The 109,120-nt window shown below is 67.5% G+C and carries 119 protein-coding genes, 3 tRNA genes and 1 pseudogene (1 of these 123 cut by a window edge); 70 read left to right on the forward strand and 53 right to left on the reverse strand.

Annotation, left to right across the window (positions count from 1 at the left end):
• From ACFFJC_RS10460 to ACFFJC_RS10540, 17 genes and pseudogenes are all read right to left on the reverse strand, one after another.
• The coding region (locus ACFFJC_RS10460) for a site-specific integrase (RefSeq protein ID WP_512700638.1) at positions 1-644 on the reverse strand (644 nt) is incomplete at its 3' end.
• A gap of 29 nt (positions 645-673) precedes the next feature.
• A pseudogene (locus ACFFJC_RS10465) lies at positions 674-841 on the reverse strand (helix-turn-helix transcriptional regulator); the annotation flags it as partial.
• Complete coding sequence (locus ACFFJC_RS10470; protein ID WP_379487451.1) at positions 823-1,389, reverse strand: hypothetical protein; 567 nt, start codon at positions 1,387-1,389, stop codon at positions 823-825. The gene ACFFJC_RS10470 and the pseudogene ACFFJC_RS10465, both read right to left, overlap by 19 nt.
• Complete coding sequence (locus tag ACFFJC_RS10475) at positions 1,386-2,234, reverse strand: hypothetical protein (protein WP_379487452.1); 849 nt, start codon at positions 2,232-2,234, stop codon at positions 1,386-1,388. Before ACFFJC_RS10475 ends, ACFFJC_RS10470 begins: the two co-directional genes overlap by 4 nt.
• The gene (locus ACFFJC_RS10480) at positions 2,192-2,788 is read right to left on the reverse strand and encodes an MT-A70 family methyltransferase (RefSeq protein ID WP_379487453.1); all 597 of its coding nucleotides are present in this window, start codon (positions 2,786-2,788) and stop codon (positions 2,192-2,194) included. The genes ACFFJC_RS10475 and ACFFJC_RS10480 overlap by 43 nt, the downstream gene beginning before the upstream one ends.
• On the reverse strand, positions 2,785-3,486 hold the full coding sequence (locus ACFFJC_RS10485; RefSeq protein ID WP_379487454.1) for a hypothetical protein: 702 nt from the start codon (positions 3,484-3,486) through the stop codon (positions 2,785-2,787). The genes ACFFJC_RS10480 and ACFFJC_RS10485 overlap by 4 nt, the downstream gene beginning before the upstream one ends.
• On the reverse strand, positions 3,486-3,644 hold the full coding sequence (locus ACFFJC_RS10490) for a hypothetical protein (RefSeq protein ID WP_379487455.1): 159 nt from the start codon (positions 3,642-3,644) through the stop codon (positions 3,486-3,488). Before ACFFJC_RS10490 ends, ACFFJC_RS10485 begins: the two co-directional genes overlap by 1 nt.
• The gene (locus tag ACFFJC_RS10495) at positions 3,641-4,537 is read right to left on the reverse strand and encodes a phage Gp37/Gp68 family protein (RefSeq protein ID WP_379487456.1); all 897 of its coding nucleotides are present in this window, start codon (positions 4,535-4,537) and stop codon (positions 3,641-3,643) included. The genes ACFFJC_RS10490 and ACFFJC_RS10495 overlap by 4 nt, the downstream gene beginning before the upstream one ends.
• Positions 4,537-5,355, reverse strand: coding sequence for a hypothetical protein (locus tag ACFFJC_RS10500; RefSeq protein ID WP_379487457.1), 819 nt, complete (start codon positions 5,353-5,355; stop codon positions 4,537-4,539). The genes ACFFJC_RS10495 and ACFFJC_RS10500 overlap by 1 nt, the downstream gene beginning before the upstream one ends.
• Before the next feature lie 2 nt (positions 5,356-5,357).
• Positions 5,358-6,542 carry a DNA polymerase III subunit beta gene (locus ACFFJC_RS10505; protein WP_379487458.1) on the reverse strand — a complete coding sequence of 395 codons (1,185 nt, stop codon included), beginning with the start codon at positions 6,540-6,542 and terminating at the stop codon, positions 5,358-5,360.
• A gap of 23 nt (positions 6,543-6,565) precedes the next feature.
• Entirely contained in the window at positions 6,566-7,942 is a 1,377-nt protein-coding gene (locus ACFFJC_RS10510; RefSeq protein WP_379487459.1) for a hypothetical protein, read from the reverse strand.
• 297 nt (positions 7,943-8,239) lie between these two features.
• Complete coding sequence (locus tag ACFFJC_RS10515) at positions 8,240-8,476, reverse strand: hypothetical protein (RefSeq protein WP_379487460.1); 237 nt, start codon at positions 8,474-8,476, stop codon at positions 8,240-8,242.
• A gap of 97 nt (positions 8,477-8,573) precedes the next feature.
• Positions 8,574-8,909 carry a hypothetical protein gene (locus ACFFJC_RS10520; protein ID WP_379487461.1) on the reverse strand — a complete coding sequence of 112 codons (336 nt, stop codon included), beginning with the start codon at positions 8,907-8,909 and terminating at the stop codon, positions 8,574-8,576.
• Positions 8,906-9,160 (reverse strand): hypothetical protein, encoded by a 255-nt coding sequence (locus ACFFJC_RS10525; RefSeq protein ID WP_379487462.1) that lies wholly within the window; start codon positions 9,158-9,160, stop codon positions 8,906-8,908. The genes ACFFJC_RS10520 and ACFFJC_RS10525 overlap by 4 nt, the downstream gene beginning before the upstream one ends.
• 118 nt (positions 9,161-9,278) lie before the next feature.
• Positions 9,279-9,656 carry an HIRAN domain-containing protein gene (locus ACFFJC_RS10530; protein WP_379487463.1) on the reverse strand — a complete coding sequence of 126 codons (378 nt, stop codon included), beginning with the start codon at positions 9,654-9,656 and terminating at the stop codon, positions 9,279-9,281.
• 18 nt (positions 9,657-9,674) lie between these two features.
• Positions 9,675-10,586 carry an LAPAL motif-containing putative phage structural protein gene (locus ACFFJC_RS10535; protein ID WP_379487464.1) on the reverse strand — a complete coding sequence of 304 codons (912 nt, stop codon included), beginning with the start codon at positions 10,584-10,586 and terminating at the stop codon, positions 9,675-9,677.
• A gap of 67 nt (positions 10,587-10,653) precedes the next feature.
• On the reverse strand, positions 10,654-11,376 hold the full coding sequence (locus ACFFJC_RS10540; protein ID WP_379487465.1) for a S24 family peptidase: 723 nt from the start codon (positions 11,374-11,376) through the stop codon (positions 10,654-10,656).
• A gap of 99 nt (positions 11,377-11,475) precedes the next feature.
• Between ACFFJC_RS10540 and ACFFJC_RS10545 the strand changes: the two genes are divergently transcribed.
• From ACFFJC_RS10545 to ACFFJC_RS10695, 31 genes are all read left to right on the forward strand, one after another.
• Complete coding sequence (locus ACFFJC_RS10545) at positions 11,476-11,688, forward strand: hypothetical protein (RefSeq protein WP_379487466.1); 213 nt, start codon at positions 11,476-11,478, stop codon at positions 11,686-11,688.
• Complete coding sequence (locus ACFFJC_RS10550; RefSeq protein WP_379487467.1) at positions 11,685-11,936, forward strand: hypothetical protein; 252 nt, start codon at positions 11,685-11,687, stop codon at positions 11,934-11,936. The genes ACFFJC_RS10545 and ACFFJC_RS10550 overlap by 4 nt, the downstream gene beginning before the upstream one ends.
• Positions 11,933-12,241, forward strand: coding sequence for a hypothetical protein (locus ACFFJC_RS10555; protein WP_379487468.1), 309 nt, complete (start codon positions 11,933-11,935; stop codon positions 12,239-12,241). Before ACFFJC_RS10550 ends, ACFFJC_RS10555 begins: the two co-directional genes overlap by 4 nt.
• 147 nt (positions 12,242-12,388) lie before the next feature.
• Positions 12,389-12,808, forward strand: a complete 420-nt coding sequence (locus ACFFJC_RS10560) for a hypothetical protein (protein WP_379487469.1) — start codon at positions 12,389-12,391, stop codon at positions 12,806-12,808.
• 4 nt (positions 12,809-12,812) lie between these two features.
• Positions 12,813-13,040 carry a hypothetical protein gene (locus tag ACFFJC_RS10565; RefSeq protein ID WP_379487470.1) on the forward strand — a complete coding sequence of 76 codons (228 nt, stop codon included), beginning with the start codon at positions 12,813-12,815 and terminating at the stop codon, positions 13,038-13,040.
• Between the two features lie 7 nt (positions 13,041-13,047).
• Entirely contained in the window at positions 13,048-13,833 is a 786-nt protein-coding gene (locus ACFFJC_RS10570) for a helix-turn-helix domain-containing protein (protein ID WP_379487471.1), read from the forward strand.
• Complete coding sequence (locus tag ACFFJC_RS10575) at positions 13,830-14,162, forward strand: hypothetical protein (RefSeq protein WP_379487472.1); 333 nt, start codon at positions 13,830-13,832, stop codon at positions 14,160-14,162. The genes ACFFJC_RS10570 and ACFFJC_RS10575 overlap by 4 nt, the downstream gene beginning before the upstream one ends.
• Entirely contained in the window at positions 14,159-14,989 is an 831-nt protein-coding gene (locus tag ACFFJC_RS10580; RefSeq protein WP_379487473.1) for a hypothetical protein, read from the forward strand. Before ACFFJC_RS10575 ends, ACFFJC_RS10580 begins: the two co-directional genes overlap by 4 nt.
• Positions 14,979-15,401, forward strand: a complete 423-nt coding sequence (locus ACFFJC_RS10585) for a hypothetical protein (RefSeq protein ID WP_379487474.1) — start codon at positions 14,979-14,981, stop codon at positions 15,399-15,401. The genes ACFFJC_RS10580 and ACFFJC_RS10585 overlap by 11 nt, the downstream gene beginning before the upstream one ends.
• Positions 15,398-15,679, forward strand: a complete 282-nt coding sequence (locus ACFFJC_RS10590; RefSeq protein ID WP_379487475.1) for a hypothetical protein — start codon at positions 15,398-15,400, stop codon at positions 15,677-15,679. Before ACFFJC_RS10585 ends, ACFFJC_RS10590 begins: the two co-directional genes overlap by 4 nt.
• Entirely contained in the window at positions 15,676-16,038 is a 363-nt protein-coding gene (locus tag ACFFJC_RS10595; RefSeq protein WP_379487476.1) for a hypothetical protein, read from the forward strand. The genes ACFFJC_RS10590 and ACFFJC_RS10595 overlap by 4 nt, the downstream gene beginning before the upstream one ends.
• Positions 16,038-16,235 carry a helix-turn-helix domain-containing protein gene (locus ACFFJC_RS10600; protein WP_379487477.1) on the forward strand — a complete coding sequence of 66 codons (198 nt, stop codon included), beginning with the start codon at positions 16,038-16,040 and terminating at the stop codon, positions 16,233-16,235. The genes ACFFJC_RS10595 and ACFFJC_RS10600 overlap by 1 nt, the downstream gene beginning before the upstream one ends.
• A complete protein-coding gene (locus ACFFJC_RS10605) occupies positions 16,225-16,719 on the forward strand; it encodes a hypothetical protein (RefSeq protein ID WP_379487478.1) in 495 nt (164 codons plus the stop codon). The genes ACFFJC_RS10600 and ACFFJC_RS10605 overlap by 11 nt, the downstream gene beginning before the upstream one ends.
• On the forward strand, positions 16,716-17,426 hold the full coding sequence (locus ACFFJC_RS10610; protein ID WP_379487479.1) for a terminase small subunit: 711 nt from the start codon (positions 16,716-16,718) through the stop codon (positions 17,424-17,426). The genes ACFFJC_RS10605 and ACFFJC_RS10610 overlap by 4 nt, the downstream gene beginning before the upstream one ends.
• On the forward strand, positions 17,410-18,936 hold the full coding sequence (locus ACFFJC_RS10615) for a terminase (RefSeq protein WP_379487480.1): 1,527 nt from the start codon (positions 17,410-17,412) through the stop codon (positions 18,934-18,936). Before ACFFJC_RS10610 ends, ACFFJC_RS10615 begins: the two co-directional genes overlap by 17 nt.
• Entirely contained in the window at positions 18,923-19,108 is a 186-nt protein-coding gene (locus tag ACFFJC_RS10620; RefSeq protein ID WP_379487481.1) for a hypothetical protein, read from the forward strand. Before ACFFJC_RS10615 ends, ACFFJC_RS10620 begins: the two co-directional genes overlap by 14 nt.
• A 2-nt stretch (positions 19,109-19,110) precedes the next feature.
• Positions 19,111-19,296 carry a hypothetical protein gene (locus ACFFJC_RS10625; protein ID WP_379487482.1) on the forward strand — a complete coding sequence of 62 codons (186 nt, stop codon included), beginning with the start codon at positions 19,111-19,113 and terminating at the stop codon, positions 19,294-19,296.
• A gap of 111 nt (positions 19,297-19,407) precedes the next feature.
• The gene (locus ACFFJC_RS10630; RefSeq protein ID WP_379487483.1) at positions 19,408-19,545 is read left to right on the forward strand and encodes a hypothetical protein; all 138 of its coding nucleotides are present in this window, start codon (positions 19,408-19,410) and stop codon (positions 19,543-19,545) included.
• Positions 19,545-21,203, forward strand: a complete 1,659-nt coding sequence (locus ACFFJC_RS10635; protein WP_379487484.1) for a portal protein — start codon at positions 19,545-19,547, stop codon at positions 21,201-21,203. Before ACFFJC_RS10630 ends, ACFFJC_RS10635 begins: the two co-directional genes overlap by 1 nt.
• Positions 21,203-21,544, forward strand: a complete 342-nt coding sequence (locus ACFFJC_RS10640; protein ID WP_379487485.1) for a hypothetical protein — start codon at positions 21,203-21,205, stop codon at positions 21,542-21,544. The genes ACFFJC_RS10635 and ACFFJC_RS10640 overlap by 1 nt, the downstream gene beginning before the upstream one ends.
• Entirely contained in the window at positions 21,537-22,355 is an 819-nt protein-coding gene (locus ACFFJC_RS10645) for a hypothetical protein (RefSeq protein ID WP_379487486.1), read from the forward strand. Before ACFFJC_RS10640 ends, ACFFJC_RS10645 begins: the two co-directional genes overlap by 8 nt.
• Before the next feature lie 3 nt (positions 22,356-22,358).
• Positions 22,359-23,381 (forward strand): major capsid protein, encoded by a 1,023-nt coding sequence (locus ACFFJC_RS10650; protein WP_379487487.1) that lies wholly within the window; start codon positions 22,359-22,361, stop codon positions 23,379-23,381.
• A gap of 25 nt (positions 23,382-23,406) precedes the next feature.
• Positions 23,407-23,838: a Bbp16 family capsid cement protein gene (locus tag ACFFJC_RS10655; RefSeq protein WP_379487488.1), complete on the forward strand. Its 432-nt coding sequence runs from the start codon at positions 23,407-23,409 to the stop codon at positions 23,836-23,838.
• Positions 23,839-23,852: 14 nt separating this feature from the next.
• Positions 23,853-24,167, forward strand: a complete 315-nt coding sequence (locus ACFFJC_RS10660; RefSeq protein ID WP_379487489.1) for a hypothetical protein — start codon at positions 23,853-23,855, stop codon at positions 24,165-24,167.
• Between the two features lie 43 nt (positions 24,168-24,210).
• The gene (locus ACFFJC_RS10665) at positions 24,211-24,519 is read left to right on the forward strand and encodes a hypothetical protein (RefSeq protein ID WP_379487490.1); all 309 of its coding nucleotides are present in this window, start codon (positions 24,211-24,213) and stop codon (positions 24,517-24,519) included.
• Between the two features lie 38 nt (positions 24,520-24,557).
• On the forward strand, positions 24,558-25,193 hold the full coding sequence (locus ACFFJC_RS10670) for a phage connector family protein (protein ID WP_379487491.1): 636 nt from the start codon (positions 24,558-24,560) through the stop codon (positions 25,191-25,193).
• Entirely contained in the window at positions 25,193-25,849 is a 657-nt protein-coding gene (locus tag ACFFJC_RS10675) for a hypothetical protein (RefSeq protein ID WP_379487492.1), read from the forward strand. Before ACFFJC_RS10670 ends, ACFFJC_RS10675 begins: the two co-directional genes overlap by 1 nt.
• Positions 25,849-27,660: a phage tail protein gene (locus tag ACFFJC_RS10680; protein ID WP_379487493.1), complete on the forward strand. Its 1,812-nt coding sequence runs from the start codon at positions 25,849-25,851 to the stop codon at positions 27,658-27,660. The genes ACFFJC_RS10675 and ACFFJC_RS10680 overlap by 1 nt, the downstream gene beginning before the upstream one ends.
• Positions 27,653-28,114: a hypothetical protein gene (locus ACFFJC_RS10685; RefSeq protein WP_379487494.1), complete on the forward strand. Its 462-nt coding sequence runs from the start codon at positions 27,653-27,655 to the stop codon at positions 28,112-28,114. The genes ACFFJC_RS10680 and ACFFJC_RS10685 overlap by 8 nt, the downstream gene beginning before the upstream one ends.
• Positions 28,114-28,641, forward strand: a complete 528-nt coding sequence (locus tag ACFFJC_RS10690; RefSeq protein ID WP_379487495.1) for a virion core protein, T7 gp14 family — start codon at positions 28,114-28,116, stop codon at positions 28,639-28,641. Before ACFFJC_RS10685 ends, ACFFJC_RS10690 begins: the two co-directional genes overlap by 1 nt.
• A 1-nt stretch (position 28,642) precedes the next feature.
• Complete coding sequence (locus tag ACFFJC_RS10695; protein WP_379487496.1) at positions 28,643-30,760, forward strand: lysozyme family protein; 2,118 nt, start codon at positions 28,643-28,645, stop codon at positions 30,758-30,760.
• Here the strand turns inward: ACFFJC_RS10695 and ACFFJC_RS10700 are convergent.
• On the reverse strand, positions 30,757-31,110 hold the full coding sequence (locus tag ACFFJC_RS10700) for a hypothetical protein (RefSeq protein ID WP_379487497.1): 354 nt from the start codon (positions 31,108-31,110) through the stop codon (positions 30,757-30,759). The genes ACFFJC_RS10695 and ACFFJC_RS10700 overlap by 4 nt on opposite strands.
• Positions 31,111-31,175: 65 nt before the next feature.
• Between ACFFJC_RS10700 and ACFFJC_RS10705 the strand changes: the two genes are divergently transcribed.
• The 10 genes from ACFFJC_RS10705 to ACFFJC_RS10750 all read left to right on the forward strand — a co-directional run bounded on the left by ACFFJC_RS10705 (position 31,176) and on the right by ACFFJC_RS10750 (position 45,516).
• On the forward strand, positions 31,176-37,826 hold the full coding sequence (locus ACFFJC_RS10705; RefSeq protein ID WP_379487498.1) for an LPD22 domain-containing protein: 6,651 nt from the start codon (positions 31,176-31,178) through the stop codon (positions 37,824-37,826).
• A 62-nt stretch (positions 37,827-37,888) separates the two neighbouring features.
• Positions 37,889-41,047, forward strand: a complete 3,159-nt coding sequence (locus tag ACFFJC_RS10710; protein WP_379487499.1) for a hypothetical protein — start codon at positions 37,889-37,891, stop codon at positions 41,045-41,047.
• Between the two features lie 2 nt (positions 41,048-41,049).
• Positions 41,050-43,071 (forward strand): hypothetical protein, encoded by a 2,022-nt coding sequence (locus ACFFJC_RS10715; RefSeq protein WP_379487500.1) that lies wholly within the window; start codon positions 41,050-41,052, stop codon positions 43,069-43,071.
• Between the two features lie 18 nt (positions 43,072-43,089).
• Complete coding sequence (locus tag ACFFJC_RS10720) at positions 43,090-43,221, forward strand: hypothetical protein (protein ID WP_379487501.1); 132 nt, start codon at positions 43,090-43,092, stop codon at positions 43,219-43,221.
• A complete protein-coding gene (locus tag ACFFJC_RS10725; protein WP_379487502.1) occupies positions 43,218-43,613 on the forward strand; it encodes a hypothetical protein in 396 nt (131 codons plus the stop codon). Before ACFFJC_RS10720 ends, ACFFJC_RS10725 begins: the two co-directional genes overlap by 4 nt.
• Positions 43,614-43,615: 2 nt before the next feature.
• Positions 43,616-44,206 carry a lysozyme gene (locus tag ACFFJC_RS10730; protein ID WP_379487503.1) on the forward strand — a complete coding sequence of 197 codons (591 nt, stop codon included), beginning with the start codon at positions 43,616-43,618 and terminating at the stop codon, positions 44,204-44,206.
• The gene (locus tag ACFFJC_RS10735) at positions 44,203-44,478 is read left to right on the forward strand and encodes a hypothetical protein (protein ID WP_379487504.1); all 276 of its coding nucleotides are present in this window, start codon (positions 44,203-44,205) and stop codon (positions 44,476-44,478) included. Before ACFFJC_RS10730 ends, ACFFJC_RS10735 begins: the two co-directional genes overlap by 4 nt.
• Positions 44,475-44,888, forward strand: coding sequence for a hypothetical protein (locus ACFFJC_RS10740; protein ID WP_379487505.1), 414 nt, complete (start codon positions 44,475-44,477; stop codon positions 44,886-44,888). Before ACFFJC_RS10735 ends, ACFFJC_RS10740 begins: the two co-directional genes overlap by 4 nt.
• 214 nt (positions 44,889-45,102) lie before the next feature.
• The gene (locus ACFFJC_RS10745) at positions 45,103-45,249 is read left to right on the forward strand and encodes a hypothetical protein (protein WP_379487506.1); all 147 of its coding nucleotides are present in this window, start codon (positions 45,103-45,105) and stop codon (positions 45,247-45,249) included.
• A 48-nt stretch (positions 45,250-45,297) separates the two neighbouring features.
• Positions 45,298-45,516, forward strand: coding sequence for an SOS response-associated peptidase family protein (locus tag ACFFJC_RS10750; RefSeq protein ID WP_379487507.1), 219 nt, complete (start codon positions 45,298-45,300; stop codon positions 45,514-45,516).
• Positions 45,517-46,227: 711 nt separating this feature from the next.
• On the opposite strand, the gene ACFFJC_RS10755 is transcribed toward ACFFJC_RS10750, so the two are convergent.
• From ACFFJC_RS10755 to ACFFJC_RS10775, 5 genes are all read right to left on the reverse strand, one after another.
• On the reverse strand, positions 46,228-47,058 hold the full coding sequence (locus ACFFJC_RS10755; protein ID WP_379487508.1) for a DHHA1 domain-containing protein: 831 nt from the start codon (positions 47,056-47,058) through the stop codon (positions 46,228-46,230).
• Positions 47,059-47,326: 268 nt separating this feature from the next.
• Positions 47,327-47,403 (reverse strand) — tRNA-Pro (locus ACFFJC_RS10760).
• Between the two features lie 44 nt (positions 47,404-47,447).
• Positions 47,448-47,523 (reverse strand) — tRNA-Ile (locus tag ACFFJC_RS10765).
• Positions 47,524-47,602: 79 nt separating this feature from the next.
• The gene (locus ACFFJC_RS10770; protein ID WP_379487509.1) at positions 47,603-48,607 is read right to left on the reverse strand and encodes a polysaccharide deacetylase family protein; all 1,005 of its coding nucleotides are present in this window, start codon (positions 48,605-48,607) and stop codon (positions 47,603-47,605) included.
• Between the two features lie 38 nt (positions 48,608-48,645).
• Positions 48,646-50,502 carry a histidine kinase gene (locus tag ACFFJC_RS10775; protein ID WP_379487510.1) on the reverse strand — a complete coding sequence of 619 codons (1,857 nt, stop codon included), beginning with the start codon at positions 50,500-50,502 and terminating at the stop codon, positions 48,646-48,648.
• 247 nt (positions 50,503-50,749) lie between these two features.
• Here ACFFJC_RS10775 and ACFFJC_RS10780 point away from each other — a divergent pair, with 247 nt between their 5' ends.
• Positions 50,750-51,214: an Lrp/AsnC family transcriptional regulator gene (locus ACFFJC_RS10780; RefSeq protein ID WP_379487511.1), complete on the forward strand. Its 465-nt coding sequence runs from the start codon at positions 50,750-50,752 to the stop codon at positions 51,212-51,214.
• Positions 51,215-51,244: 30 nt separating this feature from the next.
• On the opposite strand, the gene ACFFJC_RS10785 is transcribed toward ACFFJC_RS10780, so the two are convergent.
• The 4 genes from ACFFJC_RS10785 to ACFFJC_RS10800 form a co-directional block, all read right to left on the reverse strand.
• A complete protein-coding gene (locus tag ACFFJC_RS10785) occupies positions 51,245-51,523 on the reverse strand; it encodes a hypothetical protein (protein WP_379487512.1) in 279 nt (92 codons plus the stop codon).
• A 101-nt stretch (positions 51,524-51,624) separates the two neighbouring features.
• Entirely contained in the window at positions 51,625-52,062 is a 438-nt protein-coding gene (gene aroQ / locus ACFFJC_RS10790; protein WP_379487513.1) for a type II 3-dehydroquinate dehydratase, read from the reverse strand.
• A gap of 81 nt (positions 52,063-52,143) precedes the next feature.
• Positions 52,144-52,506, reverse strand: a complete 363-nt coding sequence (locus tag ACFFJC_RS10795; protein WP_379487514.1) for a hypothetical protein — start codon at positions 52,504-52,506, stop codon at positions 52,144-52,146.
• 44 nt (positions 52,507-52,550) lie between these two features.
• Complete coding sequence (locus ACFFJC_RS10800; protein WP_379487515.1) at positions 52,551-52,964, reverse strand: holin family protein; 414 nt, start codon at positions 52,962-52,964, stop codon at positions 52,551-52,553.
• A gap of 271 nt (positions 52,965-53,235) precedes the next feature.
• Here ACFFJC_RS10800 and ACFFJC_RS10805 point away from each other — a divergent pair, with 271 nt between their 5' ends.
• A complete protein-coding gene (locus tag ACFFJC_RS10805) occupies positions 53,236-53,466 on the forward strand; it encodes a hypothetical protein (protein ID WP_379487516.1) in 231 nt (76 codons plus the stop codon).
• A gap of 3 nt (positions 53,467-53,469) precedes the next feature.
• On the opposite strand, the gene ACFFJC_RS10810 is transcribed toward ACFFJC_RS10805, so the two are convergent.
• Both ACFFJC_RS10810 and ACFFJC_RS10815 read right to left on the reverse strand, forming a co-directional pair.
• Positions 53,470-53,985, reverse strand: a complete 516-nt coding sequence (locus tag ACFFJC_RS10810) for a DUF4145 domain-containing protein (RefSeq protein ID WP_379487517.1) — start codon at positions 53,983-53,985, stop codon at positions 53,470-53,472.
• A 287-nt stretch (positions 53,986-54,272) separates the two neighbouring features.
• Positions 54,273-54,349 (reverse strand) — tRNA-Pro (locus tag ACFFJC_RS10815).
• A gap of 275 nt (positions 54,350-54,624) precedes the next feature.
• Here ACFFJC_RS10815 and yajC point away from each other — a divergent pair.
• The 3 genes from yajC to secF all read left to right on the forward strand — a co-directional run bounded on the left by yajC (position 54,625) and on the right by secF (position 57,642).
• Complete coding sequence (gene yajC / locus ACFFJC_RS10820) at positions 54,625-54,960, forward strand: preprotein translocase subunit YajC (RefSeq protein WP_379487518.1); 336 nt, start codon at positions 54,625-54,627, stop codon at positions 54,958-54,960.
• 68 nt (positions 54,961-55,028) lie between these two features.
• Positions 55,029-56,639, forward strand: a complete 1,611-nt coding sequence (gene secD, locus ACFFJC_RS10825) for a protein translocase subunit SecD (RefSeq protein ID WP_379487519.1) — start codon at positions 55,029-55,031, stop codon at positions 56,637-56,639.
• A gap of 13 nt (positions 56,640-56,652) precedes the next feature.
• On the forward strand, positions 56,653-57,642 hold the full coding sequence (secF, locus tag ACFFJC_RS10830) for a protein translocase subunit SecF (protein WP_379487520.1): 990 nt from the start codon (positions 56,653-56,655) through the stop codon (positions 57,640-57,642).
• Positions 57,643-57,729: 87 nt separating this feature from the next.
• On the opposite strand, the gene rsmA is transcribed toward secF, so the two are convergent.
• From rsmA to ACFFJC_RS10850, 4 genes are all read right to left on the reverse strand, one after another.
• Positions 57,730-58,557, reverse strand: coding sequence for a 16S rRNA (adenine(1518)-N(6)/adenine(1519)-N(6))-dimethyltransferase RsmA (gene rsmA, locus ACFFJC_RS10835; protein WP_379487521.1), 828 nt, complete (start codon positions 58,555-58,557; stop codon positions 57,730-57,732).
• Positions 58,554-59,567, reverse strand: coding sequence for a 4-hydroxythreonine-4-phosphate dehydrogenase PdxA (pdxA, locus tag ACFFJC_RS10840; protein WP_379487522.1), 1,014 nt, complete (start codon positions 59,565-59,567; stop codon positions 58,554-58,556). The genes rsmA and pdxA overlap by 4 nt, the downstream gene beginning before the upstream one ends.
• Before the next feature lie 10 nt (positions 59,568-59,577).
• Positions 59,578-60,936 (reverse strand): peptidylprolyl isomerase, encoded by a 1,359-nt coding sequence (locus tag ACFFJC_RS10845; RefSeq protein WP_379487523.1) that lies wholly within the window; start codon positions 60,934-60,936, stop codon positions 59,578-59,580.
• Between the two features lie 191 nt (positions 60,937-61,127).
• Complete coding sequence (locus ACFFJC_RS10850) at positions 61,128-63,461, reverse strand: LPS-assembly protein LptD (protein WP_379487524.1); 2,334 nt, start codon at positions 63,459-63,461, stop codon at positions 61,128-61,130.
• 95 nt (positions 63,462-63,556) lie between these two features.
• On the opposite strand from ACFFJC_RS10850, the gene ACFFJC_RS10855 reads away from it, so the two are divergent.
• The 6 genes from ACFFJC_RS10855 (at position 63,557) to ACFFJC_RS10880 (ending at position 68,900) form a co-directional block, all read left to right on the forward strand.
• Complete coding sequence (locus ACFFJC_RS10855) at positions 63,557-65,020, forward strand: leucyl aminopeptidase (protein WP_379487525.1); 1,464 nt, start codon at positions 63,557-63,559, stop codon at positions 65,018-65,020.
• A gap of 17 nt (positions 65,021-65,037) precedes the next feature.
• Positions 65,038-65,475 carry a DNA polymerase III subunit chi gene (locus ACFFJC_RS10860; protein WP_379487526.1) on the forward strand — a complete coding sequence of 146 codons (438 nt, stop codon included), beginning with the start codon at positions 65,038-65,040 and terminating at the stop codon, positions 65,473-65,475.
• Between the two features lie 562 nt (positions 65,476-66,037).
• Positions 66,038-67,465, forward strand: a complete 1,428-nt coding sequence (locus tag ACFFJC_RS10865; RefSeq protein WP_379487753.1) for a hypothetical protein — start codon at positions 66,038-66,040, stop codon at positions 67,463-67,465.
• A 387-nt stretch (positions 67,466-67,852) separates the two neighbouring features.
• Positions 67,853-68,275, forward strand: a complete 423-nt coding sequence (ndk, locus tag ACFFJC_RS10870) for a nucleoside-diphosphate kinase (protein ID WP_379487527.1) — start codon at positions 67,853-67,855, stop codon at positions 68,273-68,275.
• Positions 68,276-68,401: 126 nt separating this feature from the next.
• Complete coding sequence (locus ACFFJC_RS10875) at positions 68,402-68,542, forward strand: hypothetical protein (protein ID WP_379487528.1); 141 nt, start codon at positions 68,402-68,404, stop codon at positions 68,540-68,542.
• A 112-nt stretch (positions 68,543-68,654) separates the two neighbouring features.
• Positions 68,655-68,900: a hypothetical protein gene (locus ACFFJC_RS10880; protein ID WP_379487529.1), complete on the forward strand. Its 246-nt coding sequence runs from the start codon at positions 68,655-68,657 to the stop codon at positions 68,898-68,900.
• Between the two features lie 297 nt (positions 68,901-69,197).
• On the opposite strand, the gene purN is transcribed toward ACFFJC_RS10880, so the two are convergent.
• Positions 69,198-70,148, reverse strand: coding sequence for a phosphoribosylglycinamide formyltransferase (purN, locus tag ACFFJC_RS10885; protein ID WP_379487530.1), 951 nt, complete (start codon positions 70,146-70,148; stop codon positions 69,198-69,200).
• Positions 70,141-71,244, reverse strand: a complete 1,104-nt coding sequence (gene purM / locus ACFFJC_RS10890) for a phosphoribosylformylglycinamidine cyclo-ligase (RefSeq protein ID WP_379487531.1) — start codon at positions 71,242-71,244, stop codon at positions 70,141-70,143. The genes purN and purM overlap by 8 nt, the downstream gene beginning before the upstream one ends.
• 69 nt (positions 71,245-71,313) lie before the next feature.
• On the opposite strand from purM, the gene ACFFJC_RS10895 reads away from it, so the two are divergent.
• From ACFFJC_RS10895 to ACFFJC_RS10910, 4 genes are all read left to right on the forward strand, one after another.
• Positions 71,314-72,591, forward strand: a complete 1,278-nt coding sequence (locus ACFFJC_RS10895; protein ID WP_379487532.1) for a heavy-metal-associated domain-containing protein — start codon at positions 71,314-71,316, stop codon at positions 72,589-72,591.
• An 11-nt stretch (positions 72,592-72,602) separates the two neighbouring features.
• Positions 72,603-73,241, forward strand: coding sequence for a P-loop NTPase family protein (locus ACFFJC_RS10900; protein WP_379487533.1), 639 nt, complete (start codon positions 72,603-72,605; stop codon positions 73,239-73,241).
• Positions 73,242-73,309: 68 nt separating this feature from the next.
• Complete coding sequence (epsC, locus tag ACFFJC_RS10905) at positions 73,310-74,002, forward strand: serine O-acetyltransferase EpsC (protein WP_379487534.1); 693 nt, start codon at positions 73,310-73,312, stop codon at positions 74,000-74,002.
• Between the two features lie 16 nt (positions 74,003-74,018).
• Positions 74,019-74,390, forward strand: coding sequence for a DUF2794 domain-containing protein (locus tag ACFFJC_RS10910; protein WP_379487535.1), 372 nt, complete (start codon positions 74,019-74,021; stop codon positions 74,388-74,390).
• A gap of 148 nt (positions 74,391-74,538) precedes the next feature.
• Here the strand turns inward: ACFFJC_RS10910 and ACFFJC_RS10915 are convergent, their stop codons facing one another.
• Complete coding sequence (locus ACFFJC_RS10915; protein WP_379487536.1) at positions 74,539-75,435, reverse strand: SDR family NAD(P)-dependent oxidoreductase; 897 nt, start codon at positions 75,433-75,435, stop codon at positions 74,539-74,541.
• A gap of 155 nt (positions 75,436-75,590) precedes the next feature.
• Here ACFFJC_RS10915 and purS point away from each other — a divergent pair, with 155 nt between their 5' ends.
• Together purS and purQ are read left to right on the forward strand one after the other, a co-directional pair.
• Entirely contained in the window at positions 75,591-75,827 is a 237-nt protein-coding gene (gene purS / locus ACFFJC_RS10920) for a phosphoribosylformylglycinamidine synthase subunit PurS (RefSeq protein WP_379487537.1), read from the forward strand.
• Positions 75,827-76,504: a phosphoribosylformylglycinamidine synthase subunit PurQ gene (gene purQ, locus ACFFJC_RS10925; protein ID WP_379487538.1), complete on the forward strand. Its 678-nt coding sequence runs from the start codon at positions 75,827-75,829 to the stop codon at positions 76,502-76,504. The genes purS and purQ overlap by 1 nt, the downstream gene beginning before the upstream one ends.
• Positions 76,505-76,514: 10 nt before the next feature.
• Here purQ and ACFFJC_RS10930 read toward each other — a convergent pair whose 3' ends face one another.
• Genes ACFFJC_RS10930 through ACFFJC_RS10950 form a run of 5 tightly spaced genes read right to left on the reverse strand, consistent with a single transcriptional unit; the run spans position 76,515 to position 82,345 of the window.
• Complete coding sequence (locus tag ACFFJC_RS10930) at positions 76,515-78,839, reverse strand: putative bifunctional diguanylate cyclase/phosphodiesterase (protein ID WP_379487539.1); 2,325 nt, start codon at positions 78,837-78,839, stop codon at positions 76,515-76,517.
• Between the two features lie 60 nt (positions 78,840-78,899).
• Positions 78,900-80,723 (reverse strand): glutamine--fructose-6-phosphate transaminase (isomerizing), encoded by a 1,824-nt coding sequence (glmS, locus tag ACFFJC_RS10935; RefSeq protein ID WP_379487540.1) that lies wholly within the window; start codon positions 80,721-80,723, stop codon positions 78,900-78,902.
• Between the two features lie 17 nt (positions 80,724-80,740).
• On the reverse strand, positions 80,741-81,109 hold the full coding sequence (locus ACFFJC_RS10940) for a type II toxin-antitoxin system VapC family toxin (RefSeq protein WP_379487541.1): 369 nt from the start codon (positions 81,107-81,109) through the stop codon (positions 80,741-80,743).
• Positions 81,106-81,468, reverse strand: a complete 363-nt coding sequence (locus tag ACFFJC_RS10945) for a ribbon-helix-helix domain-containing protein (protein ID WP_379487542.1) — start codon at positions 81,466-81,468, stop codon at positions 81,106-81,108. The genes ACFFJC_RS10940 and ACFFJC_RS10945 overlap by 4 nt, the downstream gene beginning before the upstream one ends.
• Positions 81,469-81,514: 46 nt before the next feature.
• Positions 81,515-82,345 (reverse strand): TIGR00266 family protein, encoded by an 831-nt coding sequence (locus ACFFJC_RS10950; protein ID WP_379487543.1) that lies wholly within the window; start codon positions 82,343-82,345, stop codon positions 81,515-81,517.
• A gap of 197 nt (positions 82,346-82,542) precedes the next feature.
• Between ACFFJC_RS10950 and ACFFJC_RS10955 the strand changes: the two genes are divergently transcribed.
• Positions 82,543-83,262: a tetratricopeptide repeat protein gene (locus ACFFJC_RS10955; RefSeq protein WP_379487544.1), complete on the forward strand. Its 720-nt coding sequence runs from the start codon at positions 82,543-82,545 to the stop codon at positions 83,260-83,262.
• Complete coding sequence (locus ACFFJC_RS10960) at positions 83,262-83,939, forward strand: tetratricopeptide repeat protein (protein WP_379487545.1); 678 nt, start codon at positions 83,262-83,264, stop codon at positions 83,937-83,939. The genes ACFFJC_RS10955 and ACFFJC_RS10960 overlap by 1 nt, the downstream gene beginning before the upstream one ends.
• Positions 83,940-83,949: 10 nt before the next feature.
• On the opposite strand, the gene glmU is transcribed toward ACFFJC_RS10960, so the two are convergent.
• The gene (gene glmU, locus ACFFJC_RS10965; protein ID WP_379487546.1) at positions 83,950-85,317 is read right to left on the reverse strand and encodes a bifunctional UDP-N-acetylglucosamine diphosphorylase/glucosamine-1-phosphate N-acetyltransferase GlmU; all 1,368 of its coding nucleotides are present in this window, start codon (positions 85,315-85,317) and stop codon (positions 83,950-83,952) included.
• Positions 85,318-85,377: 60 nt separating this feature from the next.
• Here glmU and ACFFJC_RS10970 point away from each other — a divergent pair, with 60 nt between their 5' ends.
• Positions 85,378-86,079, forward strand: a complete 702-nt coding sequence (locus tag ACFFJC_RS10970) for an HAD-IA family hydrolase (RefSeq protein ID WP_379487547.1) — start codon at positions 85,378-85,380, stop codon at positions 86,077-86,079.
• A gap of 71 nt (positions 86,080-86,150) precedes the next feature.
• Positions 86,151-87,029: an isocitrate lyase/PEP mutase family protein gene (locus tag ACFFJC_RS10975; protein WP_379487548.1), complete on the forward strand. Its 879-nt coding sequence runs from the start codon at positions 86,151-86,153 to the stop codon at positions 87,027-87,029.
• 260 nt (positions 87,030-87,289) lie between these two features.
• Here the strand turns inward: ACFFJC_RS10975 and ACFFJC_RS10980 are convergent, their stop codons facing one another.
• A complete protein-coding gene (locus ACFFJC_RS10980) occupies positions 87,290-90,133 on the reverse strand; it encodes a M16 family metallopeptidase (RefSeq protein WP_379487549.1) in 2,844 nt (947 codons plus the stop codon).
• Between the two features lie 81 nt (positions 90,134-90,214).
• The gene (gene purC / locus ACFFJC_RS10985) at positions 90,215-90,997 is read right to left on the reverse strand and encodes a phosphoribosylaminoimidazolesuccinocarboxamide synthase (protein ID WP_379487550.1); all 783 of its coding nucleotides are present in this window, start codon (positions 90,995-90,997) and stop codon (positions 90,215-90,217) included.
• Between the two features lie 185 nt (positions 90,998-91,182).
• Here purC and ACFFJC_RS10990 point away from each other — a divergent pair, with 185 nt between their 5' ends.
• On the forward strand, positions 91,183-91,650 hold the full coding sequence (locus ACFFJC_RS10990; protein ID WP_379487551.1) for a MaoC/PaaZ C-terminal domain-containing protein: 468 nt from the start codon (positions 91,183-91,185) through the stop codon (positions 91,648-91,650).
• A gap of 13 nt (positions 91,651-91,663) precedes the next feature.
• On the opposite strand, the gene ACFFJC_RS10995 is transcribed toward ACFFJC_RS10990, so the two are convergent.
• The 4 genes from ACFFJC_RS10995 to ACFFJC_RS11010 all read right to left on the reverse strand — a co-directional run bounded on the left by ACFFJC_RS10995 (position 91,664) and on the right by ACFFJC_RS11010 (position 97,778).
• Positions 91,664-91,813 carry a hypothetical protein gene (locus ACFFJC_RS10995; RefSeq protein WP_379487552.1) on the reverse strand — a complete coding sequence of 50 codons (150 nt, stop codon included), beginning with the start codon at positions 91,811-91,813 and terminating at the stop codon, positions 91,664-91,666.
• 62 nt (positions 91,814-91,875) lie between these two features.
• The gene (locus tag ACFFJC_RS11000) at positions 91,876-93,750 is read right to left on the reverse strand and encodes a response regulator (RefSeq protein WP_379487553.1); all 1,875 of its coding nucleotides are present in this window, start codon (positions 93,748-93,750) and stop codon (positions 91,876-91,878) included.
• On the reverse strand, positions 93,740-94,606 hold the full coding sequence (locus ACFFJC_RS11005) for a CheR family methyltransferase (RefSeq protein ID WP_379487554.1): 867 nt from the start codon (positions 94,604-94,606) through the stop codon (positions 93,740-93,742). The genes ACFFJC_RS11000 and ACFFJC_RS11005 overlap by 11 nt, the downstream gene beginning before the upstream one ends.
• 28 nt (positions 94,607-94,634) lie before the next feature.
• Positions 94,635-97,778 (reverse strand): response regulator, encoded by a 3,144-nt coding sequence (locus ACFFJC_RS11010; protein WP_379487555.1) that lies wholly within the window; start codon positions 97,776-97,778, stop codon positions 94,635-94,637.
• Between the two features lie 277 nt (positions 97,779-98,055).
• Here ACFFJC_RS11010 and ACFFJC_RS11015 point away from each other — a divergent pair, with 277 nt between their 5' ends.
• The 4 genes from ACFFJC_RS11015 to ACFFJC_RS11030 all read left to right on the forward strand — a co-directional run bounded on the left by ACFFJC_RS11015 (position 98,056) and on the right by ACFFJC_RS11030 (position 102,314).
• Entirely contained in the window at positions 98,056-99,774 is a 1,719-nt protein-coding gene (locus ACFFJC_RS11015) for a pilus assembly protein TadG-related protein (protein WP_379487556.1), read from the forward strand.
• A complete protein-coding gene (locus tag ACFFJC_RS11020) occupies positions 99,771-100,385 on the forward strand; it encodes a TadE/TadG family type IV pilus assembly protein (RefSeq protein WP_379487557.1) in 615 nt (204 codons plus the stop codon). Before ACFFJC_RS11015 ends, ACFFJC_RS11020 begins: the two co-directional genes overlap by 4 nt.
• On the forward strand, positions 100,376-101,035 hold the full coding sequence (locus tag ACFFJC_RS11025) for a TadE/TadG family type IV pilus assembly protein (protein WP_379487558.1): 660 nt from the start codon (positions 100,376-100,378) through the stop codon (positions 101,033-101,035). Before ACFFJC_RS11020 ends, ACFFJC_RS11025 begins: the two co-directional genes overlap by 10 nt.
• 121 nt (positions 101,036-101,156) lie before the next feature.
• Positions 101,157-102,314: an isovaleryl-CoA dehydrogenase gene (locus tag ACFFJC_RS11030; protein WP_379487559.1), complete on the forward strand. Its 1,158-nt coding sequence runs from the start codon at positions 101,157-101,159 to the stop codon at positions 102,312-102,314.
• 34 nt (positions 102,315-102,348) lie between these two features.
• Here ACFFJC_RS11030 and ACFFJC_RS11035 read toward each other — a convergent pair whose 3' ends face one another.
• Entirely contained in the window at positions 102,349-104,187 is a 1,839-nt protein-coding gene (locus tag ACFFJC_RS11035; protein WP_379487560.1) for an NmrA family NAD(P)-binding protein, read from the reverse strand.
• 211 nt (positions 104,188-104,398) lie between these two features.
• Between ACFFJC_RS11035 and ACFFJC_RS11040 the strand changes: the two genes are divergently transcribed.
• The gene (locus tag ACFFJC_RS11040; protein WP_379487561.1) at positions 104,399-105,625 is read left to right on the forward strand and encodes a cytochrome P450; all 1,227 of its coding nucleotides are present in this window, start codon (positions 104,399-104,401) and stop codon (positions 105,623-105,625) included.
• A gap of 15 nt (positions 105,626-105,640) precedes the next feature.
• A complete protein-coding gene (locus ACFFJC_RS11045) occupies positions 105,641-105,961 on the forward strand; it encodes a 2Fe-2S iron-sulfur cluster-binding protein (protein ID WP_379487562.1) in 321 nt (106 codons plus the stop codon).
• Between the two features lie 10 nt (positions 105,962-105,971).
• On the opposite strand, the gene ACFFJC_RS11050 is transcribed toward ACFFJC_RS11045, so the two are convergent.
• From ACFFJC_RS11050 to ACFFJC_RS11065, 4 genes are all read right to left on the reverse strand, one after another.
• Complete coding sequence (locus tag ACFFJC_RS11050) at positions 105,972-106,610, reverse strand: ATP-binding cassette domain-containing protein (RefSeq protein ID WP_379487563.1); 639 nt, start codon at positions 106,608-106,610, stop codon at positions 105,972-105,974.
• Complete coding sequence (gene modB, locus ACFFJC_RS11055) at positions 106,600-107,301, reverse strand: molybdate ABC transporter permease subunit (protein WP_379487564.1); 702 nt, start codon at positions 107,299-107,301, stop codon at positions 106,600-106,602. The genes ACFFJC_RS11050 and modB overlap by 11 nt, the downstream gene beginning before the upstream one ends.
• Before the next feature lie 6 nt (positions 107,302-107,307).
• Positions 107,308-108,081 carry a molybdate ABC transporter substrate-binding protein gene (gene modA, locus ACFFJC_RS11060; RefSeq protein WP_379487565.1) on the reverse strand — a complete coding sequence of 258 codons (774 nt, stop codon included), beginning with the start codon at positions 108,079-108,081 and terminating at the stop codon, positions 107,308-107,310.
• A 92-nt stretch (positions 108,082-108,173) separates the two neighbouring features.
• Positions 108,174-108,554, reverse strand: coding sequence for a winged helix-turn-helix domain-containing protein (locus ACFFJC_RS11065; RefSeq protein ID WP_379487566.1), 381 nt, complete (start codon positions 108,552-108,554; stop codon positions 108,174-108,176).
• Positions 108,555-109,063: 509 nt separating this feature from the next.
• On the opposite strand from ACFFJC_RS11065, the gene ACFFJC_RS11070 reads away from it, so the two are divergent.
• Positions 109,064-109,120 carry the beginning of a hypothetical protein gene (locus ACFFJC_RS11070; protein WP_379487567.1) on the forward strand. 141 nt of this gene lie beyond the right edge of the window, so 57 of the gene's 198 nt are visible here — the first part of the coding sequence; the start codon lies at positions 109,064-109,066; the stop codon falls past the right edge of the window.

A 109,120-nucleotide genomic window follows, 5' to 3' on the forward strand; every position in this document is an offset into this window, starting at 1 on the left:
GCCGAGCGGCGCTGGCCGCTGAGGATCGCGAATTCGACGACAGGCTTGAGATCGTCGGGCAGGGCGTTGAATAGACGCAGCTGCTCGTCGGCGCCCAGCTCGCGCACGCGTTCGTTGTTCTCGGGCAGCCTGAGGTCACCCCAGTCGATCTCACTGACCATATGGTCGCGGGCGACGTGGCGCCAGACGCGCCGCGCCAGCTCCCATTCGCGATTTACCGTGGCATTAGCGACGAGGGGGGAGTCCTTCTTCGCCGAGCGCGCCTTCTTCATGCCGCGCCGTCTGGCGATGTAGCCGCGCAGCATGGTCTGGGTGATCTCGCTGAGCAGACGATTTGCGCCGAGCATCTCGCAGAGGCGGGCGAGCTGGGTTTCCGTGGTGCGCTGCGATTTCGACAGCATCCCATCGCTATTCTTCTTCGCGGGCGTCTCGATCTTGTCGCGCCAGTAGGCCTGGCATGCATCGTCGAGCGTGATCTCGGGCTTCTTGAAGCGACCGCTGGCGATCTGGTGGACCAGATCGTCTATGAACTTTTGCGCCTTTCGCTCAGACGTGCAGCCCGTTGAGCCATGAAACCGCCGCTTGTTGCGCTGGAAGTCGTACTGCCAATACGGCGACCGAGGGTCTTTGATCGGCTTGGGCATTGTTCGTCTGTGTGCTTTCTTTTTTCCAGGAACTCGTCGCAGTCGGCTTCGTCGTACCGGACCACGCGATCACTGATGGCGATGTATCGGATCTCGCCTCGCTGGCGCAGCTTGCGTAGGGTCCGCTCGCTGATGTGCAGGCGTGCGGCGGCCTCGCCAGAGGTCAGGAGGCGAAGGGTCATAGACCTATCTCCCATGCCTTGATGCCGCGCAGTTCGATCGCCTTCGTCGCGCGCGAAATTGTGCGCTCGGCGTTACGCAGGCGAATTTTCAGGAGGTCAGTGTCGCGGTTGACGTTGCCGCTGTTGCGGATCAGCGAGACGACCAGTTCCCAGGTCGGAGCATCCTTGTCGCGATAAGGCGCGGGAACGACCGTCTTGAACGAACCCTCGCGCCATTCGATCAGGCCTGCCCAATCCGGCACCTCATCGGGCTTCAACAGGCCCGCAGGCGTGACGTAATAGAATTGGTCCGAGAACAGGCGAGCTTCGCGCTGCTTGACCGCGTTATCGCGGCGGAAGTCGGCGCGAGATATCTTGATCTCGTACGCCCGCGCCTTGAAACCTGCCGACGAGTTGGCGCTGATGGTCCAGAGGTCGCAACGGCGCGCGCCTTGGCAAAAGGCAAGCTCGGTGGCGAAGATTGCATCACCGAGTGACGCGGCCAGCGCCTCGACGATCTGCTGAGCAAGAGGGAGGGCGCCGTCGTCGGCCTGCGTGACGCTGCTCGGCAAGGGCGCGATCATGCCGCGCCTCCCGCATCGATGTTGCCCTGGTACACCTCGAAGGTGACGGCCACGACCCACGGGTTGTCGACCCAGCGCTCGCCCTCGGCGGTGTGGAGGCTGTTCCAGAGCATGTGGTAGGCCTGCTGCGGGTCGACGCCCCAGACGTCCGCACCGACGGCCTTCATTCCCGGGACGGTCCACACTCCTTCCATGTCGGAAACCGGAATGCCCTCCTGCCGGGCCCAGCGGTAATCCTCCTCGGTCGGGTCCTGCCAAACCACGCCCTCTGCCTTTGCATCAGCCTCGCTGCAATCCTGCAGCCGCTGGACGCGCACTTCTGTGACCGCGAGCCACAAGCGCGAGGCCCAGCGGGGCATGTGAATCGAGGGAACTCCCTTCCCGCGCAGGCCTGTCGGGCTCGCACCTTCCTTCTGGCCGTAATTGAACAACTTGAGCCATTTCAGCCCCGCTGACGGGTCGTTGCCGATCGGTAAGAAAGCGTCGTTGGCAAGGAAGCGGACGCCGTCCATGCCGTCCTCCGACAGTTCCTCGGCGCGACAGGCCTCGCGAACGTAAAGGCGGTCGCCAGAGGCATAAGGCAGGTGAAAGCGCTCGCTGCTGTTCCAACTGCCGTTCGCGCGCCAGTAGTAGGCCTGCCCGTGCTGGGGAGCGCCTGTGCAGTAGTCGCCCACATGATCGACCCGCTTGCCTGCTGCACCTGTATCGCCCGGCTGCGGCTTCAGAAGCCGCCGCGTCTGCGTCTTCCGCCCGGCGATGAGCGCGCGCACCATCGGCGCGCTGAAGATGATGCCTTTATCTGTCACGCCGCTTCGCTCCTGAATTTGCCCACCTCGTTCCCCCATGCATCCCAGCCCGGCCAAGCCTGCCGGGCGAACAACTCGGCGAAGCGGATCGCCCGCGGCGCCAGGCGGCGGCAGTAGTCGTACTGTTCGTCGGGCTTGCGACTGTGGCCGCGGGCCTCGGCGTCGATGACATCGAGGTCTTCGGTCTCGATAATGTTGCGCACGTTCTTCGCCGTCAGCGGGCTCCCGAGAGTCCCGATCAGGTAAGGTTCGCTGGCGCTGCGCAGGACATAGCCCGTGCCGAACGCCGACTTGCCGTGCTTCGTGCGCTTGTGCCATGCGCCGCCGGTGACGTAGCGAAAGCCCCACGCCTCGAGCAGGCGGATGGATTCGCGGAGCGTCGGCCAGCACGCCCACAGCATCAGGATCGTATCGCCGCGCCCGAGCTGTGACACGGGGAGGGCTTCAAGCTCCTCCCACGTCATAGTCGGGTACTGCGCCTGCGGGCTCTTGCCCTCGCCGGCCGTCGAGTAGGTCTCGAACCGGGTTGCCGGGTCGGCAATGATGACGTCGTAGCCGAGCGGCTGGAGTGAGGGGAACGGCCAGGGGGTCATGCTTCCTCCAACATCGGGAAGAAGTCGGTCTGTGCGGGCTCGACGTGGCCCGGGAGCAGCGCGCCCCACTGTGCCGCCATGGCGAGCGCTGGACCGGGGAAGGTCTGGCTGCGAGCACGGGCGCGATCGGCGCCGTGCTTGCCCCAGCCAGAGTGACGGTGGACAGCGCTCCAGGCCTTGTGCTCGTCCGTGCCGGGCTTCGGCGGAGTCAGGCGGTTGGTGGCCTGCAGCGGCGGCAACTCGACAAGTTCCAGCCCGATTGCCTTGAAGAACGGGTCACCGAACCACCATGGCTGGATGAACTGCACTCTGCCTCGGCCGGTGAGGCGGATGGCATGCTTGTGCATGATCGGGTTCTCGATCGCCCGGCGATGGATCTGGCGAGCATCGCGCAACGTACGGTAGAAGGCGGCGGCCTGTTGCAGTTCGGCCCAGCGCTGCGGATCGGGACCGTTGATGCGCTTGCCCCTGATGTAGAGCCACTTCGCGCCCGAGTTACACAGCACGGTGCATGGCGGGTGCATCACGGCCAGGAGGTCCCACCCGTCGTCCAGATGGTCTCGCACGTCACCGCGGATGTGGCGGTTGCTGCCATCGTCGGCCGGCGCGATGTCGCAGGACCAGGCATCGTGCCCAGCGGCCAAGAAGGCGCGCCGGACCACGCCGGATCGCTCGCAGGCGATTAGGACGCGGCCCATCAGGAGATGCCTTTTGCGGCACGGCTGTTCGAGCCGTTGCGCGTCCAGCACGGCCGAGTGCAGCTGCAATGCTTGGCGGGAATGGCGCCGTCGCCGCGCACCGCCGCCTGGATCTCCAGCAGCAGCGAGCACGGGGCGAAAAGGTTCAGCTGGCTCACGCTACCATCGCCTCCGGAAAGCCGTTGTGCTCGGAGCCGTCTAGCAGGCGGCCGGCTTCCTTCTTCCCGACGCGGACAAGTTCCGCGATGTGCGGTGCGCCGCCGTGCACGACACGGGTTCCATCCAACATGAGGGAGGCCGCGGGCGTGAGATCTCGGGAAAGTTTCACGTGATCGAGCGGCGCCCACTCGCCCCACTGCTTGAACAGGAACGGCACGCCTGCCTCCGCGCACTCGTCGCGCAGGGCGCGCACCCAGTCGGGATGCATCGGCCGGGCGCCGGGGCCGCTCTCGCCGCCCACGATCACCCACCCGACATACTGATGCCAGGCGGGATCTGCGGCAGCGAGGCTCACCTGTCCGAGCAGGGGTTCCATCGACAGGAACGGCTTGAGCTTGGTGACGGCAGCGACTGCGCGGATCTTCCCCAGGTCGCGAGCGGCCTCTTCCTGGTTCACGATCGTTGCGCCAGCCCGCACGTTGGCAGGTACGTCGTACGAGAACATGTTCGCCAGCATGTCGACGGCGTTGCCGATCCGCTTGGTGAGCAGCAGCCATTCGAGGGAGGGCGTATTCAGGATCGTCGCGCCCAGACGTCCGCGCCAGGCGTCGTCTGCCTTGTTGTCGAAGACGTCGGCCAACGAACTGCAGAACACGCGCTGGTGCCGGCCATGCTTTGCGCGGAACGTTTCGGCGGCGCGCTCCCACTTGCGCGGCTGGGACCAGGTGCCATCTGCAGTCAGGACCGGGCGGCGCCCCCACACGGCGCGCTTGTGCCGCACCTCCATGAGGGTCTGCGCATAGCAGTGGTCGCAGCCGGGCGAGACCTTCGTGCAACCGATCCACGGGTTGAAGGTGTGGTCGCACCACTCGATCTTGGTGTCGGTGGCCATTACGCTGCCTCGCCTTTCCGCATTTCGCGATACGCTTCGAGCATGGCGGCGCTGATCGCCTCGATGCGGGAGAGCGCTGGATGCTTGCGGCGGTGGTCCATGCCATGGAGCTCCCAGTCGCCCGGCTCGGCATCGGACAGCGTCTCGATGAACAGGTCAGGGTCGCCGCCGTTCAGATCGCCGTCGCGGTAGATTGCGATCAGAGCTTTCAGCAGTGTCGCCGCCGTGGTGACGGCCTTGTCGGGATAGGCTTCGCGCAGCGCGGTGAGCGCGTTGCGCACCACGGCCTCGCCATGAGCCGCGACGGCGCGCGCCAGCATCGGCGCGCAGCCGAGGTCGCCCGGGTGGTAGGCAGAGGATGCCCCGTGGCTGCGGATGCGCCAGCCGGTCTCCTGGAGCAGGATCTGCGTCGCCTTCGCACTCTCGTCTCCGGCGGCGAGCATGCCGTTGAAGATGTCCGCTTGGCTCAGCTTCTGGCGGCGCGTGTTGAGGGCGACGAACGTCTCCGCCTCTCCCGCCCGGTCGCGGTCGGAAACGACGACGCAGGGTAGGTGCGGGATGTCGCCGCGCTCCTCGGCGCCCTCCTTGCGGTGCTGCCCGTCAAGCACGTAGAGCGATCCGTCGGCGCGGCGGCTGACCACCAGCGGCTGGCACAGCGCCCAGTCCCATTCCTTGACCATGCCGAAGATGACCTTGCGGCTGTTCGGCCCGTCCGTGGCGCGCTGGTACGCCGCGTCGACATTCAGGCGGTCGACGGCGATCCATTCCAGCGAAGGGGGGGCGCCCTTCTGAGGCCCCGCAGTCGGAGACTTCGCCATCGTCACACCCGCGTCGGCATGAGGACGGCCTTGAACGCGGTATCCGCCGGATCGGTGAACAGCGTCGGGCCTGCGCCCATTGGCGCGCTCACCTGCATCGCGACTTCGTCACCGTGAAGCGCGCCCATTACCCCGATGAGGTAATTTCCGTTGAAGCCGATTTGCGCACCCTCGGCGGCGCCGGCGTCGTGCTCGGCGTCGATATGGAACACGCTCCTGCCGAGATCCGGGCCGTCCAGCTCGATAGCCAGCTTGCCCGCAGGAAAAGTGATCTTCACCGCGCCGTATTTGCTGAACGTGAGCGGGCGCAGGGCCTGGATGGCGCGGACCATTTCGGCACGGCGGAAGCGGGCGAAATTTGTGAACGAGGTAGGGACAACCTTGAGGTAGTCGGGATACGTCCCGTCGATCAGCTTCGAAGTCAGGCTGTAGTCGATGCCCGCGAGGTCTCCGCGGAGGCTGATGAGCACACCGCCGCGCTCCAGCGGGAGGGTGGGCCCTTCCTTGTTCGGCACGGCCTGGTGGCCGTAGGAGAGGCGCAGGCCGTCCTGGGCTCGCGCGAAGTGCTGCAGCACCAGATGCACGAAACGGCGGGGCAGGATCGCCATGTCGGGCAGATCCCCGGCCGCGTCGGGTAGAGGTACGTCGACCATCATCAGGACGTGGCCGTTCGTAGCCGCGAACTGATAGGTCCAGTCGCTGACCTTCCGCACGCAGATGCCGTTCAGGTAGTAGCGAGTTTCCTCGCTGCTGATGGCCGCGGTGACGCGGCGGATCTGCTTCAGTTCACCGGCGCTGAGCGTGGCCCCGAAGTCCTCGAATCCTACCGGCCCCACGACGGGGAAGTCGTCAGCAGGGAGGGAGCGCAGGTGGCTGTCGAGAAGACCGGTGCGCAGATGAACGCCCGCATCTTCCTCGAGCGTGAGCTCGACGCTCTCGCCGCCGGCGGAGTTGATCGCAGCGCGCACCCGGCGCGGCTGAGGCAGGGTGAAGTCGCTGCTCCCGTCGCCCTGATAAGCCAGCTCCGCGCGGCTATGGGTGTCGAGGTCGGTCCCCTCAAGGCGAAGGATTCCGTTGGCGGTCACCTTGAGGTTGCCCAGAATGGGAATGGTCGCCCCGCGGGCCTCCACGACGGCTCCGGCAAGATCGAGGGCGCGGGAGAACTGCTTGCGGTCAACTTGGATCATGTGCGGAAATCCTTGGGAAGGTGTCAGTGGGCTCGCGACGCGAGCGCCTGCTCGCCGAACAGCGCCTTGAACCGCTCGCCGTAGTGCCCGAAGGCAGAGGACAGCACGGTCGCGAGGGGAAGTTCGTCGGCGTCGCGGTCCAGGCCGGCGTCGGCCATACCCTGGCGAGTGCCTTCCTCGCAGGCGCCGGTGATGAGGCGGAAGTCCTCGATCAGGACGGTGCCGCGTTCCTTGATCTCGGCGACCAGTTCCTCCTCGTCGAAGTCGTGCTCCATCGCCTTGAAGCGGACGTCGCGCATCGCCTGCTCGATCGTCGCGCCGTGCGCGAAGTGCTCGCCCTGGTGCGCGACATAGCAGGGCTTGAGATCGGCGATTTCACCACCAGCGAAGTAGGCCGCGCTGTAGATCGTGGTCTCGCCCAGCTTCCGTTCCGACCGGATGAGCATGGTGTAGCCGTCGATATGCTTCAGCCGGATGCGCTCGCCGCGGTAGGACTGGTATTCGTCCGTCAGGCTGCTGAGGTAGACGTAGCCGCCGTTGTTGAACGCCGCGCTCTCGGGGAGCGTCGTCAGGCTGCGGAGGTCGACGTAGCCGCCGTTGTTGAACGCCGCGCTCTCGGGGAGCGTCGTCAGGCTGCGGAGGTCGACGTAGCCGCCGTTGTTGAACGCCGCGCTCTCGGGGAGCGTCGTCAGGCTGCGGAGGTCGACGTAGCCGCCGTTGTTGAACGCCGCGCTCTCGGGGAGCGTCGTCAGGCTGCGGAGGTCGACGTAGCCGCCGTTGTTGAACGCCGCGCTCTCGGGGAGCGTCGTCAGGCTGCGGAGGTCGACGTAGCCGCCGTTGTTGAACGCCGCGCTCTCGGGGAGCGTCGTCAGGCTGCGGAGGTCGACGTAGCCGCCGTTGTTGAACGCCGCGCTCTCGGGGAGCGTCGTCAGGCTGCGGAGGTCGACGTAGCCGCCGTTGTTGAACGCCGCGCTCTCGGGGAGCGTCGTCAGGCTGCGGAGGTCGACGTAGCCGCCGTTGTTGAACGCCGCGCTCTCGGGGAGCGTCGTCAGGCTGCGGAGGTCGACGTAGCCGCCGTTGTTGAACGCCGCGCTCTCGGGGAGCGTCGTCAGGCTGCGGAGGTCGACGTAGCCGCCGTTGTTGAACGCCGCGCTCTCGGGGAGCGTCGTCAGGCTGCGGAGGTCGACGTCGCCGCCGTTGTTGAACGCCGCGCTCTCGGGGAGCGTCGTCAGGCTGCGGAGGTCGACGTAGCCGCCGTTGTTGAACGCCGCGCTCTCGGGGAGCGTCGTCAGGCTGCGGAGGTCGACGTTGTGGAAGCCATTGACGTCCACGGCGTCATCGGCGCGGGTGTAAACGTACCCCTTGCGATCCAGCAGGGCGCAAAAATCGTTGATGTTCATGGGTCAGCTCCTTGCTGGAAAATAGTCAGCGCCCGCGGCTGGCGACCTGCTCGCGCGCCTTGCGCAGCGTCAGTTCGACCAGGGTGGCGAGCATTTCGGGTGGAGGCACGTCCGGCAGTCCGGTTGCGCCCCGCCAGACGCGTGCCAGATAGGCTGCGACAGCCTCCGTCTCGGCTGGTGTGAGGCGGAGGTTGCCCGCGGCAGCACCGGAGGCCGCGGGCAGTGGGGGCAGTCCCGGAACGGCGGGGGGCGGGGCGTTCCGGCCGGTGCTTTGGGAGAGGGGTGGACGGGGCGCGGTCATTCGCCGCGCTCCCGCCCGGTGCGACCCGATAGGCGGTCGGGATGGAACAGGATGGCCGCAGCGGCGGCGGCGCAGATCGAGCTGATGGCGAACGCGCCGCCGAACATCGCCGGCCAGAACAAGTCCGACAGCACGAAGGCCCTCACGTCCGGGCTTTCGAGCAGCAGCGGCGTCCAGGCATGCGCGGTGAATGCCACCAGCGCGATCGCCAGCATGACGGCGATGCGCTTCACAGTTCACCTCGCCGGAGCATGCGCTCCACCATGTAGTCGAACAGGTCGACGAAGTTGTCGAACTCGACCACGTGGCCGGTCGCGAGACGCAGCCGGATCACGCCGCCACCTGCCGGGCAGCGTCACGCTGCCGCTCCAGGGCGCCGAGCATGCGGCGCACGTCGGCGATCTCCATGGTGATGAGGTCGACCTTCTCCGAGACGTGGAACGCCTCGTTGTCGATGCCGTCGTGATAGCGGGCCGCCTTGGAGAACGGGAACAGGCCCGCCTCGGCGATGTTGCGGGTGTAGCCGTTGGCGCCGCCCGTGGCGCCGCGGCAATGCCACATGTGCCACTTGCGCGACCAGATCAGCCAGCAGGCCTGGCTTTCGGGGGTGGGCGTCAGCTTGCGCAGGAACCGCCCGTTCCGGGTGCGGAGGCGGGGCAGCTTCATGCCATCCGCGCCTTGATCGCGCTGGGGACGTCGAAGCCCCAGTCCTGCAGCGTCATCTCGGCGGCGATGATGGCGTAGTCGAGCGAGTAGCCCGGCTTCACCTGCTCGAGGTCGATGGCGCTCAGCAGGTTGGCGATGACCCGCGCGGCAATGACGCGGTCGTTGTCGGCCGCGCGCCGGTCAACAAACGACACCGGCTCGCTGCCGGTATCCGTGCCGCGCGTGACGGTGAAATAGGATGCGGTCTGCATCGGCGATCTCCAACGAATTCCCGGCAGGTCTGCGCTTGCGGCTCACTGCTGGACTGCTGAAGATGGCTTAGTAGGACCAGTCCTACCTGTCAATCGAATTAAGTGGGACCAGTCCTACCTACTCGTCATCGTAGATCTCGTCGGGGTAGAAGTCGGGCTCGGGAGCAGGTTGCGGCCGCGTCGCCGGCAGCTCAGGCGGCTGGCCATCGAATGCAACGCGCGCCACGGCGCCGTAGGGCGTGGCCTCCTGGAAGATGGCGTTAACGGTGTGGCCCTGCCGCAGGAGCTGGGCGATCCGCACGGCGCGCTCTGACGAGACGTACCCGATCTGCACGCCGCGCTCGGAGTAGACGGCAATCGCGTGCTCGTCGGCTGGGTTATCGGGCTCCGGCCGCAGCACCAGAGGATCGCCCGGCGCGCATAGCGCGATCTCGAAGCGCCGGCCGGGCATCTTGCCCTTGTTGGGGTAGTCGGCGCCGACGATGGCGAGGGACACGGCCAATATGCCCATAGTTCAATCTTGTGGGTAAAAGTTGAGCTCTATCTGGCGAGAAGCAGGTCGATGATCAATCACCTTTTCTACGATATGCTCTGTGACGAGGCCCTTGCTTGTTTGCTTCTGAACGAACCTGACTTCGCAAACAAGTACATCGCCCTTTGCGAAACTGACAAGGTTGTTGTTCACCTTCGACAAGAAGGATTCATCGGCGATTGTGGCACTTATCTGATTTTGGCCGTCATGGAGCCGCCACTTGTTGTCTTCTTTGAACGCTAGCGCCACGATCGAGAACGCCGATTGCCGAACATCATCGATCAGGATTTTGTCTTCGATAGATGGCGTTCGAAAGAAGTGTGCCTCCGGCTTCGTCACCCGCGCAGTTTCGGTCCCTTTGTCGAAGAATATGACCTCATCGATGCCTGGGGTCTCCAACGGGCGTTCAACAACTCGCTCGACTGCCGAGCGGACAGCTAGGTCCTGGTACAGGCGCAAGAGCTTTAGCGGAACGTCGAACGTGTTGTCGCTGATGGTGATACGCACCATGCCGGCGGGCAGGCGTTCGATTTTGTCAGGTGTTCGCCCGCGCATGAACTTGATGAGCTTGATCAAGCTCCAAGCCGCGCCTGCACCTCCGATGAGCAGCTCTTTGAGGTTGATGGCGGCGGCTATCTCGTCGCCAGTTAGAAGTGCGATCCCTCGTTTGATGATGCTTTGGACGACGTCGAGGTCAATGGAAAAGCACCCTGGTTCATGGGCACGAACGTTGACGGAAACTTGGGTTGCGTCGCCATTGAGCGCGTGGTTCGCCGCATCGAACAGCTCTCCGAGCGCAAGCAGCGCGGGAGCTAGGTCGCGCACGTCCATGGTGTGCTCAGCCAGCGCGGGGCCGTCATAGTTCACCGAGAAGCGAGCGTGTGACACGTCCATCCTTTAAGAATCCTCTACCGCCTAGTCCAGCAGCGATGACCAATTTGCCGTCATTCACTCACAATGATTAGATGCCCCTCGCCAGCCAGATAGCCCTGCCTTGGATCCGCAGATCCGCAGCATCCACCTCCATATCCGGCACGTTCGGGTTGTCGGAGATCACCAGCACCCGGCTACGGCCCACATTGCGCAGCCGCTTGAGCCCGGCGGCGCCGTACACGTCGATCCAGTAAACCGCGTCCTGCCGGGCGAGCTGGCGCTCCGTCGTGTCGATCAGGATGACATCGCCCCAGTTCAGCGTCGGATACATGCTGTCGCCGATGCCGGTGACCAGCTTGAGGCGGTCCGACGCCGTGCGGGTTACAGAACGGATGAACGCCAGGTCGAACGCGACCGGCTCGGCTTCAACCCAGTCGTCGATGTGGGTTCCCGGGCCCATCGAGAGGGACAGGTCCAACTTCTGGATGTAGACGACGTCCTCGGCAGGCACGATGTCCGCAACTGAGCGCGCGCCGGGCACGGCGGTTGCGACGCTACTGCCGACGGGTTCCACCGGCTCACCGGCAATTGCTCGCTCGAACAGTTGGCGAGGCTGGCCGAGGAGCTCGGATATTGCGTTCAGCTGCGCCAAACTTGGGTTTTTGCTCTTGCCGCGGTCGATATCGTATATCGGCTTCCCTTTGGTGCCGAGTTTCTCCTGCAAGATTTTATCGTAGTGATCGCGCTTCTGCGGCATGAGTGCGACGGCCGCACGGATGAATTGCTGTAAGGGCGTGGCGTCGTCTCGCATGTAGGTCGCATCCCACTTTCCGCGGACCGGCGGAAGGTTAGGACTTATCCCATCACATCCTATTGACGGTAGGACGTGTCCCACTTTATAAGCCGGGCCATGTCCAAACATCATCCTGAGCTTCTCGCCGACATCGAAGCGTTCGTGGCGAATGCTGGCATGACCGAGATCACGTTCGGCCGCAAAGCCATGAGCGACCCTCACTTTGTGCGGGACATTCGAAACGGCCGCCGGCTCTGGCCGGAGACTGAAGCGAAAGCGCGCGACTGGATGCGCGGCTGGTCTCCGGAGCATCAGGACGCGGCCGCATGAGGTCGAGGGTCCAGGATGCAGGCGACCACGCGGCGTTGTGGCTCATCACCAAGGCCGCGGCCAGCCGGCTTGCTTGCCCATCGAACGACGCTCTCGCCGCGGCGATCGGCGCACGCGGCGCGGCGGCTGGCGCGGCGGCTCTCAGGCGCCTGGAGCTGCGAGGCGCCATTACTGTCGAGCGGCTGGCGGGCTGGCGCCTCGTGACCGTCGTCGAGTTCGGCTGCCGCACGGAGGGCGAGGACGCATGACCGCCCTGTGCCCGCATTGCCGCGGCGACATCAGCGAGGACGCGGCGATCCGGCGCGGCCCGTGGTGGCTGCATCCGGCAGGGGCCTTCTACGACGGCAACCAGGTGAACCTGTCGCGCGCGCAGGCGCGGGTGCTCTACGCGATCGCCCGCGCCGATGGCCGCCCGGTCAAGCATCACAATCTGCCGGGATGCGGCGAGGGCACGCTTGCGCACCACGTGCGCATGATCCGCAAGGCTACCGGCGAGCGGTTCCCGATTACGGGCAGCACGGCCGGCGGGTTCTCCTGGGCCGGGTCGACATGAAGATCGTGGGCGCCCTGATCCTGCTCTGGCTGGCGCTCGACCTGCTGGTCGCGCCGGCACTGGCGCGGCTGGCACGGCGATGACGCCGCTCGTTCTGCTTTCGTTCGACCCCATGCATTCGCTCTAGTTCGCAGGCGCAACATAATCATGGCCAGCAATTCGGCATCGCAACAAGATCTAGCGGACCGCCTGTCGGAGGTTCTGCGCAAGCTCAGTCGGGACGGCGTGGACCTGCACGTCCTGGCCCGGAAGGTGGGTGAGGAGCGGCGCGACCTGCTGCGGTGGGCCGGCGGCACCACAATGCCGGCGCACGTACTGGTGGCCCTGCTGGACGAGCTGCCGCGGCACCATGCCGACTACCTGATCGGTGCGACGCAGCTGCGCCTCGTGGCGCGGGACGAGGCCCCGAACCTGTGCGCCATGAAGGCGGCTGCGGCGACTGCCTCGTTCGCCGCCGAGGTGGCGCAGCGGATGGCGGATGGATCGTGGTGTCACCGCGACGATGCCGAGAGCAAGGAGGATGCCCGGGAGACGATCACCGTGCTCCAGCAGTACGTCGGGGATTGAGGCAGTGAGGAAGGCCGACGTCGACATCCCGGGCATGCCACCGACGAAGCCCAGCCTGGAGCGGCTGGAGGAGATCGTGCGCCTTTGCGAGCAGCGCGATCGCCGGGCCGACGTGAAGGTCGCTGCGGCCGCCGCCGAAAAGGCATCGGCGAAAGCCGCGCTGATTCGGGCCAGAGAGGCCCGAGACCACTGGATCGCGAACAACGACGATCCCCAGATGATTATGTTCTGAGGCGACCATGACCACAACAGCGCCTGAGCGCACGTACAACGCCACCGTCGACTGGTTTGGCGTCAGTGGGATGCCCGATCGAATGCCGGCCGAAGCCCAGGCCTACGCCAGGCGGCTCACCCGGTATATCTCCGACGCTTCCACCGTGCGGGCGCGGACACTGGAAGAGTTCGGCCAAGCACCGCCGGTGGAGAAGATCCGCGGCTGGCGCGCGGAGCGGGTCGCTGAGATCGAAGGGAGGCGCGCCGCGCGAAAGCCCGACGAGTTCGTGAACATGGAGGGCAGGGCGGCCAACGAAGACGAGCTCGAGATCGATCTCGATGCCCTTGGCGCGGCCATTGCGGCGCGGCTGGCGAAGCTGGAGATCGTGGACACGGTGCCGGCCGTTCCGTTGCGGCCGAGCGCCGCGCCGCTCTCCCCCGACCTGCAGCAGACGCTGGCGCGACCGATCAGGGGCCAGCCGCGTACCCATCGGGAGGTTGTCTCCCACTGCGCCAGGCGGTTCGGATTGAAAGCCGAAGACCTGTTGGGGAGCTCGCGCAAGCGCCCTGTCGTCCGGGCGCGACAGTTCACGGCAACGCTGCTTCGCGCCCGAGGCAACAGCTACCCGGCGGCTGGCCGGTACCTGGGCAACATGGACCACAGTACGGTGATCCACAGCGTGCGCACCCTTTTCCTGGTGGGCATGCAGGATCCTGACACGGTCGAGGCCTGGATGGAGTTGGCGCCGTGCGCGACGAAGTTTGCGCGATCTCCCGAGGAACTCGACCTGATGCTGGGGCTGACCCCATGATCGAACTTCCCTTTCCTCCCTCGTCCCTCTCAGGCCACGCAAAGGGGCATTGGCGGCGCAAGGCGGCAGTGACGAAGAAATGGCGAGCCTGGGCGTTCGCGGCGGCCCTGGCGGCCAAAGTGGAGGCGATAGCGCCTGAGGGCGACATCCGGGTCGTCGTGACGTTCTACCCGCCGGATCGGCGTGGAGACCGAACAAACTATCCCAACCGCATGAAGCCGATCTTCGACGGCATCGCGCAGGCTTTGCGGGTGAACGACCGTCGGTTCGTGCCGACGTTCGTTTTCTGCGAGCCGGAGAAGCCCGGGAGGGTCGAGATCACCCTATGAGCGGCTTTGCGCTCCTATTCCGCGAGGCGGCCGACCACCCGCTGCTGGCGGGCGATTCGGCGCGTCTCGGCGCGTGGGCGTGGCTCGTCCTCAAGGGGTGCTGGAAGCCGACCAGGTTCCGGGTGGGCGGGAAGGTCGTCGAGCTGGATCGGGGGCAGCTTTGCGTCTCCCGATCCCAGCTGGCCGACGCGTGGGGGTGGTCGCCTTCGTCGGTGGAGCGGTTTTTGACCCGTCTCGAAACCGAACAGATGATCGGACGGGAAACCGGACAGGGGCGAACGATCATAACGATCTGTAATTACGCGAAATATCAGGACGTGGAAGCCAAGGCCGGACAGGCAGCCGAACAGCCTGACGGACAGGCACCGGACAGCGACCGGACAACTAAAGAACAAATAAACCATATAACCAAAGATATTCCGTCTCCTAACGGAGACGGGCGCGGCGAACCCGCGCCGCTCGCTGATGACATGGCTGCATCGATTTTCCGGACTGGTTTGCTGATCCTCTGCGAGGCCGGTCACGAAGAGGCTGCAGCCCGCCGCGTCATCGGCAAGTGGCGGAAGAATTACAGCACCGGCTCTGTGCTCGGCGTGCTCGCCAGCTGCCGTCGGCAGGCCGCGCCGCCGTCTGATCCCATCGAGTGGATCGTGAGGGCACTGGAGAACGAGAAGCAGCGCGCGGCGGGCCAAGTCTCTCTCAACCAAGGTCCGGCCCCGGAGCGTAAATCCGTCAGGGAGCTCGGGATGGAGATGGCAGCACGGAAACGCAGCGAGCGGCTAGCCCGGGAAGAAGAACAGAAGAGGATCGCATTCAGTGCAGGATGAAACCGAGATCGAGATGTCGGCGATGCTGTCAGCGAGCCTTGCGCTAGTGAAGCCAGCGGGGATGACCGAGAAAGAGGCCCAGGACTGGCTCGATGCGGCCTATGACGCGCTGTCACACCTGCCTCTGTACATTTTCCGCGATGGAGTGCGGTCAGCGCGGCTGACGTGTGATCATCCGGCCAAGGTCGTCCCGGCCGTCATCGCGGCGACGCGCGAGTTGATGGTGTGGCACAATCGGCCAAAGACGCCTCCGGTTCTTCGCTTGGTCTCGCCAGTGGTGCCTCCGCGCGACGAACCCCTGCCGGACCCAGAGACGCTGATGCCGGCTCTCAAGCGTATCGGGCTCCAGCAGGGGTGGATTGTCGAAACGTCTGACGGACGGCTGCGCTGGGCTCAGGAGACGGCCGCGTGATCCGCGTCAGCGCCCATGCGATCGAACGATACATCGAGCGCGTGGCAGCCGTCACCTACGAGGAGGCGCGCGCCGCATTGTCGTCGCCGGTGATCGAGCGCGGGGCCGAGTTCGGTGCGCACTACGTGCGTCTCTCCGGCGGCCAGCGCGTCGTCATCGCGGACGGCGTTGTCGTCTCGGTGCTGCCCGCCTCGCACTACCGCCGGCAAGTCCGCCGGCTTGGCCTTAGCCGATATGGGTGCGCGAAGCGCCCGCACATCCACGACGAGGGGGAATGACCATGCGCTCCATCAATCCGCGCACCGGCACCGAGATGACGCCGAGCGAGACGATCGTCTACGACGAGCTATGCCGGGCCGCCGAGGCTGGCGAGCCCTGTCCGCTCAACCTTGACCTCGAGATGATGATCGGCTGCAGCTCCTCAAGCGGCGCGCCCAAGGTGGTGAAGCGCCTGGAGCAGCGCGGGCTCATCGTGGTCGTGCGCTACCAGCGATTCAGGCAGGTGAAGATCTGCGCTACCGGCCAGTGGACCATGAAGGCGCCGAACCAGCAGACGACGAGCACCCATGTTCCGCGCGGCTGCGGCGCTGGCTCGCGCGCCGGCGGCAGGGTGTCGGTGCGGCGGGGGGCGCTGTGATGAAAGACGACCTTCTCCATGGCGCGCAAGCTGCCGCTGATTTCCTCGGGATCACCCGTAACCTTGTCTACAAACTTGCCGATAAGGGTGAGATTCCCGTCATCCGCAAGGGCGGCGCCATGTTCTTCCGCAAAAGCGAATTGGAAAAATCATTTTCGTCAAGTAGTGACTTGGGAGGGATGGGCGATGAACGGTAAGTTCAATGTGAAGACCGAAGAATTGCTTGCAGCATTGGCTTACGAATATGCGATCCCTGGCCATAGAATGGTCGCGTTTGCTAGCAGGCTGAGGCATCTTCATCGGCTAGGGTTTCTATGCTCCTCTCGCGTTGGCCGGGGAAAGGTGCAGACCTATAGTGTGCAAGACATTCAGCTTGTTGCTGTCGCATTCTACCTCCAGTCGCAGGGGATGCGGCCTGAGATTGTCGTAGGCGCTGCTGATACAGTCCTTTGCGAGCACCTCCGGCATAAGTCTGACTGTATTACCGTCACCTTGTCGGGCTTCGATGAAATTCCAAAGGCCGTCGTTGAGGTTGGTTCTCACTGCGGACTTGTGGTCAATGTGGCGAAGATCATTGAACGCCTTTTGGAAGCTATCAGTGTGACGCGAGCGCATCGAGGCGACTCTGCCAAAGCTCAAGGAATGCGGGCCGCCGGGCAACGGGAGGCGGTTCCGGGATGAAGCTGAACGCGAAACAGCAGCGTTTCGTCGAAGAGTACCTCGTCGATTTCAACGCGACGGCGGCCTACATCCGTGCCGGCTATGCCGCGCGCGGCAACAGCGCTGAGGCGAGCGCCTCCAAGCTCCTCAGAAATCACAAGGTGCAGCAGGCTATCGCGGCCGGGCAGGCGGCCCTCTCCGAGCGCACCGAGATCTCGCAGGACATGGTTCTCGAGCGCTGGTGGAAGATCGCGACCGCCGATCCGAACGAGCTGGTTCAGTTCCGGCGGACCTGCTGCCGCTACTGCCATGGCGAGGGGCACCGGTGGCAGTGGATCGACGCCGAGGAGTTCGCCCATGCCGTCCGCGCGGCGATGTCGGCCAGCGCCGACGATGGGCCGCGAGCGATCCCCTCCGACGAGGGCGGGTTCGGATACGACAACAAGGCGGATCCCCATCCCGACTGCCCGCAGTGCTTCGGCGAGGGCAAGGCCGAGGTGCACGCGATGGACACGCGCAAGCTCAAGGGCTCTGCGCGCCTCCTCTACGCCGGCGCCAAGCTCACCCAGGCTGGCTTCGAGATCAAGATGATGGACCAGGGCAAGGCGCTGGAGAACGTCGCGCGCCACCTGGGCATGTTCAAGGACAAGCTGGAACTGGAGGTGAGCGACGATCTCGCCTCGGTGCTCGCCGCGGCTCGGGAGCGTGCCATTGGCCAGCGCGGCTAACCTCAGCAAGGCGGACTTCAAGCGCCAGGTCGCCGAGGATATCGGCGCGTTCACGCACGATCCGCTTGGGCACACGATGTATGCCTATCCGTGGGGTCAGGCCGGTACGGAGCTCGCCGACAAGACCGGCCCGCGCGAGTGGCAGGGCTGGGTCATGGGTGAGATCCGCGACCACCTGAGCAATCCGGAGACGCGGTTCGACCCGCTACGCATCGCGGTCGCCTCGGGCCACGGCATCGGCAAGTCGGCCCTGATCGCCATGCTGGCCAAGTGGGGCATGGATACCTGCGTCGATACGCGCATCGTCGTCACGGCCAACACCGAGGGCCAGCTGCTCACCAAGACGGGGCCGGAGATCGCCAAATGGTTTCGCCTCGCCATCAACAACGATTGGTTCAAGGTGAACGCGACGTCAATCGTGTCGACCATGCCCGGGCACGACAAGGGTTGGCGCCTGGACCTTGCCACCTGGTCGGAGCACAACACCGAGGCGTTCGCGGGCCTGCACAACGAGGGCAAGCGGATCATCCTGATCTTCGACGAAGCCTCGGGTATCCCGCCGGCGGTGTGGGAGGTGGCGCTAGGCGCGCTCACCGACGCGGGCACCGAGATCATCTGGCTGGCGTTCGGTAACCCGACGCAGAACACCGGCGATTTCCGCGAGTGCTTCGGCAAGAACCGCAAGCTGTGGAAGACCAGGCAGATCGACAGCCGCACGGTCGAGGGCACGAACAAGAAGTACCTGCAGGAGATCGTCGACACCTACGGCGAGAACAGCGACATCGCCAAGGTGCGCGTGCGCGGCATGTTCCCGTCGGCCTCGTCCATGCAGTTCATTGCGGGCGACGTCGTCGAGGCGGCGGCGGTGCGCGAGATCTCGCCGGGGCTTGCGTCCGACCCGGTGATCTTCGGCGTCGACTGCGCGCGCTTCGGGGACGATCACTCGACGCTTGCCATCCGCTGCGGGCGCGATGCCCGGTCTCGGCCGTGGAAGCGCTGGCACCATCAGAACAGCATGCTGGTCGCCGGCGACATCGTCCTCCAGGCGCAGCAGTGGCATCCCGATGCGATCTTCGTCGACGCCGGCAACATCGGCGCTGCCATCATCGACCGCCTGCGCCAGCTGCTGCCCGACACGCCGGTGTTCGAAGTGTGGTTCGGGTCTACGAAGGTCCGTCAGGCCATGTACAATGGCAGCCCGACCAACGTCTTTAACAAGCGGGCCGAGATCTGGACCAACATGCGCGAGTGGCTGAACGGCGGCGCCATCCCCGACGATCAGGGGCTCAAGGACGACCTGACCAATCCGCTCTACAGCTTCGGCGGCGACGACGTGTCGATCCAGCTCGAGCGCAAGAAGGACATGAAGAAGCGCGGCCTGCCTTCACCCGACGACGGTGATGCTCTGGCCGTCACCTTCGCGGAGCCGATCGCGCCGCGGCATGTGCCTGGCTACGTGAACCCCGAAAACTACGGCTCCGGAGGATACGACCCCTATGCAGACCTCTGACCAGGCGTTCGAGGCGTGGCTGAGATCCCTGCCGTCGCTCGGCTACGAGCGGCAGTGGGTGGTGAACAACATCGGCGCGCTGGAAAAGCGATTCCGCGCCACGGGCGGCGCACCGATGCCGCCGTGCCCGGAGCCGTCCCAGCCCAAGTACGACCCGTACAGGGGGCTCTGAGCATGCCGCGCTACATCGTTCGCCCTCGCGCGGATGCGGACTGTGACTGGTGGGAGGGCGAGCGCCTGGAACCCGTGCCTCTCGCCGATATGCCTGAGCCCATGCGGACTGGGCTGCTTGATGCCAGCGGCAACGAGATTTGGCGGCTGCCGCGCCCGATCGGCTTCGGACGCGACGACGAGTGGTAGGCCCGCGCGATTCAACCTCCGGCTGACCGGCTGCATACCGCCTCCTGACCACAGGAGGCCACCATCTGCACCAGCACCCCTGACATCGCGAGCGTGCCCGAGCGGCAGGCGATGAAGCTGCCGGACAACGGCGCGCCCGAGGGCTCGACCCAGAACAACCGCCAGCGCCGCGCGATCATCGCCGGCCTGATGACGTCGCCCCAGGGCACGGTGGGCTCACCCACGGTAGGGACGCCGACGCTCGGCTGATGACCAGCCTGCGGGAACACTGCCGGATCCGCCTCGAAGCGCTCAAGGGCGTGCGGCAGGACTACGAGGCGGAGTGGCGCGACATTGCCCGCTTCGCCCAGCCCGCACGCTCGCGCTTCCTGGCCTCCGAGCAGAACAAGGGCTCCAGGCGCCGGATGCGCAACAGCCGCCTGCTCGACCCGCACGGCATCGAATCCTTCCGCACGCTTGCCAACGGCATGACCAGCGGCCTGACGCCGTCGTCGGCGCCCTGGTTCACGCTGAAGCTCGCCGACGAGGGGTTGAACGAGCTGCCCGGCGTGCGCGCGTGGCTCTCGGACTGCGAGAAGGCGATGTACGCCTTCCTCGCGCGGACCAACTTCTACGCCGCGGCCAAGTCCGGCTACGCGGAGATGGGCCTGTTCGGGACTGAGGGCTGCGTGATGGTCGAGCACGCGACCGCTGGCGCAGTCTGCCATTCGCTCACCGCCGGCGAGTACTGGATCGGTCTGTCGGATGCGCTGACGCCGGACACGCTGGTGCGCGAGTGCACCATGACCGCGCGGCAGATGGTGCAGGCGTTCGGCAGCAAGGCGCCCACGCTGGTCCGGCAGGCCTATTCCGGAAAGCGCAGCGACCAGGTCTTCACCTACTACAATCTGATCGAGCCCAACCGGGAATACGACCCGCGCCGGTTCGGCTCCAAGCCGTGGGTCTCGGCATACTGGCTGCCCGAGGCCCCGCGCGACGAGATGATCGACGTGCGCGGTTACAACGAACAGCCGTTCTGGGCGCCGAGGTGGGGCACGGTGGGCGGCGACACCTACGGCGTCTCTCCGGGCATGGAGGCGCTCTCCGCGCTGCGCGAGCTCCAGTTCCATTCCAAGCGGCTGAACGAGGCGACCGACAAGCTGGTGAAGCCCGAGATGCTGGTGAAGCAGGGGGTGCGCGTCACCGGCGAGCCGGGCCGCAACGTCAGCGTCGGTAGCCTCGACCAGTATACGGCATTCCCTGCGTACCAGATGCCCTATCAGGTCATTTCCGCGATCGAAGGCAAGATCGACAAGGTCAAGCTCCAGGTCGACAGCGCCTCCTACGCCGACCTGTTCAACGCGATCACCAACATGCGCGGCATCCAGCCCCGCAACATCGAGGAGATCGCGAGCCGCAACGAGGAGAAGCTCACCCAGCTGGGCCCGACGATCGACAGCGTGAACGGCGAGAAGCTGCACGTCGCCATCGACCGGGTCTGGGGGATCATGTGGCGTGGGCGTCTGCTGCCTCCGCCGCCGGCCGCGCTGGCCGAGCTCGGCGGGGCCAGCATCACGGTCGAGTTCGTCTCCATCCTGGCGCGCATGCAGCGCGCCGTGGGCGCGGGCCAGATCGAGCGCGCGCTCGGCATGGCCGGCAATCTTGCTGCCGCGGCGCCGTCGGTGATGGACAACGTCAACACCGACGAGGCGCTGCGCGAGTACTACGACCGGCTGGGCGTGCCGGGCCGCATCATGCGCGACCCCAAGGATGTCGAGCAGATCCGCGCCGCCCGGGCGCAGCAGGAGCAGATGGCGCAGGCGGCGGCCATGATGCCGGCCGTGCGCGACGGCGCCGACGCGGCGCGGCTCCTCTCGGAGACGGACATCAGCGGGCGACCCGCCCTCGACGCGATGCTGGGGGCGTGATGGTGGAGCTATCCCGCGAGGACGCTGAGCATCTGCTCGCCCAGGCACCATTTCGACGCTTCCTTTTCGCCGCGATTCAAAGCGCCGGGATCCTCAGCCATGAAGGCCCTGCTCATGGGCCGATACAGCGCGACCTCAGCTACATCGAGGGGCGCCGGAGCCTGGGGTTCGAGATCCTGCTCATGATCGAGCAAGGCCAGCCTGAACCGCTCCGCACTGCCGGGGCGCTGGCCACGATCGATGCTGCGATCCGCGAAGCGATGAACCCCGACCCCAAGGAGAAGTCCCGTGACAAAGCGCCCAAGTATGACCGGTATGCCGACATCGGCGATGATGACTAGCCCTGCGGCCCATGTGGCATTCCCGGGCATTCGTCCGACCTCGATCGAGCGCCAGCGTGGCCGCCTGCTGCGCGCGCCCGATCACGACGCCGGCACCGCCGAAGCGCCGGCCCCGTCGCCGAGCCCGGCCCCTGCGGCCACCGAGCCGCCCGCCGCAGACCAGGCCCCGCCCGCGCCCGCGGGAGAGGCGGAGGCGGCCGAGGCCGAGACCTCGCTCCTTGGCGATGCGGTGGCGAACAAGGATGGCGCGGCTCCGACGCCGCAGTCACCCGCTGACCCGCAGGCGCCTGCCGATCGTGCCGCCGAGACGCCGCCGGCGCCCGAGCATGTCGTGCCGGAGGCCTACGAGCTGTCGGTGGAAGGGCTGGAGCTCGATGCCACCGCGGTCGAGGAGGCGACACCTGTCTTCAAGGAGCTGGGCCTGTCGAACGAGCAGGCGAACAAGCTCATGCCCGAGGCGGCGAAGTTCCGCGACCGGGTCGCCAACTCGACGCTGCAGGGCATCGTCGATGCGGGCGCCAGGCAGAAGGCCGACTGGGCCGAGGCCACCCGCTCCGATCCCGAACTCGGTGGCGCGCGGCTCGAGGAGACACTGCACCTCAGCGCCAAGGCGCTCGATGCTCTCGGGTTCACCGAGGGCCACGAGTTTCGCCAGGCGCTCACCGACACCGGCTTCGGCAATCATCCCGGCATGGCGCGCGTCCTGCGCTCGCTTGGCGAGATGATCTCCGAGGACGGGTTCCCGCGCTCCGGCGCGGGAGCGTCCACCCTGTCCGCGAAGGACATCCTGTATCCCAAGAAGGGGGATTAACCGATGGCCACCATTGGCAACACCTATATCCAGCTCATCGACGCGCTGAAGGCTGGCGACATGGCGCGGGCCGTCGTCGTGAACGCTCTTCGGAAGATCTCGCCGGTCAAGGCCGACGCGAACGTCATCACCTGCAACCAGGGCACCAAGCACAAGCACATGGTGCTGACCGGCCTGCCCACGGCCGCATGGACGGCGCTCTACGAGGGCATCCCGCAGAGCAAGGCCGGCTACACGCAGGTGGAGGATACCACCGGCATGCTGCAGGGGCGCTCGTCGGTGGACACGCGCCTGCTCGACATCTCCAAGGATCCCGAGGCGATCCGCATGATGTACGCGACCCCGCACCTGGAGACGATGGTGCAGGAGTTCGAGAAGACGTTCTTCTACTCGGACGTGTCGGTGAACGGGCGCAAGTTCCACGGCCTGGCGCCGCGCTACTCTTCGCTCACGCAGGGCAAGGCCTCGTCGCAGATTGTCGACGGCGGCGGCGCCGGTTCCGACAACACCTCGATCTGGTTCGTCACCTGGGGTGACCACGCCACCTCGCTCATCACGCCCGAAGGCATTCCGGCCGGTGTCCAGCGCGAGGACAAGGGCGAGCAGCGCACGCTCGACGAGAACATGAACCCCTACTACGTGAAGGAAGAAATCTTCACGGACCACGTGGGCACGGCTGTCGCCGACTGGCGCTACAACGCGCGCATCGCGAACATCGATGTGTCGGACATCAACGGCACGGACATCAACGACCTGATGATCTCGGCCTACTACAAGCTGCAGGGCACGCGGACCTATGATCGCAGCACCGGCGATCCGCAGTTCGACATGGGCAGCACCGGGCGCACGGTGATCTACATGAACCGTACGGTCATGGCTCGGCTCGATCGCCAGTCGCGCGACCCCAACAAGGGCGTTCGCCTGACCGAATCGGAAGGGATCGACGGCCAGATGCTGACGACCTGGCGCGGCCTCCCGATCCGCGAGACCGACAGCATCCTCAACACCGAGGCCCGCGTCGTCTGACGCCGGTAGCGAAAGGAGCACTCACATGATCTTCGACAAGCAGACGCTGCTGAGCGACGGCCAGGCCATCACCGCGGACGCACCGTCGACCAACATCATCGACCTGGGCGCCACCGGCACGCCGTTCGGCTCCGCGGTGGCTCTCGTTCGCGACATCGGCAAGGGGGACTGCAAGGTTCCGCTGGCCATCATGGTTGCAGCCGCCTTCAACAACCTGACGTCGCTGCGCCTGGTCCTCCAGGTGGACAACGACCCGGCCTTCGGCTCGCCCAAGGCCGTGGCGGAGCGCACCTACCTGTTGGCCGAGCTGGCCGGCGGCATGCTCGAGTTCCCCGACGGCTTCGTCGAGGGAACCAACGAGCGCTACGTGCGGCTCTACTACGACATCACCGGGACCGCGCCGACCACCGGCGCGATCACGGCCGGCGTCGTGGCCGCCCGCCAGACCAACTTCTGATCGGAGGCACTGCGATGTCCAAGGAAGCAACCCCCAAGACGTACCGCGCCACCGCCGACGGCTTCGACGGCAAGCGCTACATCAACGCCGGCGAGACGTTCACCACGACGGCTCCGAAGGGATCGTGGATGGAACCGGTGGGCGAAGAGAAGGCCGGCCAGAAGGCGGCGCGCGTCGCGGCCGACCCGAACAGCCGCCAGGATCCCGACTACGACAAGCTGGATCTGAAAGCCCTGCAGGCCATCGCCGCGGAGAAGGGCGTTCCGTTCGAGGGCGTCAGCCAGAAGGATCTTGCCGCCGCGCTGCGCGCCGCTGCCGTCGGCAAGTGACGGGGAGGCCCGGGCGCCTTCTCCCGCCCGGGCCGACTTCGCAATGCTCCAGAAGCAAGGCAACCCCCTCAACAGGTCCCGCATTCCAGAGCGGCGCGAGCAGGTCACACCGGGGCCGGTCCGCGCCGCTTCTGGCATCGAGATCGGGCTGCTTGCCGACGACGTGTCGGCGGTGGAGGCCCGGACCGACAATGTCGAGGCGCGACTGGCGTTCGCGGAGGCGGACATCGATGCGCTGCAGGCGCTCGTCTCGGCGCAGGCGGCAACCATCGCCGACCATGAAGCCCGCATTGCCGCCTTGGAAGCGGCCGCTGCCGATCATGAGGCCCGGATCGCAGCCCTCGAGCCGTAGCGATTCAACACCCAGGGACCGCGCCGTACACCCGCGCCATGGCCAGCCTGATCGAACTCTGCAACCGGGCGCTCGCCAACATCGCGAAGGGCGAGATCGCCAGCCTGAATGAGGCATCCCCGGAGGCCAAGCAGTGCGTTCGCTTCGCGCAGCCGCTCCTGGATGAGATGATCGCGTGGTCGGACCAAATGCCGCTCGGCCGACGCCGCGTCGCGCTGGCGGAGCTGCCGAACGATCGCCCCTCGGAATGGCTCCACGCCTACGCCAAGCCGTCCGACATGGGTACGCCCCTGGCGATCCGGCGACAGGCTGATGACGCGCACTTCCTGCCGGAGGGCGGGCCGTACAACTTCCCGACGCAGGAGGGGCAAGGCCTGCGCTTCCTCCTGGAAGGCGGCAAGATCTACAGCAACGTGGAAACGGCGACGCTGATCTACACCGCGGCCAGCCTCCAGGCGGCCGAACTGGGAGCATTGATGCAGGAGGCCTTCGTCAACGAGTTGGCGGTCCGGATCTCCATGCCGCTCACCAAGGACCCGAAGGTGAAGCAGGCCCTCATTCCGCTGGCTCGCGAATCGCGTGCTGCGGCGATCGCCCACGAGGAGAACAAGATGACGCAGCGGCAGGTGGCCTACACCTCCGAGGCAGAGCTGGCGCGCCTGGGCCTGCTCTGATGCCAAACTTCCGTGCCTCACAGCCGAATTTCTCCAAGGGCGAGCTCGCCCCTCATCTCCACGGCCGCTTCGACGTGGACGCCTACCAATCGGCGGTGCGCCGCGCGCGCAACGTCATGGTGCTCAAGTACGGAGGCCTGGCGAAACGCCCGGGCACGCACCTCGTCGGCGAGGTGCTGGACGCCAGCAAGCCCAATCGCCTACTGCCGTTCCAGTTCTCGCTGACCCAGACCTATGCGCTGGAGATGGGGCAGGGGTACATGGCGCCGCTCGCGATGGGTGGCAGGATCGTCGAAGACGAGCTGGCGATCACCAACGTGACGAATGCAGCGCAGGCGCAGGTGACCGCGGCGTTTCACGGCTACGAGGCCGGCAACCGGGTCTATCTCTCCGGTATCGCGGGCGAGATCGGCGCCTTGCTCAACGGACGCATCTGGCGGGTCGTGTCCGTTTCGAGCGCCAACAGCTTCACGATCGACGCGGATACCAGCGGCCTGCCGCCGTTCACAGCGGCCGCAGGCGGCATCACGCGCACGAGTGCGCCCGAGCCCGACCCCGACACGCCTGTCGTCCCGCCTGTCGTCCCGCCTCCGACGCCTCCGGTCATCGTGCGCCCCGGCAAGAGCGGCCTCGAGCCGATTGATGAGCCGCTCTGATGGGGGTCTCGCGCGTCTACCAGGTCGGATCGTCCTACAACGGCGTGGAGCTGGCGGAGCTGGACTTCGAGCAGACCGCCGACACGATGTACCTTGCCCATCTCGACCATCCGCCGGCCAAGCTGGTTCGAGAGGGGCACACGTCCTGGGAGTTCATCGGGGTGACCTTCGGGCCGTCCCTCTCGGCGCCGACGGGCTGCGCGGTGGTCGCGAGCATGCCCAACGTCGATGACGAGAACGATGGCGAGAACCTGTTCCCGCAGCCGGCCTCCTACTGCATCACCGCCGTCGACGAGAACGGACTGGAAAGCCGGGCGTCGAACAAGGCCACGGCCACCAACGATCTCACGCTGAAGCGCAATTACAACACCATCACCTGGGCGGCGGCGGCCGGCGCCGATCGGTACAAGGTCTACAAGGCCGAGAACTCCCAGTTTTTCGGCTATATCGGCACCACCGCCGGCACGACGTTTCGGGACGACAACATTGGCCCCGCGCTCGACCAGGCCCCGCCCGAGGCGTTCAATCCCTTCGGCGAGACCGCCGCGGACTATCCCTCGACCGTCACCCTGTTCGAACAGCGCTCGCTCTGGGCTCGAACGCGCAACGTGCCCAACGGCGTCTGGGCCGCGCGCGGCGCCGAGCTGGAGAACATGGACCGTTCGCAGCCCCTGCGCGAGAACGACAGCCTGTCCTTCACGATCGTGGCGGGGCGCGTGAACTCGATCAACCAGCTCGTCTCGACCACCGGCCTGCTGGCGCTCTCGTCGGATTCGATCTTCACGGTGGATGGAGATGGGCAAGGCGGGATCCTGACCGGCAACGCGCCGCCTGCGGTGAAGCGGCAGATCGGGCGCGGCGCCTCGCGGCTGCCGGCGATCGTCGTCGACAACGTGGTGTTCTACCGGCCCAGCGTCGGCAACGCGGTGCGCACCATCTTCTATTCGTTCGACGTCGACGGGCAGAAGTCCAATGACGTGTCCATCTTCTCGCCCCACTTCTTCGAGGGGCTCGACATCGTCTCCTGGTGCTATGCGCAGGAGCCGCGCTCGCTGATCTGGGCCTGCCGGTCCGACGGCAAGCTGCTGTGCTTCACCTGGGAGCAGGAGCAGAACGTCTGGGGCTGGACCCTATGCGAGACGGACGGCAGGTTCCTCGACTGCATCTCGATCTCGGAAGACGGCGAGGACCGCGTCTACTTCATCGTCGAGCGCGAGGTGCAGGGGGTTAGCCGCCGCTTCGTAGAGCGGCTGGCGCCGCACCTGTGGGCCGACGTGTCGGACTGCGTCTATCTGGACTGCGCGGTCTCTGCGGAGCTGGAAGAGGCGCAGGCCACGTTCTCAGGGCTGTGGCACCTGGAGGGGAGGACCGTGGCGGGCCTCGTCGATGGTGTTGCCGTCTACAACCTGACCGTCACCAACGGCACGGTCACGCTGCCCGCTGTCAAGCCGACAGCCCGGAAGGTGACGTTCGGCATCCCGTACACGGCGGACATCGAGACGCTGCCGCTGCGCATGAACGTGCCCGGCAGCGGGTGGAATGTCGGCCGGATCCAGCAGACCGGCGATGCGGTGCTGACCCTCCGCGACAGCCGGTCGGTCTACGCCGGGATCGATGCCGCACACCTGAACCTCATCAAGAGCCGCGTGGACGAAGCCTACGGGGCGCCCGACGATCTCATGACCGGCGACTACGTGGTGACCATGGAGAACAAGACCACCGACGGCATCAGCGTGTGGGTGCGTTCCGATGCTCCGCTGCCGCTGACGGTCCTGGGCGTGGCCCCCGACGTGGTTCTTCACGGTGCGTAGTCGCGTTGCCGTGGTGCCGGCCGAGCGACGGCACATCAACACGATCGCCAACCGGATGCGCGCCGTCGACCGCGAGGAATGCGAGGCCATGGGTCGGACCGGCAAGGAGGCGCTGCGGCTGGCGCATGCGACGAGCACGCGCGCCTGGACTGCGCTGGTGGATGGGCGGCCGGAGGCGATGTTCGGTGTCGTGATCGAGGATCTCATCGGCGGCATCGGCACGCCCTGGTTCCTGGGAACCGACGAGGTCTACCGCCATGGTCGCGAGCTAATGATGTGGGGGCCAGGGTTCGTCTCGCGGCTGAGCGATTCATGCCGGCGGCTGCGGAACGTAGTGTCGGCCCGCAACCCCCGCGCGATCCGACTGCTCGAGCGCTGGGGGTTCGAGGTCGAGGAGGACACAGTGATCGTACGTGGCGTCGAGTTTCGGCATTTCGAGAAGGTGAGAGGCTGATGTGCGGTCCTGCGGCACTCCCCATCATCGCCGGCGTCATGGCGGCCGGCAGCGCTGCAACCGGCGCACTGGCCGCGAATGCGCAGGCCCGCTTCCAGGCGAAGATCGCCGACCGCAACGCGGCCATGGAACGCGAGGCCGGACAGCAGGAGCTGCAGAACACGCGGGAGGCGGCGCTCGACCACTACCGGAAGATCGGACAGATGAAGGGCGCGCAGCGGGCCCGCGCGGCCGCGGGCGGCGTGGGGGTGGACTTCGGCACGGCGGCGGCCGTGGTCGACGACACCGAGATGCTGGGGCGCGAGGACGTCGACCGCATCTACCGGCAGGGCGCGGAGAACCTTCGCGGCCACGACATCGCCGGCTCGAATTACAAGGGGCAGGCCCGCGCGTCGCGGCAGGCCGGCACGGCCGCCCTTATCAAGGGTGCATTCGATGCGGGCTCTTCGCTGCTGAGCGTGGCCAACCAGTACTCCAACATGAAACCGGCCCAGACGTACGATCGCGGCTACGACGGGATCTACTGACGTGCCCCGCGTACCCAACTACGAGCCCGGGCAGGTCCGGCCCGTCCGCACGACCGGCGAGCGCTTCCAGGCCCCGAGTGGCCCGACCGCGGCTGGCATCCTTGCCGAGGGCTTCGCCGGTCTGGCCAAGCTGGCGGACACGCAGGATCACATCAACCTGGAGAACGACGAGACGCAGTCTCGCCTCGCGCTCGCCCAGGCGAGGGGGCAGTACGCATCGGCGCTCGACCAGTACAAGGGGCTGAAGCTGGGCGCTGCCCGCGCGGGGCAGGAGGCGTTCGACAAAGGCCTCGACGAGATCCGGAGCCAGGTCATGAACTCGGCGACATCGCCGCGCATGCGCCAGATGATCGAGCAGGGGCTGGTCGAGATCGACGGCACGGCCCGGCGCATGGGCGCAAGCCACGCATTCGGAGAGAGCCGGGCCGAGACGAGCGCAAGCTTCCAGGTGGAGCAGGATTCGCTGATCGACGCGGCCGTTTCCTCCGACAGCCCGCAGTTCCGCGATCAGTCGGGGCTGCAGCTGCGCGACAGCGTGCGCCGTCAGCTGCAGTTCGACGGCTTCGACGAAGAAGCGATGCCCGCCGCCTACGCCGTGGCCGAGAAGGCAGCGCTTTCCAAGATGCACGGGGGCGTGCTCGACCGCATGTTCGCGCACCCCGATCCCGATATGGACGAGGTCGGGCAATACCTGACTGCCTACCGCGACGAGATGACCAGCGATCTCTACACCAAGATGCTGGAGCGCATGCAGGGGCCGCTGCAGGAGCGCGTCGACGACTACCGCGCGGACCTGATCCAAGTCGCGCCGATCGAAGGGGTTGGCCCGGCCGGGACCCCGCCCGGGCCATGGCAGGGTGTGGCGATCAACGTCGCCAAACGCTTTGGCCTTGATCCTTCCGATGTGGCGGCGGTGATGTCCTACGAAACGGGCGGCACCTTTTCACCGACGATCATGGGCGGCAAAGGCGGCCGCTACATGGGCCTGATCCAGTTCGGGCCCGAGGAGCGCCGGAAATACGGCATCGACAAGTCCTCCGACCCCCAGAGATGGACGCAGGCCGTCGGCGACTTCCTTGAGGATCGCGGGTTCAAGCGCGGAATGGGTGTGATGGACCTCTACTCCACCATCAACGCCGGCCAACCCGGGCGCTACAACGCCAGCGACGGCAACCGCACGGTCCGCACCCATGTTGCCGAGATCCTGGGCGCCCACAAGGAGAAGGCCAAGGGCTGGCTTGGCGGCGCAGCCAGCTACGACAACGCCCCCCGGTCGTGGGACAAGGCCGCCGTCTTCGACACGATCGAGAAGAAGGCGGCTGAGGAAGGGTGGAGCCCGGAGGCAACCAAGCGGGTCAAGAACGTGTGGACGAAGCGCATGTCCACGGACGAAGGGCTATTGGCGGAGCAGCGGCGCGCAGCCGACGAGAGCGCCACCTCGGTGCTCGCCAGTGCCGGCGACAACTTCCGCACCTCGATGATCCCGCGAGACACCTGGAATTCGCTCGCGCCGGCGCAGCAGATCCAGTTCCGGAACATCGAGAAGAGGCTGCTGGAGCCGAGGCCGCCTGAAGCGAACGGCAATGAGGTGGTCGCGCTGCACCGCATGGCAGCGGGCGGCATCGCGGATCAGGCGAAGTTCGCGGGGCTCAACCTGGCGAAGTACCGACCTTACATGACGCCCGCGGAATACGACGAACTGGCCACGGCGCAAGTGAAAGCGCAGCAGGATCTCCGCAACCCCAAGGCGCTCGACCTGCGCAGCAAGATCGATGGCGCCATCACGCGCGCGAAGAAGTGGGTTGGCGTCGAAGTCGATCAGAATCCGACCGAAGGATTCCGCATCCGGCGATACATGGAGGCGCGCGCGGCCGAGGAGGCGGGGAAGAAGGAGCTAAGCGACGCGGACTATGATCGCCTCTTCCGTGATGCGACGCGGTCAGTGAAAATGGTCGGTTCCGTCTTCGGCATGGACGGCGGCACGAAACGGTCGAGTGAGGTGCTGTCGCCCAACTATCGCGGTATCATCGTACGCAGCTTCCGAGCTGCCAATGGGCGCGACCCGAGCGAGGACGAGATACAGAAGGCCTGGGAGGCGATGGGGAAACCCGGGAGTTAAGGTAGCTTCACAGGCGTGAACCAGACGACGCGGTTGCGCGCGAAGATCTCATACAGAGCCGGATCTCGGACAGCTCGCCTGCGCACCCAGCCAATCGCGACGTTTCGTAGCAGCTTAAATGAGAGGAAAGCAAGTGCGAGACAGGCAATGGCCAAGACCCAGCTATAGAAGATAGCTACTATTGCGCCGGCTACGAAAAAATACGGCAGAAAGACTATATTCGTCAGACGCGAGCCCGAGCTTCCGAAAGCACTGGTAGCTAGGCCACGGTCCACGATCATATGGTATTTGCGGTTCGCGATTGCGCGCATGGCCTCTTCGTACGGGACATCGTCGATGATCTCGATCATACACCTTCCTCGCGATTCAACGCAGTGAATGCCGCCCATAGGGTCACCTCGTCAAGCGAGGCCCTATGTCGACACCGTTCCCCGAACTGGAATCCTACCTTCCCGGGGCGCGCACGTCGCGTCAGCCCTCGGCCGCCCCGACCACCAGCACGTGGATTGACCGCGAGATAGCTCGTCAGCGTGATGAGCAAATCCGCGATGGCCTGACGATTGCGCCGCCGCCAGACGCCGTCGCCCGCACCGAGAAGATTGCCCGCGAGACGCGCTCCCCCATCATCGACGTGATGGGAAATGAGGACATGGCGGAACGCTCTCTGCAGGTCCGGCGGATGGTAGATCTCGCCGGCCGCGATAAGGCCGTGGGTCGCTGGGCGGCGCAGAACCCACGCGGCGCGGCGATGGCGTCGGACGACACCGACAGCCTCGGACTCCTCGGCTCGGCCTGGGCCGATCTGAAGGGATTCGTCAGCGGCATTCCGGGCGCCTTCGAGGCCGGGATGAACCGCGGCGCCAAGGGCATCACGGACCTGTTCCGGTCCATCGACGAGCTCATCGTGCCATTCGCCAACCCGAGCGGCGGTCGCGCAATCCTCGACCGCGAGGCGGCGTACGCTTCGGAGTACACGCGTCGTGCCGACGCAGCGCGACCGACGGGGCGAGGCTACGTTTCGTCAGGCATTCTGCAGGGTATCGAGAGCATCCCCCTGAGCGTAGCCGCGCTCGGGGTCGGCGCAGTCACGCGGTCGCCCGGCATCGCGGCTGGAATGATGGGCGGGACCACGGGAGCGTCCGCCTATCAGGAAGCGCTGACGCAGGGCCGCGCCGCCCCCGATGCGCTGCGGTACGGCATCATCCAGGGAGGAACCGAGGTTCTTACCGAGCGACTGCCGGCCAGCACACTCGTGGATCTGATCAGCCGCAAGACGCCATGGGGAAAGGCCTTCGTCAAGGAGCTGGGGCAGGAGTTCGTTGGCGAGAACGTCGCCACGGTCGTGCAGGACTTCGCCGATTGGGCGTACCTGCCCGAGAACAAGAACAAGACCTTCCGCCAATACGCGGAGGAGCGCCCCGAGGCAGCGGTCGAGACCTCGCTGGCGGTCATCGGTGGCGCCGGCACAACGACGGCCCTGATCGGCGCCGCGCAGCGCGCGACCGACGCCACCGCTTCCGTCGCAGCCCGGGTCAGCGAGGCCCGGCAGGCTCGGCGCGAACGGACGTTCCTCGACAAGGCGGCCAAGGCGGCTGGCGCCTCGAAGCTCAAGGAGCGTGATCCGGAGAGCTTCCGCACGCTGATGCGTGAGCACGCCAACGAAGCAGGCTCCACCTCCGTCTTCATCCCCGGAGAGGCGATCCGCGCGTTCAACCAGTCGGAGTCGTATGATCCGGACAATGATCCGCTGCGCACCACCGATGCGGAGGCGGCGGCGATCAGTGGCGGCGACGTCGTCATGCCGATCGAGGACTTCCTGACCGATGTCGTGGGCACGCCGGCATGGGAGGCGATCAAGGATGACGTCCGGCTGACGCAAGGTGGCATGTCCACGCGCGAGGCGCAGACCTTCGAAGAGGCGATGGACGATGTCATCGCCGCCGCAGCGGACGACCTGGCCCAGACGGAGAGGGCCGACCGGGCGGAACGGACCACGCGCGAGGCGCTCGTCGATCGCGTCGCAGGCATGTTCGGCCAGAGCTTCACCTCGCCAGTGGCGCGCCAATATGCCGAGATCGCCGTCCAGCGCGCCCAGACCAGAGCGCAGCGGCTGGGAATGGAGCTTGGCGCGAACGATCTGGATGACCTTGTCGTGCGGCAGGTGCTACCAGAGGGCGTGGCGGAGGCGGTGCGCGCGGACCGGCTGGACCTTGTCATCAACGCGTTGCGCACCGGCGGCCCTGCTCAATATGGCGCGGGCCCGACGCTGCTGGAGTTCATTCGCCAGCGCGGCGGCGTCAACGATGTCGGCGGCGATCTTGCCGCCATGGGCGTGCCGTCTCGCTACATCACCGGCTTCGACCCGCGGCAGGGTGACATAGTGGGCGGCACGTCCGGCATGGGCGACTTCGGGCTCGACAACACCCTGCAGGCCGCGATCACGGCGGGGTACTTTCCCGACCTTGCCAACCTGGAGAGCGAACAGGGGCCGTCCACGCTGGACACGCAGCGGCTGCTCGACGCCATCGGCGAGGAACTGGCGGGCCGCCCGATATACGCTGAGACGCGGACCGATGATGTCCGCGCCTCCGCCGAAGATCTGCGCGAGACGCTGGAGGGTGCTGGCTTCGCCCCTGCCAACATGACCGACGACGAGATCCGCGACGCGGTCGAGGCAATGTCGGATCAGGGCGCCGCATCCGGCCGCAGCTTCTATCAGTCGCAGGAGAACAAGGGCGGCCGGAGTCTGCCGGTGCAGTTCCATGGCGACGTCGTGCTGACGCCCATCGCCATTGCTCCGGTCGATCTGCCGATGGCGGAAGCCGCGCGCCGTTTTGATGCGGAGGTGAAGCGCGAGACTGCCCAGCTTGCCACCGGCGAGGCGGTGGTGTTCAACCGCGCCCGCAAGGCGATCTTCTCGAAGCCCGCATTCGCCGACGATGCGATGCGCTACGGCGTGGCGCTTAACATGCCTGACATCGTCCGCGTCGCGGTGCCGTTCGCCCAGCGACAGGATGGGGATCGCACCTATACTCATGCCGTCGCGCTGGCCGATATCGGGGGAGTGCCGACGGCGGTGCGTCTGGTGCTGTACCGGCCGGAGGGCGGTGGCGATCTTCGCCAGTATCAGGTTGAGGGATTTGAGGCGGCCACGACCCCCGCGTTCAATCTCCGGTCCGAGGACCTCGGAAGGCAGGCGACGGGGGCCGCAGCCGGTTTCACCGTACAGCAAGCGGTGGATGCGTTCAAGGGGCGGCAGCTATTCCAGGAGGCGCGGGGCCGCGTGGTGTTCGAAGAGAACCGCCGCGTCATTGAGTTGTTCAAGGGCCGCGATCTGTCGACCCCTATCCACGAATTGGGGCACACGTGGCTGGAGGAACTTGCCGCCGACGCTGCGCTCGACGATGCCCCCGACCAGCTGCGTGCCGACTGGGAGACGGTGCGTTCATGGTTCGCGCATTCCGGCCACCCCATCGGCGAAGATGGGGTGATCCCGGTCGGGGCCCACGAGCTGTTCGCACGCGGGATCGAGCGGTATTTCATGGAAGGCAAGGCGCCAACCACGGCGCTGACCCGCATCTTCGAGAACGTGCGGCAGTGGATGCTTTCGATCTACAAGGCCGTGTCGCAGCTGCGCAGCGAGATCACACCGGAGATCCGCGAGGTCTTCGACCGCATGCTGGCGAGCGACGAGGAGATCGCCGCGGCGCGCGAACGGCAGGGCATCGAGGAGCTGTTCAAGGATGCCGCCGAAGCGGGCATGAGCAAGGCCGAGTTCGCGGCCTACCAGGCGCAGGCGCAGGATGCGAACGCCGCCGCGCATGCGAAGCTGCTGGAACGGGTCATGTCGACCATCCGTCGGCGGGAGACGGAACGATACCGTGAAGCCAGGCGCGCCGTGCGCGCAGAGGAAGAGGGCAGGATTGACGCCAGCCCGCTTTTCCGGGCGCTGGCGGCCATGGACCCAAGGCGAGACGGCAGCCGCATCAGCAAGGAGTGGATCGTCGACCGCCTTGGCCTCGACGCGCTCGACCTGCTGCCGCGCCGCGTGCCTCCGCTGTTCGTCGATGGGGGCGTGAACCCGGAGAACATCGCCGAGCTGGCGGGGTATCCCTCCGCCACCACCATGCTCGAGGCGCTGATCGGCGCGGAGCGCGTGCATCGCGAGCTGCGCGAGAACGGCGACAAGCGGTCGATGCGCGAGCGCGCCATCGAAACCGCAACCGACGCGGAGATGAACCGCCGCTATGGCGATCCCCTGAACGACGGGTCGATCGAGCAGGAGGCGCTTGGCGCCGTGCAGTCGGAGATGCTGGGGGAGGTCATCTCGTCGGAAATCCGCGCGCTTGGCCGCCGTACTGGCCGGGGCCCGCTGCCGTATCAGGTGGCACGCGACTGGGCGCGGGGAAAGGTGCGCGCCGGCAAGTGGATCGATGTGGCGTCTCCCGGTGCGCTGGTGCGCCATGCTCGCAATGCGTCCCGCGCCGCGAAGGCTGCCGAGGCGGCGCTGCTGGCCGGCGACCATGCTGAGGCTTACCGGCAGAAGCAGTTCCAGATGCTCAACAACGCCATGGCAGCGGAGGCCTATGCTGCAGCGGAGGAGGTGGAGGTCGCTCGCAAGCGCATGGAGGCCGTGGCTGAGGCGAAGACGCGCAAGGCCGTTGACCAGGACTACCTGGAGCAGGCGCAGATGTTGCTGGAGGCCGTGGATCTCAAGCGCCGGTCGCAGGTCTACGAGCGCCGGAAGGGCAGCTTTGCCGCCTGGGCGGCGGCGCGGGAGGCGGAGGGCTTCGACGTCGTCATGCCGGAATCCTTTGCCGCGACGATCGGCATGACGAACTGGTCGCGGATGCCGGTCGACGACATCCTGATGCTCGATGAAGCCATCAAGCAGATCCTGCATCTCGGCCGCCTCAAGCAGTCGCTGCTGGACGGGCAGGAGGAGCGCGAATGGGAAGCGATCGAGCAGGAGGCGGTAGACGCGGCCGCCAACCTTCCGGGGAAGCTGCCAGACGACCTTGCGCAGCCGCGGTGGTGGGAAAGCCTTGGTCGCCGGATCGCCGGCATCGACGCCTCGCTGCTGAAGATGGAGACCGTGTTCGACTGGCTCGATGGCGGCAACTCCAATGGCGTCTTCAACCGCATCGTGTTCCGCCCGATCGCTGCCGCACAGGCGCGCGAGGCCGACATGGTCAAGGACTACCAGGGCCGCATCAAGCGCCTGTTCGAGGCGGTGCCGAAGGAGATCGCGGCGCGATGGCAGGATCGCATGGTTCTGCCATTCATCGACGTGGAGAGCGGGCGGCCGATGGTGCTCAACCGCCAGCAGCTGCTCGCAATGGCGCTGAACGTGGGCAACGAGGGCAACCTCCAGCGCCTCGCCGACGGCTATCGGCTCAATGGCGGCGCCCTGATGGGCTATCTCGATGCGACGCTGACGAAGGAGGAGTGGCAGTTCGTCCAGTCGGTCTGGGACGAGATCGACACGCTATGGCCTCACATCGCCGAGCTCGAGAAGAAGATGAACGGCGTCGCCCCGGACAAGGTGCGCGCCCGCAAGTTCGCGACCAGCACCAACGGGCAGATGCGGGGCGGCTACTACCCTGCCGTATACGACACAAGCCGGGATTATCGCGCGCAGGAGAACGCAGGCAAAGAGCGGGACATCCTGGAGGGCGGCTATACCAAGGCGACCACGCGGGCCTCCTCGACCAAGGCGCGCGACGAGCAGGTGAAGCGTCCGATCCTGCTCGACCTGGGGGTCATCAACCGGCACCTGGGCGAGGTGATCCACGACATCACCCATCGCGAGGCGGTGATCGTTGCCAACCGGTTCCTGTCGAGCGAGCGCGTCCGGCGCGCCGTTGACGCTGCGGTCGGACGCGAGATCGGGAACCAGTTCCGGCCCTGGGTCAAGTACGTCGCGAACAGCTGGGCGATGGAGCGCGCCGGCAACGAGGGCATCGGGCGATTTCTGGGCTACATGCGCGCCAATGCCACCGCCGTGGGCATGGGCCTGCGCGCCACGACCATGGTCACCCAGCTTGCCGGCTACGCCAACTCGATGGAGGTGGTTGGCGAGGGCGCGATGGCGAAGGCGATGGCGCAGTTCTATCGGGATATCCCAGGGCACACCAAGGCGGTGATGGAGCGCTCCGACGAGGTGCGCCACCGCCTGAACACGCTGGACCGGGACATCCGCACCGAGATCTCGCGCCTGGCCTTGAAGGACCCGGCATCGAAGGCGGCTGCGGCAGTGCTGGACGGTCGCAAGTACTTCTTCCATGGCATCGGTTACCTGGACCTGCTGGTCAGCGTTCCGACGTGGATGGCGGCCTACGACAAGGCGATCGTGGCGGGGATGAGCGAGGCGGATGCCGCCTATGCCGGGGACAAGGCCGTGCGCCAATCACAGGGCGCCGCCGGCCCCAAGGATCTAGCTGCGATCCAGCGTGGCACCGGCAGGTGGGGAGAGGCCCTCAAGCTGATGACCATGTTCTACAGCTACCTTTCGGCCTTTTACCAGCGCCAGCGCACCCTGGCGCGGGACCTGCGGGGCGAGGATGTCCGCCGGCCGCGCAACATGCCGCGGCTGGCGGCGCGCGCCTTCTTCCTGCTCATCCTGCCGCCGCTGCTGACGGAGATCCTGCGCGGCGCCGTAGGGGCGCCGGCCGGCCCGGACGACGACGAGTGGTGGACGCAGTGGCTTGCTCGCAAGCTCCTTGCCAATTCGCTGGGGCCCATCCCGGTGGCGCGCGACGTCTTCGAGCCTACCTGGAATGCGGTCCGCGGCAGCGGCTGGACCGGCACGTCGATTTCGCCCCTGCAGCGCTCGCTCGAAAGCCTGGTGAGGGTGGGCGGGGACATCGGCAAATTCGCCCGAGGCGAAGAAACCCAGCACGCCACGAAGGACGTGCTGGAAGCGACTGGCTACTGGACCGGTCTCGTTCCCGGGCAGGGCGCGAGTGCCGCGCAGTTCCTCGTCGATCTCGGCCACGGCGATGCCGATCCGGACAGCTTCGGTGAGTGGATGGAAGGACTCTCCACCGGCAAGATCGACGACTAGGCGCGATTCAACGCTGGCGCCGCCTCCCTTACGTGCCTGTCAGGACTACTGGCAGGGCTTCGATGGCTGTTTCGACCGACAACGCGTATTCGGGCCCTTACGCGGGCAACGGTGTAACGACGGTCTTCCCGTTCACGTTCACGGCGCCTTCGGCGGCTGAGGTGGGAGTGGTGGCGCGCGATGCATCCAGCGTGGATGTCGCGCCGGTACCCTATACCGTCACCATTAACGCTGGCGCGGGCGGATCGGTGACGTTCTCGAGTCCGCCGGCGGCTGGCCACACCATCCTGATCCTTCTGGATCCATCGTTCACCCAGGATCTCCAGTTCGAGAACGGCTCCGCCTGGCTCGCGGAGCCCGTCAACGAGGGGTACGATCGCGCGGCGCTGCGCGACCAAGCGCTAAAGCGTGATGTCGATCGCGCGCTCAAGGCCGACGTCGGCCAGGCCGGCCTGGCGGTGGGCGAGATCGCGCCCGGCGAGGTGCTGATGCGCATCGGCGACCAGCTGGTGGGCGTGGCCAACGATCCGGGTTCGGCCGCGGAGTCGGCCGAGCGCGCGGAGGACGCCCTGGCCGGCGCGATCTTGGCCGAGGGCGGCGCGCAGAGCGCGGCCGCAGCCTCGGCCGGCAGCGCGTCCGCCGCGTCGAACAGCGCGGCCGCGGCATCGGCCAGCGCCGGCGCGGCGGCATCGAGCGCGCTGGCGGCCGGCGGATCGGCGAGCGCCGCCCAGGGGCACGCGGCGGCCGCGGCGTTGGCGGCGGCGAGCGCGCCCAGCATCTATCCCAACGTGGCCGCCGGCCTGGCCGTGGTGGCCGACGGGGCGACGTTCTGGGTATCGTCCGTCCTGCCGGACAGCCTGACGCTCTATCGCCGGAACGGCAGCGTCGCCGATCAGGTCCTTGTCTTCCATTCGGCCGGTGCGCGCATTCCGCTGCTGCTGGCCACCTACGGCGACCGCGCCAGCATCCCCGTAGGCCTGCGCTACGACGGCATGCAGGTCTACGTCCTGGAGGGGGACCTGTGGTCGCAATGGAGCGCCGCGGAGAACGACTGGATTACGCCGAGCTGGGCGACCAACAACACCGTATGGGCGAGCGCCAACCACATCCTGGACGGCAGCACGCTGTACTACAGCGCGTTCTTCTTCTTGGGCTACAAGTACAACGGCGTCAGCCCGTACTACGAGCCGCCCGTGGGGGCCGCGTTTGCCTTGCCGATCAGCACGGGCAACTCGATCCGCCGGCACATCTTCGACCTGACGATCTACAATTCGACCTACGACGACGAGATCTCGGGCGGGGCCAGCGCGGACGACGCGCGCAAGGCGGCCTCGCTGGCGGCGATGATCTACGTCGAGGGCAGCAACACCTCACTGGTCGACAGCCCCACGCAGATCGTGCTGGCTGTGTCGTGGCGCGGGCGCATCATCCAGATCAAGGGCCCGCTCGCTGGCGATGTCCCGGGCGGATCGGTGCCCAACATGTTCCGCTACGGCAGGGAAGTGGGCTGGGCCCCGTTTCTCTATCCCGGCCCGCTGTTCGCGGACGACGACGTGTCGCGGGTCGAGGTGGTCGACATCGACGACGCGGATCTGGTGGCCGAGGGTTTCACGCAGGGCATCCGTAACAAGCCGGGGTTCCCGGCGATGATGGGCGACTACCTTGAAGCGCCGATCGCGGCCGGTGACTACATCGTCGCGCGCTGGAGCGCGGAGGCCGAGACACCCGGCGAGTTCGGCTTCCCGCTGGTCTGGACTTACGCGGCCGAGAATACGTTGAACACTCCTCAGCTGGGCGGTGTGCTCCTGCGCGAAAAGAGCTCCACCGTGCGGGAGTATTACTACGCGGGCCGTGCGACGCAGGCGGGCATCGCCAAGATCGCATTCGGCATGGGCAGCATCACGGCGCCGCACCGGGTGAAGGTGACCAAGGCGCAGTATTACGTGGGCAGCACTCCCGGCTTCTGGATCAGCGGCGCGGACTTTCCCGCACCCGTCGACGCCGCGCCGCTGATGGGCGACGAAATATTCCTGACGAGCGACCGCGCGCTTCCCTTCATCGCGAGCAACGGGCTGGTGGAACGCGCGGCCGACGTGACGGTGGAGCTGGTGGCCGGCCCCGAGCCCGACCTGCCCGTGGGGACCCAGCCCGTATTCGCGAACGCCAGGGCGCAGGACACGATCTTGCTCGATCCCGGGCGGCTCGAGGGCAAGGAACTGTCGCTGATCCTGCGGGCGAAGGAGACCGCGCATCGGATAGTCTCGCGCGTGCTGCCCGTGCGGGTGGTGCAGGTGCCGTTCGCCGAGCCCGTGACGATCAAGTGCATCTATTTCGGCGACAGCCATAGCGCGACCCTCTTCGCGCGCTACCTCAAGGCCTATCTCGCCGCGTGGAACATCAACATCGTGTTCTACGGCACGTTGGAGAACGCCGTAGGTCCCAACTATGGCGATGGGCCGCAGCAGTACGGCGAAGGCCGCGGTGGCTGGGGCATCGCGAACATCTTCGGGACCTATCCCTACATCGGCGGGGTGGGCTCCTACGAGGTGTGGACGTCGGTGCTCGGCCCCGGTTCGGCGGCGACAGCGGCCTACACCAGCGCGGTCTTCGACACACGGCATCGCACGAACCCGTTCCTCAGCAACGACCCCGGGAGCGGATCGGCGGTGCCGGTCATTCCCGGCTCGTTGCCGCTGCTGGGCGGCGGGACCGCCACTGGGTTGCGGGTCGACCTGGTGAACTACCGGGACCGCTTCGCTCTACCCACCGACATCGACATCGTTCTGTGGGACATCGGGGACAACGACGTGGCGCAGGTCGGATCGGCCGGCGCCGTCGCCCGCATGAACGAGATGTACCCGGCGATACTCGCGGAGTTCCGCCGCGCGTGGCTGCCCGCAGAAATCGTCTGCTGGGCCGGCGGCCTCGGCATGGTCAACCGCGCCGACATCATGTGGAAGAACACCCGCCCGGTGCTCGCCGCCCAAGTCAAGGCCGTGCGCGACGCGGTGGCGGCCGGCGACGACAAGCTGCGCTTCGTGTCCGACTGGATGCATCAGACGCTGCACAGCGGCTACCCGCTGAAGACCGGCACTGTGGACCCGGTGACCGGATGCACCGTGACCAGCCTGTCCGACCCCGGCCACGACGACCGCTATCCCGGTCGCGCGCAGGGGCTCGAGGCGCTTTCCAGCGCAATCGCGAACCTGATCGGAGCGTGACCATGCACGTTGATACCCCCGCACGTGCTGCCATTCGGGTCCTGGAAACCCAGGTGGACGGCGCTCTCACCAGCTCCGACTACAAGCCGACCCTCCAAGAGGCGATCAGCTCTCTCGATCCCGGCTCGTACTTCAACTCCGACGACCAGGGCGAGGAAGGCCCTTACCCCGGCGTGCGCTGGATTTACCAGATCACAAATGAACCACCGTTTTATACGCCCAAAAGGCGTTGGGGAAAAGGTGAGGACTTCGGATATCCGGATGATCCGAATGATTTGCCAGTTAGCGAGGCCGCCCAAATCCAGCTTGAAAGCCGTTCGACATATGCCGATCTGGCGGACCCCACCAAAGGTGCCAACCTTCTCGCGACGGCCTCAGGCCTCGCTATGCAGGATGTGCTCGACTACAATGTCGGCGTCCCCACAGGCATTCTGCCTACCGACACGCCCCAGCAGACCAGTGACAAGCTCGATGTCGCGGTAGCACGCGCCGAGTTGTTCGGCGTTGCCGTCCTGCTGCCGCCTTTCACGATCTACCTGGCCCGAACGGTGCGCGTCAGCCGTCTGCTCGGTACGCCGGGTAAGAGCAAGATCGACGTCTCGAACATCACCATGGGCGCTTACCCGCTCTCACAGTTCTGCATCGTCAACAAGCACTGGAGTACAAGCTACAACGCGGTCGCCGCGGATCGCGTTCGCTACTACGGTTTCGAGGTAGTCACTACCCCGAACAAAGTCCACTCGCTCATTGGCCTGGCAAACGTCGAGTTCGCCGACATTGAGCGAATTGTTCTTCGCGCTAATCGGGCAATCAACCCGATTACCGGCAAGCCCTTTAACGTCGACGCTCTGCTCGACTTCTATGCGTCAGTGCATGGTGGATACGTGCGTCGCTGTCAGTTCTACCAGCTCACTGGCGCTTACGGGGCCACCCGCGTCTCCGCGGGTGGCGGGGGTTGCATCTGGATCAGAAACCTCTGTAGCGATGGTTCGGTGGCCATTAACGTCACCGAGAAAATACTCATCGATGACAGCGACATCTACCACTACACCACCGATGAGGCGGTCGCGATATTCGGTGTTTACGGCATCACTCGGCTCAGCACAGTCGGGCGAAATCGCATCTATGCGCTAGAAGCCGCAGATCTCGGATTACCCCTGTCCGAGAGCATCTATCGAGCCACTCTGCTTTCAATCTTCCCACATGCCAGTGCCACGACGGCTGGTGTCTACGATAACGAGTTCGCCGACAATAGGATCGTGGACAAATCCACGATGTACAACGTCATCCGCTTTGGTGAGTCGACTGAGACATTATACCGCTGTGAGAACAACGCCAGCCGACGCAACAAGGTGGAGTGGTTCTTCTCGACAGACGCCTCTTACGGTCCCGACGCCGTGTGGCAGGCATCTGGATCGCCCGGTCTCAAACCGTCCACTGCCAACACCGCGATCCGCTGCATCGACGGCACGCCGGGGGCGGCATATCTTGGTGCCTTCTCAGGCAATATATCGGAGGGCGACGAAGTTGTCGTGCGCGGCGGCGCGACGATTATCGCCGGCTTCAATGGCTGGCAGACACTGAAGAGCGGTGCCACTCGCGGGGCCATCACAATGGCGGCTCTCAGCTGCGCGCACGTCGAAGGCGGGAAGTTCGAGGCTTCCCTGCGTGGCTTCGCCAACTGCAATCACGTGAGCGGTCCCGACGTGAGGGTTAACGTCGCTGGTGGTGCCATTTTTGCGGTCTCCAGCAGCGCTGGTGGTAACTTCTCAATGACGGGTGCGAGGGCCATCGGCAATGGCCCGCTCCTTTCAGTGCCTTCCGAGGTAACTGGTTCCACGAGGATTAGCTTGACGGGAAACTCAGGGTCTCTGAGCGCAACAACACCAGTCCTCGACGCAGCCCCTGCCACCACAGTGATCCGCGCGTCGGGCAACGTCTTCTCGCAAGCCGGCATGACCATCAAGTCGGGAGCGGCCACATACGCCTCAGGCGGCAACACTTGGGGCGCGCAAAACGACTGACACTAGGAGAACCCCAATATGTTCGCATCTGTCACCCTGTCCGCCCCCAAGGGCAAGCGCCTCAAGGCCGAGCGCGAGGACGGTAACGAGTACTTCATCGCGGAGGAGGCTTCGGCGGCTCTGGCGAGCGGCGTCGCTCTCACCCCGTGACCGCCGACTTCTTCACCATCATCCCGAATTGGCTGCCCGGGTGGCTTGGCGCCGGCTTTGCGGCAGGGGGCGGCTTCGGCGTGATTAAGTGGGCCATGGAGTTCTTCGCCGGCCGCCTCGACAAGCGGCAGGCGGTGCTCGATGCCGACACCCGGTTCGTGATCGACCAGTTGCGTGCCGAGCTCGCCCGCGTGTCGTCCCGCCTCGATCACGCCGAGGGAGAGATCCAGGACCTGCGCGGACAACTGGCCGAGTGCCAGGCGAAGCATGCCGAGGCCGAAGCGCGCGCGATGCGCCTGGAGGCGCGGCAGCAGGGCTATTCCGAGGCGCGGGACCGCGCACAGACGATCCTCGCCGCCGAACGCGTGGCAGACCGACAGAAAGGAAACTGACAATGGATCCCCGCAAGAGCATCTTCGATGCAGTCCGCGCCGTGAAAGGCGATATCTCTCCCGGTGACGTGCTCATCCTGGACGAGGCGCTGGACCGGGTGGACGTGCCCCGCGCCACCTCCGCGCCCCGCCGCGTGGGCACAAAGGGCATCGCCCTGATGCACAAGTGGGAGGGCTGCGCGAAGCGGCGCCCCGACGGCCGCTTCGAGGCTTACCCCGACCCCGGCAGCAAAGACGGCAGGCCCTGGACCATCGGGTGGGGATCGACCGGCCCCGACATCGGCCGAGGCACGATCTGGACCAAGGCCGAGTGCGACGCGCGGTTCGAGCGCGACCTGGTGCGCTATGCCAACGAGGTGTCCGGCTTCCTCGCCGATGCACCGACGACGCAGGACCAGTTCGATGCCCTGGTGGCGTTCCACTACAACACCGGCGCGATCGGCAAGTCCACGCTGGGCAAGCTGCACAAGGCCGGCAACTACGCCGGCGCCGCGGCCGAGTTCGGCAAGTGGATCTACAACGACGGCAAGCCGCTGGAGGGGCTGAAGAAGCGCCGCGCCGACGAGGCCGAGCTGTACAGGTCCGCCTCGTGACCGAGGACCCCGCCGAGATGGCCGCGCGCCCGATCCCCGCCACCATCCCGATGCCGGACCATCCGGTGCGGCAGACGGCCTGGTTCCAGGCCTATGTGCGCCTGGCGCGGCCGACTGCCGAGTGGGTGACGGCCGGAGGCCTGCTCTACGCCTTCGTCGTCGGCCCCACGATCGAGCGGCCGCTGGCCGAAGGCTACCTGGTGCAGGTCCTGCTGTTCGCCGGCGGCATCTTCGGCATCCGCGCCTTCGAGAAGGTGAAGGGCGTCGCATGAGCCGGGTTTCCGCATTCGTCGCCTCGGCCCTCGGCCGCGTGGTGCTGGCGCTGGTCCTGGTCGCGGTGATCCTGTTCGGCGTCGAGCGATGCCAGCGCGCCCGGCAGGCGGGCAAGGAGGCCGCGCTGAGCGCGAAACAGGGCGAGGCGGCGCTGGGCAGCGGCAAGGATGCCGTCGGCGCGGTGGGAGCCGTTTCCGGGCGAAGTTCGGCCAGCGACGATCTGACCAGGGAGAACGACGATGCGATACGCAAGGCACCCGGAGCGGAAGCTGCGGTGGATCCCCGCCTGCGCGATGCTGGCCTCGACAGCCTGTGCAAGCGGGCCGCCTATCGTGACAGCGAGCAGTGCCTGCAGCGCGCTGCTGCCGGACGAGTGGCGGGCACCGATACCGGGCGCCCCTCTCCCTGACGGCGACACCGCCGGCGACTGGGTCCAGTTCGCCGACGCGCAGACCGCGCAGCTGGACAAGGCGAACGATCGGACGGTGACGGCGATCGGGATCGTGGAGCGCTGCGAGAAGCGCGATGCCGCCGCCATCGCCGCAGCGCGCCGTCCATGGTGGCGGATCTGGTAGCCGGCATGCCACTTGCCGAATCGGTATATGTGTTTCTATTATGTTCTCATGACGCCCTTCGTTACTCTACCCGCCAATGACCTGGAGCGCTTAGTGGATCTCGCCGCTCGGCAGCAGGGCGTGAATGATGGCCCCACGCTTATGCTCTTCGCCACGGTTCGGCTGCTGATCGAACAGGCGAGGCAACGCCGCTGATTTCGGCCAGGACTAGCTTCGATCGTTGAACAACGGCATCATGCCGCAATGTGCAACCTATACCTCCTGCGCACGAAAGACGCCGAGATCGCGCAATTCTTCGGCGCCGCCCACATGCCCGGGGCAAACTATGCGGAGGAGGTCTACCCGGGCTATCCTGGACTCGTCGTCGCCGATGGGACCATCCGCCCTATGACGTGGGGCTTCCCGCTGGTGCTGAAAAGCAAGAAGACGGGCCAGCCTCTCAAGCCCAAGCCGGCCGCGTAGTCGCACCAGGGCGGGTTCTTGCTCGAAGCAAGCCGCTGCCGCTGCTGCGGGGCGCACCGCGGCGACGGATCCACCTCTGGTGCGTCAATGCCGGCCAGGCGCACCCGCTCGCCGGTGCATAGGCGGACGGTATCGCCGTCGTGGATGGAAGCGATGCAAAGGCCGGCCGCGGCCAGGATGAGCAGGGACATGCTAGATCGTCGCTCCGTATGGGGTCGCTCAGCCGTTGCAGGCGCAGCCCTTGCCCTTATGGCACTGCTTTTCCCGAGAGATACAGCTGTTGCCGCAGGCCTTGCCGGTCCGGCAGATCTTGCAGCAGGTTGAGGCGAGGGCCGTTCCGCATAGCGGGGTGTCGGCAATGCCTACAGAGGCGGCCACCAACAGCAATCCTGCAGCGATAGATTTCATACGCCCCCCGAATCGCGCCCACGCTCCGCGTCATGCCTGAAGGCGTACAAGTGTGGGAGGCCGCGGATCAAGAGCGCTCGAGATCACCCATCCCCATCGTGCTGGGCGCCTAGGGCGCGGGGCTTGTAATCCGCCAGCCATATCGCGCGCTGGGCGTCCATGTCGCACCTGTCTCCGTACATCGCCTGACACCGCTTCGCTGTGCCGGGGGCGCCGCACCATCCGCAATTGCGGCGTTTTAGCCATGCCTTCTCGAGCTTGGACAGGGACTGCACGGTCCTGCCAACTGCTGGGGGGCTGATCCTACCCATGCCCCTTCTCCTGCGCTGTGAGGTGATCCCGGAGGGCTGGCCGGTCCAGTCGCTCGACCCGGAATCCGGCCGCGTTGCGATGTCCGCCGCCGCCGAAGCGGCTGGCAACCTCGCTGACGCTCTGCCGATCGTCGGCGCTTCGCAGGGACCAGCTCACCGCCTTCTCGCCGGTGACGGACATCGCAGCGAACGGCGCGGCCGGATGCTTGTTGAGTAGATGGTGGCCGACGGCCGACACGAGCGAATAGGGGCATTCCACCGTAACGACGCCCTCCACGCCGCCGACTGTTGCCACATGCGCACGCGCGGCAATCTCCCGAATCAGCGGCTGGCGCCAGGACTCGATTGTCCGGCCGCGGATGAGCGGTGCCTGCTCGTCGTTCTCGAGTTCTTGGTGGATGCTCTCCATGCGCGCGACCGTCAGCTCGCCCGCCTGAATGTCGAGGTGGAGCAACTCGGCATTGTCCAGCGTGTTGGGCGCGAAGCGCCACAGGTCGTAGCACTCGGCCAGCAGAACGAGTTGGGGCGCTTCGGCTCCATGCATCGCAAAGTCCCACGCCATGTGTGCTCCGCTGCGATCCATGTCGAACATGGCGACGATCGGGGGCCGGCCGAGCTCGTCCAGGTCGCGCAACATCCCGTCGACGTCCCGGGCCGAGACCGCCCCGGGCGAGCTTTCGCGGAACCGGAATGGCTCCAGCGCGGCCTGAGCAGTTTCGTGGTGATCCAGGATGATGACCGACCTCGCGCCAGCTGCGACCATCGCGCGGAGATCGTCAGCCTTGTAGCTGAAGTCGACGATCAGGATGTTCTTGCCCGCCACGCCCTCCGGCGGCGGGAAGCCGTAGTTCGCCGAGCGGTACTCGGGCGATTCGCCCCAGCACCTCCAGCACGCCCAAGCGGCGACAATTCCGTCAGCGCACTTGTCGTGATAGATGATGAGGTCAGGAGACCATACCGGGAACGCGGCGCCGGGATCGGCTGGTGAGTTGTCCGGGACTATTCCGTGACTCACGTTGCCGATTGCTTCCGCTGTTCTCCCTTCGTTTCCATTCGCTTGCGCTTCGGAACTGGCCGGAACGGCGGAAAAGTGGTCGGGGAGACAGGATTCGAACCTGCGACATCCTGCTCCCAAAGCAGGCGCGCTACCGGGCTGCGCTACTCCCCGACCGTACGGGCGTCGATGTGTGCCGCCGAAGCGGCGTCCGGCGATGGTGGGCCCGGCAGGATTCGAACCCGCGACCTAGCCGTTATGAGCGGCCAGCTCTAACCGCTGAGCTACAGGCCCGCCTTGCCGGTCCCGGCCCATCGACGAGGCCGGATGCCGAGCGCGTTAGCTTGCGCGCGCGGATCAGGCAAGCGGGGTTCTATCCCCGCTGGACCGAAGCCATGATTTCCCGGACGCTGGTGGGGCGCACGCCGCGTCGCGCCAGATGCGCGAACAGCGCCCGCCACCAGTCGTAGAGCGCGTCCAGATCCTCGTCGTCGCGCACGTAGGGGGTGTGCCCGGGAGCGAGGGACGGGCTGTGGAACGAGAACACCAGCACCGGCAGGCCCTCGTCGATGGCGATGTCGACCCCGCGCAGCGCCTCCTCGGCCGTGATCCCTTCGGGCGTGAGCGGGATGCGCTCCAGCAGGCCCGCGCGCGCGAGCAGCCCGCGAAAGCGCGGCGCGCGCCAGAGCTGCGGATAGATCACGTTGCCGAGCTGGCGCAGCGGGCCCCAGTAGACCGTCGTCAGCGGCAGCTCGAGCAGATGCCGGTCCGCGTCCGCCCAATAGGGCCGCAGCGGGTGCTCGCGGTAATTCGGCCCGCCCGTGCCGCTGTAGTCGAAGCGGGCACGGACCGATGTGTCGATCGCGATGCCGCACGCGCGCAGGATCTCCGCCGTGCGCGGACCCAGGCCGTACCGCCCGGCGCGGTAGATCAGCGGCGCGGTGCCGAACGCGCTTTCGATCCGGTCGCGCAGCGCATGCAGCTTGGCGCTCTCCAGTTCGAAGGGAAGATTGCCCGCGAAGCTGTTGAATTCACTCACATCCTCCACGAAGGGAGGGCTGACCCAGGGGTGCAGCTGCACGCCCACCTCCGCCGCCCCGCGCGACACGGCCTCGCCGATCGCTTGCGGAGCGAGGGACGAAGACGCCACCGGCCAGTCGACCAGGTAGCTGGGCACGACGCCGAAGCCTTCGCAGAACCGCTGGAACTTGCGCAGCGCAGGCACGGTGACGACGCCATGCCGGTCGCGATCGAGCGGTGCGGCCCAGTCGAACTCCTCCTCGGTGTCCACGGTGACGATGAAGCGCTGCCCGAACCCGGCAACGAACGCGGCGAACGCGTCCTTTCCGGGCGGTTTCAACAGGTTGGGGCCGGGCAATGAAACTTTCCCCTCCGCGGGTCGCATCAGCGGGTGCTCTAGCGCGAAGTCGTTGACGAACTGCTATCGCCGGCCTCCGCCCCGGCGAGCGCCGGCAGCGAGAGGCGAAGGGTGTCGCCGATGCGCTGCAGCCCGCCCCCCGCTGCCGCCGCCTCCGCCGCGGCCAGGCGCAGGGTGAAGCCGATCCCGAACATGCCGGCGGCGAGCGACTGGCTGCGTTCGGTGGCGATCGCGTCGTACAGCGAGGCCGGGTCGCGTTCGGCGAGAACCGCGGGCAGGGCCACGGTCACGTCGAGCATGGCACCGCGCAGGGACCATGAGAGCGCCAGTTTCTCACCGGGTGCAGTCGAGCCGGCGAGGACGGCGAACAGGCGCCAGACCAGCCGCTCGACCTCCACCCGGGCGACTCGCACCGGCAGCGATGCCGCCGAGGGGTCGACGGGAAGCAGGAAACCGCTGTCGCGCGGCCCGGTCCAGGCCCGCAGGCGCACCACCGTCTGCGCGAGTACGCGCGCGAGGTCGCATTCGCCGGCATCGAGCAGCAAGGCCCCGCATTCGAGCTTCACCAGCCGGTCCAGTTCCTCGAACCCGGCCAGGATATGCGCGCAGTCCCCGGCGATGGCGGCGGCGAGGGCGCGGTATTCGTGCGGCGCGGGGCCGTAGAGCTGCTGCTGGATGATCTCGGCTGCCACCTGGATGGCGTTGGCGGGGGTTCGCAGTTCGTGCAGGATCTCGCGCATGCGGTCCGCCTCGGCCGTGTCCGACGCGATGGCAGGAGAGGGGGCGTCCGCCACCGCGCGGCGGCGCAGGCGGCCGCAGTAGCCGGTGAACCGGCCCCCGGCATGCTCGAAGCAGGCGGCGGCATCGACCTGCCATGCGCCGCTGACCGCGGGCGCCCCGGTCACTTCGATCCGGACGCTCCGCAAGGGCAGGCGCCGTCGCAGCGCCGCCGGCAGGTCGACGATGCCGTCCTCGTCGCGCAGGCCGACGAGATCGAGCCCCGCGATCGAGGGACCGTAAGGACCGTCCGCCCAGTCGATGCGGCCCTCGGCGTCGGTGGTGAAGTCGATCGCCACCGCGGCGCGCGTCACCAGCAGGGCGCCGTCGCCCAGCGGCAGCCCCGGCGCTTCGGAGCCCGCGCGCGCGGCGGCCGGCGTCTCGCGCGCCTTGCGGAAGGCCTCGATGCGCCGGACGATGGCGCCGATCCCGTCTTCGCCGCTCGCCGAGGGCGCCTGCGCGGCGACCGTCTCCTTCAGGTCCTTCTGCTGCTGCGCGGCGCGCGCCTGGGCCCATTCGCTCAGCGAGGTCGGCTGCGGCGGATCGTCTGCCAGGCCGAGCAGATCGAGCACGTCCTCGGAGATGTCCTGGTCGAGCGCGATGTCTCCCGTCGGCGGGCGGAAGCTGGTGCTCGGGACGTCCGGGATGGGCGCCTCCGGGTCCGGTTCGCAGGCGCCGGCAGGGAGCGCGCGGTCATGAACGCCGAGCCGCTCCAGGAGGGCCTTGACTGGTGCCGGAAGGTCGCTGCGGTGGCGCAGCAGTCCGCGCGCCCGGACCGGAAGGCGCGGCACCAGCGCGAGCCATGCCTCGTCCGAAAGCCGCGCCGCGCGGATCGCGGCAGCGGCGACGTCCGGCTCCGCCTCCGCCAGCCAGGCCAGCAGCCGCGCATTGGTGATCGGCTGCAAGGGGCGGTCCAGCAGGCGCGCGCGCTCGGCGGAGGAGAGCTGGCGGCCCAGCTCCTCCAGGCGGGCGAAGCCGGCCTCCACCGCCCCGCTCGTCACCTCCTGCTCCGGGGCCTGGCCGAGAATGTCGACGAGCTGCCGAAACTGGATCCGCGCCAGTCCGTCCCCGGAACGGGGAAGGCGCAGAACCGTGGCAAGGCGATCGTCGAAATGCATTCCATCTCCGGGTCCTGCCGGAATGGCAGACCGAGTCCTATGGCCCCATGACCTTTACCATCGGGAAAACGCCGGATGGTTCGCTCCGGCTCCGTCCTAGCAAAGCTGCCGGGGAGAGGAAGAGGACAGTTTCGGCCGTTGCAAAGCGAGACGATTACGCTATGGCACAACAATATTACGGCGCGCCGGTGTTTTCGATGGGTATGTTGCAATCCGAAGAAGTGGCGCGTGCGTTCGGGGAATGTGAATGATCAATCTCGATGAAATCGACCGCCGCCTTCTCGCCGAGCTCCAGGCAGAAGGGCGGATCACCAATGTCGAGCTCGCGCAGCGGGTGGGGCTGACGGCGCCGCCGTGCCTGCGCCGCGTGCGCAGCCTGGAAGAGGCGGGCGTGATCCAGGGCTACCACGCCGATCTCGACGCGTCGAAGCTGGGCTTCACGATCACCGTCTTCGCTCTCGTCAGCCTCAAGAGCCAGGCGGAGGAGGCCCTGCGCGCCTTCGAGGATCACATGAAGGGCCTGCCGGAAGTGCGCGAGTGTCACATGCTCAACGGCGAAATCGACTTCATCCTCAAGATCGTGAGTCGCGATCTCCAGAGCTTTCAGGAATTCCTCACCAGCAAGCTGACGCCCGCGCCCAATGTGGACAGCGTCAAGACCTCGCTGACCATCCGCACGGCGAAGAACGTGCCCGGCGTGCCGCTGGGGTAAGCCTGGCGGCAGGACAACTCGGGCGCGGCCTCAGGGCTGCGTCGGGGGCGCGGCGTGGATGCCGCCGTCCTCGGCATCGGCCCAGACAGAGAAGTAGAGGCCGAGGCTCGCGATCCAGCCGAGGTTAAAAGCGGCCAGAGCGGCGATCACGGCTCCGCGCGAGATGCGCGGCCGTCCCGGCCCTGGCACGATCTCGGAGCGGCGGAACAGTTCCGCCACCGACCTTGCGTGGACGATAAGGTAGATCAGCGCCACCAGGCTCGTGAGCACGGCGACGGCCAGAAGGACGGGAAACAGGGCAAGAGGCATGGCGGGCTCCGCAAGGACAAGGACGCCGCCGCTCTAGCCGCCCGAACGCGGCACGCCCTTGATCTGGATCATATCGCCTCTCGCATCGGGGGAGGGCCGATTCAGAACTCCGCAGCCGCCTCCAGCGCGAGAAGGTAGCTGCGCGCGCCGAAGCCGGCGATCGTGCCCCGCGCGGCCATGCCCACCCAGGACGTATGGCGGAAATCCTCGCGCGTATGGGGGTTGGAGAGGTGGACCTCCACCACGGGGACCGAGATCGCGCGGATGGCGTCCAGCAGCGCGACCGAGGTGTGGGTGTAGGCGCCGGCATTGAGCAGGACGGCATGGGCGCCCTTGTCCTCCGCTTCGTGGAGCCAGTCGACCAGCGCGCCCTCGTGGTTGGACTGGCGCATGGCGATGGTCATGCCGAGCGTTGCCCCGCGCGCCTCCAGCATGGCGCCGATGTCTGCGAGCGTCTGCGTGCCGTAGATCCCGGGCTCGCGCTTGCCGAGCCGGTTCAGGTTCGGTCCGTTCAGCACATAGACCAGCCTGTCTGCCATCTTCCGAAATCCCCAAGTGCGCCGTTCCCGCCGGCCCGCAGCATTAGCGCGGGCGGCCCGGCGCGCAAGCGCGGCGCGCGCTCAGCCGATCGGCGGCATGCCGGGATCGGGCGCGTGGCCGGGCTCGGGCCGGGGCGGCGGCGGCGCGGCAGGACGCGCCTCGACCGCCGAGCGGGCAGGGGGGAGGTCCTCGGCGAAGCCCTCCTCCTGCGGCGCCTCGGCCTCGGCGTCCTCCTCGCCAGCCTCCTCGCCAGCCTCCTCGACAGCCTCGTCGCCGGCGTAGAATTGGGCAAGTTCCGCATCGCGGCGCGCGGCGGCGGACGATCCGGCGTTGTCGGCCGCGGCTTGCGTGGTGGCCGCCGCCTCGGGCTCCTGCGGCGTGCAGCCGGCAAGCGCCATCGCGGCGGCGAGAAGGGGCGGAAAGGCCGCGCGAAGGGGAGTCATGGCCAGGGTCCTTACGCGGGAAACGTTAGCGCGCGCTTAGCGCTTCACCGGTCCGACCCGCGCGTCTTGCCCCACTGCCGCATCGCCGAATAGCCCAGGTACCCGGTCCCGAAGAGCGCGTAGAGCGGCTCCGGGATGGCGGCGAGGTAGTCGGTCATGCCGCGGCCGACGGCGGCCGCCCGTTCCGGGCTGATGGCGGCGAGCAGCCCCATCGGGATCGACCACAGGATCACCAGGTACATGACGTATAGGAAACCGGGCCGGGCGCGGCTGGTCCACGGATCGGCCGACCCGGCTTCCGCGACCACGGCCGAGAGGCTGGCCTGCAGCATCTCCAGCTCGCGCGAGTTCTCCAGCCGCAGCAGCTCCAGCTTCGCCCTGTCGCGTGCGTCCGGATCGGGAACCACCTTGTCGATGATGCGGGTGACGGGGCCGAGTAGCGAATCGAACAGAGCCATGGCGAGTCCTTCCGAGAGAGACTAGCGGGTATAACCAAGTGGGTTCGTGTAGGAAAACGCCATTCGCGCGTGGCGCACGGCCTGCAACGCTTGCCGCTTCGAAAGCAAATCTGTGCGAAGAGAAACTAGGCAGCAAGCGCACCAATCCCGTAGGGATACCCTCTTTCGCGTTGCCCCGCCCGAGCCGGTATGTGCCGCGCCAGCCGCCGAACCGCCTGTTCAGCTGCGGCTGTGCCGGGTCTTCGTGCTAGCCTCGGGCTGACGTAAACACATGCGCGCCGTCCGTGCCTTGCAGAAGCGCGTGGTCAAGCTGGAGCACGCCGCGCAGCCGCGCCCGTCGCTACTCGCCGTTATGTACGGCTCGTTCGACGCCTTTGTGGAAATCGAGTTGCTTCCCGATACTAAGAGCGGCGCGCTTGACCGTGCCGACATGATCGACGTGGTGGCTGCGCTGCGGGCTTGCGAGACGGACGGCACTTGGCATCGGGCGCACGCCCGGTAGAAATTAGGTCTGATTGGCCGCTTCGATCCCTCGTTGGATTTTCGCGCTTAGAACGAACAAGAAGTTGCCCAGCGCTTCAGCGAACTCAAGAGACTGCTTGGCTTCTTCGATGGAGGTGTGCGGATTGTCCTGGTCTGCATGTCGCGGTCGATTTGACCCAAGCCGAACGGCATGTGCCCATTCCGCCATTGCTTCGGTGATTTTGTGTTCTTTGCAGGCTTGATCAATCCTGCTGTAAACACTGCCCTTTTCATATCCGAGGGCCTTTAACATTGCATCCACTGCGCTGCCAGACATCACGGCGGAGGCATCAGGTGCATTGACGGTGGACATGGCCTGATCGAGATACACTCTTGCGGTATCGGGTAGGTCTTCGTGAGCGGATGGAAAGCCAGGGATGATCTCGACAATCTCGGGATTGGCTACGTGCTCGTTCTGGTTGCCAATGACAATGATCCATCCTGAGCAACTGGTGCACCGATAGGCTGCCCGTCGAGCTACGGGAATGCGGCGATCCATAGGCGTAATTGGATCTGGATTGTGAAATACTACGATTTGAGGGTTTGAAACCGAGCAATATGGGCACCGAGTGATGCACGAGAGTTGCTTATTTCCAATTCGGTCCGAAGTCTTAATTTTCATGAATCACCTCAACGAGACATTCTGAAGCTCGACTCCAGAACGGCAAAGAGGCTGAGCCGCAGTTGTGCACAATGTGCGCGCTTACGACAGGCTTACTCACGTGGCTGTAACGAAAAAGGGCAGCCGAGGCTGCCCTTTTAAGTTCTTGAAAACACTAAGAAATTTGGTCGGGACGAGAGGATTCGAACCTCCGACCCCCACACCCCCAGTGTGATGCGCTACCAGGCTGCGCTACGTCCCGACCGGAGCGCGGCCTATAGGCAGGTCCGCCGGGATGCGCAAGCGCCTCCGTCAGAGTTTTTCGCCTGGCCGGCAGGCTGCTTGAACGGGGCTGGCGGGGCCTTATCTCGGCGCTCGCCGGCGGCTGGCGGCAAGTGCCCGCGCGTTGCCAGCGCAGCGCTTTGTTGCTAACCGCCCGCATCCGGCTGTGCGCCGAGGCGGTTCTCCGCTGCGGCGCGCGCACCCGGCCGCACGCGAATCGCCGGCCGGCACGACACGAAGAAGGCCATCATCTCCATGCAGACCTCCATCCTCGCTCAGCTTGCCGCCGCCGCACCCGCCGGTGCGCCTCCGGCCTGGATCACGTACATGCCCTTCGTGGCGATGGCCCTGATCTTCTGGTTCCTGATCCTGCGCCCGCAGATGAAGCAGCAGAAGGAGCACAAGGCCAAGCTCTCCGGGCTCAAGAAGGGCGACGAGGTGCTGACCGGTGGCGGATTGGTCGGCCGGATTGTCAAGGTCGACGACACTTACGCCGAAGTCGAGCTGGGCCAGGGCATGAAGGTGAAGGCGCTCAAGTCGACCATCGTCGACGTGATCCCGCCCGCCGGCGCCAAGCCCGCCAACGACTGACCGGTTCTACCAAGTTCCCCCGGGCGCGGCCGACCCGCTGCAGCCCGTCTGGAGAGAAATGATAGGCGATGCTTGAATTTCCCACCTGGAAGAAGGCCTGGTACTGGGGGCTGACGCTGGTGCTCTGCGCATTGGCGCTGCCCACGCTGCTGTCCTTCACCACCGTGCGCTGGCCCGAGGCGCTGCCTCACCCGAAGATCAACCTGGGGCTGGACCTCGCCGGCGGCTCGCGCCTCCTGCTCGAGGCCGACCGCGACCAGGTGGTGGCGCAGCGGCTGGAAGGCATGGAGGAATCGGTCCGCACACGCTTGCGGGCTGCCGAGCCGCGGATCGCGATCGGCGACGTTTCCAGCCGCGGCGGTCGCCTGACCTTCACCGTGCGCGACAGCTCGCAGGTGGACGCCGCGCGCGAGCAGATGCTGCCGCTGACCACCGGCGCCGGGCTGTCGGGGCAGCGCGACTGGGACATCCAGGTCGTCAACGGCAACCAGTTCGTGCTCTCGCCGACGCCCGAAGGCATCGACCTGGCGGTGAGCAACGCCATGGAGACCGCGGTCGAGGTGGTGCGCAAGCGCATCGACGCGCTCGGCACCAAGGAGCCCGACATCCGGCGCCTGGGCGGCACGCGCATCGACGTGCAGGTGCCCGGCCTGCAGGACCCGGCGGCGCTGAAGTCGCTGCTCGGTCAGACCGCCAAGCTCGAGTTCAAGCTGGTCGACGAGACCGCCGCGCCGACCGACCTGGCGCAGGGCATCGTTCCGCCCGGTTCCGAGATCGTGCCTTACGCCGATCCCGCCGCGAGCGGTGGACAGGCCCCGGTGATCGCGGTCAAGCGCCTGGGCGGCATCAAGGGCGACGAGCTCACCGACGCCAAGCAGGCCTTCGAGCCGCAGACCAACCAGCCGGTCGTCTCGATCACCTTCAACCAGCAGGGCGGCGAGAAGTTCGCTAAGCTGACGACCGAGAACGTCAACAAGCGCTTCGCCATCATCCTCGACGGCAAGGTCCTGTCGGCGCCCAGCATCAACGAGCCGATCCTGGGCGGCAGCGCCCAGATCTCGGGCAGCTTCAACGTCCAGTCGGCCACCCAGCTCGCCATCGCGCTGCGTTCGGGCGCGCTGCCGGTCGACCTCACCGTGGTCGAGGAGCGGACCGTCGGGCCCGACCTGGGCGCCGATTCGATCGAGAAGGGCATCGTCGCCATGGCGGTAGGCACGGCGCTGCTGATGCTCTTCATCCTCGCGACCTATGGCCGCTTCGGCATCTACGCCAACGTGGCGCTGGTGGTGAACGTCCTGATGATCCTGGGGGTGATGGCGGTCTTCGGCACCACGCTGACGCTGCCGGGCATCGCCGGCTTCGTGCTGACGATCGGCGCCGCGGTGGATGCCAACGTCCTCATCAACGAGCGCATCCGCGAGGAGCGCCACCGCGGACGGCGCGTCGTGCAGGCGGTGGAAATGGGCTACAAGGAAGCGAGCCGCGCGATCTTCGACGCCAACATCACCAACGTCATCGCCGCGGTGCTGATGGCCTACTTCGGCACCGGGCCGGTGCGCGGCTTCGCCATCGTCCTGCTGATCGGCATCGCCACCTCGGTCTTCACCGCCGTGACCCTGACCCGCATGTGGGTCGCCGGCTGGCTGCGCAAGGCGCGGCCGGCGGACCTGAACCTGTAAGGGGAGAGGACATATGAAGCTCCTCAAGCTCGTTCCCGACCACACCAACATCCACTTCCTCAAGTGGCGCATCCCGTTCTACGTGGTCAGCTTCCTGCTGATTGCGGCCTCGATCGGCCTTATCGCCACCAAGGGCCTGAACCTGGGCGTCGACTTCGTCGGCGGCCAGGTGATCCGCGTCACGTTCGAGCGCAGCGCCGAGGCGCCCGTCGCCGAGCTGCGCGAGGAAGTGGACCAGCTCGGCTTCGGCGAGCCGACCATCCAGCGCTTCGGCAAGCCGAACGAGATCTCGATCCGCATGAAGCTGCCCGAGGGTGCGTCCGAGAACCCGAAGCTGGCCGACGCGATGGCGGGTCAGATCACCTCCAACATTCGCCAGAACCATCCCGATGCGCGGATCGACGGCGTCGATTCCGTGACCGGCAAGGTCTCGGGCGAACTGGGGCGGAGCGCCATGCTCGCCCTCGGCCTGGCGGCGATCGCAGTCGCGATCTACATCTGGGTCCGGTTCGAATGGCAGTTTGGCGTGGGGGCGCTGTTCAGCCTCGTCCACGACGTGACGCTGACGCTCGGCCTCTTTGCGCTGACGCAGATGGAGTTCGACCTCAACATCGTCGCCGCCCTGCTGACGCTGATCGGCTATTCGCTCAACGACACCATCGTCGTCTACGACCGCATCCGCGAGAACCTGAAGAAGTACCGCAAGATGCCGATGCCCGAGCTGCTCGACCTCTCGGTGAACGAGACGCTGGCACGTACCATCGTCACTTCGCTGTCGATGCTCATCACCCTGGTGGCGCTGCTGGTTCTGGGTCCGGACGTGATCTTCGGCTTCACCGCCGCGATCGTCCTGGGCATCTTCGTGGGCACCTACAGCTCGATCTACATGGCGGCGCCGATCCTGATCTGGCTGGGCGTCAAGGCCGACAGCTTCGTCGCCACCGAGACCGCGCTCGACCGCCAGGAACGCCTGGCTCGCGAAGGCGGGGCGCCCCGGGCCTGACCCTGCGGCTCGCATCCCGCCGGAGCCTTCGGCGGGATAGCGGCGGGGATGCGGCCGCCGTCCCCCTCCGCCGCGGCGGGAGGGCGATCAGGCGGTCGGCGAAAGGGCCCTGGCCACCGAGACGAACTCGTCGATCGACAACGTCTCGGCGCGCCGCTGCGGGTCGATGCCCAGACGCTCCAGCGCTTCCAGCGCGCCGGGAACGCCCTTGAGGCTCTGCCGCAGCATCTTGCGACGCTGGCCGAACGCCGCCTCGGTCACCCGCTCCAGCACGCGCATCGACACGCCCGCAGGCGCCGCGCCGGGCTCGACGTGGACGATCGCCGACATGACCTTGGGCGGCGGCGTGAAGGCGCTGCGGTGGACCTTCATCGCCAGCCGGGCGCGCGAACGCCATTGCGCGAGCACGGCGAGCCGGCCGTAGGCGGAGGTGTCGGGCGCCGCGACGATGCGGCGGGCGACCTCCTCCTGGAACATCAACGTCAGCGAAGCCCACTGCGGCGGCCACGCCTCGCCCGAGAGCCAGCCGGTGAACAGCGCCGTCCCGACGTTGTAGGGCAGGTTGGCGACGATGTGGTACGGCCCTTCGAACAAGGTCGCCGGGTCGATCTTGAGGGCGTCTCCCTCGATCACCCGCAGCTTGCCGGGGAAGGCGGCCTCGACCTCGGCCAGAGCCGGGAGGCAGCGCCGGTCCATCTCGATCGCGGTGACGTGGGCGCCGGCGCGCAGGAGCGCGCGCGTGAGGCCACCGGGGCCCGGGCCGACCTCCAGGACGTTCTGCCCTTCGAGGCTGCCGGGGATCGCGGCGATGCGGTCGAGCAGTTGCTCGTCGAACAGGAAGTTCTGGCCCAGCGCCTTGGATGCGGAGAGGCCGTGGCGGGCGATCACCTCGCGCAAGGGGGGCAGGCCGCTCATGCCCGAACCTCGGCGCGGCGGGCGGCGCATTCGCCGGCCATGCGGAGCGCCGCGATCATCGCGCCGGCGCTCGCCACGCCCCGGCCGGCGATGGCGAAGGCGGTGCCATGGTCGGGCGAGGTCCGCACGATCGGCAGGCCGAGGGTGACGTTCACACCCTGGTCGAAATCGAGTGTCTTGATCGGGATCAGCGCCTGGTCGTGGTACATGCACAAGGCGACATCGTATCCCCTCCGGGCGTGCGCGGCGAAGAGGGCGTCGGCCGGGTGGGGGCCCGAGACGGCGAGCCCCTGCGCCTGCAGGGCGGCGATGGCGGGGGCGATCACGTCGCGATCCTCGGTCCCCATGCGCCCGTCCTCGCCCGAATGGGGATTGAGCCCGGTGATCGCGATCCTGGCCGCGGGCAGGCCGAAGTCCCGGGCCAGCGCGCGCGCGACGATCCGCGCCTTGCGCTCGACGAGGGGGCGCGTGACGAGGCCGGGGACCGAGGCGAGCGGTTCGTGGACCGTGAGCGGGACGGTGCGCAGCGACGGGCCCGCCAGCATCATCACCGCATCGTCGCGGGGGGTGCCGCAGGCGTCGGCGAGGAACTCGGTCTGCCCGGGCTGGGTGAAGCCCACCGTCGCCAGCCGGGACTTCGCGATCGGCCCGGTGACGATCGCTCCTGCCACGCCGGACAGCGCCAGATCGGTGGCGCGCGCCAGCGAATGCAAGGCCAGCCGCGCGCCCGCCTCGTCGGGGGAGCCGAAGGTCGGGGCGCAGTCCTCGTCGCCAAGCACCGGGAGCCCGGTGCCGAACGCCGTGGCGGCATGCTCGGGCGCGCCGATCAGGGTGACCGGCACGTCGAGGCCGCGCGCCGCTGCGGCGGCACGGAGCACGCCGGCGCCGCCAACCACGAAGAATACCGGCAAGGCCTCGGCGCCGCGCCGGGCCCAGGCCTCGACGATCACCTCGGGAGCGATCCCCGCCGGATCGCCCAGCGAAACGGCGAGGGGAGGCGCCAGCGTCATGCCGTGCAGGTCAGTTGTACTCGATGACCGCGTCGCGCCGCAGGTCGCGCAGATAGGTCTGCGCGCGCTTGTTGATGCGGTCGTCCTCTAGCTGCGCCTGGAGCTGCTCGAAGCTGGGACCGTCGTTCACCTGCGGATCGTCCCGGCCGCAGAGCATCAGGATGCGCACGCCTTCGTCAAGCGAGCCGAACGGCGGCAGCGTCTCGCCGGGCGAGAGCTGCAGGACGGCGCTCTGCACCTGGCCGGGCAGGTCGCGGGCCTTGACCTGGTCGTTGGTGACGACCTGGGCTCCGAGGCCGCTCGCCACCTTGTCGACGTCGCCGCAGCCCTTCGCCGCCTTCATCGCGGTCGCGAACGCCTCGGCGCGCTTGCCGGCCTCGGCTTCGCTGATGCCCTTGGGGAAGGGCAGCGAGATCTGCTTGAGCGCCAGCACCGCGTCGCGCGGGTCGGCCGTGAGCACCTGGCGCTTGTCGATCAGGTACAGGATGTCGAAGCCGCCCGGCACCTCGATCGGACCGACCAGCTGTCCCGGCTCCATGTCGCGCGCGACGGCCGAGAGTTCGTTGGGCAGCTGCGCCAGCCGCACCCACCCCAGGTCGCCGCCGACCGCAGCCGTGGTGGCCTCGGAATACTGGCGGGCATAGGCGACGAAGCTGCCGCCCTGCCGCAGCTGCTGCACGATCTTGGTGGCGTTCTCGTAGACCTGCTGGCGCGCCTCGGGGACCGCCGAGAGATAGATCTCTCCCAGACGATACTCGGCGGTGCCCTTCATCGCCTTCATGCGCTCGAGCATCTCGTTCACCTCGTCGTCCGAGACGTTGATGAACGGCTGGACGTTGCGCTGGAGCAGGCGCTGCCACGACAGTTCGCCGCGGATCTGGCGCTTGAGCGAATCCGCCGAGGAGCCGACGCGCTTGAGGTAGGCGTCCATCGCGCCGGTGTTCTGGCCGAAGTTCTGCGAGGCGACGCGGGCGTAGGACTGGTCGACCTCGGCCTGGCTGACCTCGATGTCGGCGGCCTTGGCTTCCTGGATCTGCAGCGTCTCGTCGATGAGGTTGCGCAGGACCTGCAGGCGCAGGCGCTTCATCTCCTCCTCGTCGATCTTGCCCTGGTTGGCGGCGACGATGAGCGCGAGGCGCTGGTCGACGTCGGTGCCGGTGATGACGTCGCCGTTCACGACCGCGGTCGCGCGGCGCACGTTGGGGTTGTCGTTGCCGAAGATCTTCACGTCGTCGGGGATGACGATCTCACCCTGTTGGGCGGACTGGGCATGGGCGACGCCGGTGCCGAGCGTGGCCGACATGGCCGCGAGGCTCCCGACACAAAGGAGCGCGCGCCTGATGAACCTGCTGCGATTGACTGCTTGCACCGTGATTTCAATCCCGTCTTCGACCGGCGGAGCCGGATCACCATCGGGCAGGTCCGTCCATGAGACGTCCTGCCGCACCGTCCCAGCGCTCCTGCCGGGCGGCGGCTTAACTGAAAATGAGCACACCCGATAGCGGCTTTGCAGGGGCGTGCCAATGTTTCGCCGGCATGTTGCCGGGGCAATGTTCCCGATCAATAGGCGCCGATGTTCTTGAGCCGGAAACCGAGCTGGAACGAGTTGCCCCGCTGCACGTCGCCGATCGCCACGTAGTCGCGCCGCCAGGTGATCGAGAGCTGGATGCAGTCGTCCTCGTACGCGGCGCCCAGGCGCGTGCGCAGCGGCTGGAATCCGTCAGACCCGTTCTCCGGATCCTCCGAGCGGTCGGTCATGTTCACGACGGCCGAGCCGAACAGCGACCAGTAGCGCGCAAAGGCGATGCGCCCGGCGGCACGCAGCTCCTCGCGGTCCTGGAGATCCTCGATGTCGGCGGAGATGTCGCGGTTGAGCTTGGTGTAGCCGACCTCGATGTAGGAGCTGGTGTTGCCGATCACCGCGTCAAACTCGTTGCGCCGCACCGCCAGCGTGTCCTTGTCGACGCGGAAGCGGTGGATGAAGTTCACGAAGTCGCGGTAGCGCACTTCGGTCCGGCCGACGATGTCGGAGGTCTTGTTGGCAAGGCCGGTCCCGTCGGGCAGCACGGTGGCGCGGTTGCTCAGGCGCACCGACTGGCCGACGGTGGTCTTGATCCGCCAGCGCGGCCGCTCGAACTGCCAGTCGAAGCCGTAGGTGAAGCGCACGCCGTCCTCGATCCGGTCGTACCCGGGGAAGCGGTTGAGCGCGAAGAGGTTGCCGGTGTCGAGATCGATCGCCCGCGAATCCTCGTTGGGGATGTCGAGGTTGCGGATTCTCGGGCTGGCGACGAGCTGGACCCTCGGCGTGAGCACCTGGGTGCCGCCGAAGACCTGCCCCACCAGCGGCCACTTGACGTCCACCGCGGCGGTGGCGACGCCGCGCCCCTGCCATCCGGACATGCCGCGATAGAGCTCTTCCACCGTGTCGGCGTTCTCGTCCGAGTGGTAGACGTCGCCGCGTACCAGCCCGGTCAGCGTCAGTTCCTGGCCCATGCCGGTGAGCCGGCGCAGCGACCACTGGGCGCTGGCGAAGGCGCGCTGCGTGTCCTGGCCGTCCGGGCGGGTGATGCCCAGGGTGTTGACCTGCGCTTCCAGCCGCCCGCCGAGGATCGGATCCGCGAAGCGGCGGCGGTAGTCGATCACCGGCAGCGCGACCGGGATCTGCCCCTGCTCGCGATCGGAGACCAGCGTCTGCGTGGCGTAGCCCGCGAACGAGAAGTAGCTGTCCTGGTCGATCCGCTCGACCTCGACCAGCGAGCGCAGGCGGTCGTCGCGGCTGATGTCGTAGCGGCGCAGGAAGGTGCGGTCCGTCGCGCGCCGGATCGAGGCGGTGACGCTCCAGTTGTCGTTCAGCTGGAAGCGGCCGTTCGCGAAGACGTAGCCGCGGAACGCCTTCTGGCTGTCCGGGCTGTCGTCCTCGCCGCCGAAGATCGGGATCTTGCTGCTGGCGGTGGCGTAGCCGGTGATCTGGTAGGCGCCCTTGTCGGTGAGCGCGCGGTATTCCATCGCGGCCATCGGGGCCGCCTCGGTGAAGACCGAGAGCCTGCCGGTGAGGTCGCGGTTCTCCGCGATCTTCCAGTAGTAGGACTGCGCGATCTCGAAGCCGTTGGAGGGGCTGGAGCGGATGTCCGGGACCAGGAAGCCCGACACCGAGCTCCCGTCCGTGCCGATCGTCAGGCCCAGCAGCGGCAGCTGGACCAGCCCGAACAGCTCGATCCGCGCGTCCTTGAATCGCACGCGGTTCTGCGCGTCGGAGTAGATCACCTGCTTGGCGACGATGCGCCAGGTCGGCTTCTTCGGGCAACCCTCCTCGTCGACGACGTCGCACCCGGTGTACGCCGCCTGGTTGAGGATGACGTCGCCGTTCGCGATCCGCTCGCCCTTGAGCGCGGCAAGCCGGCCGCCCTCCCGCATGACGATGAGGAGGTTCTCCATCATGCCGGTCTTGAGCTCGTCGGTCAGCTCGACCCGCTCGGTATAGAGCTGGTTGCCGTCCTGGTCGACGAGGCGGACGTTGCCGGTGGCGACGATCTGCCCGCTCTGCCGGTTCCACGTCACCGTGTCGGCGCGCACCGACTGCGCCTGCCCGGATTCATCGCGGCGGCGCAGCACCACGTTGCCGCTGGCGGTGACCAGTTCGCTGTCCTGCGCGTACTCGACCTCGTTCGCCTCGAACGCGACCGGCTCGGCGTCGCCCGTGGCCGGGGGAGGGACGGGCGGGGCGCCTTCGATCGGCGCCACGTCGACCGGGCGCGACAGGTCCTGCGCCGTTGCGAACTGGGGAAGGGCGGCGAAGGCGGCGCCCAGCGCCAGAGCGCGCACCGAGAGGCGGCGCAAGCGGCGGTCCGGACGGCGGGTCGGGGCTTGCAGCGGGATCTGCACGGCAGGGAGCATGGCTTGCCTATCGCATCGCCTGTGCCTAACTGCAATCCAGTCATGCGGCGAAGCGCACAAGATCGGTGTCGCGCCGGAAGAATCCAGGAGAATCCATGAAGATCCAGTTCCTTGGCGCACCGACTGACGCGCAGGCCGGCGTGGTGGCGCACCTCGTCAACCAGGATGCGGTCCCGGCCGGGCTCGAGCCGGTGCTGGTCGAAGGCGCAAAGCGGGCGCGGTTCTCCGGCAAGGCGGGACAGGTCTTCGACGGCTTCGTGGAGCGGGGCGGCCAGGTCGTGCGCGTGGCGCTCGCCGGCATCGGCGAACCCGCCGGCAAGGACCGGCCGGCCGCCATCGAGCGCGCCGGTGCCGCGATCGTGGCGCGCTATCTCACCAGTGGCGAGACGTCGCTGGCGCTCGACGTCACCGACGCCGGGCTCACGGCCGAGCAGGCTGCCGGGGCGCTGCTGGGCGCCGTGCTGCGGGCATGGCGGCACGACGCCTACCGCACCCGCCTTTCCGAGGACGCCAAGCCCAGCCTGGCCGAACTCGCGCTGGTCGGCGCGCCCGAGGGCACCGAGGCGGCGTGGCAGGTGGAGCAGGCGGTGGCCGAGGGGGTCGCCTTCACGCGCGAGCTAGTCACCGAGCCTGCCAACGTCATCTACCCGGAATCGTTCGTGGAACGCTGCCGCGCGCGTCTGGAGGGCACCGGCATCAAGATCCGCGTGCTCGACGAGGACGCGATGCGCCAGCTCGGGATGGGTTCGCTGCTGGGCGTCTCCCAGGGCTCGGCGCGGCCCGCGCGCCTGCTGGCGATGGAATGGCTCGGCGGCGAGGAGGGCGGCAAGCCGGTCGCCTTCGTGGGCAAGGGCGTGTGCTTCGACACGGGCGGCATCTCGCTGAAGCAGCCGGCCGGCATGGAGGACATGAAGTGGGACATGGGCGGCGCAGGCGCCGTGGCCGGTGCCATGCTGGCGCTGGCCCGGCGTCAGGCCAAGGCCAACGTGATCGGCGTGTGCGGCCTGGTCGAGAACATGCCCGACGGCAACGCGCAGCGTCCGGGCGACGTGGTCACCTCCATGTCCGGCCAGACCATCGAGGTCATCAACACCGACGCCGAGGGGCGCCTGGTGCTGTGCGATGCGCTCACCTGGGTGCAGCGCGAGTATGCGCCTGCCAAGATCGTCGACCTCGCCACCCTGACGGGCGCGATCATCCTCAGCCTCGCGCACGAGTATGCCGGCCTGTTCACGAACGACGACGAACTGGCGCAGCAGCTCGACGCGGCCGGCGAGGGCAGCGGCGAGCGCCTGTGGCGCTTCCCGCTCGGCTCCGCGTACGACAAGATGATCGAGAGCCCGATCGCCGACATGAAGAACGTCGGGCCCCGCTATGGCGGGTCGATCACCGCGGCGCAGTTCCTGCTGCGCTTCGTCGAGAACGACACCCCCTGGGCGCACCTCGACATCGCCGGCACGGTCTGGGCCGACAAGCCCGGCGCCACCTGGGACAAGGGCGCGACCGGGTTCGGCGTGCGGCTGCTCGACCGCTTCGTACGCGACGCGCTGGAAGCCTGAGCCGGGACCCGCGGCCGATGCGCGTGGACTTCTACCAGCTCAGCCGCGACCCTGCCGAGGCGGCGCTGCCGCTGATCGCCCGCAAGGTGCTGTCCGATGGCGGGCGCCTGCTGGTGGTGTCCGGCGACCGCGACCAGCGCGAGCGGATCTCGCGCGCGCTCTGGTCGCTGGGGCCCGAGACGTTCCTGGCCAACGGGCATGCGGGCGACCCGCAAGAGGCGCGCCAGCCGATCCTCCTGTCCGACACGCCCACCGCCGCGAACGGGGCGCAGTTCCTCGCCATCGCGGACGGCGCATGGCGCGAGGGCGCTGAGCCCTTCGCCCGCACGTTCTTCCTGTTCGACGACGACACCGTCCAGCATGCCCGCACCGTCTGGCGCGACCTGCGCGCGCGGGGCGGGGTGGAGCACTTCTACTGGAAGCAGGATGGGGGCCGCTGGGTGCAGGCGGGATAAGCGCGGGCGCGGCTGCTTGCGCGCCAAATCAGGCATTCAGCGATGCCTTGGCGCTACCCAGCCCTGCATTCGCCTATCATTGCGGGCAAACGTCCGATTGACGCTGCGGTGTTGTGAAAGCCCAGCAAGCCGGGCTGCGCGATCCTCGACCACATGCCAGTCTGCTGCGCGGAATAGGCGCGCTGTCGGCAAGGATACGATAGCCGCCGCCTCGACGGACAACGCGCATTGAAGGTTGGTGGCGAAGCGGCATCGAACCAGAGTCTAGCTCTTCGTCACCGCTTCCTTCGAATAAGTCTGTGTCCGCACCGGATTCTGCCGTTCGCGGCGGTAAGCTCTTCAATCTCAAGTTCGAACATGCTCTTCATCAATTCGAGCGATGCACCCTTCAAGTGCTTGGGCAATTTACTGCTTGTCGGCAGTGCCACACCTGCGGCACCCCCGCCACTCAATGGCGCGGGCAACGACTGAATCGGGGGTGTGGTTCAAGCTTTCTATCATAACAGCGCGGTTCATTAAGAATCTCACAGTTACTGCGAGGGCGAAGTGGGGTAGGGACTTGATGAAGGACTACAGGATAGGCAAGGCCAAGGCGACAGCGGGCCGAACGCTCAAAGCGAGTAGCGATGCGCTTGATGGTGCCGCCAAGTTCATGGAAGAGCGGCGCCCGGGTATCGCCAATTCCACGCGTGAGGCGCTGGATTGGGCGGGGCGGGCTTCCGAGGCCGCGGGACAGGCACTGGCAGAGAAGGCTGCCGCGCTCGCCGAGAATCGCAAAGAGGTTCGGCCGGCCAAAAACGCCGGCGAGAAGCTGATCGACGTCGCGGCGGGTTCGGCCATTGTCTTCGCCCGCGTGATGGGGAAATTCATCAACGGGCTTGGCGGCGCTGCGCGGCGGGTCTCTCCCACGGTTGGGGCTGCAACGGGCAGCATGATCGTCGGTACCGTTGCCACCATGTCGGGCGCGTTGGATTCGTTTGCGCTGACACAGGCGGATTTCGATGCGATGGAGCAGCGGCTTGCACTCGCCGGTGCCAAAGCGCGCGAACAAGCGCAAGATGAGCTGGAGCGGATCAACTTCGCACGTCTGTTCCGCCGGCGCGATGCCCTCCTGGATCTGCTGGCGATTGGTGGAGTCTCACTGGCCGATTTCCTGCGCCTTCCACACGAGGTGCCATTTGAAGTGCAGCAAGCATTTGCGCTGGCTTACCCTGGGCTGACGGCCGCCGGCGAGACGTTCACTGATGCCGTAGCTCGCATTCCTACCGACAATCTCGTGCACTTGGTCAACGGCGTGAAGGGCAAGCTGTTCGAGATTGAACTGGTGGATCAGCTCAACAGCTCGCTAAGCGACGGGCTTCATGCCGAACTTGCCGCGTCGGCCACGCAGCCGGGCTACGATATCCTCGTGCGCGATGCCCATGGCGACATCGTTCACGAACTTCAGGCCAAGGCGACCGAGTCCGCAAGGTATGTGAGGGAAGCACTGGAGCGCTATCCGAACATCGATATCACCACGACATCCGAGGTTCACGGCCATCTCATGGCGCTGGGCCTCTCGCCCGAGCATGTGACCGACAGTGGTATCGCCGAAGCCGCGCTCCAGCACAAGGTCGAGGCAGCGGCGGGAATTGGCCACCATGTCGGCGCCAGCGACTTCGTACCGTCTGCCTTGGGATTGGCCGTGATAGCGTTCTCGGCCTTCAGTCAAACCCGGGTCAGCTGGGAAGAGCGCGGCGTGGTCTTCGGCGAACGTGCGGCAAAGGCGACGATTGCCGGCGCGGCCGCCAAGAGTGTGCTGATCGCAACGAACACCTGGTGGATCGCGCTTCCGGCGGGCGTGGGCCTGCGCGTGATGGTCGGTCGCGGCGATGCCAAGCGCGAGCGTTATGACGCACTCAAGGGCATTGTTGACAGTCTAGAGGCGGCGAACACTGCAGGGCTTCCTATCTCGAAAGTAATGCCGACCCAGCTTGAACACGGCCGCTGACAATTGTCTCAGACAGGCTCCTCACGACGCAGTGTGCGCTAACGGCAGGTGACGAAGCACGGCTAAGGAGGCGGATCGATGAGGTACGGATTGTCCTCTGCTAGCGCGAGGTGCCGGGATCGAATCGTCTGCACTACAAGAGTGGCAATCGGCGAATGAAAGGCCAGCGCGGGTCGCGAACTGCCGGCTCCGCTCGTCAGGTCGGATGGCGAACTGACCCGCCCCGACCAGTCCTTCCCACCCCGCTCGGCCTGGGCTTGTCGAAGCCCTCGACAGAGCAGGCGTTGCAGGCCCAATTCGACACTCCGCTGTCCACCTTGCGGCTCGCTGCAATCCCCGCTAGGGGCGCGCGCAACGATCACGCAGTCCAGTTCAAGGAACAGTCCCATGGCGGTTACCCGCACCTTCTCGATCATCAAGCCCGACGCCACCCGCCGCAACCTGACCGGCGGCGTGACCAAGATGCTCGAGGACGCCGGCCTGCGCGTCGTCGCCTCGAAGCGGATCCAGATGACCAAGGAGCAGGCCGAGGGCTTCTACGCCGTCCATGCCGAGCGTCCGTTCTTCAACGACCTGGTGTCGTTCATGATCTCGGGCCCGGTCGTGGTCCAGGTGCTCGAGGGCGAGGACGCCGTGAAGCGCAACCGCGACGTGATGGGCGCCACCAACCCGGCCAACGCCGAAGAGGGCACCATCCGCAAGACCTACGCCGAATCGATCGAGGCGAACTCGGTCCACGGCTCGGACTCCGAAGAGAACGCCGCGATCGAGATCGCGTACTTCTTCAAGCCGGAGGAGATCGTCGGCTGAACGGCCGAGGGTTAACTCTTCGCAACAAAAGACGAAGGCCGCCGTTCTGGCGGCCTTTTTCTTTGTGTGGTGTGGCCGGCGATGCCTACCATGGCGGCGTGACTTCGCTCTGAGAGGAATGGCCGCGTGCACATGGGCAAGACGATCCTCGTCGCCGGGACGCTGTCGTTCCTGGCGGCCGTCCTGGTCTCCCTTGCCGCCCGCGTCGAAGAGGCGCTGCCGGGCGGTCCGGCCCAGGCGCACGCGATCGCTGCGGTCGAGCGCTGAACGGCATCGCCGCCGCGGCTGCGCGATATCGGCGGCGCGCTCCACGCCCGCGGCGATTCGGTTTGATCCATCGTGTCTCGCTGCTGTACCGTGCCGCCAAAGGAGACGAGCGATGCAGGGCATGGGCGAGGCGGGCGAGAGCTGCCCTTTCGAATTCAACTTCGACGAGAAGGCCTTCAAGGTCGGCGACACCGTCAGCTACCGCGTCAACGGCAGCCTCGAAGGCTTCCCCTTCGTCGGCACCTTGGTGGAGGTCCATGACGAGTACGTGCTGATCGCCGGCGACCCGCAGGACCCGACCAAGCACTACCGCGGCACGCGCGAGAGTCGTCCGCTGGTCGACTACAACGAGATCTGACCGGGACCGCGCCGGGGAGCGCGGGAGCGCAGGATCCTCCGGTCCTCCCCTCCGATGACGCCCGGTTCCTGCCTCCTGCCTGCCCACTCCCCACGCTGCGAGGGGCCAGTGGCACTGGCCACCGTCGGGAGGCAAAGCCACGCGCGGCCGGTGGGACGGGGCGGATTTCCCTCCTTCCGAGGCGCCGCGCCTCCGCTCGCGCCAACGATGTCCGCGTGTGCCGTGGGCAGCGCTGGTGGCGCGCTGTTGCGGCCCTAATGCGGCGCTATCGACATCGCCGCGTAACGCTGGACGATGTCAGAACGAATCCGCCGCATCCATGAGCGCCGTCAGCTTCTTCGGCGCCACGGCACGCCACGACCGGGCGAGCCATTCGCTGAGGGCATCCCAGTCGTTGCTCCCGGTGTCGAGCCGGATGCCGATCCAGCCGTCGCCGAAGTAGGCCGGGCGGAAATAGCGCTCTTCGTCCTGCTCGGTCAGCATCGCCTGCTCGTCGGCGCCGCTGATCTTGACCAGCAGCGCGATACGGCCGTCGCCGTGGTGATCGGCGCTGAAATAGGCGAATTTCTTGCCCTTCACGATGCCGAAGCAGGCCATTCCGTGGCTGACCGTCTCGTCCGATTCCGGCAAGGCGAGGGCGCGCTCCCGCACCCTCTCGAGCAGCCACTCGGGCCGCGTCTCGCGAGTGACGAGGTCGGCCAGGCAGCGGGAGTAGAGCTGGTGCTCGGCAATCAGCACGCGGGCGGCCAGGGTGTCTGGCGTGTCGTCGGCCAGGATCGCGACCGGTGTCTGGCCCAGGATCGGGCCGTCGTCGAGCGCCGCCGTCACCAGGTGGACGGTGACGCCCCCATGGCTGTCCCCCGCCGCGATCGCCCGCTCGTGGGTATGAAGGCCGGTGTACTTGGGCAGGAGCGAGGGATGGATGTTGACCATCCGCCCCTCCCATTGCGCGACGAAATCGGGGGTCAGGATACGCATGTAGCCCGCCAGCGCCACCCACTGCGCGCCGCTTTCGCGGATCGCCGCATCCATCGCCGCGTCGTGCTCGGCGCGCGCCATCCCCTTGTGGCTCAACGCGAAAGTAGGGATACCTTCGGCGGCCGCAAGGCGAAGGCCCTTGGCGGTGGGGTCGTTGGCGGCGACCAGCACGATCTCGTAGGGGCAATCGAGGGAGCGGCTGGCGTAGAGCAGGGCAGCCATGTTGGTGCCGCTGCCCGAGATCAGGACGGCGACTCTGGCCTTAGCCAAGGTGCACCGCCTCCCACGGTTCGCGCGCGGACCATGCCTCGGCGGAACCCTGCACGGTGCAGCCCTTGTCCCCGGGCTCGACGGCGCCGATCACGAAGACGGTCTCGCCGGCGGCTTCCAGCTCGCTCTTGAGGGCGGCCGCCTCGTCCGCTGCCACGGCCAGCACCATCCCGATGCCGCAGTTGAAGGTGCGCGCCATCTCGGCCGGCTCGATATGACCCTGCGCCTGGAGGAAGGCCATCAGGCGCGGCTGCGGCCAGGCATCGGCGTCGATCCTGGCATGCAGACCCCGGGGCAGCACGCGCGGAATGTTCTCGAGCAGGCCGCCGCCGGTGATGTGGGCCAGCGCATGAATCCGTCCGGCGCGGATGAACGGCAGCAGGCTCTTCACGTAGATGCGGGTTGGCGCGATCAGCGCGTCGATCAGCAGCGTGTCCTGGTCGAACAGGGCAGGGCGGTCGAGCTTCCAGCCCTTGTCCGCCGCCAGTCGCCGCACCAGCGAATAGCCGTTCGAGTGGACGCCCGAGGAGGCCAGGCCCAGCAGCACGTCGCCAGCCGCGACCTTGTCGCCGGTCAGTTGCTCGCCCCGCTCCACGGCGCCGACGCAGAAGCCGGCGAGGTCGTAGTCGCCCGCGGCGTACATGCCCGGCATCTCGGCCGTCTCGCCCCCGATCAGCGCGCATCCGGAGATCCTGCAGCCGTCCGCAATGCCGGCGACGACGCGCTCGGCGACACCGTTTTCCAGCTTGCCGGTGGCGAAGTAGTCGAGGAAGAACAGCGGCTCCGCGCCTTGCACGATAAGGTCGTTGACGCACATGGCGACGAGGTCGATGCCGATCTGGTCATGGCGATCGTGGTCGATCGCGAGCTTGACCTTCGTCCCGACGCCGTCGTTGGCAGCGACCAGCAGCGGGTCCTTGTAGCCCGCCGCGCGCGGGTCGAAGAAGCCGCCGAAGCCGCCGAGTTCCGCGTCGGCACCCGGCCGCGCGGTGGACTTCGCGAGGGGGGCGATGGCCTTTACCAGCGCGTTGCCGGCCGCGATCGAGACGCCGGCCTGCTCGTAGCTGTAGCTCTTCTGGGAGTTATCGTCGGACATTGCGCGCGCCTAGCGCTTTGTGGCTTGGATTTCCATCGCCGTTTGGGCAAAAGGCCCCCGGTTTCGACAATGGCGATCACGATCTCCCCGAAAATCCCGCGGCCCGCCCGCATGGGCCCGGCCGGAAAGGCAGCTCTCGTGTGGGGCGGCGCGGCGGCACTCGTGGTCGCGGCGATCGGCGGAGCGCGCCTCGTCGCGCAGATCGAGGGCGACCGCGGGATCGCGCCGCTGGCCAATTCCGAGGATATCCAGGTCAACGGCATCCGCGTGGACGTCGGCGGCAAGACCGCTGCAGAGGCGCGCGAAGCGGGCTGGAAGCAGGCGGAAAAGCTCGCCTGGAAGAAGCTGGGCGGGCCGGACATGCCGGTGGAGGCGATCGACGCCATGGTCTCCTCGGTGGTGATCGGGCAGGAGCAGATCGGCCCGCGGCGCTATATCGCCACGCTGGGCGTGATCTTCGACAAGGCGAAAGCCGGGCAATACGTCGGCAGCTCGGCAGGCTTCGGCCCGCGGTCGGCGCCGCTGCTGCTGATCCCGGTGCTGCAGTCCGGCGGGGTGCGGCAGGTGTTCGAGGTGCGGGGGCCGTGGCAGCGGGCCTGGGCGGAATTCCAGGCGTCCACCAGCCCGGTCGACTATGTGCGGCCGACGGGGTCGGGCGGCGAATCGCTGGTCCTCACCGCCGGCCAGACGAGCCGCCGCAGCCGCCTGTGGTGGCGCACGGTGCTCGGCCAGTTCAACGCATCGGACGTGCTCATGCCCGTGGCGCGATTGGAGCGGCAGTGGCCCGGAGGCCCCATCAAGGGCACGTTTACGGCCCGTTACGGGCCGGATAACAAGTTCCTCGGCAGCTTCACGATGACGGCGCCCGGCGAGGAAGCGCTGCCGCGCATGCTGGAGCAGGCGGTCGGACGGGTGGATGGGCTGTACCGCGATGCCCTCATGCAGGGGGCTCTGCACCCGGACCCGACCATCAGTGCCGGGGGTGAGGCGCTGGACCGCGCCTTCGAGGAACTGCGCGAGAAGCTGATGCCCAAGGGCGATGCAGATCCCGCGCTGGCGCTTCCGCAGCCGCTGCCCACCATCCGCCCGGACGAGGCCATGGGCCTGCCGGCGGAGACGGTGACAGTGCAGTTCGCGACGCCGGATGCCGCCGCGCTCGACGCCGCCCTAGCTGCGGTGCGCGGGGTGCCGGGGACCCAGGGCGCCGCCACGACCAGCCTCGCGATCGGCGGGACCTCCGTCATGCGCGTGACCATCGCCGGCGGCTCCGAGCGGCTGGCGACGGCGCTGCGGGCGCAAGGCTGGAAGGTGGCGGGCGGAGCCGGCGCTCTGAGGATCAGCCGCTAGGCCGTCCTCGCATGAGGCAGATCGCCCTCCCGCTGTCCGCCGCGAGCGACAGCCCTTCGCGCATCGTCGTGGGCAGCGCCAATGCCGGCGTGGTCGATGCGCTGCTGGAGCCGGCGCGCTGGCCGTTCCACACCGCGATCCTGAGTGGCCCGCCGCGCTCGGGCAAGTCGCTGTTGGCGCGCTGGTTCGCCGGTTCGGGTGCGGGCGATGCCATCGACGATGCGCATGCCGTGGCCGAAGACGTGCTCTTTCACCGCTGGAATCGCGCGCAGGAGAGCGGCCGCCCCTTGCTGCTGGTCGCCGATCGCCCCTTCGCGGCCGGCCCTCCCGCCGACGACGCCGGAGCCGTCTGGCGCGTCAGGCTGCCGGACTTGTCCTCCCGCCTCGGTGCCGCGCTGGACCTTGCCATCGGGGAGCCCGATGACGCGATGCTGGCCGACCTGATCGAGGTCCACGCGGAAATGCGCGGGCTCGTCCTCGATCATTCGGCAACCCACTATCTTGCAGGACGTTGTGAGCGTAGCCATCTGGGCGTCGAGCGCGTCGTCGCCGCGGTGGACAGGCTCAGCCTGGAGCGCAAGGCTGCGCCGACGCTGGCCATCTGGCGCGATGCGTTGAATGAGACTAAGGCCGGCGGCTCGACCATGTGATGAGGGCGGACTGGCCGCGTCGTGAGCCGGACGCTGCAGGGCGGATCGAATGATGGGAGTTCTCGGGCATGCTGGGTAATATCGTCCGCTACCTCGACTCCGTCGTCGCGCGCGATCCCGCGCCTCGCTCCCGCTGGGAAGTGCTGCTCTATCCCGGGGTCTGGGCGCTGTTCTGGCACCGCATCGCGCATGCGCTGTTCAACGCCGACCTGTTCTTCCTGGCGCGCGCCGTCAATCACTTCGCCCGGGGCGTGACCGCCATCGACATCCACCCGGGCGCGAAGATCGGCCGCAACTTCTTCATCGACCATGGCTTCACCGTGATCGGCGAAACCGCCGAGATCGGCGACAACGTCACCATCTACCAGTGCGTGACGCTGGGCGGCTCGAACCCCACCAACGGCGTCGGCGGCAAGCGCCACCCGACCCTGGAGGACAACGTGATCGTGGGTTCCGGTGCGCAGATCATCGGCCCGGTCACGATCGGACGCCGTGCCCGTATCGGTGCGAGTGCGGTGGTCACCGAAGACGTTCCCGAGGGCGCCACGATGATCGGCGTCAAGGCGCGCTCCACGCTGGTCAAGGCGGAGACCTGGGCCAAGGAGTTCATGCCCTATGGCACGCCCTGCAAGGAACCCTGCGAGCCGACGGGGAACCAGCGCGTGGACGAGCTGGAGCGCGAGATCGCCGATCTGCGCGCGCGGCTCGACGCGATGCAGGAGGCTCGCGAGGAGCCTGCGCGGGAGAACGAGCGGTGGTGAGGGCCCGGTAGGCTGAATGGCGGCAGGACCCCAGAACGGACCCATCCCCAGCGGCAGCGTGGTCGCCTTCCCCGGCTCGCGGCAGCAGCAGGTGGGCTTCGACCGACTGGAACTTCAGCGCATCCTGGACCTCTACGGCCGCATGGTGGCGGCGGGTCTGTGGCGCGACTACGCGATGGACTTCACACGCGATGCGGCCAGCTTTTCCGCCTTCCGCCGCGCCGCGGAGCGCCCGCAGGCGCGGATCGAGAAGCGCCCTGCGCTGCGCGGCAAGCAGGGCATGTGGACGCTGTTCGGCGAAGTCGGCCAGGTCCTCAAGCGCGGGCACGAGCTGGCGAACGTGCTGAGCCCGCTGGAACGCAAGCTGCTCAAGGTGGTGGAGGACTGAGGCCCCGGCCGGCGGCGGGCGGCGCTCGCCCGGCTCTGGCACGGGACGGCCGCCGGGCCCGGCCTGGACTGCACCAATTCGCTCGGGCCGTGCTTGTCGAAGCTCCCCGACACCCACCCCGCAGACAATGCTCGAGCGGGTCGCGCCGTCAGCCCGTCCCCCGCAACATGCGCAAGGCATGATGCGCCTGGTCCATGCCGGTCTCGAAGGCGTGGTCGCCGGAGCGGTCGGCGATGCGCGGCCAGGCGCGGGCGATGTCTTCGGCGGTGGCTTCGGGGAGCAGCAGGCCCTCGTTCATCGTGATCCACCCGCCCTGGAACACGCCGCCGCCGGCCGCCAGGATGGCGTCGGTCGGAGCCTCGGGCGAGACCAGGAACATCGCCGCAGGCACGACATGGGCGGGCTCGAAGGCCTTGTAGGCCTCTTCCGGGAAGATGTCGGCCGTCATCCGGGTGCCTGCGGTGGGCACGATCGTGTTGACGCGGATGTCGTACTTGGCGCCCTCCAGCCGCAGCGTGCGAGCCAGGCCGAGGACGCCCGCCTTGGCGGCGCCGTAGTTGGCCTGGCCGAAGTTGCCGCCGAGCCCGGTGGAGGAGGACGTCATCAGCACGCGGCCGTAGTTCTGCGCGCGCATCGTGTCCCACACCGCCTTGGTCGCGAAGGCGCTGCCCAGCAGGTGGACGCGGACGACCAGCTCGAAGTCAGCGGGGTCCATCTTGGCGAAGGTACGGTCGCGCAGGATGCCCGCGTTGTTGATAAGGACATGAATGCCGCCCCAGGCCTCGCGGGCGCGGGCCGCCATCGCTGCCATCTGGGCGTCGTCGGAGACGTCGCCGCCGTCGGCCATCGCCTCTCCGCCCGCGGCGCGGATCTCCTCGACCACGGCGAGAGCCGCTTCGGATTCGCCCGAGCCGTCCCGCGCCGCGCCCAGGTCGTTGACGACCACCCGGGCGCCGCGGCGGGCGAGCTCGAGGGCGTAAGCCCGGCCGAGCCCGTTGCCCGCGCCGGTGACGATGGCGACTTGGCCGGCGAAGGAGATGGTCATGGGTCGGAACTCCCGCGGCCCGGGCAAAGGCCGTTCAGGGCTGATGGCAGTTCGGACCTTGCGGTTCAATCTCCCGTTCAAACCTTGCCCCGGCGCGCCCGAGGAGTCATAGGCGCTTCCAACGAATCTGCGCCCGCTCAGCGAAAGGCCTTGCGATGAAAGTCCGCGTCCACGTCAGCCTCAAGCCCGGCGTCCTCGACCCGCAGGGGCGGGCGATCCACCACTCGCTGGAGGGGCTCGGCTTCGCCGGCGTGAACGATGTCCGCGCCGGCCGGCTGATCGAGCTCGACGTGGCCGACAGCGTCACCGACGCGGCGCTGGACGAGATGTGCCGCAAGCTCCTCGCCAACATGGTGATCGAGAACTACCGCGTCGAGAAGGTTGCCGCCTGATGGCCTTCAACTCCGCCGTCATCACCTTCCCCGGCTCCAATTGCGACCGCGACATGGCGGTGGCGCTGGAGAAAGTCTCGGGCACCGCGCCGCACCGCGTCTGGCACGGGGACAGCGCGCTGCCCGAGCGACTGGACTTCATCGCCGTGCCCGGCGGCTTCTCCTATGGCGACTACTTGCGCTGCGGCGCCATCGCCTCGCGCTCGCCGATCATGCAGGCGGTGGTGGCGGCGGCAGAGCGCGGGGTTCCGGTGCTCGGCGTGTGCAACGGCTTCCAGGTGCTCACCGAAAGCGGCTTGCTGCCGGGCGCGCTGCTGCGCAACTCGGGCATCCGCTTCGTGTGCCGCGAGGTAGGGCTCGAGGTCGTCAACGCGCAGTCGCTGTTCACCGCGGCCTACGAGGCGGGTCAGGTGATCCGCGTGCCGGTGGCGCATCATGACGGCAACTACTACGCCGACGATGCCACGCTCGACCGCCTGGAGGGCGAGGGCAGGGTGGCCTTCCGCTACGCCGAGGAGGTCAACGGCTCGGCGCGCGGGATCGCGGGCGTGCTTAACGACGCCGGCAACGTGCTGGGCATGATGCCGCACCCCGAGCGGGCGATCGAGACCACGCACGGCGGCACCGATGGCCGTGCCTTGTTCGAGAGCGCGATCAAGGGACTGGTGGGCGCTTGACGAGCCCGTGTCAGGCGGCGCTCTGGCCCGAGGGTAGCGCCCGCTCGCGGAACAGCACTTGCGCGTCCCGTCCGGTCATCGGGCGGCCGAACAGATAGCCCTGGATCTTGCGGCAACCGAGCTGGCGGATGATCTCGACCTCCTTTTCGGTCTCCGCGCCTTCCGCGGTGGTGGACATCCCCAGGCTGTCGGCCATGGCGACGATGGCGCGGATGATGGCCAGGCTCTCGCGATTGCCGGCGGCTGCGCCCTGCACGAAGGAGCGGTCGATCTTGATCGTCGAGAAGCGCATGCGGCGCAGGTATCCCAGCGACGAATAGCCCGTCCCGAAGTCGTCGAGCGCCACCCCGCAGCCCAGAGCGATCACCTGGTCCAGCGCCGCCCGGGCCGGCGCATCGTCGCGCAGGAAGACGCTTTCGGTCACCTCGATCTCGAGCCGGTGCGGCGGCAGCCCGGTGCTCGTCAGCGCGTTCGCCACGGTCGAGGCGAAGTTGCCGTCGTGCAGCTGCTCGCCCGAGACGTTGACGGCGATGCGCACGTGCGCGGGCCAGTTGGTGGCCTCCCGGCAGGCCTCGCGCAGGACCCATTCGCCGATCGGCACGATCAGCCGGGTGTCCTCCGCCAGCGGGATGAACTTGGCGGGACTGACCGAGCCATGGTCAGCGCTGTCCCAGCGCAGCAGCGCCTCGAACCCGACGACCCCCTCCGTCCCGGCATCCACGACCGGCTGGTAGGCCATCCGCATCTCGCCACGGCCGAGCGCGCGCCTCAGCGCCGCTTCCAGCTTCCGGCGCTCGTCGGCATGGGCGTGGAGCACCGGTTCGTAGGTGCAGTGCACATTGCCGCCGACGTCCTTGGAGCGGTAGAGCGCAAGGTCGGCATTGCGCATGATCTTCTCGGCGGTGGCGCCGTCGCGCGGGCCGACGGCCGAGCCGACCGAGACGCCGACGAACAGCGTGTGGCCGTCAACCTCGTAGGGTTCCGAGAGGCGTTCGATCACCCGGCGGGCGACGCGCTCCACCGCATCGGGCCCGGCCGCATCGCGCAGCACCACGGCGAACTCGTCCCCCCCGAGCCGGCCGCACAGCGCGTCCTCGCTCATCTCGGCCTTCAGCCGTTCGGACACGCGGGCCAGGAGCTGGTCGCCGACGTGGTGGCCGAGCGTCTCGTTCACCGCCTTGAAGCGGTCGAGGTCGATCATGAGCAGGGCGCAGCGAGTCCGCCATTTGGCTGCATGGTCGAGCGCAGATGCGAGCGTCTCGGTCAGCATCAGGCGGTTAGGCAGGCCGGTGAGCGTGTCGTACCGGGCCAGCCAGGCGATCTTGTCGGAGTTCTCGCGCGCTTCGGTCACGTCCGAGCCGACCCCGCGGAAGCCTTGGAACAGCCCCTGTTCGTCGATGCGCGGGGTGCCGGAGAGCTCCCACCAGCGGGTCTGGCCGCCGATCTCGACACGCACCAGCAGGTTGGAGAAATGCTCCCGGCGCTTGAGCCGCTCCGCAAGCTCCCGCAAGCTGGGCGGGAACACTCCCGTGTCCCAGGCGGACCCGGCGATGAGCTGGACGAGCGGCTGGCCCTCCGCCTGCGCGGCCTGGCGCCCCAGCGCGAAGGCGAAGCGCGGGGAAACCGAGCGGACGCGGCGCGCGGGATCGACCTGCCAGAGCCAGTCCGCCTCGCCCTCCTCGAACTCGCGCAGGAGGAGCGAGACGACCTCGTCCTTCTCGGCCATCGCGGCCTCGGCCCGGCCGGCAGCGATCCGTCTGCGCGTGGAATCGACCGTGGCGAAGACCAGGGCGAGCAGCGAGAGCAGGGCGATCGCGGCGGTGTCCCAATGGCCGGAGATCAGGAAGAACGCCGCCGCCGACCCACCGGCGACGCAGGAGAACACGAGGGTGGCGATCGGCACGGCGGCCGGTAGGATGGCGGAGACCGTCGTCAGCATGGTCAGCACCGCCCAGAGCTTCACCTGCGTCTGGCCGTCGACGAAGGAGCCGAAGCCGGCCAGCGGCAGGGCCCAGGCGATCCCGGCGGCCAGAGCGGCAGCGACGGGATGACGCGCCTCCGGCGGGGAAAGCCGGCGCGTGTCCGCCGCCGCCAGCGCGCGGTCGACGCGCCAGGCATAGACCTGCGCCGCAGCCGCCAGCGCGATCCATGCGAGCACGGCGAGCGTGGGAACCCGGCCATAGAGGAGCACGACGGTGGCCAGCGCGGCCGCAGCCTGGGCCAGCATGCGCAGCGGGGCAGAACGCCGCGAGGCGGGATCGTGCAACGCGCCGAGCACGGCAAGAGCGGGCAGGTCCTGCGGCAGGGCCTGGCGGGCGGGCGAGCTCGGGGTCACCCGGCTTCGATATCGGTCGAATGGTTACCGGCAGGTAAAGCCTGATCGGGCAAGTGCAGCCTATTCGACGGTAACGCTCTTGGCCAGATTGCGCGGCTGGTCGACGTCGGTGCCCTTCACGCAGGCCACGTGGTAGGCCAGCAACTGAACCGGAACGGCGTAAACCAGCGGGGCGATCAGCGGGTGGACGCGCGGCATCTCGATGGTGGCGATGCAGCCGTCGCCCGCTTCGGCGATGCCCGCCGCGTCGGAGATCAGGACGACCTTGCCGCCGCGCGCGCGGACTTCCTGCATGTTGCTGACGGTTTTCTCGAACAGCGGCCCCGAGGGGGCGAGCACGATGACCGGCACCGCCTCGTCGATGAGGGCGATGGGTCCGTGCTTCATCTCGCCCGAGGCGTAGCCTTCGGCGTGGATGTAGCTGATCTCCTTCAGCTTCAGCGCGCCTTCCAGGGCGAGCGGATAGTCCGGGCCGCGCCCCAGGTACAGCACGTCGCGCGCCGGAGCGATGAGGTGCGCCATCGCGGCGATCTCCTCGTCGTGGTCGAGCGCGGCGTTCAGGGTGGCGGGCGTCTCCAGCAGGTGCTGCACCACCTCCATCTCCTCGGAGCGCGCCATGCGGCCGCGCTTCACCGCCAGATGCGCGGCGAGGGCGGCCAGCACGGCGAGCTGGCAGGTGAAGGCCTTGGTGGAGGCGACGCCGATCTCCGGCCCGGCATGGGTGGGCAGCAGCAGGTCCGCCTCGCGCGCCATGGTGCTGGTCGGGACGTTGACGACCACCGCGATGGTCTGCCCTGCCGCCTTGCAGTGGCGCAGCGCCGCGAGCGTGTCGGCGGTTTCCCCCGACTGCGAGATGAACAGAGCCAGCCCGCCGTCCTCCAGCACCGGGTCGCGATACCGGAACTCGGAGGCGACGTCGATGTCGACCGGCAGGCGCGCGAAGGTCTCGATCCAGTACTTGGCCACCATGCCGGCGTAGTAGCTGGTCCCGCAGGCGACGATGGTGATGCGGTGGATGGCGGAGAGGTCGAAGTCGATCTGCGGCAGCGCCACCGACTGGTCGACCTGGCGCAGGTACGAGCGCAGGGTCTGAGCCACCACGGTCGGCTGCTCGAAGATCTCCTTCTGCATGAAGTGGCGGTAATTGCCCTTCTCGATCGCCACCGCGGACGCGCCCGAAGTGACGATCTCGCGGGTCACCTGGTTGTTCTGCGCGTCGTAGATCTGCGCCCCGTCCCGGGTGATGACCACCCAGTCGCCCTCGTCGAGGTAGGTGATCTTCTGAGTGAGCGGGGCCAACGCCAGCGCGTCGGAGCCGAGGTAGGTCTCGCCGTCGCCGTAGCCGACCACCAGCGGCGAGCCGAGGCGGGCGCCGATCAGCATGTCGGGGAAGCGGCGGAAAGCGATGGCCAGCGCGAAGGCGCCGCGCAGCTGGGGCAGGACGGCCTTCACCGCATCCTCGGGAGACGCGCCGGCCTCGACCTGCTCGGAGACGAGATGCGCCACCACCTCGGTATCGGTCTGGCTCTCGAACGTGCGGCCGCGCGCCTCCAGGGCCTGGCGCAGCGGCTTGAAGTTCTCGATGATGCCGTTGTGGACGAGCGCCAGCTCCGTCGTGGCATGGGGGTGGGCATTGGCCGCCGTCGGTGCGCCGTGGGTGGCCCAGCGGGTATGGGCGATACCGGTCTCGCCCGGCGCCGGATCGCGCGCGAGCTCCTTGACCAGGTTGAACAGCTTGCCCTCGGCGCGGCGGCGCACCAGACGGCCCTCGTCGATGGTGCAGACGCCGGCACTGTCGTAGCCGCGATACTCCATGCGCCGGAGGCCGTCGACCAGCCGGTCCGCCACGTCTTCCTTGCCGACGATGCCGATGATGCCACACATGAGAGGAATGCTTTCGATCAGAGAGTGTAAGGAACGCGGATGCCCGGCATGCTGGCCGGGAAATCCTTGATGTTGCGGGTCACGAGGATGCGCTGGCGCACCTGCGCCGAGGCGAGGATGATCGCGTCGGGAAGTCTCAGCTTGGGGCGCTCTCGCCGCAGTGCCGCGGCATGCCGCGCGATCTCGGCGTCGATCTCCTCGATCAGGAAGCCCGAAAGGAACGTCTCCACGATCCGCAGGGTGCCGCCCGGCTCCTTGGAGAGCACTTCGGTCCAGACCATACGGCTGATGCAGGGGCGATCGACACGCGCGATCTCGGCATGCGCAGCGGGCACTCCGTTGAGCGCGTCGATCAGGATGTTGCTGTCGAACGAATAGCCGCTCATGCCGCGGGCGGCGCCCCGGCGCCTCCGCTGGCGAGGTGGCGGGCGCGCTCGCGATCATCATCCTCGTCGAAGAGGTCGGGGAACTCGGCCTTCACGTCTTCGTAGTCGTCGTCCCACGGCCGCGTCCAGGACGCGCGCTCGCGGCGTTGCCATTCGACCGGATCGCCGATGTCTTGGCGCTCCTTCCAGATGCCGAACGCCTGGTCGAGCCAGCCCTTGCCACTGGCGGGCTGCGCCTGGGCCTTGTAGGTGGCCACGGCTTCGCGCAGCACCGCCGCGCGCGACTGGCCGAGCTCGAGCGCGCGGGCATCCAGCCAGCGGATGTCCTCGTCGGGCAGGTCGGCCAGGATGCGTGTCATGATATCGCGATATCATATCGCGATATCATCGGCAAGCCGTCGCGCGTCAGTCGCCGTCGATGAAATCACCGAGCGAGCCCAGCAGGGAACCTTCGCCGCGGCTCTGCCCACCGCGCGCGCCCGCGGCGGCGAGCATGCGACCGGCGAGACGGGAGAAGGGCAGGGACTGGATCCACACCTTCCCGGGCCCGCGCAGCCGGGCGAAGAACACGCCTTCGCCGCCGAAGATCATCGACTTGACCGAGCCCGCGCGGACCACGTCGAATTCGACGCTGGGCTGGAACGCGGCGACGCAGCCGGTGTCGACGTGCAGTTCCTCGCCGGGGCGCAGCTCGCGTTCGATCACCGTGCCGCCCATCTGGACGAAGACCCAACCGTCGCCTTCCAGCTTCTGCATGATGAAGCCTTCGCCGCCGAACAGGCCGGTCATGATGCGCTGCTGGAAGTGGATGCCGATGGACACGCCGCGCGCCGCGCAGAGGAACGCGTCCTTCTGGCAGATCAGCCGTCCGCCCACGTCGTCCAGCTTGATCGGCAGGATCGCGCCCGGGACGGGGGCTGCGAACGAGACGCGGGCCTTGCCCCGGCCGCGGTGCGTGAACACGGTCGTGAACAGGCTTTCCCCGGTGACGAGGCGCTTGCCCGCACCGAGCAGCTTGCCCATGAAGCCGCCGCCCTGGTCGGCCGAGCCGTCGCCGAAGACGGTCGTCATGTCGATATCGGCGTCCTTCCAGACCATCGCGCCGGCCTCGGCCACTGCGCTTTCGCCCGGATCGAGCTCGATTTCGACGAACTGCAGTTCCTGGCCCTTGATCTCGAAGTCGACATCGTCGGCGAGCGACGAATTGCGAGTGTGGCTCCAGGGGCTGTTGGCCATAGCGTATCTCCGTATCGGGGCCCGATCTTCGGTCCCTTGCGATGAACGACGGTTTGATTTCGCCGAGATGACTTGTCAAACCGCCCCGGTCGGATAATCCTTGGTGTTCAACGAACACCGTCTGACGATCGGCCCGCACGCACCGGGTTCGGCACAGACCGGCGCATGAGCGGTGTTCCGGGAGAGGAAAAGCACCGATGAACGCTCGTATTGCGTCTGCACTCCTGGTCTCGCTGTCGCTGGCGGGAACCGCGCACGCCGGCCCCCTGCAGACGGCGCCCCAGGCCCGGCTCGTCGCCGTCGCCTTCGACCCGGCGGCGCGGGTCACGGAAACCCGGTTCGATGCGGCGGGCCATGTCGCGCAGGGCTACGACCTTCTCCGCAAGGGCAAGCAGGCGCAGGCCGTGGAGCTGTTCGACAAGGTGATCGCCGATGCCGACCGTCGCCTGGCGGGAGACCTGCGTCCCCGGCTGTGCCGGGATGGCGGCGCCGATGCGCCCGACGCGGTGCAGGTCGATGCGGCCTTGTGCGAGGCCCATTTCGGCAAGGGCTTCGCGTTGATCGACCTGGGCCGCGGCGACCTGGCCGAGGCGGAGCTGCGGCAGGCCTCGCAGATGGCGCCGCGCAACGCCCACTTTGCCAACGAATACGCCGAACTGTTCAAGGCGCGTCGCTCGTGGGAGCGCAGCCACGAGCTGTTCGCGCATGCCTGGTCCGTGGTCGACAAATCCACCTCCGGCCCCGACGCCTCGGTTGCGGCGCGTGCGCTGCGCGGCATGGGCTACACCAAGGCGGCGATGGGCCAGTACGACGAGGCGGAGGCGCTCTACCGCCAATCCTTGCAGTACGATGCGCGCAGCGAAGTCGCGCGGGTGGAACTCGGCAACATCGCGCGCAAGAAGGCGATCGGCTCCTGATGCGGATCGCCCGCGGCGCGCGCTGGGTCACCGGTGCCGCGCTGCTGGCGAGCGCGGCGGGCCTCGGCGCCGAGCCGCAGGACCCGCGGCTGGTCGAGATCGTGGGCCTGATCCGTGAGGGACGGCAGGCAGAGGCCGTGGCCCGCGCCGATGCGATGATCGCCGGGTTTGCGGCGGAGCAGCACGCGCGGGACGTGTCGTACTACTGCAACCGCGATCGCGGAGGCGTAGCCAACCTGATGGGCGCGGCGCGCCAGGGCGCGAAGGTCGATCTTGCGCCGGAGGCCTGGTGCGAGGCGCTCTTCGCCAAGGGCTTCGCGCTCACCGACCTCGGGCGCTTCGACGAGGCCGGGGCAGCGCTGTCGCAGGCGGTGGCGATGGACCCGACCAACCCGCACTTCCGCAACCAGTACGGCGATATCCTGCGCCTGCGCGGCGACGCTGCAGGAGCCATCGCCCAGTACCACCAGGCCTACGACCTTGCAGCGGCGGACGGCGGCGAGATCACGGGCCGCATGGCGACGCGCGCTTTGCGCGGTCTCGCCCTCGCCAGCGAGAGCCAGGGCGATCTTGCCGCGGCTCAGAGCTATTACGAGGCGCTGCTCCAGCAGGACGCTCAGGACGGCGCGGCGCGGGCGAAGCTGGCTGACATCGTCCGCAGGCGGGCGGGCGGGTAGGCGGGCGGCCTCAGCCGTCCTTCTCGACCTTTTTCTTCTTCATCGCATCGTGGAAGCGGTCTGCCCAGCCGGGCTTGACCAGTTGCTCTCCGCGGACGAGGCGCAGCTCGCCGTCGGCGACGTCGCGGGTCACGGCGCTGCCGGCGGCGACGATCGCGTCGGCACCGATCCTGACCGGGGCGACCAGCGCGCTGTTCGATCCGATGAACGCGCGCTCGCCGATCACCGTCCGGTGCTTGAAGTAGCCGTCGTAGTTGCAGGTGATCGTGCCCGCCCCGATGTTGGCGCCGGCGCCGATCTCGGCATTGCCCAGGTAGGTCAGGTGGTTGGCCTTGGCACCTTCGCCCAGCACCGCCTGCTTCATCTCGACGAAGTTGCCGACCTTCGAGCCCCGCTTGAGCACGGCGCCGGGCCGCAGCCGGGCGAAAGGCCCGATGGCGACGCCGCTCTCCAGCGTCGCCCCTTCCAGGTGCGAGAAGGCGTGGATCGTCACGTCGTCGGCGACCGTAACGCCGGGACCGAAGACGACGTTCGGCTCGATCGTGACGTCGCGGCCGAGCTGCGTGTCCCAGGCGAAGTACACCGTCTCCGGCGCGACCAGCGTGACGCCTTCCGCCATCGCGAGGGCGCGGCGCCGGTGTTGCCAGCGCGCTTCCGCCTCGGCCAGCTCGCCGCGGCTGTTGATGCCGCCCACCTCGTCCGGATCGTCGGTGACGATGACCGCGCAGGCGCGGCCTTCCAGCGTCGCGATGTTGACGATGTCGACCAGGTAGTACTCGCCCTGGCTGTTCTCGTTGCCGACCTTGGCGAGGAGGTCGAACAGGTCGGCCGACTTCACCGCCATGAGACCCGAGTTGCACAGCCGGCAGGCGCGCTGTTCCTCGGTGGCGTCCTTGTACTCGACCATCATGGCGATGCGCCCGTCGTCATGCGCAAGGACGCGGCCATATTGGAGCGGCTCGGCCGGTTCGAAGCCCAGCACCACGACGGCAGGGGCATCCTCTGCGTGAAGGCGGGCGATCATCGCGCGCATCGTCTCCGGCCGCACGAAAGGCACGTCGCCGTAGAGGATCAGCACGTCTCCGTCGAAGCCCGCCAGCGCCGCCTGCGCCTGCTGCACCGCGTGGCCGGTGCCGAGCTGCGGCTCCTGCACCGCGATCGCGGCGCGGGTGCCGAGCGCCTTTTCCAGCTGCTCGCGCCCGTGGCCGGCGATCACCACCTGGCGCTCGGGCGCCAGTTCGCGCGCGCTCGCCAGCAGGTGGTCCAGCATCGGGCGCCCGGCGATCGGGTGAAGGACCTTGTGCAGGTCGCTCTTCATGCGGGTGCCTTTGCCGGCGGCGAGGACGACGATGGCGAGGGGGCTGCTGGCAAAAGTCATGGGTGCCCTCCTGCCAGCAAAGTCTTGCGGTTTCCACCACAAGACGCCACTGCCGGGAAGATGAGCGCGTTCCCCTTCCAGATTGTCGGCTTCGATCTCGATGGAACGCTCGTCGACAGCCACGGCGACCTGGCGCATGCGGTCAACCATGCCCTGGCGCAGGAGGGTCGGGCACCCGTCGCCCCGGCGCAGGTGCGCGCCATGATCGGCGGCGGCGCCCGCAAGATGCTGGCAAAGGCGCTCGCCACCACGGGCGGGCCCGTGGCAGACGCCCGCTTCGAGGAGCTGCACGACGCGCTCCTTGCGTTCTACGAGGACAACATCGCGGTCGAGACGCGGCTCTTTCCGGGCGGCGCAGCCATGCTCGACGCGCTGGCCGTGCGGGGCGTCCGGATCGCCGTCGTCACCAACAAGCTGGAGCGGTTCGCGCGCAAGGTCTTGGCCGACTTGGACCTGTCCAACCGCTTCTTCATCGTGATCGGCGGAGACACGCTCGGGCCCGGCCGCGCCAAGCCGCGGCCCGACCTGCTGAACCTGATGGTGGAGCGCTGCGGCGGGGGCAGGGCTGCCTACGTCGGAGACAGCACCTACGACACGCGGGCCGCCGCGGCGGCCGGGATCCCGTGCGTGGCGGTGAGCTTCGGGTTCAACGACGTGCCGCCGGCCGAGATGGGCGCCGACGCGGTGATCGCCCATTTCGACGAACTGGTCCCGGTGCTCGAGAGCGTCGGCTTGCGCAACGCCCCGCCGATAACCGTCTGAGGCAAGCGGGCGCGCTTGCCAGTACCCGGCCATCGTGCAAGCCCTCGCTCAAAGAGGGAGACGGAAGAGCGATGCCGACACCGGGTGAAAAGCTGCGTGCGCTGATCGAGAATGGCGAGCATTTCGTGGCCGCCGAGGCTTACAGCGCGCTGACGGGACGGATCGTCGAGCACGTCGGCTTCAAGGCCGCGTACTTGGGCGGGCATGCCTGCTCCGCCTTCCACTATGCCATTCCCGACAACGGCATCTTCAGCCAGATCGAGCAGATCGAGCAGGCCGGCCGGATCGCGCAGGCCATGAACATCCCGCTCGTGGCCGACGCGGACACGCTTGGAGAGACGGTGGCCGACGCCTATCGCTTCACCCGCATGTACGTGGCGGCGGGGATCGCCGGCTACCATGTCGAGGACGAGGTCAATCCCAAGCATTCCAAGCACGTCAACGGGCTGTGCCGGATCGAGGAGATGCAGGCGCGGATCGAAGCGGGGGTGAAGGCGCGCGGCGATTCCGGGCTGGTCATCATCGCCCGCTGCGACGAGCTCTACACCAGCGAGAACGGCGGCGGCGGCACCGGCTCGATCGAGGAGGCGATCCGGCGCGGCCGGGCCTATGCCGAGGCGGGTGCCGACGCCATCGTCTTCGCCAGCGCGCCACCGGCCCAGCAGGCCGAAGTCATCCCGCACATGACCATCCCCGTCTGCACGCTCGGCTTCAACCTGCCCGACACGGCCTTCACGCTGTCGACCGGGTGGGGCTGGGTCTCTGCCGCCGTCAACCACCTCAAGATGGCGCGCGAGCTGATGGAGACCGGCTCGGTCGCCAGCGCCATGAACGCCTTCGCCAACTTCCCCGAGAAGTACGACCTGATCGACCAGGCGCTGTACGACGATCTCATCGTCGACTGGGCCTCGCGGATGGACAAGCCGACGCGCCCCAATCACGCGCGGTAGGAGCCGTGATTCAATGCGGGCGTAACCCAGGGTCCGCGTCCAGACGCAAGCGTCATGGGGCCGCAAAGGGTGGTGACCTGCCGAACCAACGCTGCCCGCTCAGGCTGCGCTTGTCGAAGCCTGCGAGCATCGCGCCACCTCCCGGGGCCTTCGACAAGCTCAGGCTGAGCGGTCTGAGAGTTGTGTACAAGGCGGCCACACCGCAACCGATTGCTCCGCGTCGCGACGGGCGGATCTCGCCCGTGCAAGCATGCGGGACATTAGCTCTCCGACCGCGCCGGCGCGGCATCCTTCGGCAGCACCAGCACTTCCACGCCGGCATCGGGCGCAAGATAGCGGCGCGCCACGGCCTGGATGTTCGCAGGGGTGATCGCTGCCAGGCGCCGGGCCGACTCCTGGAACCGGTCGATCCGGTCCGGCTGCGACTGGGCGCGGGCGACCAGCGCCATCCAGCCGCCGTTGCCCTTGAGCGCATTCTGCAGCCCTTCGACGAGCGGTTGGCGGGCACGACGCAGGATATCCTCGCTGACGGGCGCCGCTCGCAATTCCCGCACCACCTGGTCAATGGCCGCGCGCGTGGCGGGCACTTCGGCCACGTCGACGGAAGCGTTTACGGCGAAGACCCCGTAGCCCTTCCAGGCGCGCGAGAGAGAACTCGACGCCGATGGCGAATAGGCCTTGCCCAGTGCCTCGCGCAGCTGGTCCGTCAACTCGACGCGCATGACCCGTTCGAGCAGTTCGAGCTGCAGCGCCTCCACGGGATCGGAATCGTCGCGGGTCGGCCAGGTCACCCGCAGCAGGGCCTGATCCGAGGGCCCGGTGTGCCGGACCACGCGCGGCGAGCGATTCGCGGTGAAGCGGCGCGGCGGCTGGTCGGCGTAGCTCCGAAAGGCCGGTTCCCGCGCGGGCAGGGCGCCGAAGGTGCGCGCCACCAGCGCGATCGCGGCGTCCTCGTCGATGTCGCCGACGATCCCGATCTCCAGGGCGCCGTGGGCCAGCCGGTCGCCGATGTCCTGCTTCAGCTGCGCGTAGGAGAGGTGGCGGTATTCTTCCACCTGGCCGAGCGAGAACCGGGGGTCGCCGTCGCTCAGGATTTCGCCCAGGTGCGCCTCCAGGGCCGATCCCGGCGTCGCGCCGAGCTGCGCGAAGTAGTTGTTGATGGCCTGGCGGTAGCGGACCTCGCCCTCCGGGCGGTAGCCCGGGTCCGTTACCAATGCGGCGAGCAGCTGGAGCTGGATCTCCAGGTCGCGCGGCGTCGTGGCCACGCGGGAATCGAAGCTCGCCTCCCCGCGCGAGAGGCCAAGGCCCACGGTGCGGCCCGCGAGGATCGTGTCGAGTTCGTCGCGGCTGTGGCGGCCGAGCCCGCCATCGTCGAGGTTCGGCGTGAGCTGCGTGGCATGCGGGTTGGCGCGGGTGTTGAGCATGTCCCCGCCGTCGATCGCGAGGCTGACGCGGATGCGGTCCTTCTCCAGGTCGGTTTTCTTCAGGTTGAGCATCACGCCGTTGACGAAGCGCACCTGCCGGATGCTGAGATCGGGCCTGCGGCTGTCCGCGATGATCGCACCCGGCGCGCCGAACTCGGTATAGGCGAAGTCCGTGGCGGCGACCGGCGCCTCGGGATCGATCTTCGCGCGCATGACGCGCAGCCATGCGGCGCGCAGGGCCGCCTCACCGCCGGTGGGCGACCGGCGCCCTTGAAAACGGATCAGCGGACGGTCGAGCGGCAGAGCCTGGCGGCGCAGCGCCGCGCGGATCGCCGCAGGCGTGATGTGCGGCGCAAAGCCCTCGAAGCGTTCGAGGGCCGATTTTGGCGTCGAGGGCACCATATCGTCATCGACGAGCGATAGCGCGAGCTGCGCCAGCACCGCGTTGCTGCGGGTGTCGGCCGCAGCGGCGGCGTTGACGATGCCGGTGCGGACCTGTGCCACCTGTTCGGCAACTTCCGCATCGGAGAACCCGTAGGCGAGAGCGCGGCGGTACTCGCGGCCCGCGGCTTCCAGCCCGGCCTCCCACTTGCCGTCGACCGTATCGACGATAAGACGGGTCGAGCGTCCCGCCTCGAACACGTCGCCCGTGCCGAACCCGGCACCGCGGAACGGCGGCTCCGCGGTACGCGCAAGCCGCTGCAGGCGGCGGTTGACGATGTCGTACCCGATCGAGCGCAGCAGCGTCTCGCGGCGCTGGGCAACCGAATCCCGCTCGTCCCGCCAGGCGCCGTTGGCCTGCACCGTCACCCGTTCGGACAGGGCCGGGTCGAGGTGGATCGCCGTGCGGTCCCGGTCCTTGGCACGGATCGGCCCTGCGTCGGGCTGGGGCTCTGCCGCTCTCGCCCGCCAGTCGTTGAAGTGGCGGATGATCCCGGCTTCGACGGCGGCCACGTCGAAGTCGCCCACGATGACCAGCGTGGTGTGCCCCGGCACGTATTCGCGCTCGTAGAAGGCCCGCAGCGTGGCCGCGTCAGCGGCCGCGAGCGTCTGCGCGGTGCCGATCGGAAACCGGCGCGCGTAACGCGCCTGCGGGTAGAAGAAGAGCGCGGAATCGATCGCGTTGCGCAGCGCCCAGGAATTGCGGTCCCGCATCTCCGCCAGCACCACGCCGCGCTCCCGGTCGACGGCGGCTTGCGAGATCGCCAGCTCGCTCGCGGTCTCGCGCATCAGCATGAGCGCGGTGTCGAGCAGGGCCGGGTCGTTGCGGGGCAGGTCGAGCTTGTAGAGCGTGCGATCGAAGCCGGTGGAGGCGTTGGTGTCGGCACCGAAGGCAAGGCCTTCGCGCTCCAGCAGGGGGATCATCTGCCCCTCGGGCACCCGGCGCGACCCGTTGAAGGCCATGTGCTCGACGAAGTGGGCGTATCCCTGCTCGGCATCGGATTCGTCGAGGGAACCCGCCTCCACGTCCATGCGCACGATCGCCGTTCCCGCCGGGGTGGCATTGCGCCGGATCACGTAGCGCATGCCGTTGTCCAGGCGGCCGAAGCGGAAGCTTGGGTCGACCGGGATGTCACTGTGCTCGAAAGCCCAGGTGACGGCGTCGCGGGAAGGCTTGTCCCTGGCGGCCAGCGGCGCGGGCGCCAGCACCAGGAGAAGCGCGATCAGAAAACCTCTCATCGCGCAGATCAGTGCCAATCCGTTGGGAGGATGGCAAGGGCTGCATCGCCGTCCCTAGAGCGCCCCGGGACGGCGGAAACCTTACTTGCCGCGCAGCTTGCGGTGCTTGGAGAGGTCGAGCACTTCGCTCGGTCCGCCGTCGTCCTGGAGCAGGCCGAGGCGGCGGGCGACTTCCTGGTAGGCCTCTTCCTCACCGCCGAGGTCGCGGCGGAAGCGGTCCTTGTCCAGCTTCTCGCCGGTGACCATGTCCCACAGGCGGCAGCCATCGGGACTGATCTCGTCCGCCAGGATCACGCGGCTGTAATCGCCGTCCCAGATGCGCCCGAACTCGAGCTTGAAGTCGACGAGGCGGATGTTGATCGCCGCGAACATGCCAGCCATGAAGTCGTTCACGCGGATCGCCATGGCGGCGATGTCCTGCATCTCGTCGTGGTTGGCCCAGCCGAAGCAGGCGATGTGCTCTTCGGCCACCATCGGGTCGCCCAGCGCGTCGTCCTTGTAGTAGTACTCGATCAGCGTGTGCGGCAGCATCTCCCCCTCGGGGATGCCGAGGCGCTTGGAGATGGAGCCCGCGGCGACGTTGCGCACGACCACCTCGATCGGGATGATCTCGACTTGGCGCACCAGCTGCTCGCGCATGTTGAGGCGGCGGATGAAGTGGTTCGGCACGCCGATGTGGTTCAGGCGCGTGAACACGTACTCGCTGATGCGGTTGTTGATGACGCCCTTGCCCTGGATGGTGCCCTTCTTCTGGGCATTGAAGGCGGTGGCGTCGTCCTTGAAGTATTGGATCAGCGTGCCGGGCTCCGGGCCTTCGTAGAGGATCTTGGCCTTGCCTTCGTAGATCTGGCGGCGACGGGACATGCGCGTGGTCCTTGAAACGGTCGAAAGAGCAAACCCCGGCACGATCGAGCCGCGATGGCGACTGGAAGGCCGGGGCTTTGGCCGGGCATATAGTGCAAGCGGGGTCAAAAGCAAACTGCACGAAGGTGGCTTGGTCGCGCGGGCCCGGCCGTGCAGGATGGCGGCGGCACGGATGGGAGCGCGCGATGACGGGGCTGGCCGAGAGCACGATAGCGGAGTGGATCGCGGACCTGGTAGATCGTCCGGTCGTCTCGGGCTGGGTGCTGGTGGACGATGCCATGATCTCGGGCTTCGCGGACGTCACCCGGGATTGGAACTTCCTGCACGTCGATGCGCCCGCGGCGCAGGCGGCGGGCATGGAGCGCACGATCGCGCACGGGTTCCTCACCTTGTCGCTGATGTCGCCGATGCGCATGGCGGCTGGGTTGAAGCCATGCCCCGGCATGCGGATGGCGATGAACTACGGGCTCGACAAAGTGCGCTTCCTCGCGCCCGTCCATGCGGGCGACCGGGTTCGCGGGTGTTTCACGACCGTCGGGATCGTCGAGTCGCAGCCGGGTCGCTATCGCGAGACCGTGGAGGTTGTGGTGGAGATCGAGGGGCAGGAGCGGCCCGCGCTGGTGGCGACCTGGCTGGCCCTCTACGTCACATGAGGGCCGGGCGCCGTCACCACCGGCCCAGGAGGCGCTGAAGGATCCCCGGGGTCTCCATCGGGCGGATCGGCCCGTAGATCCGGCGACGCAGCACCGGGTCGAGCGAGGGGCGGCCCATGCTCGAGCGGCGCGTTCCATCGGTGCGTTCGTGCTGCAAGGCCATGGCGGTGCTCCCTGACGTTCCCATGGGGCAAATGCCTCGGGCCGCGAAAGGTTGCCTGCCGCCTAGCGCTCCGCCGTCGCCTCGGTGCGCATCTCGGCCGCCAGGAGCGCGAGCATGGCGCGCACGTCGGCGACGACGAAGGGCTTGCCGAGCATGGGCCGGGATGCGTGGGCGGTGGGCAAGTGCTCACGGTCGTAGCCGCTCACGAAGGCGAACGGCGTCCCCGCCGCCGCAAGCGCCTCGCCGACGGCGTCGATCGGTTCGCCGTTGAGATTGCCGTCCAGAAGCGCGATGTCTGGCCGGCTCTCGCGGATGATTGCCAGCGCCTGCTCGCACGAGGTGGCCGGCCCCAGCGCAATGGCACCTGCGTCCTCGATCTCCATCATCAGTTCCATCGCGACCAGCGGCTCGTCCTCCACCACGAGGATGCGCACGGGCGGCAGGGTAAGGCTTTGTGCTGCGTCCTCCCTCGCCGGCTCCAGGGGCGCAGGCAAAGGGGCCGGTGCCGGGTCTCGGGTCGGCTTGCCGACCTTGGGCGACGAGGGTTTCGGCGCCACGCCCGCGTGGAGGACCAGCGGCAGCACCAGCGTCCAGCGAACCCCTTCGGGGGCGAAATCGGAGGTGATGCGCGCGCCGTCGGCGGCCATGCTGTGCTCGATCAGCGTGGAGCCGAAGCCGCGGCGCTCGGGCGGGGAGACACGCGGGCCGCCGCGCTCCAGCCATTCCATCGAAAGCACGTCGGCCTCGCGCGTCCACGCCAGGCGCACGGTGCCGGTGGCATTGGACAGCGCCCCGTACTTGTGCGCGTTGGTCGCCAGTTCGTGGAAGATGAGCGAGAAGCGCAAGGCCAGCTCGGGCGGCAGGTCGATGTCCGGGCCTTCGAGCAGCAGCCGGTCCTCGCTCACCGTGCCGATGGCCACGTGGTCCGCGATCAGGCGGCGCAGCCCGGCGCTTTCCCACGTCGTGGCGCTCAGCATCGAATGGGCGCGCGAGAGCGCCTGGATGCGGCCGGTGAAGGCGTCCTGGAACTCCTTGTGCGACCGTGCATGGCGGAAGCCCTGCGAAGCGATCGCCTGGACCGTCGCAAGCGTGTTCTTGACCCGGTGGTTGAGCTCGCCGATCAGCAGCCGCTGCGTCTCGTCCGCACGGCGGCGCTCGGTCACGTCGAGCATCTCGATCATGACGCTGCCGGGCCGCAGGCCGCTGCCCGCGAGCGAGGAACAGTACCACTCGCCTTCGCGCAGAGCGCCGTCATGGCGGCGGTAGCGGTGCTCCTGCAGGGCCCGCCGGTCGCCGCCGTCGAGCAGGTCGGCCATGCCGGCCAGGAACGCGGCGCGCGTGTCGGCGGGAAGGAAAGGCGCGTCCGACAGCGCCATGCCGAGCATCTCCGCGGCCGGGTAGCCCAGCGCCCGCTCGGCGCTCTTGTACCAGCTCACGATCCGCATGGAGGAATCGATCTCCAGCACCGCCAGCGGCGAATTGTCGCCATGCGCGCGCAGGCGCCCCAGCGCGGCGCCGAGCTCGTCGCGCTGGAAGGCGATCTCGCGCCGCTGGCGCGCCAGCTCGACGAAGACCGCGACCTTGGAGTTGAGGATGGTGATGTCGAGCGGCTTGAGCAGATAGTCCACCGCGCCCGCCTCGAAGCCGCGGAACCGGCGCCGCTCGTCGGTCGCCACCGCGGTCAGGAAGATGATGGGAACGCTGCGGGTGCGCTCGGTCCCGCGCATCAGCTCGGCGAGTTCGAAGCCGTCCATTTCCGGCATCTGCACGTCCAGCAGCGCCAACGCGAAGTCGTGCCGGAGCAGGAGCTCCAGCGCGTCGAACCCGGACGCGGCGGTGACGAGCTCGACGCCCGACTGGTCGAGCGCGGCCTCCAGCGCGACGAGGTTCTCGCGGATATCGTCCACCGCGAGGATCTTGAGAGGCTCATTCGGCAAGGGCGGCCTCCTGTGTTTCGACGTTGGTGCGGCGCCAGATCTTCTCTCGCGGTACGAAGTCCACGAAGCTGTCGGACTGGTTGGAGAAGCTGATCGTCTCCTTCGAGCCGAGGCCCAGGAACCCGCCCGGAGGGAGCGAGCGGGCGAACAGGCCGAGTGCGCGGTCCTGCAGCGACCGGTCGAAGTAGATCAGCACGTTGCGACTGGACACCAGCTGCACTTCCGAGAACACCGCGTCGCTGGCGAGGTTGTGGTCGGCGAACACCGCGCGGCGGCGCAGCGTCGGATCGAAGCGGGCGACGCCATAGCTGGCGGTGTAGTAGTCGGACAAAGAGCCGGCGCCCCCCGCCTCGAGATAGTTGCGGGAAAAGCCGGCGATCCGCTCGACCTCGAAGATGCCCGCCTCGGCGCGGGTCAGCGCGGCACGGCTGATGTCGGTGCAGTAGAAGAGCGTGCGGTCCTCCAGGCCCTCCTCCCGGAACAGGATCGCCAGCGAGTAGAACTCCTCGCCGTTGGCGCAGCCGGCCACCCAGACCTTGATCGATGGCCAGGTGCGCAAGTGCGGAATGACGTCCTCGCGGATGGCGCGGAAATAGCCGGGATCGCGGAACATCTCGCTGACCTGTATGGTCAGGAAGCCGATCAGTACGGGCAGGCTCTGGGGATCGTGGAGGATGCGGTCGAGCAAGCCGGAGAGGTGGGTACAGCCGAAGTGGAGCTGTGCGCGCTCCAGCCGCCGCAGCAGCGAGGCGCGCGAGTAGTCGCGGAAATCGTACTGGTAGCGCCGCCATATGGCCTCGACGATGAGGTCGAGCTCGATGTCTTGGAGGCTGTCGTCGCTGCGGATGACCATCATAGGGCGACACCGCTGGCCCGTCCTGGCGTCATCGCGGCATCCACACGCGTACGAGGCTCAGCAGCTTCTCGACGTCGAGCGGTTTCGACAGATAGTCGTTGGCGCCGGCGTCGAGGCACTCGCGATGGTCGCGCTCCATCGCCTTGGCTGTGAGCGCAATGATTGGCAGGCCTGCCCACTGCGGGTTCTTGCGGATCTCCCGCATGCAGGTGAGGCCATCCATCTCCGGCATCATGACGTCCATCAGCACGAGGTCCACCGGCGTGCCGTCGCTGTCGGCGATGCGGGCCAGTTCGCCCAGCGCCTCGACACCGTTGCGCGCGATCCGTACCGAGACACCGTGCGGCTCGAGCACCGAGGTGAGCGCGTAGACGTTGCGGATGTCGTCCTCGACGACGAGCACCTGCCGGCCCTCCAATGCCTGGTCACGGCCCAGCGAGCGGGCGAGCAACTGCTGCTTTTCGGCGGGCAGGTCGGAGACGACCTGGTGCAGGAACAGCGTCACCTCGTCCAGCAGGCGCTCGGGGCTCTTCGCGCCTTTGACGATGATCGACTTGGAGTAGCGCCGCAGCCGCATCTCCTCCTCGGGCGACAAGTCGCGCCCGGTATAGACGATGACCGGCGGGAAGCCGACGCTCTCGTCGTGGGAGAGCCTTTCGAGCAGGTCGAGCCCCGACATGTCCGGCAGGTTCAGGTCCAGCACCATGCAGTCGAACGTCTCTTCACCCAGGCGGCCGAGGCATTCGGCAGCGGAATGCACCTCGACCGTCTCGACATCGCGCGAGGCGAGCAGCAGATGGATCGCCTCTGCCTGCTGGGCGTCGTCCTCGACCACCAGGACACGGCGCAAGCGCTGCGCCATGCGCGCTTCCAGGCCTTCCAGCATGTCGACCAGCGTGTCGCGGCCCACCGGCTTGAACAGGTATCCGATCGCGCCGCTGGCAAGCGCCGCATTGTCGTCGTGGTCGGCCGAGACGATGTGGACGGGGATGTGCCGCGTGCGCGCGTCGCGCTTGATCCGGTCCAGCACCGAGAGACCGGTGTGATCGGGCAGGTGGAGGTCCAGGATCACGGCATGGGGCAGGTACTGCCGCGCCAGCAGCGCACCTTCGTCCGCCGTCCCGGCGACGAGGCAGGCGAAGCCCACCTCGTGCGCCAGGTCGGAGAGGATGCGCGCGAAGGCGGGGTCGTCCTCCACGATGAGGAGGACGCGCGAATCGCCGGTCAGCGTTTCGCGGTCGTCGGGGACCGCGGCAGCGCGGCGGGCGCCGCCCAGCTTGGGGCGGGAAGGCGCCGCCGTCGTCGCGGGGAGGCCGGCGCCAAAGGTCGTGCCGGAGCCGGAGCTGGAGCCACCTGAGACCGGCGCCCGCTCGGGCTCGGCGGCGCGGTCGAACCGTTCCGGCAGGGTGAGGGTGAAGGCGCTGCCCTGGCCCAGAGTGCTCTGCACCGCAATGGTACCGCCCAGCAGGCGCGACAGTTCGCGGGAGATGGAGAGACCCAGGCCGGTCCCCCCGTACTTGCGCGCGATGCCGCCGTCGGCCTGGCGGAATGCTTCGAAGATCGCGTCCTGCTGGTCCTCGGCAATGCCGGTCCCGGTGTCGCGGACCGTGAACGCCAGGCGATCGCCCGCGCGGGTCACGGCGACCTCCACATGCCCGCGCTCCGTGAACTTGATGGCGTTGGACAGGAAGTTCTTGAGAACCTGCTCCAGGCGCAGCGCGTCGGTCTCGACGTCGGCAGGCAGGTCCGCCGCGGTGTCGATGCGCAGGTCCAGCCCCTTGCTGGCGGCCGCGGCCGAGAAGCCGTCCCGCAGCTTGGCCAGCAGGGCACGGATCGAGACCGGGCGCGGGTCCAGCTCCAGCTTGCCCGCCTCGATCTTGGAGATGTCGAGCACGTCGTTGATCAGGGCCAGCAGGTCGTTGCCGGACGTCTCGATCGTCTCGGCGTAGCGGACCTGCTCGCCGCTCAGGTTGCCGGCGCGGTTCTCCGCCAGGAGGCGGGCCATGATGAGCAGCGAGTTGAGCGGCGTGCGCAGTTCGTGGCTCATGTTCGCCAGGAACTCGGACTTGTAGCGGCTGGCCTGCTCCAAGTCCTCCGCCTGGCCTCGCAGCAGTGCCTGGGCGCGGGTGAGTTCGTCGCGCTGCGCTTCGAGGGAGGTGGCCTGCTCCTCCAGCTGCGCGTTCGAGCGCTCGAGCTCGGCCTGCTGCTCCTCCAGCTGCGCCTGCGAATGCAGCAGGGCCTTGCTCTGCGCTTCCAGCTCGTCGTTGGTGGTGCGCAGTTCCTCACCCTGGTTCTGCAGCTCCTCGGCCTGTTGCTGGGTCTCGGCCAGCAGGCGCTCGAGCCGGGCACGATATTTGGCCGCGCGCAGCGAGAGCCCGGCCGAGCCGGAGACCATGTCCAGGAAGCGCTGGGCGTCGTCAGGCCGGGCCTCGGGCACGTCGAGGAAGCCCAGCTCGATCACCCCGTTGACCTTGCCGTCGAGGTTCGTGGCGCCGAGGACAAGGCTTTCGAGCGGGGCCTGGCCGAGCGTGGTCCCGAAGGTGAGGTAATGTGCGGGTGCGCCGAGAACCTTGCGTGTGCGCCCATCGCGCATGACTTCGGCAAGCAGCCCATCCGAGGGGGCGAGCGTGTCGGGGACTGCCGCACTGGCCGGGACGCCGTAGCTTGCAGTCCGGCCGAACGTGCCGTCCTCGTTCACGTAGATGACCGCGGCGGCCGCGCCGAAGCGATCGGCGAAAAAGGCGACGAGCCGCTGGCTCAGCTCGGCAAGGCTGAGATTGCCCGCGATCTCGCGGGCGAGCCGCGCCTCGCTCTCGCGCATCCACTGGAGCTCGCGTGCCGCGTTGCGATAGGCGATGAAGGCGGCACCGATCCCCGCGAGCAGCAGGTTGGTGATGGTGCCCAAGGTGCGGTTGACCAGGGCGGTCTGCTGGGAGACGCCCTCGGGCGCCAGGTGGTAGCCTACGATCACCAGCAGCGTTGCGGTCACCGCCACCCAGATCGGCGTGAACCGGTGCGGCGCCAGATAGGCCAGCACCGTGGGCACGAGATAGATGACCCAGATGGACGTCCCGAGCGGAAGCTGCGTGTCTGCGAGAAACGTCAGGCCGATCAGGACGGGGAGCAGGATGTAGAGAAAGATCGAAGGGTTGATTCCGCGCGCCGTCGCCATTGTGCATCTCGCGAGGGTACGCCGTGCCTGTGGAAACGCCCCCTCACCATGCGATCCCGGATCGGGCATATCAACGCGCGCGAACTTAGAAGGTTCCCGTAAGCATCGCATTTTTTCCTGACAGCCAGGATCGATCAAGGTGGGGGCGGAAAGCTTCCTTAAGGGATTCTCTGTTAGGGCGCCGGAATCATCGGATAAATCCGAGTTCGGGTCTGATCTCTACATGCGTCACGCTTCCCTGTTCCCAGTCGGGCTGCGCCGGGACACCGGCGGTAATGTGCTGCCTATCGCCGCGATCGGCGTGCTCGTGGCCGTGATCGTGGTCGGCTCAGCGGTCGATCTCAGCCGGAGCTACCTCGCGCGCCAGCAGATTCAGGCAGCCTGCGATGCCGCGGTCCTGGCCGGGCGCAGGACGGTGACGAGCAACGGCTTCGACACGGCTGCGCAAAACGCCGCGGGCAACTATTTCCAGGCGAACTTCAGCGACGATACGCAGGGCACGCACGGGACGGGTTTCGACGCCAGCTCTCCCGACGACGGCAATACCGTGGTGGGGACGGCCCGCACGGTGGTGGACACGCTGCTCATGCGCGTCTTCGGACACGATTCCACGACCATCACCGTGACCTGCGCCAGCTCGATGGGCGTGGGCAATGCCGACGTGATGATGGTGCTCGACACCACGGGCTCGATGAACTCCACGCTCTCCCGCTCGCAGACCCGCATCCAGGCGCTGCGCGCGGCGATGAAGAATTTCTACGCGACGATGACGAGCGCCACCGCCAGCACCAACGCCCGGATCCGCTACGGCTTCGTTCCCTACAGCTCCTCGGTCAACGTCGGCAGGCTGCTGATGGATCTCGATCCCAGCTACATCGTGGACCGGCGCACTTATCAATCGCGGCAGTACAAGGTGGACACCTCCAGCAGCACGACCAGCAGCTGGGAGCAGGGCAGCAAAAGCTACAGCACCGAAAATGCCTGCAACAGCGCCAAGCTGGCGAACGAGACGGACTACAAAGACTACGGCAGCGGCAGTAACAAGACGCAGCGCATGTACGAATACAAGTGCCAGAAGGTTTCGACCGGCCGTTTCTCCAGCGCCTGGTTCATCTTCTCGCGATATAGCGAGCGCCGCTACGAATACGTCTATGGACCGGTCGAGTGGCCGACGAGTGTCTACAAGACCTTCGCTGCCACCACCACGCCGACCGGCGACTACGGCGCAAACGTGAGTTCGACCTGGAGCGGCTGCATCATCGAGCGCAGCACGGTGGCGCAGGCCACCTTCAGCTATTCCTCGCTCACCGGGATCAGCCCCAAGGAAGCCTACGACCTCGATATCGATTCGCCGCCCGAAAGTTCCAGCGACGCCACCAAGTGGGCACCGCTGTGGCCGGAGGTCGCCTTCCGCCGATGGGATGACAATGGCTACACCCGCTCGACGACCCGGGACGGCGACACGGCCCCTTCGCCGTGCCCGACGCGGGCGCGCGTGCTGAGCGAGATGTCGGAGAGCGAGTTCAACGCCGTCGCCAACTCGCTTGTCCCGGATGGCAACACCTATCTCGACATCGGGATGATCTGGGGCGGCCGCATGATCTCCCCGGACGGCATCTTCTCCGAGGTCGTGAACGAGGAGCCCGACAACGGCGGCGAGGTGTCCCGGCACATCATCTTCATGACCGACGGCGTGATGGAGCCCAACAACATCATCCAGCAGGCCTGGGGCATGGAGTTCTGGGATCGCCGGGTCACCAGCGACGGGTCCTCAGGCGACGCGGCGCGCCATACCTCGCGCTTCCTCGCGTCGTGCGAGGCGATCAAGAACAAGGGCATCCGCGTTTGGGTTGTCGCCTTCACCTCGGGCCTCAGCAACGACCTGAAGACCTGCGCCTCCGACAGCAGCTCGTTCACGGCCAACAGCGCCAAGGAGCTCAACACCGCCTTCCAGGAGATCGCAAAGCAGGTGGGCGAGCTTCGGGTAATCGAATGACCCGCGCTTGCGCCATCACACGCCTGGCAGGCTTGTGGCGCCGGCTTCGCCGTGAGCGGCGCGCCGTCACTGCGGTCGAATTCGCCGTGGCGGCCCCGGTCCTCCTCGTTCTCCTGCTCGGGATCTACGACATGGGCCACACAGCCTATCTGGGCGCCGTGCTCCACGGTGCGGTGCAGCAGGCGGGTCGCAGCGACGCGCTGGAGACCTCCGACACCGCCGCGGCCGACGCCTACGTGACCCGCATCGTGCGCGGGGTGGCGCCCGGCGCCAAAGTCACCGCCACGCGGGTGAGCTACTACGACTTTGCCGACGTGGAGCGCTCCGAGGCCTGGAACGACAACAACAACAACGGCATCTGCGACAAGGGCGAGAGCTATACGGACGAGAACAAGAACGGCCACTGGGACGAGGACATCGGCAAGAGCGGCAACGGCGGGGCCAACGACGTCGTGCTCTATACTGTCAAGGTGACCTACAAGCCGGTGTTCTCGGTTCCGTTCACGACGCTCACCGACGGCGAGCGCACCATGACCGCCAGCGCGGTCAAGAAGAACCAGCCCTACGCGCTGCAGCAGAAGTACGGTTCGGCGGCAGGGACATGCCCGTGAGTCCCGGCCACTCCTCGCGCATTTCGGCGTTCCTTCGGGGACTTTGGGCGGATCGCCAAGGTGTGTCGTTCCTGGAGTTCGCGCTGATCCTGCCGATCCTGCTGACGCTCGGCTTCTATGGCACCGAGCTGGCCTATATGGCGACGGTCAACATGCAGCTGGGGCAGATCGCCACCTCGATCGCCGACAACGCCTCGCGACTGGGGCAGACCGACAACAGCTCGGTCACGCCCACCGTGACGGAGAAGCAGATCGACTCGATGCTGGCGGGTGCGCTGATCGAGGGGCAGGGCTTCGACTTCGAGGAGAACGGGCGCGTGATCCTCTCCAGCCTGGAGCGCAGTTCCACGGGTCGCCAGTACATCCACTGGCAGCGATGCCGGGGCAAGCTCGCGGCGTCCTCTCGCTACGGTGCCGAACTCGCCGGTCTCACCGGAAGCACGCTTGCCGGCATGGGTGCTACCTCGCTCAAGGCCCCCGCCAACTCTGCAGTCATGTTCGTCGAGGTGTACTACACCTATCAGCCGTTGTTCGGGTCCATGTTCGTCGGTACGCCGTCGTTCCGCCGAGAGGCCGCCTTCATGATCCGCGACGACCGGAACCTGACTCCCGGGGTGACGGGCGGCAGCGGCAAGTCGCTTTGCAAGTGATCTGCCGCCCGCCCGGTTGAGACACAAAGATCGCCTGCGCTGTAACAATCCGTCTTCGCGTCGCATCGATATTGCTCTAGAGCTTGCCCGAGAGAGGCCGGCCACGAGAAAGGGACAACCCATGCGCGCCACACCCCCGTTCGACTTCGCGCTTGGCGAGAATGCCGACATGATCCGCGAAACGGTTTCCCGCTTCGCCGACCAGCGCATCGCGCCGCTCGCCGCGCGCATCGATGCGGAGGACTGGTTCCCCCGCGAACTTTGGCCGGAGATGGGGCAGCTCGGGCTTCACGGCATCACCGTGGAAGAAGACTTCGGCGGCATCGGAATGGGCTATCTCGAGCATGTCATCGCCGTCGAGGAGGTGAGCCGCGCTTCGGCTTCGGTGGGGTTGTCCTACGGGGCGCACTCTAACCTGTGCGTGAACCAGATCCGGCGGTGGGGGACCGAGGAGCAGAAGGCGAAGTACCTGCCGCCGCTGATCTCGGGTGAGCACGTCGGCAGCCTGGCCATGTCGGAGGCCGGCGCCGGCTCGGACGTGGTCGGCATGAAGCTGCGCGCCCGGGAGGAAACCGGCGGCTTCCGGCTCGACGGAACCAAGTTCTGGATCACCAACGGCACTTATGCGGACACGCTGGTTGTCTATGCCAAGACCGGTGAGGGATCGAAGGGGATCACCGCCTTCCTGATCGAGAAGGGGATGCCCGGATTCGCGATCGGCCAGAAGATCGACAAGATGGGGATGCGCGGCTCGCCCACCTGCGAACTCGTGTTCGAGGATTGCTTCGTGCCGCTGGAAAACGTGATGGGCCCCCTGCACGGCGGCGTCGGCGTGCTGATGAGCGGCCTTGACTACGAACGCGTGGTGCTCGCCGGACTTCAGCTCGGGATCATGCAGGCCTGCCTCGACACCGTCATCCCCTATGTCCGTGAGCGCCGGCAGTTCGGCAAGCCGATCGGCACCTTCCAGCTCATGCAGGCGAAGGTCGCGGACATGTACGTCGCTCTCCAGTCGGCGCGCGCCTACGTCTATGCCGTCGCACGCGCCTGCGATGCTGGGCAGACCACGCGCTTCGACGCGGCAGGCGCGATCCTGCTGGCGAGCGAAAGCGCCTTTCGCGTCGCGGGGGAGGCCGTGCAGGCCCTCGGCGGCGCGGGATACACGCGCGACTGGCCGGTCGAGCGCTACCTGCGCGACGCCAAGCTTCTCGACATCGGCGCCGGCACCAACGAGATCCGCCGCATGCTCATCGGCCGCGAGCTGATCGGCGCAGGGTGATTGGCGCGGCGTGATCGGCGCGGCGTGATCGGCGTCAGGCCGCGCCGAGGCTGCGCCTGACGTAGTCCTCGAAGCGCGCCGGCTCGCGTCCGAGCAGCCAGCGCAGGACGTTGCCGTTGCCGCGTCCGCCGGTGCGGACCTGCCACGCGCTCAATCGCTCCCACCCCTCGATCACGCTCGAATAGGCATGACCGCGCTCGCCAAGGCGCGTGCGCAGTTGCGTGAGAGGCAGCTCCCCGGCCGTCACCGGGCCGCCGCTGGCGGAGGCGATCAGCCCGGCGATCTCGGCGGTGCTCAGCGCCTCATCGCTGGCGATGTCGTAAGTGGCGTAGGCGTGGCCCTTCTCGAACACGATCTTGGCGATCACTTCGGCAAGGTCGGCCAGGTCGACATGGCCTTGGGGCATGCCCGCCGGGGCCGGCAGGGCGAGCGCTCCTTGCAAAACTACGCCGGCGACGTCGACATTCTGCATGTAGCTTTGCGGACGCAGGATGGTCCATTCCAGCCCGGAGCCGGCAAGGTGGCCTTCCACGGCGAGCTTGGCGGCATGGCCGGGGACGCCGGGGGCCGAGGCTTGCAGGGCGGAGACGTAGATAAAGCGCTTCACCCCGGCGGCGACGGCGGCGTCGATCATGCCGGTGCCCATGGCGGCCTCGCGCGGGTGGAACGCCGGCGCGTAGTGGATGACCACATCGACACCGTTCACCGCTGCCGCACGGTCGATAGGGTTCTCCAGGTCTCCGATCAGGACGTCCACCACAAGGCGCAGACCGGTTCCGGTCTCGTCATTGCCGGGGACGACCTCGATCCCACGTGTGGTTCCGGTCTCATCGTTGCCGGGCACGACCTCGATCCCACGTGTGGTTCCGGTCTCGTCGTTGCCGGGCACGACCTCGATCGCGCGTGTGGTTCCGGTCTCGTCGTTGCCGGGCACGACCTCGATCCCACGTGTGGTTCCGGTCTCGTCGTTGCCGGGCACGACCTCGATCGCGCGTGTGGTTCCGGTCTCGTCGTTGCCGGGCACGACCTCGATCCCACGTGTGGTTCCGGTCTCGTCGTTGCCGGGCACGACCTCGATCGCGCGTGTGGTTCCGGTCTCGTCGTTGCCGGGCACGACCTCGATCCCACGTGTGGTTCCGGTCTCGTCGTTGCCGGGCACGACCTCGATCGCGCGTGTGGTTCCGGTCTCGTCGTTGCCGGGCACGACCTCGATCCCACGTGTGGTTCCGGTCTCGTCGTTGCCGGGCACGACCTCGATCGCGCGTGTGGTTCCGGTCTCGTCGTTGCCGGGCACGACCTCGATCCCACGTGTGGTTCCGGTCTCGTCGTTGCCGGGCACGACCTCGATCGCGCGTGTGGTTCCGGTCTCGTCGTTGCCGGGCACGACCTCGATCCCACGTGTGGTTCCGGTCTCGTCGTTGCCGGGCACGACCTCGATCGCGCGTGTGGTTCCGGTCTCGTCGTTGCCGGGCACGACCTCGATCGCGCGTGTGGTTCCGGTCTCGTCGTTGCCGGGCACGACCTCGATCGCGCGTGTGGTTCCGGTCTCATCGTTGCCGGGCACGACCTCGATCCCACGTGTGGTTCCGGTCTCGTCATTGCCGGGGACGACTTCGATGGAACGCTGCGTACCGCCTGCGCCGGAAACGAGCGCGATCGTGCGCTTCGCGCCGGTCTCGTCGTTGCCCGGCACCACTTCGATGCCGCGGTGGGTGCCGGTTTCGTCATTGCCGGGAACGACCTCGATGGAGCGCGCACGTTGGTCGGGATAGCGGCACAGGCCACGGATGGCGATGTTCGGGTCGCGCCTGCGCAGCGCCTCCACCACATGGCTACCAGTCCTGCCTGTCGGCCCCACTACAAGAATGCGCATCCTACCCTCCCTGATCGCGCAACTTCCTTAGGCGCCACACTACGTCATGTTTACTGACAAGTCCCGTTAGAAGGGGTTCCCCACGCCAGGATCATTGCAGCACCGGTCAAAGCGGCAGCGGCCACGATGGGTTGGCAGTGGGCTCGAAAGTGATATACCTTGTATCACAAGCGGTGGGACGGCCGCGAGCCGAACTGCAGGAGAGGCATGGATGACGATGGCGGCACAGGAAGCGGCGGCGTCGGCAGCGCAAGGCGGGGCTTGCCCCGCCGGGCATGGGCGGGATGATCGCAAGAGCGCGCGCGTGGCGGAGGACAACCTCAAGCCGGCGCCCGGCTCGCATGTCGTCAGGTCCTTCGTGGCGGGGCGCGAGATCCTCCGCTCCTCGAAGGTGCGGCAGGCGGGCGCCAGCGCGGAGATGGTGGACCTCAGCCGGCCCAATGAGATATCCTTCTTCTTCCTCGACGGGGACCTGCACAGGAAGCGGCGCGCCGCGGTGGCGGGGCTGTTCGCGCCCAAGACGATCGTGACCCGCCACCAGGTGGTCATGAACCGCACTATGGACAGCATCGTCTCCAACCTCCAGTCGCGCGGCTCTGCGCCTCTCGACGAACTGAGCTGGCAGATGGCGGTCGACGTGGCGGCGGACATCGTCGGCCTGACCAACAGCGACAGCAACGCCAACCTTGCGCACCGGGTCAAGGCGGTGCTGGACTCCTCGGTTGCCCGTCGGCCGGGGCTGCTCAACGACCTCGTGTTCAAGGCGCGCATGCTGGTGCGTGTCGGCCGGTTCTGGAAGCACGACCTCGCACCCGCAGCGGCGGCGCGCCGAGCGGAGCCGCGCGATGACGTGATCTCCTACATGGTCAAGGAAAACTACTCGCGAAAAGGCATGATCATGGAGTGCCTCAGCTATGCCGGCGCGGGCATGATGACCACGCGCGAGTTCATCGTGATGGCCGCCTGGCACTTGTTCGAGAAGGCGGACCTGCGCGCGCGGTACCTGGCGGGCAGCCACGAGGACCAGTTCGCCATTCTCGAGGAGATTCTGCGGCTCGAACCGGTTGCTTCGATGCTTCACCGCCGGGCGGCCGAGCCGGTCGAAGGTATGCCCGGCACTGCGCTTGCCGAAGGAGAGACCGCCTGCATCTCGATCCGCGAGGCGAACGTGGACGAGGCGATCACCGGCCCCTGTCCCTTCGAGCTCGACCCGGATCGGGCCAGGCGCATGAAGGTGGTGGGGCCCTACATGAGCTTTGGCGACGGCCCGCACCGCTGCCCGGGGGCGCAGGTGGCCTTGCACGAGACCCGGATATTCCTCGATCGCTTGCTGCGGCTGCCCGGGATACGGCTCACGGCCGAGCCGAAGGTTTTGTGGAACCCCCAGATCCAGGGCTACGAACTGCGCGGCGCCGTCGTCGCCTGCGATCCGGCCTGATCGGCGGAGCACGGCATGGTGGGCATCACGTTCATCGCGGCAGACGGGGGCGAGACGCATATCGAGGCGACCAGCGGCCTCTCGCTGATGGAGAATGCCGTCGCCAACGGGGTGGATGCGATCGAGGCGATCTGCGGCGGCAATGCCTATTGCGGCACCTGCCGGGTCCACGTGGAGCCGAAGTGGCGCCCTGTCCTCGGAGGTGCGACCGAGATCGAGGAGCCGATGATCGAGGCCAGCGGCGACACGGATCCCGGAGTTCGCCTCTCCTGCCAGATCGTCGTGCGCACCGAACTCGACGGGCTGGTGGTGCGCACGCCCGAGAGCCAGAGTTAGGGGAGGGCGGTCATCCGCCGCTTGAGGCGCCGATCGGGATGATCGTGTCGGCAAGCCGATCCACCTCCGCCCGGTCATGGCTGACGTAGAGGATCGGCAGGCGCAGTTCGTCCCGGATCCGCTCGATCAGCCCGAGGATCTCGGCCCGGCGATCGGCATCGACCGACGCCAGCGGTTCGTCCATCAGCAGGAAGGCCGGGCTGGAGAGCAGCGCCCGGCCGATCGCCACGCGTTGCGCTTCGCCGCCCGAGAGAGTGGCCGGCATGCGGTCCAGCAGCGCGCCGATTCCGAGCAGGCCGAGCGCGTCGTCCCAGCCGAGCCAGCGATGCGCGGGGCTTGCGCGCCTGCGTCCGAACTGCAGGTTATCGCGCACCGTGCGGTGTGGAAAGAGGCGCAGATCCTGGAAAACGTAGCCGCAGCGGCGGCGCTCGGGAGGCAGGTCGATGCGCTCTTCGCGGTCGAACAGCACGGTTCCGGCGATCGCGATGCGGCCGCTGGATGGGCGTACCAGCCCGGCGATGGCGTCCAATAGCGTCGACTTACCGGCACCAGAAGGACCGAATAGCGCGGTCAGCCCCGGACCGGCCGCGAAGGCGTAGTCCAGCCTCAGTGCCCCGCGAATGAGCGTGACGGCAATGTCAAAGGACATGGCGACCCAGCTCCTGCCCGCTGCGCCGCGCCAGCCATTCCGAGAGCACCAGCGCCCCCAGCGAAAGCGCGATCGACAGCGCGGCCAGGCGCGCGACCTGCCCCTCGGCGCCCGGCACCTGCAGCGCGCTGTAGATGGCCAGCGGCAGGGTCTGCGTCTCGCCCGGGATGTTGGAGGCAAACGTGATGGTGGCGCCGAACTCGCCGATCGAGCGCGCCAGGCCCAGCACCAGGGCGGCCAGGACCCCGTTGGCAGAGAGCGGGAGAGTCACGCTGAAGAAGGTCCGCCAGGGCCCCGCGCCGAGGGTGCGCGCCGCGCTTTCCAGCCTTCGGTCGACACTCTCCAGCGACAGGCGCATGGCGCGCACCATCAGCGGCAGCGCCATGACAGCGGCCGCCAGCGCAGCACCGGTCCAGCGAAACAGGAACGTGATTCCAAGTGTGTCCGCGAAGAGGCGGCCCAGCGGGCCCTCGGTGCCGAACGCGAGCAGCAGCAGCCAGCCGGAGACGACCGGGGGCAGGACCAGCGGAAGATGGACCAGGGCATCGACGATCACACGCCCCGGAAAACGCCAGCGCGCCAGGAGCCAGGCCAGCGCGAAGGCCACCGGCAGGGCCGCGAGGATGGCGACCCCGCTGACCCTGAGGGATAGCAGCAGGATCTCCTGTTCGGTCGAAGAGAGCAGGGGCACGTCGTCCTACTTCGTCCCGAAGCCGAAGCGGCGGAACACGGCCTTGCCCGCGTCCGACACGAGGAAGCGGCGGAAGGCCTCGCCCTCGGGATTGCGCGAGGCGGCAAGGGTGGCGACGGGATAGCTGATCGGGTCGTGCGAGGCTGCGGGGAACACGCCGAGGATGCGCACGTTCCGGTCCGCCCGTGCGTCGGTGGCATAGACGATTCCCAGCGGTGCCGCGCCCCGGCTGACGAGGGCAAGCGCGGCGCGCACGTTTTCCGCCGGCGCCAGCTTGTCGCGTACCGAATTCCAGACCCCCAGCCGGGTCAGCGACTGCCTGGCGTAGATCCCCGCGGGGACGGCGGCGGGATCGGCCACCGCGAGCCGGCGACCGCCGAGCGTGCGCGCCAGCGGCATTGCGCGCCCCACCGTCAGCCGGATCGTGCTCTGGCGCGGCGCGATCAGGACCAGGGTGTTGCGCAGGAACGCCACGCGCGTGCCCTTGCGGAGCAGGCCCTTTGCCTGCACCGCGTCCATCCACGGCTCGTCGGCGGACACGAAGACGTCGGCCGCGGCGCCCGACTGGATCTGGCGCGCCAGCGCGGACGAGCCGGCGAAGGCGAGCCGGGGGCGGGGATGCCCGCGCGCCTTCCATGCGTCGGCCGCGGCGTTCATGGATTCCTGCAGGCTGGCGGCCGCGAGCACGAGCGGCGGGTGCCTGGCGGGAGCCGACCGGCCCGGCACCGGCACGAGTGCCAGCACGATGGTCGAAAAGAGCAGGGCAAGGCGCTGGCGCATGCGGGAGGAAGCTCCGGGAGAATACAGTATCGAAGAGTATATCGAACGGGGTGCATTGCAAGCGCCCGCCCGGGGCGGTCGCGTGGGTGGGATCAGTCCTTCTGACTGCTACGCGGCACGCTCCGCAGGCGCTTGGCGAGGGCGTCGTAATCGGCCCCGTGAGCGGCGCGGACGATGTCGTCCTGGAGAGTCCGGTAGTGGGCCAGGACTTGCTCCCCAAGCTCCGTCAGGCGCGCGCCGCTCGTCGCCGAGCGACCGGGAGAGGTCTGCACCAGAGGACCGTCCCAGCAGCGGTTCATGGTGTCCACCAGCAGCCACGCGCGCCGATAGCTCATGTCCATCGCGCGTCCGGCGGCGGAGATCGAGCCATGGCGCCGGATCGCCTCCAGCAGATCCGCCTTGCCGGGGCCGATCGCAATTTCATCTTCGCAATGGATCTGGATCTTGATCTTGAGGCGCGGCGGGGCTGGCATGTCCCGCAGCTTAGGAGCCTGCGCCCTCGGGGACAACCCCGTGACCTGGCGTCCCAGGCAGCGAATCGGAGCCACGCCACGAGGCTTCGAGCGATGCTGGCCGGGCGCAGGATGGGCTGGCCCGCGCGTGCCGTCCGGGAGCGGTGACGATCGGCTGACGTCAGTTGGTCCTATGCCGCCCTGCGGCAAAGAGGTGACTTCGCGAGATCGCAACGACGACCTAACTATCGGTTTCAGGACCCATCCGCGTCACTCCCGCAGTGCGGCACGGTGCTGCCTTTGCCGGGGGCGGACGCAACGATGTTGCGCCTAACGAGGCTGCAATCGAGTGTCTAAGGGCGTCGATTAAAATGATGTGATCCGAAACGGATATTCTGGAACATTAAGTTCGGCTCTGCTATGTAATTGCATAGCGGGTGAAGACGCCAACAGGTGCTTCTCCCGGGGGATTGATCAGGGCGAACGGCGCGAAAGCACCGGTGAAACGTTCCGACGATTGAGGATGCAGTATGAAGGTCGCAGACGACAACATCATCCGCTTTGAGCGCGGCATGGAGCGGGGCCAT

The organism is Novosphingobium soli, assembly GCF_042432915.1.
Taxonomy (GTDB): Bacteria; Pseudomonadota; Alphaproteobacteria; order Sphingomonadales; family Sphingomonadaceae; genus Novosphingobium; species Novosphingobium soli.

Excerpts from the sequence above, each read along its gene's own strand:
- ACFFJC_RS10470 (WP_379487451.1), bottom strand. The coding sequence starts at position 1,389 with ATGATCGCGCCCTTGCCGAGCAGCGTCACGCAGGCCGACGACGGCGCC.
- ACFFJC_RS10475 (WP_379487452.1), bottom strand. The coding sequence starts at position 2,234 with ATGGGGGAACGAGGTGGGCAAATTCAGGAGCGAAGCGGCGTGACAGAT.
- ACFFJC_RS10480 (WP_379487453.1), bottom strand. The coding sequence starts at position 2,788 with ATGACCCCCTGGCCGTTCCCCTCACTCCAGCCGCTCGGCTACGACGTC.
- ACFFJC_RS10485 (WP_379487454.1), bottom strand. The coding sequence starts at position 3,486 with ATGGGCCGCGTCCTAATCGCCTGCGAGCGATCCGGCGTGGTCCGGCGC.
- ACFFJC_RS10495 (WP_379487456.1), bottom strand. The coding sequence starts at position 4,537 with ATGGCCACCGACACCAAGATCGAGTGGTGCGACCACACCTTCAACCCG.
- ACFFJC_RS10500 (WP_379487457.1), bottom strand. The coding sequence starts at position 5,355 with ATGGCGAAGTCTCCGACTGCGGGGCCTCAGAAGGGCGCCCCCCCTTCG.
- ACFFJC_RS10505 (WP_379487458.1), bottom strand. The coding sequence starts at position 6,542 with ATGATCCAAGTTGACCGCAAGCAGTTCTCCCGCGCCCTCGATCTTGCC.
- ACFFJC_RS10510 (WP_379487459.1), bottom strand. The coding sequence starts at position 7,942 with ATGAACATCAACGATTTTTGCGCCCTGCTGGATCGCAAGGGGTACGTT.
- ACFFJC_RS10520 (WP_379487461.1), bottom strand. The coding sequence starts at position 8,909 with ATGAAGCTGCCCCGCCTCCGCACCCGGAACGGGCGGTTCCTGCGCAAG.
- ACFFJC_RS10525 (WP_379487462.1), bottom strand. The coding sequence starts at position 9,160 with ATGCAGACCGCATCCTATTTCACCGTCACGCGCGGCACGGATACCGGC.
- ACFFJC_RS10535 (WP_379487464.1), bottom strand. The coding sequence starts at position 10,586 with ATGGACGTGTCACACGCTCGCTTCTCGGTGAACTATGACGGCCCCGCG.
- ACFFJC_RS10540 (WP_379487465.1), bottom strand. The coding sequence starts at position 11,376 with ATGCGAGACGACGCCACGCCCTTACAGCAATTCATCCGTGCGGCCGTC.
- ACFFJC_RS10545 (WP_379487466.1), top strand. The coding sequence starts at position 11,476 with ATGTCCAAACATCATCCTGAGCTTCTCGCCGACATCGAAGCGTTCGTG.
- ACFFJC_RS10550 (WP_379487467.1), top strand. The coding sequence starts at position 11,685 with ATGAGGTCGAGGGTCCAGGATGCAGGCGACCACGCGGCGTTGTGGCTC.
- ACFFJC_RS10555 (WP_379487468.1), top strand. The coding sequence starts at position 11,933 with ATGACCGCCCTGTGCCCGCATTGCCGCGGCGACATCAGCGAGGACGCG.
- ACFFJC_RS10560 (WP_379487469.1), top strand. The coding sequence starts at position 12,389 with ATGGCCAGCAATTCGGCATCGCAACAAGATCTAGCGGACCGCCTGTCG.
- ACFFJC_RS10570 (WP_379487471.1), top strand. The coding sequence starts at position 13,048 with ATGACCACAACAGCGCCTGAGCGCACGTACAACGCCACCGTCGACTGG.
- ACFFJC_RS10575 (WP_379487472.1), top strand. The coding sequence starts at position 13,830 with ATGATCGAACTTCCCTTTCCTCCCTCGTCCCTCTCAGGCCACGCAAAG.
- ACFFJC_RS10580 (WP_379487473.1), top strand. The coding sequence starts at position 14,159 with ATGAGCGGCTTTGCGCTCCTATTCCGCGAGGCGGCCGACCACCCGCTG.
- ACFFJC_RS10595 (WP_379487476.1), top strand. The coding sequence starts at position 15,676 with ATGACCATGCGCTCCATCAATCCGCGCACCGGCACCGAGATGACGCCG.
- ACFFJC_RS10600 (WP_379487477.1), top strand. The coding sequence starts at position 16,038 with ATGAAAGACGACCTTCTCCATGGCGCGCAAGCTGCCGCTGATTTCCTC.
- ACFFJC_RS10605 (WP_379487478.1), top strand. The coding sequence starts at position 16,225 with ATGAACGGTAAGTTCAATGTGAAGACCGAAGAATTGCTTGCAGCATTG.
- ACFFJC_RS10610 (WP_379487479.1), top strand. The coding sequence starts at position 16,716 with ATGAAGCTGAACGCGAAACAGCAGCGTTTCGTCGAAGAGTACCTCGTC.
- ACFFJC_RS10620 (WP_379487481.1), top strand. The coding sequence starts at position 18,923 with ATGCAGACCTCTGACCAGGCGTTCGAGGCGTGGCTGAGATCCCTGCCG.
- ACFFJC_RS10625 (WP_379487482.1), top strand. The coding sequence starts at position 19,111 with ATGCCGCGCTACATCGTTCGCCCTCGCGCGGATGCGGACTGTGACTGG.
- ACFFJC_RS10630 (WP_379487483.1), top strand. The coding sequence starts at position 19,408 with ATGAAGCTGCCGGACAACGGCGCGCCCGAGGGCTCGACCCAGAACAAC.
- ACFFJC_RS10635 (WP_379487484.1), top strand. The coding sequence starts at position 19,545 with ATGACCAGCCTGCGGGAACACTGCCGGATCCGCCTCGAAGCGCTCAAG.
- ACFFJC_RS10640 (WP_379487485.1), top strand. The coding sequence starts at position 21,203 with ATGGTGGAGCTATCCCGCGAGGACGCTGAGCATCTGCTCGCCCAGGCA.
- ACFFJC_RS10645 (WP_379487486.1), top strand. The coding sequence starts at position 21,537 with ATGACTAGCCCTGCGGCCCATGTGGCATTCCCGGGCATTCGTCCGACC.
- ACFFJC_RS10650 (WP_379487487.1), top strand. The coding sequence starts at position 22,359 with ATGGCCACCATTGGCAACACCTATATCCAGCTCATCGACGCGCTGAAG.
- ACFFJC_RS10655 (WP_379487488.1), top strand. The coding sequence starts at position 23,407 with ATGATCTTCGACAAGCAGACGCTGCTGAGCGACGGCCAGGCCATCACC.
- ACFFJC_RS10660 (WP_379487489.1), top strand. The coding sequence starts at position 23,853 with ATGTCCAAGGAAGCAACCCCCAAGACGTACCGCGCCACCGCCGACGGC.
- ACFFJC_RS10665 (WP_379487490.1), top strand. The coding sequence starts at position 24,211 with ATGCTCCAGAAGCAAGGCAACCCCCTCAACAGGTCCCGCATTCCAGAG.
- ACFFJC_RS10670 (WP_379487491.1), top strand. The coding sequence starts at position 24,558 with ATGGCCAGCCTGATCGAACTCTGCAACCGGGCGCTCGCCAACATCGCG.
- ACFFJC_RS10675 (WP_379487492.1), top strand. The coding sequence starts at position 25,193 with ATGCCAAACTTCCGTGCCTCACAGCCGAATTTCTCCAAGGGCGAGCTC.
- ACFFJC_RS10680 (WP_379487493.1), top strand. The coding sequence starts at position 25,849 with ATGGGGGTCTCGCGCGTCTACCAGGTCGGATCGTCCTACAACGGCGTG.
- ACFFJC_RS10690 (WP_379487495.1), top strand. The coding sequence starts at position 28,114 with ATGTGCGGTCCTGCGGCACTCCCCATCATCGCCGGCGTCATGGCGGCC.
- ACFFJC_RS10700 (WP_379487497.1), bottom strand. The coding sequence starts at position 31,110 with ATGATCGAGATCATCGACGATGTCCCGTACGAAGAGGCCATGCGCGCA.
- ACFFJC_RS10705 (WP_379487498.1), top strand. The coding sequence starts at position 31,176 with ATGTCGACACCGTTCCCCGAACTGGAATCCTACCTTCCCGGGGCGCGC.
- ACFFJC_RS10710 (WP_379487499.1), top strand. The coding sequence starts at position 37,889 with ATGGCTGTTTCGACCGACAACGCGTATTCGGGCCCTTACGCGGGCAAC.
- ACFFJC_RS10715 (WP_379487500.1), top strand. The coding sequence starts at position 41,050 with ATGCACGTTGATACCCCCGCACGTGCTGCCATTCGGGTCCTGGAAACC.
- ACFFJC_RS10720 (WP_379487501.1), top strand. The coding sequence starts at position 43,090 with ATGTTCGCATCTGTCACCCTGTCCGCCCCCAAGGGCAAGCGCCTCAAG.
- ACFFJC_RS10730 (WP_379487503.1), top strand. The coding sequence starts at position 43,616 with ATGGATCCCCGCAAGAGCATCTTCGATGCAGTCCGCGCCGTGAAAGGC.
- ACFFJC_RS10740 (WP_379487505.1), top strand. The coding sequence starts at position 44,475 with ATGAGCCGGGTTTCCGCATTCGTCGCCTCGGCCCTCGGCCGCGTGGTG.
- ACFFJC_RS10745 (WP_379487506.1), top strand. The coding sequence starts at position 45,103 with ATGACGCCCTTCGTTACTCTACCCGCCAATGACCTGGAGCGCTTAGTG.
- ACFFJC_RS10750 (WP_379487507.1), top strand. The coding sequence starts at position 45,298 with ATGTGCAACCTATACCTCCTGCGCACGAAAGACGCCGAGATCGCGCAA.
- ACFFJC_RS10775 (WP_379487510.1), bottom strand. The coding sequence starts at position 50,502 with ATGCATTTCGACGATCGCCTTGCCACGGTTCTGCGCCTTCCCCGTTCC.
- ACFFJC_RS10780 (WP_379487511.1), top strand. The coding sequence starts at position 50,750 with ATGATCAATCTCGATGAAATCGACCGCCGCCTTCTCGCCGAGCTCCAG.
- ACFFJC_RS10785 (WP_379487512.1), bottom strand. The coding sequence starts at position 51,523 with ATGCCTCTTGCCCTGTTTCCCGTCCTTCTGGCCGTCGCCGTGCTCACG.
- aroQ (WP_379487513.1), bottom strand. The coding sequence starts at position 52,062 with ATGGCAGACAGGCTGGTCTATGTGCTGAACGGACCGAACCTGAACCGG.
- ACFFJC_RS10795 (WP_379487514.1), bottom strand. The coding sequence starts at position 52,506 with ATGACTCCCCTTCGCGCGGCCTTTCCGCCCCTTCTCGCCGCCGCGATG.
- ACFFJC_RS10800 (WP_379487515.1), bottom strand. The coding sequence starts at position 52,964 with ATGGCTCTGTTCGATTCGCTACTCGGCCCCGTCACCCGCATCATCGAC.
- ACFFJC_RS10805 (WP_379487516.1), top strand. The coding sequence starts at position 53,236 with ATGCGCGCCGTCCGTGCCTTGCAGAAGCGCGTGGTCAAGCTGGAGCAC.
- ACFFJC_RS10810 (WP_379487517.1), bottom strand. The coding sequence starts at position 53,985 with ATGGATCGCCGCATTCCCGTAGCTCGACGGGCAGCCTATCGGTGCACC.
- yajC (WP_379487518.1), top strand. The coding sequence starts at position 54,625 with ATGCAGACCTCCATCCTCGCTCAGCTTGCCGCCGCCGCACCCGCCGGT.
- secD (WP_379487519.1), top strand. The coding sequence starts at position 55,029 with ATGCTTGAATTTCCCACCTGGAAGAAGGCCTGGTACTGGGGGCTGACG.
- secF (WP_379487520.1), top strand. The coding sequence starts at position 56,653 with ATGAAGCTCCTCAAGCTCGTTCCCGACCACACCAACATCCACTTCCTC.
- rsmA (WP_379487521.1), bottom strand. The coding sequence starts at position 58,557 with ATGAGCGGCCTGCCCCCCTTGCGCGAGGTGATCGCCCGCCACGGCCTC.
- pdxA (WP_379487522.1), bottom strand. The coding sequence starts at position 59,567 with ATGACGCTGGCGCCTCCCCTCGCCGTTTCGCTGGGCGATCCGGCGGGG.
- ACFFJC_RS10850 (WP_379487524.1), bottom strand. The coding sequence starts at position 63,461 with ATGCTCCCTGCCGTGCAGATCCCGCTGCAAGCCCCGACCCGCCGTCCG.
- ACFFJC_RS10855 (WP_379487525.1), top strand. The coding sequence starts at position 63,557 with ATGAAGATCCAGTTCCTTGGCGCACCGACTGACGCGCAGGCCGGCGTG.
- ACFFJC_RS10860 (WP_379487526.1), top strand. The coding sequence starts at position 65,038 with ATGCGCGTGGACTTCTACCAGCTCAGCCGCGACCCTGCCGAGGCGGCG.
- ACFFJC_RS10865 (WP_379487753.1), top strand. The coding sequence starts at position 66,038 with ATGAAGGACTACAGGATAGGCAAGGCCAAGGCGACAGCGGGCCGAACG.
- ndk (WP_379487527.1), top strand. The coding sequence starts at position 67,853 with ATGGCGGTTACCCGCACCTTCTCGATCATCAAGCCCGACGCCACCCGC.
- ACFFJC_RS10880 (WP_379487529.1), top strand. The coding sequence starts at position 68,655 with ATGCAGGGCATGGGCGAGGCGGGCGAGAGCTGCCCTTTCGAATTCAAC.
- purM (WP_379487531.1), bottom strand. The coding sequence starts at position 71,244 with ATGTCCGACGATAACTCCCAGAAGAGCTACAGCTACGAGCAGGCCGGC.
- ACFFJC_RS10895 (WP_379487532.1), top strand. The coding sequence starts at position 71,314 with ATGGCGATCACGATCTCCCCGAAAATCCCGCGGCCCGCCCGCATGGGC.
- ACFFJC_RS10900 (WP_379487533.1), top strand. The coding sequence starts at position 72,603 with ATGAGGCAGATCGCCCTCCCGCTGTCCGCCGCGAGCGACAGCCCTTCG.
- epsC (WP_379487534.1), top strand. The coding sequence starts at position 73,310 with ATGCTGGGTAATATCGTCCGCTACCTCGACTCCGTCGTCGCGCGCGAT.
- ACFFJC_RS10910 (WP_379487535.1), top strand. The coding sequence starts at position 74,019 with ATGGCGGCAGGACCCCAGAACGGACCCATCCCCAGCGGCAGCGTGGTC.
- ACFFJC_RS10915 (WP_379487536.1), bottom strand. The coding sequence starts at position 75,435 with ATGACCATCTCCTTCGCCGGCCAAGTCGCCATCGTCACCGGCGCGGGC.
- purS (WP_379487537.1), top strand. The coding sequence starts at position 75,591 with ATGAAAGTCCGCGTCCACGTCAGCCTCAAGCCCGGCGTCCTCGACCCG.
- purQ (WP_379487538.1), top strand. The coding sequence starts at position 75,827 with ATGGCCTTCAACTCCGCCGTCATCACCTTCCCCGGCTCCAATTGCGAC.
- glmS (WP_379487540.1), bottom strand. The coding sequence starts at position 80,723 with ATGTGTGGCATCATCGGCATCGTCGGCAAGGAAGACGTGGCGGACCGG.
- ACFFJC_RS10940 (WP_379487541.1), bottom strand. The coding sequence starts at position 81,109 with ATGAGCGGCTATTCGTTCGACAGCAACATCCTGATCGACGCGCTCAAC.
- ACFFJC_RS10945 (WP_379487542.1), bottom strand. The coding sequence starts at position 81,468 with ATGACACGCATCCTGGCCGACCTGCCCGACGAGGACATCCGCTGGCTG.
- ACFFJC_RS10950 (WP_379487543.1), bottom strand. The coding sequence starts at position 82,345 with ATGGCCAACAGCCCCTGGAGCCACACTCGCAATTCGTCGCTCGCCGAC.
- ACFFJC_RS10955 (WP_379487544.1), top strand. The coding sequence starts at position 82,543 with ATGAACGCTCGTATTGCGTCTGCACTCCTGGTCTCGCTGTCGCTGGCG.
- ACFFJC_RS10960 (WP_379487545.1), top strand. The coding sequence starts at position 83,262 with ATGCGGATCGCCCGCGGCGCGCGCTGGGTCACCGGTGCCGCGCTGCTG.
- glmU (WP_379487546.1), bottom strand. The coding sequence starts at position 85,317 with ATGACTTTTGCCAGCAGCCCCCTCGCCATCGTCGTCCTCGCCGCCGGC.
- ACFFJC_RS10970 (WP_379487547.1), top strand. The coding sequence starts at position 85,378 with ATGAGCGCGTTCCCCTTCCAGATTGTCGGCTTCGATCTCGATGGAACG.
- ACFFJC_RS10975 (WP_379487548.1), top strand. The coding sequence starts at position 86,151 with ATGCCGACACCGGGTGAAAAGCTGCGTGCGCTGATCGAGAATGGCGAG.
- ACFFJC_RS10980 (WP_379487549.1), bottom strand. The coding sequence starts at position 90,133 with ATGAGAGGTTTTCTGATCGCGCTTCTCCTGGTGCTGGCGCCCGCGCCG.
- purC (WP_379487550.1), bottom strand. The coding sequence starts at position 90,997 with ATGTCCCGTCGCCGCCAGATCTACGAAGGCAAGGCCAAGATCCTCTAC.
- ACFFJC_RS10990 (WP_379487551.1), top strand. The coding sequence starts at position 91,183 with ATGACGGGGCTGGCCGAGAGCACGATAGCGGAGTGGATCGCGGACCTG.
- ACFFJC_RS10995 (WP_379487552.1), bottom strand. The coding sequence starts at position 91,813 with ATGGCCTTGCAGCACGAACGCACCGATGGAACGCGCCGCTCGAGCATG.
- ACFFJC_RS11005 (WP_379487554.1), bottom strand. The coding sequence starts at position 94,606 with ATGATGGTCATCCGCAGCGACGACAGCCTCCAAGACATCGAGCTCGAC.
- ACFFJC_RS11010 (WP_379487555.1), bottom strand. The coding sequence starts at position 97,778 with ATGGCGACGGCGCGCGGAATCAACCCTTCGATCTTTCTCTACATCCTG.
- ACFFJC_RS11020 (WP_379487557.1), top strand. The coding sequence starts at position 99,771 with ATGACCCGCGCTTGCGCCATCACACGCCTGGCAGGCTTGTGGCGCCGG.
- ACFFJC_RS11025 (WP_379487558.1), top strand. The coding sequence starts at position 100,376 with ATGCCCGTGAGTCCCGGCCACTCCTCGCGCATTTCGGCGTTCCTTCGG.
- ACFFJC_RS11030 (WP_379487559.1), top strand. The coding sequence starts at position 101,157 with ATGCGCGCCACACCCCCGTTCGACTTCGCGCTTGGCGAGAATGCCGAC.
- ACFFJC_RS11035 (WP_379487560.1), bottom strand. The coding sequence starts at position 104,187 with ATGCGCATTCTTGTAGTGGGGCCGACAGGCAGGACTGGTAGCCATGTG.
- ACFFJC_RS11040 (WP_379487561.1), top strand. The coding sequence starts at position 104,399 with ATGACGATGGCGGCACAGGAAGCGGCGGCGTCGGCAGCGCAAGGCGGG.
- ACFFJC_RS11045 (WP_379487562.1), top strand. The coding sequence starts at position 105,641 with ATGGTGGGCATCACGTTCATCGCGGCAGACGGGGGCGAGACGCATATC.
- ACFFJC_RS11050 (WP_379487563.1), bottom strand. The coding sequence starts at position 106,610 with ATGTCCTTTGACATTGCCGTCACGCTCATTCGCGGGGCACTGAGGCTG.
- modA (WP_379487565.1), bottom strand. The coding sequence starts at position 108,081 with ATGCGCCAGCGCCTTGCCCTGCTCTTTTCGACCATCGTGCTGGCACTC.
- ACFFJC_RS11065 (WP_379487566.1), bottom strand. The coding sequence starts at position 108,554 with ATGCCAGCCCCGCCGCGCCTCAAGATCAAGATCCAGATCCATTGCGAA.